The 112,011-nt window shown below is 72.1% G+C and carries 108 protein-coding genes (1 of these 108 only partly in view); 50 read left to right on the top strand and 58 right to left on the bottom strand.

Translation table 11 applies throughout. The features are described 5' to 3' along the window. The 3 genes from AB0J97_RS10445 to AB0J97_RS10435 form a co-directional block, all read left to right on the top strand. Positions 1 to 888, top strand: partial view of an APC family permease gene (locus AB0J97_RS10445; RefSeq protein ID WP_364086845.1) — the 3' portion only. It extends 480 nt beyond the left edge of the window; the window shows 888 of its 1,368 coding nt (coding positions 481-1,368); its start codon lies off the left edge, out of view; it ends in the stop codon at positions 886 to 888. Then, positions 885 to 1,889 carry an acetamidase/formamidase family protein gene (locus AB0J97_RS10440; RefSeq protein WP_364086843.1) on the top strand — a complete coding sequence of 335 codons (1,005 nt, stop codon included), beginning with the start codon at positions 885 to 887 and terminating at the stop codon, positions 1,887 to 1,889. Before AB0J97_RS10445 ends, AB0J97_RS10440 begins: the two co-directional genes overlap by 4 nt. A 71-nt stretch (positions 1,890 to 1,960) precedes the next feature. Next, positions 1,961 to 2,785, top strand: coding sequence for a hypothetical protein (locus AB0J97_RS10435; protein ID WP_364086841.1), 825 nt, complete (start codon positions 1,961 to 1,963; stop codon positions 2,783 to 2,785). Here the strand turns inward: AB0J97_RS10435 and AB0J97_RS10430 are convergent. The 3 genes from AB0J97_RS10430 to AB0J97_RS10420 are packed head-to-tail and all read right to left on the bottom strand — an operon-like array spanning position 2,769 to position 4,917. Then, positions 2,769 to 3,653, bottom strand: a complete 885-nt coding sequence (locus AB0J97_RS10430) for a Gfo/Idh/MocA family oxidoreductase (protein ID WP_364086839.1) — start codon at positions 3,651 to 3,653, stop codon at positions 2,769 to 2,771. The two genes, AB0J97_RS10435 and AB0J97_RS10430, sit on opposite strands and share 17 nt — an antisense overlap. Then, on the bottom strand, positions 3,650 to 4,561 hold the full coding sequence (locus AB0J97_RS10425; protein WP_357694031.1) for an NAD-dependent epimerase/dehydratase family protein: 912 nt from the start codon (positions 4,559 to 4,561) through the stop codon (positions 3,650 to 3,652). Before AB0J97_RS10425 ends, AB0J97_RS10430 begins: the two co-directional genes overlap by 4 nt. Positions 4,562 to 4,563: 2 nt before the next feature. Next, positions 4,564 to 4,917: a YrdB family protein gene (locus AB0J97_RS10420; RefSeq protein ID WP_357694033.1), complete on the bottom strand. Its 354-nt coding sequence runs from the start codon at positions 4,915 to 4,917 to the stop codon at positions 4,564 to 4,566. A 117-nt stretch (positions 4,918 to 5,034) separates the two neighbouring features. On the opposite strand from AB0J97_RS10420, the gene AB0J97_RS10415 reads away from it, so the two are divergent. Continuing rightward, positions 5,035 to 5,730 carry a TetR/AcrR family transcriptional regulator gene (locus AB0J97_RS10415; protein ID WP_364086836.1) on the top strand — a complete coding sequence of 232 codons (696 nt, stop codon included), beginning with the start codon at positions 5,035 to 5,037 and terminating at the stop codon, positions 5,728 to 5,730. A 72-nt stretch (positions 5,731 to 5,802) separates the two neighbouring features. Here AB0J97_RS10415 and leuA read toward each other — a convergent pair whose 3' ends face one another. Together leuA and ddaH are read right to left on the bottom strand one after the other, a co-directional pair. Then, positions 5,803 to 7,509: a 2-isopropylmalate synthase gene (gene leuA, locus AB0J97_RS10410; protein ID WP_364086833.1), complete on the bottom strand. Its 1,707-nt coding sequence runs from the start codon at positions 7,507 to 7,509 to the stop codon at positions 5,803 to 5,805. 239 nt (positions 7,510 to 7,748) lie between these two features. Continuing rightward, positions 7,749 to 8,495 (bottom strand): dimethylargininase, encoded by a 747-nt coding sequence (ddaH, locus tag AB0J97_RS10405; protein WP_364086831.1) that lies wholly within the window; start codon positions 8,493 to 8,495, stop codon positions 7,749 to 7,751. 38 nt (positions 8,496 to 8,533) lie between these two features. On the opposite strand from ddaH, the gene AB0J97_RS10400 reads away from it, so the two are divergent. The 6 genes from AB0J97_RS10400 to AB0J97_RS10375 all read left to right on the top strand — a co-directional run bounded on the left by AB0J97_RS10400 (position 8,534) and on the right by AB0J97_RS10375 (position 15,369). Next, entirely contained in the window at positions 8,534 to 8,779 is a 246-nt protein-coding gene (locus AB0J97_RS10400) for a DUF2630 family protein (RefSeq protein WP_364086829.1), read from the top strand. A gap of 57 nt (positions 8,780 to 8,836) precedes the next feature. Beyond that, the gene (locus tag AB0J97_RS10395) at positions 8,837 to 9,811 is read left to right on the top strand and encodes a GNAT family N-acetyltransferase (RefSeq protein WP_364086827.1); all 975 of its coding nucleotides are present in this window, start codon (positions 8,837 to 8,839) and stop codon (positions 9,809 to 9,811) included. A 26-nt stretch (positions 9,812 to 9,837) separates the two neighbouring features. Beyond that, a complete protein-coding gene (locus AB0J97_RS10390; protein WP_364086825.1) occupies positions 9,838 to 11,955 on the top strand; it encodes a glycoside hydrolase family 6 protein in 2,118 nt (705 codons plus the stop codon). A gap of 106 nt (positions 11,956 to 12,061) precedes the next feature. Then, positions 12,062 to 13,372: an MFS transporter gene (locus AB0J97_RS10385; RefSeq protein WP_364086823.1), complete on the top strand. Its 1,311-nt coding sequence runs from the start codon at positions 12,062 to 12,064 to the stop codon at positions 13,370 to 13,372. 9 nt (positions 13,373 to 13,381) lie between these two features. Further along, positions 13,382 to 14,047: a response regulator transcription factor gene (locus AB0J97_RS10380; RefSeq protein WP_357694051.1), complete on the top strand. Its 666-nt coding sequence runs from the start codon at positions 13,382 to 13,384 to the stop codon at positions 14,045 to 14,047. Continuing rightward, a complete protein-coding gene (locus tag AB0J97_RS10375) occupies positions 14,044 to 15,369 on the top strand; it encodes a HAMP domain-containing sensor histidine kinase (RefSeq protein WP_357694052.1) in 1,326 nt (441 codons plus the stop codon). The genes AB0J97_RS10380 and AB0J97_RS10375 overlap by 4 nt, the downstream gene beginning before the upstream one ends. On the opposite strand, the gene AB0J97_RS10370 is transcribed toward AB0J97_RS10375, so the two are convergent. Next, the gene (locus AB0J97_RS10370) at positions 15,360 to 16,259 is read right to left on the bottom strand and encodes a TAXI family TRAP transporter solute-binding subunit (protein WP_364086817.1); all 900 of its coding nucleotides are present in this window, start codon (positions 16,257 to 16,259) and stop codon (positions 15,360 to 15,362) included. The genes AB0J97_RS10375 and AB0J97_RS10370 overlap by 10 nt on opposite strands. Before the next feature lie 80 nt (positions 16,260 to 16,339). On the opposite strand from AB0J97_RS10370, the gene AB0J97_RS10365 reads away from it, so the two are divergent. Next, positions 16,340 to 17,017, top strand: coding sequence for a Mut7-C RNAse domain-containing protein (locus AB0J97_RS10365; RefSeq protein WP_364087378.1), 678 nt, complete (start codon positions 16,340 to 16,342; stop codon positions 17,015 to 17,017). A 235-nt stretch (positions 17,018 to 17,252) separates the two neighbouring features. Continuing rightward, entirely contained in the window at positions 17,253 to 17,822 is a 570-nt protein-coding gene (locus AB0J97_RS10360) for a hypothetical protein (RefSeq protein WP_357694059.1), read from the top strand. Between the two features lie 9 nt (positions 17,823 to 17,831). On the opposite strand, the gene AB0J97_RS10355 is transcribed toward AB0J97_RS10360, so the two are convergent. After that, positions 17,832 to 18,071, bottom strand: coding sequence for a DUF397 domain-containing protein (locus tag AB0J97_RS10355; RefSeq protein WP_357694061.1), 240 nt, complete (start codon positions 18,069 to 18,071; stop codon positions 17,832 to 17,834). Further along, positions 18,062 to 18,835 (bottom strand): helix-turn-helix transcriptional regulator, encoded by a 774-nt coding sequence (locus AB0J97_RS10350; protein WP_357694064.1) that lies wholly within the window; start codon positions 18,833 to 18,835, stop codon positions 18,062 to 18,064. Before AB0J97_RS10350 ends, AB0J97_RS10355 begins: the two co-directional genes overlap by 10 nt. 107 nt (positions 18,836 to 18,942) lie before the next feature. Here AB0J97_RS10350 and AB0J97_RS10345 point away from each other — a divergent pair, with 107 nt between their 5' ends. Then, positions 18,943 to 19,383: an ATP-binding protein gene (locus AB0J97_RS10345; protein WP_364086813.1), complete on the top strand. Its 441-nt coding sequence runs from the start codon at positions 18,943 to 18,945 to the stop codon at positions 19,381 to 19,383. On the opposite strand, the gene AB0J97_RS10340 is transcribed toward AB0J97_RS10345, so the two are convergent. Next, entirely contained in the window at positions 19,380 to 22,832 is a 3,453-nt protein-coding gene (locus AB0J97_RS10340) for a serine/threonine-protein kinase (RefSeq protein WP_364086811.1), read from the bottom strand. The two genes, AB0J97_RS10345 and AB0J97_RS10340, sit on opposite strands and share 4 nt — an antisense overlap. Before the next feature lie 46 nt (positions 22,833 to 22,878). Between AB0J97_RS10340 and AB0J97_RS10335 the strand changes: the two genes are divergently transcribed. Next, positions 22,879 to 25,446, top strand: a complete 2,568-nt coding sequence (locus AB0J97_RS10335; protein WP_364086809.1) for a BTAD domain-containing putative transcriptional regulator — start codon at positions 22,879 to 22,881, stop codon at positions 25,444 to 25,446. Between the two features lie 92 nt (positions 25,447 to 25,538). Beyond that, on the top strand, positions 25,539 to 26,012 hold the full coding sequence (locus AB0J97_RS10330; protein WP_357694073.1) for a hypothetical protein: 474 nt from the start codon (positions 25,539 to 25,541) through the stop codon (positions 26,010 to 26,012). Positions 26,013 to 26,054: 42 nt separating this feature from the next. Here the strand turns inward: AB0J97_RS10330 and era are convergent, their stop codons facing one another. From era to AB0J97_RS10290, 8 genes are all read right to left on the bottom strand, one after another. Beyond that, positions 26,055 to 26,972 (bottom strand): GTPase Era, encoded by a 918-nt coding sequence (era, locus tag AB0J97_RS10325; RefSeq protein ID WP_357694076.1) that lies wholly within the window; start codon positions 26,970 to 26,972, stop codon positions 26,055 to 26,057. 9 nt (positions 26,973 to 26,981) lie between these two features. Beyond that, on the bottom strand, positions 26,982 to 27,452 hold the full coding sequence (locus AB0J97_RS10320) for an NUDIX domain-containing protein (protein ID WP_364087376.1): 471 nt from the start codon (positions 27,450 to 27,452) through the stop codon (positions 26,982 to 26,984). A 7-nt stretch (positions 27,453 to 27,459) separates the two neighbouring features. Continuing rightward, a complete protein-coding gene (locus AB0J97_RS10315) occupies positions 27,460 to 27,786 on the bottom strand; it encodes a cytidine deaminase (RefSeq protein ID WP_357694649.1) in 327 nt (108 codons plus the stop codon). A gap of 1 nt (position 27,787) precedes the next feature. After that, positions 27,788 to 28,423 carry a hypothetical protein gene (locus AB0J97_RS10310; RefSeq protein WP_357694078.1) on the bottom strand — a complete coding sequence of 212 codons (636 nt, stop codon included), beginning with the start codon at positions 28,421 to 28,423 and terminating at the stop codon, positions 27,788 to 27,790. Positions 28,424 to 28,730: 307 nt separating this feature from the next. Next, on the bottom strand, positions 28,731 to 30,026 hold the full coding sequence (locus AB0J97_RS10305) for a hemolysin family protein (RefSeq protein ID WP_364086803.1): 1,296 nt from the start codon (positions 30,024 to 30,026) through the stop codon (positions 28,731 to 28,733). Beyond that, complete coding sequence (ybeY, locus tag AB0J97_RS10300) at positions 30,023 to 30,499, bottom strand: rRNA maturation RNase YbeY (RefSeq protein WP_357694083.1); 477 nt, start codon at positions 30,497 to 30,499, stop codon at positions 30,023 to 30,025. The genes AB0J97_RS10305 and ybeY overlap by 4 nt, the downstream gene beginning before the upstream one ends. Then, a complete protein-coding gene (locus AB0J97_RS10295) occupies positions 30,496 to 31,533 on the bottom strand; it encodes a PhoH family protein (protein WP_357694085.1) in 1,038 nt (345 codons plus the stop codon). Before AB0J97_RS10295 ends, ybeY begins: the two co-directional genes overlap by 4 nt. Before the next feature lie 90 nt (positions 31,534 to 31,623). After that, a complete protein-coding gene (locus AB0J97_RS10290; protein WP_357694087.1) occupies positions 31,624 to 31,968 on the bottom strand; it encodes a histidine triad nucleotide-binding protein in 345 nt (114 codons plus the stop codon). A gap of 312 nt (positions 31,969 to 32,280) precedes the next feature. Here AB0J97_RS10290 and AB0J97_RS10285 point away from each other — a divergent pair, with 312 nt between their 5' ends. Together AB0J97_RS10285 and AB0J97_RS10280 are read left to right on the top strand one after the other, a co-directional pair. Further along, positions 32,281 to 32,760 carry a SigE family RNA polymerase sigma factor gene (locus AB0J97_RS10285; protein ID WP_113704031.1) on the top strand — a complete coding sequence of 160 codons (480 nt, stop codon included), beginning with the start codon at positions 32,281 to 32,283 and terminating at the stop codon, positions 32,758 to 32,760. Beyond that, positions 32,757 to 33,407 carry a hypothetical protein gene (locus tag AB0J97_RS10280; RefSeq protein WP_364086800.1) on the top strand — a complete coding sequence of 217 codons (651 nt, stop codon included), beginning with the start codon at positions 32,757 to 32,759 and terminating at the stop codon, positions 33,405 to 33,407. The genes AB0J97_RS10285 and AB0J97_RS10280 overlap by 4 nt, the downstream gene beginning before the upstream one ends. A 9-nt stretch (positions 33,408 to 33,416) precedes the next feature. On the opposite strand, the gene AB0J97_RS10275 is transcribed toward AB0J97_RS10280, so the two are convergent. Genes AB0J97_RS10275 through hrcA form a run of 3 tightly spaced genes read right to left on the bottom strand, consistent with a single transcriptional unit; the run spans position 33,417 to position 36,319 of the window. Then, the gene (locus AB0J97_RS10275) at positions 33,417 to 34,142 is read right to left on the bottom strand and encodes a 16S rRNA (uracil(1498)-N(3))-methyltransferase (RefSeq protein ID WP_357694092.1); all 726 of its coding nucleotides are present in this window, start codon (positions 34,140 to 34,142) and stop codon (positions 33,417 to 33,419) included. Between the two features lie 9 nt (positions 34,143 to 34,151). Further along, the gene (gene dnaJ, locus AB0J97_RS10270; RefSeq protein ID WP_357694095.1) at positions 34,152 to 35,294 is read right to left on the bottom strand and encodes a molecular chaperone DnaJ; all 1,143 of its coding nucleotides are present in this window, start codon (positions 35,292 to 35,294) and stop codon (positions 34,152 to 34,154) included. 11 nt (positions 35,295 to 35,305) lie between these two features. Next, positions 35,306 to 36,319, bottom strand: coding sequence for a heat-inducible transcriptional repressor HrcA (gene hrcA, locus AB0J97_RS10265; RefSeq protein WP_357694098.1), 1,014 nt, complete (start codon positions 36,317 to 36,319; stop codon positions 35,306 to 35,308). Between the two features lie 156 nt (positions 36,320 to 36,475). Here hrcA and AB0J97_RS10260 point away from each other — a divergent pair, with 156 nt between their 5' ends. Genes AB0J97_RS10260 through AB0J97_RS10250 form a run of 3 tightly spaced genes read left to right on the top strand, consistent with a single transcriptional unit; the run spans position 36,476 to position 38,663 of the window. After that, the gene (locus AB0J97_RS10260) at positions 36,476 to 37,237 is read left to right on the top strand and encodes a hypothetical protein (protein WP_357694100.1); all 762 of its coding nucleotides are present in this window, start codon (positions 36,476 to 36,478) and stop codon (positions 37,235 to 37,237) included. Between the two features lie 17 nt (positions 37,238 to 37,254). After that, positions 37,255 to 38,064, top strand: coding sequence for a DUF3097 domain-containing protein (locus AB0J97_RS10255; RefSeq protein ID WP_364086794.1), 810 nt, complete (start codon positions 37,255 to 37,257; stop codon positions 38,062 to 38,064). Next, on the top strand, positions 38,061 to 38,663 hold the full coding sequence (locus AB0J97_RS10250; protein WP_364086792.1) for a DUF4870 domain-containing protein: 603 nt from the start codon (positions 38,061 to 38,063) through the stop codon (positions 38,661 to 38,663). The genes AB0J97_RS10255 and AB0J97_RS10250 overlap by 4 nt, the downstream gene beginning before the upstream one ends. On the opposite strand, the gene hemW is transcribed toward AB0J97_RS10250, so the two are convergent. After that, a complete protein-coding gene (gene hemW / locus AB0J97_RS10245; protein WP_364086790.1) occupies positions 38,656 to 39,873 on the bottom strand; it encodes a radical SAM family heme chaperone HemW in 1,218 nt (405 codons plus the stop codon). The genes AB0J97_RS10250 and hemW overlap by 8 nt on opposite strands. Before the next feature lie 55 nt (positions 39,874 to 39,928). Between hemW and AB0J97_RS10240 the strand changes: the two genes are divergently transcribed. The 3 genes from AB0J97_RS10240 (at position 39,929) to AB0J97_RS10230 (ending at position 42,021) form a co-directional block, all read left to right on the top strand. Beyond that, the gene (locus tag AB0J97_RS10240; protein WP_364086788.1) at positions 39,929 to 40,498 is read left to right on the top strand and encodes a styrene monooxygenase/indole monooxygenase family protein; all 570 of its coding nucleotides are present in this window, start codon (positions 39,929 to 39,931) and stop codon (positions 40,496 to 40,498) included. Continuing rightward, on the top strand, positions 40,495 to 40,713 hold the full coding sequence (locus AB0J97_RS10235) for a hypothetical protein (RefSeq protein WP_364086786.1): 219 nt from the start codon (positions 40,495 to 40,497) through the stop codon (positions 40,711 to 40,713). Before AB0J97_RS10240 ends, AB0J97_RS10235 begins: the two co-directional genes overlap by 4 nt. A 63-nt stretch (positions 40,714 to 40,776) precedes the next feature. After that, on the top strand, positions 40,777 to 42,021 hold the full coding sequence (locus AB0J97_RS10230) for a glycoside hydrolase family 18 protein (protein ID WP_357694110.1): 1,245 nt from the start codon (positions 40,777 to 40,779) through the stop codon (positions 42,019 to 42,021). A 26-nt stretch (positions 42,022 to 42,047) separates the two neighbouring features. Here AB0J97_RS10230 and AB0J97_RS10225 read toward each other — a convergent pair whose 3' ends face one another. After that, the gene (locus AB0J97_RS10225; RefSeq protein WP_364086783.1) at positions 42,048 to 42,680 is read right to left on the bottom strand and encodes an MOSC domain-containing protein; all 633 of its coding nucleotides are present in this window, start codon (positions 42,678 to 42,680) and stop codon (positions 42,048 to 42,050) included. A 54-nt stretch (positions 42,681 to 42,734) separates the two neighbouring features. Continuing rightward, positions 42,735 to 43,067, bottom strand: coding sequence for a hypothetical protein (locus AB0J97_RS10220; protein ID WP_364086781.1), 333 nt, complete (start codon positions 43,065 to 43,067; stop codon positions 42,735 to 42,737). Positions 43,068 to 43,314: 247 nt separating this feature from the next. Between AB0J97_RS10220 and ccmA the strand changes: the two genes are divergently transcribed. After that, the gene (ccmA, locus tag AB0J97_RS10215) at positions 43,315 to 43,938 is read left to right on the top strand and encodes a heme ABC exporter ATP-binding protein CcmA (RefSeq protein ID WP_364086779.1); all 624 of its coding nucleotides are present in this window, start codon (positions 43,315 to 43,317) and stop codon (positions 43,936 to 43,938) included. Positions 43,939 to 44,068: 130 nt separating this feature from the next. Continuing rightward, positions 44,069 to 45,553 carry a DUF6297 family protein gene (locus AB0J97_RS10210; protein ID WP_364086777.1) on the top strand — a complete coding sequence of 495 codons (1,485 nt, stop codon included), beginning with the start codon at positions 44,069 to 44,071 and terminating at the stop codon, positions 45,551 to 45,553. Positions 45,554 to 45,557: 4 nt separating this feature from the next. Here AB0J97_RS10210 and AB0J97_RS10205 read toward each other — a convergent pair whose 3' ends face one another. Next, entirely contained in the window at positions 45,558 to 46,049 is a 492-nt protein-coding gene (locus AB0J97_RS10205) for a GNAT family N-acetyltransferase (protein WP_364086775.1), read from the bottom strand. A 67-nt stretch (positions 46,050 to 46,116) separates the two neighbouring features. Between AB0J97_RS10205 and AB0J97_RS10200 the strand changes: the two genes are divergently transcribed. Both AB0J97_RS10200 and AB0J97_RS10195 read left to right on the top strand, forming a co-directional pair. Then, positions 46,117 to 46,410, top strand: a complete 294-nt coding sequence (locus AB0J97_RS10200; protein WP_364086773.1) for a hypothetical protein — start codon at positions 46,117 to 46,119, stop codon at positions 46,408 to 46,410. Continuing rightward, positions 46,407 to 46,763, top strand: coding sequence for an acyl-CoA thioesterase (locus AB0J97_RS10195; protein ID WP_364086771.1), 357 nt, complete (start codon positions 46,407 to 46,409; stop codon positions 46,761 to 46,763). The genes AB0J97_RS10200 and AB0J97_RS10195 overlap by 4 nt, the downstream gene beginning before the upstream one ends. Positions 46,764 to 46,766: 3 nt before the next feature. Here the strand turns inward: AB0J97_RS10195 and lepA are convergent, their stop codons facing one another. Further along, positions 46,767 to 48,599, bottom strand: coding sequence for a translation elongation factor 4 (gene lepA, locus AB0J97_RS10190; RefSeq protein ID WP_364086769.1), 1,833 nt, complete (start codon positions 48,597 to 48,599; stop codon positions 46,767 to 46,769). Positions 48,600 to 48,654: 55 nt separating this feature from the next. Between lepA and AB0J97_RS10185 the strand changes: the two genes are divergently transcribed. The 6 genes from AB0J97_RS10185 to AB0J97_RS10160 all read left to right on the top strand — a co-directional run bounded on the left by AB0J97_RS10185 (position 48,655) and on the right by AB0J97_RS10160 (position 57,507). After that, entirely contained in the window at positions 48,655 to 49,644 is a 990-nt protein-coding gene (locus tag AB0J97_RS10185) for a hypothetical protein (protein ID WP_364086767.1), read from the top strand. A 131-nt stretch (positions 49,645 to 49,775) separates the two neighbouring features. Further along, entirely contained in the window at positions 49,776 to 50,045 is a 270-nt protein-coding gene (rpsT, locus tag AB0J97_RS10180; RefSeq protein ID WP_352352450.1) for a 30S ribosomal protein S20, read from the top strand. Positions 50,046 to 50,251: 206 nt separating this feature from the next. Beyond that, positions 50,252 to 53,311, top strand: a complete 3,060-nt coding sequence (locus AB0J97_RS10175; RefSeq protein ID WP_364086764.1) for an ABC transporter permease — start codon at positions 50,252 to 50,254, stop codon at positions 53,309 to 53,311. Next, positions 53,308 to 55,899, top strand: coding sequence for an FtsX-like permease family protein (locus AB0J97_RS10170; RefSeq protein WP_364086762.1), 2,592 nt, complete (start codon positions 53,308 to 53,310; stop codon positions 55,897 to 55,899). Before AB0J97_RS10175 ends, AB0J97_RS10170 begins: the two co-directional genes overlap by 4 nt. Next, positions 55,896 to 56,825 carry an ABC transporter ATP-binding protein gene (locus AB0J97_RS10165; protein ID WP_357694135.1) on the top strand — a complete coding sequence of 310 codons (930 nt, stop codon included), beginning with the start codon at positions 55,896 to 55,898 and terminating at the stop codon, positions 56,823 to 56,825. Before AB0J97_RS10170 ends, AB0J97_RS10165 begins: the two co-directional genes overlap by 4 nt. Continuing rightward, entirely contained in the window at positions 56,815 to 57,507 is a 693-nt protein-coding gene (locus tag AB0J97_RS10160; RefSeq protein ID WP_357694137.1) for an ABC transporter ATP-binding protein, read from the top strand. Before AB0J97_RS10165 ends, AB0J97_RS10160 begins: the two co-directional genes overlap by 11 nt. A 25-nt stretch (positions 57,508 to 57,532) precedes the next feature. Here the strand turns inward: AB0J97_RS10160 and AB0J97_RS10155 are convergent, their stop codons facing one another. Further along, a complete protein-coding gene (locus AB0J97_RS10155) occupies positions 57,533 to 58,795 on the bottom strand; it encodes an MFS transporter (RefSeq protein ID WP_364086759.1) in 1,263 nt (420 codons plus the stop codon). Positions 58,796 to 58,863: 68 nt separating this feature from the next. Between AB0J97_RS10155 and AB0J97_RS10150 the strand changes: the two genes are divergently transcribed. Continuing rightward, positions 58,864 to 59,361: a MarR family transcriptional regulator gene (locus AB0J97_RS10150; RefSeq protein WP_364086757.1), complete on the top strand. Its 498-nt coding sequence runs from the start codon at positions 58,864 to 58,866 to the stop codon at positions 59,359 to 59,361. Positions 59,362 to 59,394: 33 nt separating this feature from the next. Then, positions 59,395 to 60,549 (top strand): epoxide hydrolase family protein, encoded by a 1,155-nt coding sequence (locus tag AB0J97_RS10145; RefSeq protein ID WP_364086755.1) that lies wholly within the window; start codon positions 59,395 to 59,397, stop codon positions 60,547 to 60,549. Positions 60,550 to 60,588: 39 nt separating this feature from the next. Here AB0J97_RS10145 and holA read toward each other — a convergent pair whose 3' ends face one another. The 7 genes from holA to AB0J97_RS10110 form a co-directional block, all read right to left on the bottom strand. Beyond that, positions 60,589 to 61,560, bottom strand: a complete 972-nt coding sequence (gene holA, locus AB0J97_RS10140; RefSeq protein ID WP_364086753.1) for a DNA polymerase III subunit delta — start codon at positions 61,558 to 61,560, stop codon at positions 60,589 to 60,591. An 81-nt stretch (positions 61,561 to 61,641) separates the two neighbouring features. After that, a complete protein-coding gene (locus tag AB0J97_RS10135; RefSeq protein ID WP_364086751.1) occupies positions 61,642 to 61,905 on the bottom strand; it encodes a hypothetical protein in 264 nt (87 codons plus the stop codon). Positions 61,906 to 62,028: 123 nt separating this feature from the next. Beyond that, entirely contained in the window at positions 62,029 to 62,919 is an 891-nt protein-coding gene (locus AB0J97_RS10130) for an LLM class flavin-dependent oxidoreductase (protein WP_357694152.1), read from the bottom strand. A 206-nt stretch (positions 62,920 to 63,125) separates the two neighbouring features. Then, positions 63,126 to 63,851: an MBL fold metallo-hydrolase gene (locus AB0J97_RS10125; RefSeq protein WP_364086749.1), complete on the bottom strand. Its 726-nt coding sequence runs from the start codon at positions 63,849 to 63,851 to the stop codon at positions 63,126 to 63,128. 64 nt (positions 63,852 to 63,915) lie between these two features. Beyond that, a complete protein-coding gene (locus AB0J97_RS10120; protein WP_364086747.1) occupies positions 63,916 to 64,443 on the bottom strand; it encodes an isochorismatase family protein in 528 nt (175 codons plus the stop codon). Positions 64,444 to 64,598: 155 nt separating this feature from the next. Further along, complete coding sequence (locus AB0J97_RS10115) at positions 64,599 to 65,780, bottom strand: MFS transporter (RefSeq protein WP_364086745.1); 1,182 nt, start codon at positions 65,778 to 65,780, stop codon at positions 64,599 to 64,601. Further along, the gene (locus AB0J97_RS10110; RefSeq protein ID WP_364086743.1) at positions 65,777 to 66,124 is read right to left on the bottom strand and encodes a helix-turn-helix transcriptional regulator; all 348 of its coding nucleotides are present in this window, start codon (positions 66,122 to 66,124) and stop codon (positions 65,777 to 65,779) included. The genes AB0J97_RS10115 and AB0J97_RS10110 overlap by 4 nt, the downstream gene beginning before the upstream one ends. Before the next feature lie 233 nt (positions 66,125 to 66,357). Here AB0J97_RS10110 and AB0J97_RS10105 point away from each other — a divergent pair. Next, positions 66,358 to 67,226, top strand: a protein-coding gene (locus AB0J97_RS10105) for an IS5 family transposase (RefSeq protein WP_364087373.1) whose coding sequence is annotated in 2 segments (ribosomal slippage) — positions 66,358 to 66,559 and positions 66,559 to 67,226 — 870 coding nt in all. Because the reading frame shifts where the segments join, the coding sequence is not laid out codon by codon here. A gap of 50 nt (positions 67,227 to 67,276) precedes the next feature. On the opposite strand, the gene AB0J97_RS10100 is transcribed toward AB0J97_RS10105, so the two are convergent. Continuing rightward, positions 67,277 to 69,019 (bottom strand): leucine-rich repeat domain-containing protein, encoded by a 1,743-nt coding sequence (locus tag AB0J97_RS10100; RefSeq protein WP_364086741.1) that lies wholly within the window; start codon positions 69,017 to 69,019, stop codon positions 67,277 to 67,279. 482 nt (positions 69,020 to 69,501) lie between these two features. Between AB0J97_RS10100 and AB0J97_RS10095 the strand changes: the two genes are divergently transcribed. After that, positions 69,502 to 70,512, top strand: coding sequence for a hypothetical protein (locus AB0J97_RS10095; protein ID WP_364086739.1), 1,011 nt, complete (start codon positions 69,502 to 69,504; stop codon positions 70,510 to 70,512). Between the two features lie 229 nt (positions 70,513 to 70,741). Here AB0J97_RS10095 and AB0J97_RS10090 read toward each other — a convergent pair whose 3' ends face one another. The 7 genes from AB0J97_RS10090 to AB0J97_RS10060 form a co-directional block, all read right to left on the bottom strand. Then, positions 70,742 to 70,957 carry a hypothetical protein gene (locus AB0J97_RS10090; RefSeq protein ID WP_364086734.1) on the bottom strand — a complete coding sequence of 72 codons (216 nt, stop codon included), beginning with the start codon at positions 70,955 to 70,957 and terminating at the stop codon, positions 70,742 to 70,744. A 381-nt stretch (positions 70,958 to 71,338) separates the two neighbouring features. Continuing rightward, on the bottom strand, positions 71,339 to 74,176 hold the full coding sequence (locus AB0J97_RS10085; RefSeq protein ID WP_364086732.1) for a ComEC/Rec2 family competence protein: 2,838 nt from the start codon (positions 74,174 to 74,176) through the stop codon (positions 71,339 to 71,341). A 1-nt stretch (position 74,177) separates the two neighbouring features. Next, entirely contained in the window at positions 74,178 to 74,810 is a 633-nt protein-coding gene (locus AB0J97_RS10080; RefSeq protein WP_364086728.1) for a ComEA family DNA-binding protein, read from the bottom strand. A gap of 639 nt (positions 74,811 to 75,449) precedes the next feature. Then, a complete protein-coding gene (locus AB0J97_RS10075) occupies positions 75,450 to 76,259 on the bottom strand; it encodes a DegV family protein (protein WP_364086726.1) in 810 nt (269 codons plus the stop codon). A gap of 35 nt (positions 76,260 to 76,294) precedes the next feature. Continuing rightward, positions 76,295 to 77,503: an imidazolonepropionase gene (hutI, locus tag AB0J97_RS10070; protein WP_357694176.1), complete on the bottom strand. Its 1,209-nt coding sequence runs from the start codon at positions 77,501 to 77,503 to the stop codon at positions 76,295 to 76,297. Positions 77,504 to 77,930: 427 nt separating this feature from the next. Beyond that, the gene (hflX, locus tag AB0J97_RS10065) at positions 77,931 to 79,343 is read right to left on the bottom strand and encodes a GTPase HflX (protein ID WP_357694651.1); all 1,413 of its coding nucleotides are present in this window, start codon (positions 79,341 to 79,343) and stop codon (positions 77,931 to 77,933) included. A gap of 96 nt (positions 79,344 to 79,439) precedes the next feature. Then, a complete protein-coding gene (locus tag AB0J97_RS10060) occupies positions 79,440 to 80,132 on the bottom strand; it encodes a DUF4097 family beta strand repeat-containing protein (protein WP_364086724.1) in 693 nt (230 codons plus the stop codon). 157 nt (positions 80,133 to 80,289) lie between these two features. Between AB0J97_RS10060 and aceB the strand changes: the two genes are divergently transcribed. The 7 genes from aceB (at position 80,290) to AB0J97_RS10025 (ending at position 87,606) form a co-directional block, all read left to right on the top strand. Further along, entirely contained in the window at positions 80,290 to 81,867 is a 1,578-nt protein-coding gene (gene aceB / locus AB0J97_RS10055; protein WP_364086722.1) for a malate synthase A, read from the top strand. Between the two features lie 111 nt (positions 81,868 to 81,978). Further along, positions 81,979 to 83,418, top strand: coding sequence for an FAD-linked oxidase C-terminal domain-containing protein (locus AB0J97_RS10050; RefSeq protein ID WP_364086720.1), 1,440 nt, complete (start codon positions 81,979 to 81,981; stop codon positions 83,416 to 83,418). Continuing rightward, complete coding sequence (locus AB0J97_RS10045) at positions 83,418 to 84,611, top strand: FAD-binding oxidoreductase (protein ID WP_364086718.1); 1,194 nt, start codon at positions 83,418 to 83,420, stop codon at positions 84,609 to 84,611. The genes AB0J97_RS10050 and AB0J97_RS10045 overlap by 1 nt, the downstream gene beginning before the upstream one ends. Before the next feature lie 2 nt (positions 84,612 to 84,613). Then, on the top strand, positions 84,614 to 85,864 hold the full coding sequence (locus AB0J97_RS10040; RefSeq protein WP_364086716.1) for a heterodisulfide reductase-related iron-sulfur binding cluster: 1,251 nt from the start codon (positions 84,614 to 84,616) through the stop codon (positions 85,862 to 85,864). Then, positions 85,861 to 86,610: an IclR family transcriptional regulator gene (locus AB0J97_RS10035; protein WP_364086714.1), complete on the top strand. Its 750-nt coding sequence runs from the start codon at positions 85,861 to 85,863 to the stop codon at positions 86,608 to 86,610. Before AB0J97_RS10040 ends, AB0J97_RS10035 begins: the two co-directional genes overlap by 4 nt. Positions 86,611 to 86,648: 38 nt before the next feature. After that, positions 86,649 to 87,389, top strand: a complete 741-nt coding sequence (locus AB0J97_RS10030) for an IclR family transcriptional regulator (protein ID WP_364086712.1) — start codon at positions 86,649 to 86,651, stop codon at positions 87,387 to 87,389. 4 nt (positions 87,390 to 87,393) lie between these two features. Then, positions 87,394 to 87,606 carry a DUF2277 domain-containing protein gene (locus AB0J97_RS10025; RefSeq protein ID WP_357694192.1) on the top strand — a complete coding sequence of 71 codons (213 nt, stop codon included), beginning with the start codon at positions 87,394 to 87,396 and terminating at the stop codon, positions 87,604 to 87,606. A 22-nt stretch (positions 87,607 to 87,628) separates the two neighbouring features. Here the strand turns inward: AB0J97_RS10025 and AB0J97_RS10020 are convergent, their stop codons facing one another. Then, positions 87,629 to 88,039 carry a hypothetical protein gene (locus AB0J97_RS10020; RefSeq protein WP_357694194.1) on the bottom strand — a complete coding sequence of 137 codons (411 nt, stop codon included), beginning with the start codon at positions 88,037 to 88,039 and terminating at the stop codon, positions 87,629 to 87,631. Positions 88,040 to 88,132: 93 nt separating this feature from the next. Here AB0J97_RS10020 and AB0J97_RS10015 point away from each other — a divergent pair, with 93 nt between their 5' ends. Both AB0J97_RS10015 and AB0J97_RS10010 read left to right on the top strand, forming a co-directional pair. Next, a complete protein-coding gene (locus tag AB0J97_RS10015) occupies positions 88,133 to 88,810 on the top strand; it encodes a response regulator transcription factor (protein WP_364086709.1) in 678 nt (225 codons plus the stop codon). Continuing rightward, positions 88,807 to 90,045, top strand: a complete 1,239-nt coding sequence (locus AB0J97_RS10010) for a HAMP domain-containing sensor histidine kinase (RefSeq protein WP_364086707.1) — start codon at positions 88,807 to 88,809, stop codon at positions 90,043 to 90,045. The genes AB0J97_RS10015 and AB0J97_RS10010 overlap by 4 nt, the downstream gene beginning before the upstream one ends. A gap of 6 nt (positions 90,046 to 90,051) precedes the next feature. Here AB0J97_RS10010 and AB0J97_RS10005 read toward each other — a convergent pair whose 3' ends face one another. The 12 genes from AB0J97_RS10005 to AB0J97_RS09950 all read right to left on the bottom strand — a co-directional run bounded on the left by AB0J97_RS10005 (position 90,052) and on the right by AB0J97_RS09950 (position 104,608). Continuing rightward, on the bottom strand, positions 90,052 to 90,723 hold the full coding sequence (locus AB0J97_RS10005; protein WP_357694200.1) for an HNH endonuclease family protein: 672 nt from the start codon (positions 90,721 to 90,723) through the stop codon (positions 90,052 to 90,054). A 60-nt stretch (positions 90,724 to 90,783) separates the two neighbouring features. Beyond that, a complete protein-coding gene (locus AB0J97_RS10000; protein ID WP_364086705.1) occupies positions 90,784 to 93,885 on the bottom strand; it encodes a 2Fe-2S iron-sulfur cluster-binding protein in 3,102 nt (1,033 codons plus the stop codon). Continuing rightward, positions 93,882 to 94,130 carry a sarcosine oxidase subunit delta gene (locus AB0J97_RS09995; protein ID WP_357694204.1) on the bottom strand — a complete coding sequence of 83 codons (249 nt, stop codon included), beginning with the start codon at positions 94,128 to 94,130 and terminating at the stop codon, positions 93,882 to 93,884. Before AB0J97_RS09995 ends, AB0J97_RS10000 begins: the two co-directional genes overlap by 4 nt. After that, the gene (locus tag AB0J97_RS09990; RefSeq protein ID WP_357694206.1) at positions 94,130 to 95,332 is read right to left on the bottom strand and encodes a sarcosine oxidase subunit beta family protein; all 1,203 of its coding nucleotides are present in this window, start codon (positions 95,330 to 95,332) and stop codon (positions 94,130 to 94,132) included. Before AB0J97_RS09990 ends, AB0J97_RS09995 begins: the two co-directional genes overlap by 1 nt. Continuing rightward, entirely contained in the window at positions 95,329 to 97,722 is a 2,394-nt protein-coding gene (locus AB0J97_RS09985; RefSeq protein WP_364087370.1) for an FAD-dependent oxidoreductase, read from the bottom strand. The genes AB0J97_RS09990 and AB0J97_RS09985 overlap by 4 nt, the downstream gene beginning before the upstream one ends. A gap of 82 nt (positions 97,723 to 97,804) precedes the next feature. Then, on the bottom strand, positions 97,805 to 98,428 hold the full coding sequence (locus tag AB0J97_RS09980; protein ID WP_357694208.1) for a GNAT family N-acetyltransferase: 624 nt from the start codon (positions 98,426 to 98,428) through the stop codon (positions 97,805 to 97,807). 26 nt (positions 98,429 to 98,454) lie between these two features. Continuing rightward, a complete protein-coding gene (locus tag AB0J97_RS09975; protein WP_364086703.1) occupies positions 98,455 to 99,213 on the bottom strand; it encodes a glucose 1-dehydrogenase in 759 nt (252 codons plus the stop codon). Between the two features lies 1 nt (position 99,214). Continuing rightward, positions 99,215 to 101,491: a tetratricopeptide repeat protein gene (locus AB0J97_RS09970; protein ID WP_364086701.1), complete on the bottom strand. Its 2,277-nt coding sequence runs from the start codon at positions 101,489 to 101,491 to the stop codon at positions 99,215 to 99,217. A 19-nt stretch (positions 101,492 to 101,510) separates the two neighbouring features. Further along, entirely contained in the window at positions 101,511 to 102,266 is a 756-nt protein-coding gene (locus AB0J97_RS09965) for a hypothetical protein (RefSeq protein ID WP_364086699.1), read from the bottom strand. Positions 102,267 to 102,318: 52 nt separating this feature from the next. Continuing rightward, entirely contained in the window at positions 102,319 to 103,131 is an 813-nt protein-coding gene (gene dapF / locus AB0J97_RS09960; RefSeq protein ID WP_364086696.1) for a diaminopimelate epimerase, read from the bottom strand. 9 nt (positions 103,132 to 103,140) lie between these two features. Further along, the gene (miaA, locus tag AB0J97_RS09955) at positions 103,141 to 104,046 is read right to left on the bottom strand and encodes a tRNA (adenosine(37)-N6)-dimethylallyltransferase MiaA (RefSeq protein ID WP_364086694.1); all 906 of its coding nucleotides are present in this window, start codon (positions 104,044 to 104,046) and stop codon (positions 103,141 to 103,143) included. Positions 104,047 to 104,086: 40 nt separating this feature from the next. Continuing rightward, complete coding sequence (locus tag AB0J97_RS09950; RefSeq protein WP_364086692.1) at positions 104,087 to 104,608, bottom strand: methylated-DNA--[protein]-cysteine S-methyltransferase; 522 nt, start codon at positions 104,606 to 104,608, stop codon at positions 104,087 to 104,089. Between AB0J97_RS09950 and AB0J97_RS09945 the strand changes: the two genes are divergently transcribed. Next, positions 104,607 to 105,521, top strand: coding sequence for a ribonuclease Z (locus AB0J97_RS09945; protein ID WP_357694221.1), 915 nt, complete (start codon positions 104,607 to 104,609; stop codon positions 105,519 to 105,521). The genes AB0J97_RS09950 and AB0J97_RS09945 overlap by 2 nt on opposite strands. Before the next feature lie 21 nt (positions 105,522 to 105,542). On the opposite strand, the gene AB0J97_RS09940 is transcribed toward AB0J97_RS09945, so the two are convergent. The 3 genes from AB0J97_RS09940 to AB0J97_RS09930 form a co-directional block, all read right to left on the bottom strand. Continuing rightward, a complete protein-coding gene (locus AB0J97_RS09940) occupies positions 105,543 to 106,214 on the bottom strand; it encodes a hypothetical protein (protein WP_364086690.1) in 672 nt (223 codons plus the stop codon). A 189-nt stretch (positions 106,215 to 106,403) separates the two neighbouring features. Further along, on the bottom strand, positions 106,404 to 107,162 hold the full coding sequence (locus tag AB0J97_RS09935) for an isocitrate lyase/phosphoenolpyruvate mutase family protein (protein ID WP_364086688.1): 759 nt from the start codon (positions 107,160 to 107,162) through the stop codon (positions 106,404 to 106,406). A gap of 90 nt (positions 107,163 to 107,252) precedes the next feature. After that, positions 107,253 to 107,786 carry a hypothetical protein gene (locus AB0J97_RS09930; RefSeq protein WP_364086686.1) on the bottom strand — a complete coding sequence of 178 codons (534 nt, stop codon included), beginning with the start codon at positions 107,784 to 107,786 and terminating at the stop codon, positions 107,253 to 107,255. 325 nt (positions 107,787 to 108,111) lie between these two features. Here AB0J97_RS09930 and AB0J97_RS09925 point away from each other — a divergent pair, with 325 nt between their 5' ends. Further along, complete coding sequence (locus tag AB0J97_RS09925; protein WP_364086684.1) at positions 108,112 to 108,555, top strand: hypothetical protein; 444 nt, start codon at positions 108,112 to 108,114, stop codon at positions 108,553 to 108,555. Positions 108,556 to 108,612: 57 nt separating this feature from the next. Here AB0J97_RS09925 and miaB read toward each other — a convergent pair whose 3' ends face one another. Next, positions 108,613 to 110,106: a tRNA (N6-isopentenyl adenosine(37)-C2)-methylthiotransferase MiaB gene (miaB, locus tag AB0J97_RS09920; RefSeq protein WP_357694230.1), complete on the bottom strand. Its 1,494-nt coding sequence runs from the start codon at positions 110,104 to 110,106 to the stop codon at positions 108,613 to 108,615. A 137-nt stretch (positions 110,107 to 110,243) separates the two neighbouring features. Between miaB and AB0J97_RS09915 the strand changes: the two genes are divergently transcribed. Both AB0J97_RS09915 and AB0J97_RS09910 read left to right on the top strand, forming a co-directional pair. Continuing rightward, positions 110,244 to 110,999 carry an amino acid ABC transporter ATP-binding protein gene (locus AB0J97_RS09915; protein WP_357694232.1) on the top strand — a complete coding sequence of 252 codons (756 nt, stop codon included), beginning with the start codon at positions 110,244 to 110,246 and terminating at the stop codon, positions 110,997 to 110,999. A 25-nt stretch (positions 111,000 to 111,024) separates the two neighbouring features. Continuing rightward, positions 111,025 to 111,876: a glutamate ABC transporter substrate-binding protein gene (locus AB0J97_RS09910; protein WP_364086681.1), complete on the top strand. Its 852-nt coding sequence runs from the start codon at positions 111,025 to 111,027 to the stop codon at positions 111,874 to 111,876. The last annotated feature ends 135 nt before the right edge of the window (positions 111,877 to 112,011 follow it).

Below are 112,011 nucleotides of genomic sequence, written 5' to 3'. Positions count from 1 at the left end.
GCCGAGCTGATCGTGCTGGCGATCTTCCTGGTGGTCGGCGTCATCGCCCTGGCCCAGGGCAAGGCCCAGACCAGCGCGTTCACCCCGATCTTCGAGTCCTCCTCGTTCACCTGGACGGTGGTCTTCGGCGCCGCGTCGGTGGCGGTGCTGTCGTTCCTGGGCTTCGACGGCATTTCCACGCTGGCCGAGGAGAACCGCGAGGGCGGCGCCCGGCTCGGCCGGTCCATGCTGGCCGCGCTCGGCCTGGCCGCCGTCCTGTTCGTGGTCCAGACCTGGGTGGCCGCGCTGCTCACGCCCAACCGGGAGACCCTGATCTCCGCGGGCGACACGACGGGCAACGCGTTCTACGACACCGCGGAGTTCGCCGGCGGCCACTGGCTGTCCGTGCTCACGGCCGTGGCCACCGCCGTCGCGTGGGGCTTCGCCAACTCGCTGGTCGCCCAGGCGGCCACCTCCCGGCTGCTGTTCGCGATGGCCCGCGACCGCATGCTGCCCTCATTCCTGTCCAAGGTCGACCCGCGGCACAAGGTCCCGGTCAACGCGACCCTGCTGGTGGCCGCGATCTCCCTGGCCCTCGGCATCTGGATGAGCACGCGGAAGAACGGCATCGGCGAGCTGGCCTCGCTGGTCAACTTCGGCGCCATGACCGCCTTCCTGCTGCTGCACATCGCCGTGGTCGTGCACTACGTCTTCCGCAGGCGCAGCCGTAACCTGCTGATGCACCTCGTGGTGCCCGTCGTCGGGTTCGTCGTCCTGGTGGCCGTCGTGTACAACCAGAACGTGGCCGCCCAGTGGGTAGGCGGCATCTGGCTGCTGCTCGGTATCTTCGGCCTCGGCATCGCCTACCGCATGGGCCGCAGGCCCGTTCTTCCCTCGGAGGTCAAGTGAACGTCGTCTCCTACCACCCCTCGCCGGAGGAGCTCAGCTACACCTTCGGCGGCCGTGCCGCCCTGGGCAGGGTGCGGCCCGGGACGGTGATGGAGCTGTACACCGAGGACTGCTTCGGCGGCCGGGTGCGGACCGTGGACGACCTGCCGTCGCGGGTCTGCGAGTTCCCGTACCTGAACCCGGTGACCGGCCCCTTCCACGTGGAGGGGGCCGAGCCCGGCGACACGCTGGCGCTGCACTTCGTCAAGATCACGCCCGCCCGCGACTGGGCGGTCTCGACCACGTTCCCGCACTTCGGCGCGCTGACCGGCACCCACACCACGGCGACGCTCCAGCCGCCGCTGGAGGAGCGGGTGTGGCGCTACGACATCGACGTGGACAAGGGCGTGGCGGTCTACCACGCGCGCAACAGCGACTTCAGCGTCGCGCTGCCGCTCGACCCGATGCACGGCACGGTGGGCGTGGCCCCGGGCGCGAACGAGGCCCGCATGACCATCACCCCCGACGCGCACGGCGGCAACATGGACACCCCGGAGCTGCGCGCGGGCGTCACCGTCTACCTGGGCGTCAACGTCGAGGGCGGCATGTTCTCGATCGGTGACGGCCATGGTCTGCAGGGGCACGGCGAGGTCTGCGGCACGGCCGTGGAGTCGGCCATGAACACCGTGGTCGCGGTCGAGCTGATCAAGGGCGTGGCCACGCCGTGGCCCCGACTGGAGGACGACCTGCACCTGATGTCCACCGGCTCGGCCAGGCCCCTGGAGGACGCCTACCGCATCAGCCAGCACGACCTGGTGACCTGGACGTCGAAGCTGACCGGCCTCGACACGCTGGACGCGTACCAGCTCGTCAGCCAGGCGGGCCAGGCGCCGGTCGGGAACGTGTGCGACACCAACTACACCATGGTCGCCAAGCTGCCCAAGACCTACCTGGGAGCCCCTTCGGTGTACGAGGACGTCCACGCCCGCCTGCGGGCCCTGGGCGCCCAGTACGACGCATGACAATCCCCCACTTAGGTAAACCTTGGTGTCGCAGGTCAGAGCATTGATCATCTTCCCCGTAGAGTGGGAAGGTGCTCAGGTTGGTACTGTCTCTGGTCCTGCTCGATCCGGCTGGCGTCACCGATGTCTCACAGCGCAGCGTCCCCGTCCCCCAGGTGCTGACCCCGGACGGCGACCGCCTGGGCTACGCGCCGGTCCCGCGCCCCTACACGGGGGCGCGGCGGCTGACCGGAGTGCTGCTCGGCCATGATCCCGTCACCCGCACCGACGTGTGGTGCGGGGGCGCGGTCATCGGCTCGCGCAGCCGCAGCCTGGTGCTGACGGCCGCGCACTGTCTCTACCACGACGGCCGGCCGCTCAGGCGGCTGGCCTTCATGCCCGGCTTCGACCGGGGGAACCCGCGGCTCGGCGTCTGGTCCGCGGTGCGGACCTGGGTGCCCGACCGCTGGAAGGCCGACCCCGACTCCCCCGACGTGCTCCCGTACGACGTCGGCCTGGTCGGGGTCGTCAAGGGCAAGCGCCCGCTGGAGGCGGTGGTCGGCCAGGGCCTGCCGCCGCTGCGCACGGGCCGGGGCGCCGGGCTGCGCGGGCTCGAACTGCTCGGCTATCCGGCGGGCAAGCGCTACCCGGGCACGCAGATGTACCGATGCCTGGGCGACGCGGTGGAGGGCTCGACGGTGGGCCCCGGGGTGATGGTCACCCGCAACTGCCACGCCGCCGCCGGGGGGAGCGGCGGCCCGGTCCTGTACGGCGACTCGGTGGCGGGGGTGGTCTCCTCCTCCAGCCCGTTGAGCGACACCGACGGCTACACGGTGCTCGCCCGGCTGGGCGGGACGACGTTCGACCGCATGTTCGCCAGGGCCGACGAGTCGATGCGGGTCAGGAAGCCAGGCTGACGGCCTCCTCGCAGATCGCGTGGGTGATCAGGGCGTCGTCGGCGCCGATCACCCGGCCCTCGCGGACCGCGAGCAGGAACTCCTGGCAGATCTGCTCGATGCCGCGCTGCCGGGCGACCGGCACCCAGTCGGGCCGCCGGGTGAGCGTCTCGCCGCCCTCGTAGTCGAGGACGTCGCCGAGGTTGACCACGCGCCGCTTGATGCCGTCGCCCATGACCTCGCAGGTCTCCTCGCCGGCGCCGCTGACCCGGTTCATGACGCCGATCGCGGTGAACTCGGCGCCCGACAGCTCCAGGACGATGTGTTCGAGCAGGTCGCGGCGGACGCGGGTGCGGATCCTGGTCTCGGTGACCGGGCCGGGGGCGAGGAACCTGAGCGTGTCCACGACGTGGATGAAGTCCTCGAAGATGGCCCGCCGGGGCGCGTCGGGGTAGTTGTCGCGGTTCTTCTCCATCAGCACGAGGTGGCGGGGAAGGGCGAGGAGCCCGGCGTAGCCGGGGGCGAAGCGACGGTTGAACCCGACCATGAGCGACCGGCCCTCGGACTCGGCCAGGCGCACCAGGCGCTCGGACTCGGCGAGGCTGTAGGCAATCGGCTTGTCGACGTAGACGTGGATCCCGGCGCTGAGCAGCGGCTCGACGATCTCCGCGTGCGCCTCGGTCGCGGCGTGCACGAACGCGGCGTCGACCCCTGCCTTGATCACCTCGTCGACGCTGGTGGACCGGTCGGCGACGCGGTAGGCGTCCCCGAGCCGGTCGAGCCGCGCGGTGTTGCGGGTGCAGAGGTGGAGGTCGAGGGACTGGGCGGCGAGCACGGGAAGGTACGCCTTCTCCGCGATGTCGCCCAGGCCGATCATGGCTATCTTCATCCGTCGAGCGTAGCCCTCAGCGCGGCCTCCATCGGCGTAGGCGCGACGCCGAAGACCTGCTGAAACGCCGAGGAATCGAGCACGAAGGGCGCGGTGAACTGGTAGCGCACGTGCCGCAGCTCGCCGATCATGGGCGAGAACAGCCCGGACACCCGCAGCAGCGGCCACGGCAGCGTGCTCATCTTCGGCGCCGGCAGGTCCAGCAGGGCGGCCATCCGCGCGCCGACCTCGCGGAAGGTCATCGGGTCGTCGGTGGGCACGTGCCAGGGGCGGCCCCAGGCCCGCTCGTCGGCGCCCGCCGTGATCAGGGCGTCGGCCACGTCCGGCAGGTAGGTCCAGCTGTGCGGGACGTCGGCCGGGAAGACGAGCCGGACGGTCTTGCCCGCCCTGAGCGCCGGGATGAAGCGGGTGCCCAGGTGGGACTGGTCGGTGGCGCCCGGGCCGAAGAAGTCCGAGCCGCGCACCTCGGTCGCCCTGATGCGCCCGGCCCGGTGGGCGGCCAGCGCGTCGTGCCAGATCTTCGCCCGCACCTGGGCCTTCGGGGTGGTGGAGGCGAGCGGCAGGTCCTCGGTCATCGGGCCGGTGACGGGCCCGTACGGGTAGAGGTTGCCCAGGATGGCGAGCACGGCCCCGCTCGACTCCGCGGCGGCGAGGAACGACTCGGCCATCGGCGGCCAGTCGGTGAGCCAGCGGTGGTAGGCCGGGTTGACGCAGTTGTACAGGACGTCGGCCCCCTTGCTCAGCTCGGACAGCCGGGCCTTGTCGGCGACGTCGGCGGCCACCCTGACCGTCCCCTCGGGACCGCGGCCCGAGCGGGTCACGACGACGACCTCGTGTCCCTGAGCGGCGAGCTTGGTGGCCAGGTGCGTGCCGACCTGGCCGGACCCCACGACGACGTGCTTACCCATGATCAGACCTGCTTCCAGATGACGCGGAGCACCGCGTTGACGACGAAGACGGCGGCGAAGACGATCGCCGGGGTGACCCGGCCGGCGGCGTAGAGCGCGAGCGCGCCGCCGCCGAACCAGAGGATCTCCAGCACGGCGCGGGCCAGACCGGTCAGCGGGATCGTGGCGTTGGCGCCGCCCCCCGCGCCGAACAGCGCCCACGCGGCGATGAACAGCGCCGGCCCGCCCAGCCCGGCGAGGAGCTTGATCGGCCAGTTGGGGCTGAGCGTGAACCCCCAGTACGCCACCGCGCCCAGCACGCCGAGCTCCAGGAAGAACATCAGGACGGCGTTGGCGTTCTTGGCGAGGGCGAGCATGGGGGTCTCCTGTGGGGGTGCGCTGTTCGCTTACGAGAGCAATGCTCTCTCAAGAGAGCGGCAATCGTCAAGAGCAGTGCTCTCGTTTTTTGCTAGTGCTCTGATAATCTGCTGTCCATGACAGCCAGCCGTACCGCGCGAGAACGCGTGAGAGCCGAGCTCACCAGGGAGATCACCGACATCGCCCGCCGCCAACTGGCCACCGACGGCGCCGGCGGCCTGTCGCTGCGGGCCGTGGCGCGGGAGATGGGCATGGTCTCCTCGGCCATCTACCGCTACTTCCCGAGCCGCGACGACCTGCTGACCGCCCTGATCATCGACGGCTACAACGCGCTGGGCGAGGCCGTCGAGCAGGCCGAGGCCGCCTGCCCGCGGACGGCCCACCTGGACCGCTGGCTGGCCGCCGGCCACGCCGTACGCGACTGGGCGGTGGCCCACCCCCACGAGTACGCGCTGATCTACGGCTCGCCCGTGCCCGGCTACCAGGCGCCGCAGGACACCGTCGTGGCCCGCCTGCGCGACGTCACCGTGCTCGGCGCGATCGTCGCCGACGCCTGGAACGCGGGCGCGCTGCACCCGCCGGCCACTCCCGAGCCGCCCGCCGAGGTGGCCGCGGACGCCGAGAACATCCGCGCCCTGATGTCCGGCGTGCCCGACGACGTGGTGTGGCGGGCGATGGCGTCCTGGGCGACGCTCTACGGCTGGGTCAACTTCGAGGTGTTCGGCCAGTTCAACAACACGATCGAGCGCCGGTGGGCGGCCTTCGACCACGCGCTGCGCCTGGCCGCCGGGGAGTTCGGGCTCGCCACGTGAACGGCACGCCGCCACGACACGGCGAAGGGCAGGAGCGCGGTGCTCCTGCCCTTCTCCGCACGACCGGACGGTTCAGCGCGCGGCGCGGTTGACCGCCGAGATGATCGCCTTGAGCGAGGCCGTCGTGGTGTTGGCGTCGACGCCCACACCCCACAGCACCTGCCCGTCGACCTCGCACTCCAGGTAGGAGGCGGCCTTGGCGTCGCTGCCCGCGCTCATCGCGTGCTCGACGTAGTCGAGGACCCGCACCTTGATGCCGACCCCGGCGATGGCGTCGATGAACGCCGAGATCGGGCCGTTGCCCACGCCCGCGATCTCCCGGATCTCGCCGTCGAGGCGCACGTCGGCGCCGATGCGGTCTTTGTCGTCGACGGTCGACTCGTGGCGGTGGGCCATGAGGCTCAGGCGGCCCCAGCGGTTGGCGGGGTTGGGCAGGTATTCGTCGCGGAAGATCTCGTACATGGCGGCGGGGCTGATCTCGCCGCCGTCGGAGTCGGTACGGGCCTGCACGACCTTGGAGAACTCGATCTGCAGCCGGCGCGGCAGGTCGAGCTGGTGGTCGGCCTTCATGATGTAGGCCACGCCGCCCTTGCCCGACTGGCTGTTGACCCGGATGACGGCCTCGTAGGAGCGGCCGATGTCCTTCGGGTCGATGGGCAGGTAGGGCACCGCCCAGGTGAACTCGGCCACCGGCGTGCCGGCCGCCGCGGCGTCGCGCTCCAGGTGCTCGAAGCCCTTCTTGATGGCGTCCTGGTGGGAGCCGGAGAAGGCGGTGTAGACCAGCTCGCCGCCCCACGGGTGACGCGGGTGCACCGGCAGCTGGTTGCAGTATTCGGTGACGCGGCGGATCTCGTCGATGTCACTGAAGTCGATCTCGGGGTCGACGCCCTGGGAGAACAGGTTCATGCCCAGCGTGACCAGGCAGACGTTGCCGGTGCGCTCGCCGTTGCCGAACAGGCAGCCCTCGATGCGGTCGGCGCCCGCCATGTAGCCCAGCTCGGCGGCGGCCACGGCGCTGCCGCGGTCGTTGTGCGGGTGCAGGGACAGCACGATCGAGTCGCGGTGCTTGAGGTTGCGGTGCATCCACTCGATCTGGTCGGCGTAGATGTTGGGCGTGGCCATCTCGACCGTGGCGGGCAGGTTGATGATGACCTTGCGGTCGGGGGTGGGCTGCCACACCTCGTTGACGGCGTCGCACACCTCGACGGCGTACTCCAGCTCGGTGCCGGTGAACGACTCGGGCGAGTACTGGAAGCGCACGTCGACGTCGGTGGCGTCGGCCAGCTTCTTGACCAGCTTGGCGCCCTCGACGGCGATGGCCGTGATGCCCTCCCGGTCCAGGCCGAACACGACGCGGCGCTGGAGGGTGGAGGTCGAGTTGTACAGGTGGACGATGGCCTGCTTGGCGCCCTCGATCGCCTCGAAGGTGCGCTCGATCAGCTCGGGCCTGGCCTGGGTCAGCACCTGGATGGCGACGTCGTCGGGGACGCGGCCTTCGTCGATGATCTGCCGGATGAAGTCGAAGTCGGTCTGGGAGGCGGCCGGGAAGCCCACCTCGATCTCCTTGTAGCCCAGGCGCACCAGCAGCTCGAACATCTGGAGCTTGCGGTGGGAGTCCATCGGGTCGATCAGGGCCTGGTTGCCGTCGCGCAGGTCTACCGCGCACCACCGGGGCGCCTTGGTGATGACCTGGTCGGGCCAGGTGCGATCGGTCAGCCTGATCGGCTGGAACGGCTCGTAACGATGGGCCGGCATGGGGCTGGGCTGCTGGGCGTTCATGTCTGCTGCTCCTCGTCGGTCGAGTGAAAGCGGCCGACGCGCATGACTGGCTCCGCGACGAGGGAGCCGGCCTTACAGGCCCTCGCCGCGGCAGCTAAGAAGCAGCCCGCGCAGCATGCCAAGCACGCTACCAGACGTCTCGGGATACGCCGCCCTTGATCTCACATCATGAGAGCCGATCGGTCAACCAATGGGAAAACGCCTGGTGGGGGCCGTGAAATTCCGGCTCGCCCTGTCCTCTAGTCCGGGATGAGCACGCTCAGGCAGGTGACGCAGCCCTCCAGCCGCTCGAATTCCGAGATGTCCACCGTCGTCACGGCGAGCCCGCGCCGCTCCAGCATCGCCGCCGTCACCGGCGCAGAGGCGGCCAGCAGGACGCGGTCGCCGCCCAGCGGCACCACGTGCGCGCCCGGCTCCTCCGGCGGTTCCAGCAGGCCCGGCAGCTCGACGCGACCGGGATCGCCGATGAGCGTCCCGTCGGGCAGGGCGGTCACCGCCGACTTCAGGTGCAGCACGCCGCGCAGGCCCACCGGCACGATCCGGCGCTCGGGCAGCAGGGCGGCGAGCTGGCCGACGCCCTCGTCGTTGGTCCGGCCCGACCTGCCGACGTACACGGTGGGGCCGACCTGGAGCACGTCGCCGCCGTCCAGGGTGCCGGGGCGGGCGATCCTGACGGCCTTCAGGCCGAGCTCCCGTACGGCCCGCTCCACCGACTCGACCTCGGGACGCCGGTCCGGCGCGCCCGGCCGGGTGAGCACGGCCAGCCGTCCCGACACCACCACGGCGTCCTCCACGAAGGGCGCGTCGGGCAGGTGGTCGGCGTCCTCGGCGTAGACGGGCCGCCATCCGGCGGCGGCCAGCGCCGCGACGTAGGCGTCATGCTGGTGACGTGCACGCTCGTGGTCCACGGGTTCGCGCTCGATGTGCGTGACGATGCCCTCGGCGATCCGGGGGCCGGGCTTCCTTACCAGCGCGATACCAGACATAGGGCGTGTTCTATCACGCAGTCGTTAGAGTCTTGGGCATGCGGGACGACGAGATTCTCACCAGGATCAGCGCTCTGGTCACCGAAGAGCACGAACTGCGCGGCAGGCTGTCGGCGGGCGAGGTCACCTCCGACGAGGAGCACGCGCGCGTCAAGGAACTGGAAGTGGCGCTCGACCAGTGCTGGGACCTGCTCCGGCAGCGCCGGGCCAGGCGCGGCGCGGGCGACGACCCCGACGGCGCGGCCGTCCGCCCGGCCGGCGAGGTGGAGAACTACCGGCAGTAGGGGCACCGGCGGTAAAACGGCTGGCCGGAGGCGGCGCCGATGCGATTGGCTGGACGGATGCACATCCAGCCAATCGACTTCGACCGGCCGGGCGAGCTGATGACGGGCCTGTACGACGCCTACCTGGCCGCCCACGCGCACGAGCCCGGCCCCAAGTTGTCACTCCTCCGCCTGTCCGTCATCGCCCGCCTGGGCCCTCCCGGCGACCGGGTCGAGACCTGGGTCCTGACCGACGGCGGCGAGGTCGCCGGCGGCTACAGCCTGGCGCTCCCTCAGCACGACAACCGGCACATGGGCTGGATCTTCCCGCTCGTGGTCCGGCCCGAGCTGCGCGGCCGCGGCCTCGGGACCCAGCTGTTCGAGCACGCGCTCGGCCGGATGCGTGCCCACGGCCGCAGCCTGCTGCTCACCGAGACCCCCACCACCGGCGTCGGCGCCCGCTTCGCCCGCGCCCACGGGATGACGGTCGCTCTCCAGGAGGCCCGCCGCACGCTCGACCTGCGCACGGCCGACTGGGACGCGCTGCGCGGCATGCTGCCCGAGGTCCCCGGCTACACCGTCGAGCGCTTCGCCGGTCCGGCCGGGCCGGAGCTGCTGCCCGACCTCGCCACGGTGATGAGCGGCATGAACGACGCCCCGCGCGACGCCGACGTCCAGGACATGACCTTCAGCCTCGACCGCCTGCGCCTGCGCGAGGAGCGCGTCACGGTCGGCGGCGAGACCTGTTACACGATGATCGCCAGGCGCGACTCCGACGGCGCGCCCGCCGGTTACACGCGGATCTACCTCGCCGCCGACCGCTCCGACGGCTGGGGCCACCAGACCGACACCACCGTCCTGCGCGAGCACCGCGGCCATCGCCTGGGCCTGCTGCTCAAGATCTCCAACCTGCTGTGGCTGCGCGAGCGCGAGCCCCACCTGGAGCGGATCATCACCTGGAACGCCACGTCCAACGCCCACATGCTGGCCATCAACGAGGCCATGGGCTTCGAGTTGCTCGACGAGTGGGACGAATGGCGGCTGACGCTCTGACCCCTCGCCGAGTAACCTGACGAGTCATGACGTCGGAGGCGCTGAGGGACGGTGATCCGCGGCAGGTGGGGCGCTACGCCCTGCTGGGCCGGCTGGGCGAGGGCGGCATGGGCGTCGTCTACCTGGGCGAGGACCCCGGCGGCACGCGGGTGGCCGTCAAGCTCATCCACGCCAGGATGGCCTCCGACCCCGACTTCCGGCGGCGGTTCGCCCGCGAGGTGGCCGCCGCCCGGCGGGTCGCCCGTTTCTGCACCGCCCCGGTGCTCGACGCCGACGTACGGGCGGACGTGGCGTACCTGGTCACCGAGTACGTCGAGGGGCCCAGCCTCGACGACGCCGTGCGCGAGTCCGGGCCGCTGAAGGGCTCGGCGCTGGACGGGCTCGCGGCGGCCATGGCGATGGCGTTGCGCGCCATCCACGGGGCCGGGGTCGTGCACCGGGACCTCAAGCCGTCGAACGTGCTGCTGTCCCAGGTGGGGCCCAAGGTCATCGACTTCGGCATCGCGCGGCTGGCGGACGCGGAGATGAGCAGCGCGATCGTGGGGACGCCGTCGTACATGTCGCCCGAGCAGGTGGCGGGCTCGCCGGTCGGGCCGGCCTCGGACGTCTTCTCGTGGGGTTGCACCGTGGCCTTCGCCGCCGGGGGGCTGCCGCCGTTCGGGGCGGGGTCGGTGCCGACGATCCTGTTACGCATCGTGAACGAGGCTCCCGAACTGCGCGGGTTGTCGGGGCCGCTGCTGGAGCTGGTGACGGCGTCCCTCTCCAAGAACCCCGCCACCCGCCCCACGGCCCAGCAACTGATGGACCACCTCAGCACCACCACCCCCTCAACCGCCCTCCCCACCCCACCCCCCTCCGAGGCCCGGAACCCCCCTCCCCGCCCCACCACCGACGGACAGGGCACCCTTCCCCCTTCTCCCCCCGAAGGGACGGACGGGACGGCTCCCCCCGAAGGGACGGACGGGACGGCGGCGGGAAGGCGGCGTACGAGGCTGCTGGCGGCCTCCGCGGCCGTCGTGCTGGCCGCGGGCGTCACCACGGCCCTCCTGTGGACCCGCCACGACACCGCCACCCCCCGTACGACCACGCCCACCACCGACCAGGGAACCCCCGCCCGAACGACGACCCCCCGCAACCCCCTCCGCGAGAACGGCGTCACCTTCTACTCCGAGAAGGAGAAGGCCGCCGCCCGCCAGGCCGCCGTGTGGCGGAAGGACCGCCCGGCCGACGCCGCCCTGATGGACCGGCTGGCCGCCGTCCCGCACGCCGTCCGCCTGAACCAGCCCGAGGTCAGGGCCACGGTCGAGACCGCCGTGACCGCCGCCCAGGACGCGGGCGGCGTGCCCGTGCTCCTGATCAACTACATGCCGGGCGGCGGCGACTGCGCCGCCGTCGGCGCGGGCGAGATGCGGGTCTACCAGGAGTGGGTCAAGGGCGTCGCCCGCCAGATCGGCGACCGCAAGGCCGTGATCATCCTGGAGCCCTCCAGCCTGGTCAACCTCCCCGGCACCAAGGACTGCAAGCTGGCCGGCACGGCCGAGCAGCGCTACCGGGACCTGCGCGAGGCCGTGCGGTCGCTGCGGACCGGGCACCCCGGCACGGCCGTCTACCTCGACGGCAGCCAGGACCTCTATCCCGGCACCGAGATCATGGCCCGGCGCCTGATCGGCGCGGGGATCGACCAGGCCGACGGGTTCTTCGTCAACACCGCCTCCTTCCAGCGCACCCCGAAGGCCGTCGAGTACGGCAAGTCGCTGTCGGCCTGCGTCGCCGTCATGCGCAGGACGGGCGGCACGACCTGCCCGAAGGACGCCGACCCCGGCGGCGACCTGTCGCACTTCGTGGTGGACACCGCCAGGAACGGCCAGGGCTCGTGGACGCCGACGAAGAAGTACGCCGACCCGCAGGTCTGGTGCAACCCGCCGGGCCGGGGCGTCGGCGAACGGCCCACGACCGACACCGGCGAGGAGCTCGCGGACGCCTACCTGTGGATCACCCGGGCGGGCAGCTCCGGCGGACGCTGCCGGCGCGGCACGAACGGCGACAAGGACCCCGAGCGCGGCGTGGTGGCCCCGGAGAGCGGCGAGTGGTGGGCCGATCTGGCGCTCGAACGCGCCAGGAACGCGCAGCCTCCGTTGCGCTGAGAAGAACCCGATGTTAAGCGCACGTTAGATCTGAGCCGCCGACCTTGTCCGAACAACCTTCTGGGGAGAGGCTCTGGCCTGCATCCACTCCCCCAGGAGGTCCTACATGAACAAAGCGCGCGTGCCGTGGAAGGCAGTGATCGGCGGCTCCGTCGGCAATCTGGTCGAGTGGTACGACTGGTTCGTCTACAGCAGCTTCGCCGTGTACTTCGCCGCTTCGTTCTTCCCTGACGGGGACGACACCGCCAAACTGCTCAACACCGCGGCCATCTTCGCCGTCGGCTTCTTCATGCGCCCGCTCGGCGGCTGGCTGCTCGGCCGCTACGCCGACCGCCGGGGCCGCAAGGCGGCGCTCACGCTCACCGTCACGCTGATGTCGGCCAGCGCGCTGCTCATCGCCGTCGCCCCGACGTACGAGTCGGCCGGTTACGCCGGCGCGCTGGTCCTGGTGGTCGCCCGGCTGCTCCAGGGCCTGTCGGTGGGGGGCGAGTACGCCGCCAGCGCCACCTACCTGACCGAGGCCACCCCGCGCGGCCGGCGCGGCTTCGCCTCCAGCTTCCAGTACGTCTCCATGACCGCCGGCCAGCTCGTCGGCCTCGGCCTGCAGATCATCCTGCAGAACACAATGTCGACCGACGCCCTGAACTCCTACGGCTGGCGCATCCCGTTCGTGGTCGGGGCCGTGGCCGCCGCCGTCGTGTTCTACCTGCGCCGCAGCCTGCTGGAGACGGAGGTGTACGGCGAGGAGGAAGAGGAGCACCGGGACAAGGGCACCATCAGGCAGCTCCTCGCGCACAAGAAGGAGGCGCTGCTGGTCATCGCCCTGACCATGGGCGGGACGGTCGCGTACTACACCTACACGACGTACCTCACCAAGTACCTGTGGAACAGCGCGGGCCTGGCGAAGGAGACCGCGACGCTGGTCAGCTTCTGCGCGCTGTTCATCTTCATGTGCATCCAGCCGCTGGCCGGGGCGTTGTCGGACCGGATCGGGCGCAGGCCGCTGCTGATCACGTTCGGGATCGGGTCGATGCTGGGGACCGTGCCGTTGATGAGCGCGCTGGGCGGGGCGAGCGGCTTCGGGGGCGCGCTCGTCCTGTCGCTGGCCGGCCTGGTCATCGTCACCGGTTACACCTCGATCAACGCCGTGGTGAAGGCCGAGCTGTTCCCGACGCACGTGCGCGCCCTGGGGGTGGCGCTGCCGTACGCGATCGCGAACGCCCTGTTCGGCGGCACCGCCGAGTACGTCGCCCTGTGGTTCAAGCGCCACGACATCGAGTCCGGTTACTTCTGGTACGTCTCCGCCTGCGCCGCCGTGTCCCTGGTCGTCTACCTGACCATGCGCGAGACGCGCGACGTGGCGCTGTCCCGCAGCGAAGGCGCCGAGCCGTCGGATCCGGTCACCGCCCGCGTCTAACCTGGCCATATGCGGGTTCTCCTGGTCGAGGACGACGATCGTCTCGCCTCCGCGCTCACCACGGCGCTGGCCCGGCACGGCCACTCGGTCACCCGCGCCGGCCTGGCCGTCGACGCCCTCCGCCTGGCGGGGGGCGTCGACTTCGTACTGCTCGACCTGGGCCTGCCCGACATGGACGGGCTCGACGTGCTGCGCCGGCTGCGCCGCGTCTCGGCGGTGCCGCTCATCGTGGTCACCGCGCGCACGCAGGAGCGCGAGGTGCTGCGCGGCCTGCGTTCGGGGGCCGACGACTACCTGGTCAAGCCGTTCCGCACGGTCGAGCTGATGGCCCGCATGGAGGCGGTGATGCGGCGCGGCACGCGTCCGATGCCGGTGCGCGACCACGTGGTGTGCGTCGGCGACGTGCGCATCGACCTGGAGTCGCGGCAGGTCACGGTGGCCGGGGAGCCGGTGACGCTGACCAGGCGCGAGTTCGACGTGCTGGCGCTGCTGGCCCGCGAGCCGGGCGTGGTGCGCAGCCGGGAGGAGATCCTCGACGAGGTCTGGGGCGACCCGCTGCTGTCGGCGTCCCGGTCGCTCGACGTGCACGTGGCGGGGCTGCGGTCCAAGACCGGGCGTCCGGGGCTGGTGGAGACGTTGCGCGGCACCGGCTACCGGCTGGGCTCGACGGGATGAACACGCGGCTGGTGGTCACGTTCACCACGTTGATCGTCTTCCTGATCGCGGCGCTGGCGGTGCCGCTCGGCCTGGCCTACGCCTCCCATCGGACCAACCGCCTGCTGCTCGACCGGCGCGCCGACGCCACCCGGTTCGCCGAGCTGGCCGACGCGGCGGCCCGCGACGACGACCGTACGGGCCTGATCACCGAGGTCTCCCGGTACGCCGACCTGTACGGCGCGGCCGTCCGGGTGCGCGACCGCGACGGCTCGATCCTGGTCTCGGCCGGCCGCTTCGAGGCCGACGACCGGGAGGCGACCCGGCTCGCGCTGTCCGGCCGCACGACCGAGGACCTGCCCACGGTCAGCCCGTTCGGCCCGGCCACGGTGCTGCTGGCCGAGCCCGCCGGACGCGACGCGCAGTTGTCCGGCGTGGTGCTGCTGGAGGCCCCGACCGGCCAGGCCCGGCTGGACGTGTCGCTGGTGTGGGGCGCGCTGGCGGCGGGGGCGCTGGTCGCGCTGGCCTATTCGGCGCTGGCGGCCCGGCGGCTGGCCCGCTGGATCCTGCGGCCGGTGACCGAGCTCGACCGCACCACGCGGGCCATCGCGCAGGGTCAGCTCGACGCGCGGGCGCATCCCGGGGTGGGCCCGTCGGAGCTGCGGCGGCTGGAGGAGCGCTTCAACGCGATGGCCGACGCGGTCTCGGCGGCGATGGAACGGCAGCGGGCGTTCGTGGCCGACGCCTCGCACGAGCTGCGCACCCCGCTCACCGTGCTCGGGCTGCGGCTGGAGAACCTGGAGCCGCACCTGCGCGAGGAGGGCACGGCCGAGTACGCCGAGGCGATGTCCGAGCTCGACCGGCTGGCGCTGCTGGTGGAGGACCTGCTGGCGCTGGCCACTGTCGAGGCGGGCGCGGGCCTGGCGGGCAAGGAGGTCGCGCTCGGCGGGCGGCTGGCGGTGTGGCGCGAGGTCTACGCGGCCAAGGGGGTGTGCCTGGTGGCCGACGTCCCCGCGGGCGCGCTGGTGCCGGAGGCGGCGGCCAGGATCGCCGACATCGCCCTGGACAACGCCCAGAAGTTCGTCCCCGAGGGCGGCACGGTGACGGTCACGCTCGACGGCGGGGTGCTGCGCGTCGCCGACGACGGGCCGGGGCTGGGCGAGGAGGAGCGGGCCGAGGCGCTCGGGCGGTTCTGGCGGTCGGGGGCGCACGCGAACGTCCCGGGCAGCGGGCTCGGGCTCGCCATCGCCGCCGAGCTGGCCAAGGCGTGCGGGGCCACGCTGCGGCTGCTGCCCGCCGTGCCGCACGGGCTGGTGGTCGAGCTGGCGCCGGGTCAGCCGTAGACCGAGCGGTAGTAGCGGGCCGCCCCCGGGTGCAGGGGCACGACGCCGGTGCCGATGGCGTAGCGCCGGTCGAGGCGGCCGCCGGGGGCCGACGGGGCCTGGAGGCGGTCGCGGGCGCGGAAGAGCGTCTCGGTGACGGTGTAGGCCAGCTCGTCGGGGAGCGTCGTCCGGCACATCAGGTAGCTCGGCGTGCCGACGGTCGGCACCTGCCTGGCCAGCCCGTACGCGCCCGCGGGCACGGCGGCGTGCTCGTAGACCGGCCCGTAGCGGCGGCGCAGCACCGGCACCAGCGACTCCAGCGGGACCAGCGCGATGTCGTCGAGCGCGGCGAGCGCGGGCGTCGGCACGCCGCCGGACCAGAAGAACGCCTCGATGCGGCCGTCGCGCAGCTCGGTGACGGAGGCGTCGAGCCCGAGCCTGGTGATCTCCGGCGGGGTGCGCAGCCCGGCGGCCGCCAACACGCGCGTCGCGGTCACCGCCGTGCCCGACCCCTCGACCCCGATCGACACCGGACGCCCCGCCAGGTCAGTGACGCCGGTGATCCGCGTGCCCTCGCGCACGACCAGATGCACGTAGTTCATGTACATCCGGGCCAGCGCGGAGACCGGCTGGTGGCGCACCCGGACCGCGTCGTCGGCGCTGTCGGCCAGCGCGAACCCGACGTCGGCCCGGCCGCCGGCCATCATGGTGAGGTTCTGGACGCTGGCCGCGGTCTCCACCACCCGCACGGTCAGCCCGTCGTGCCGCAGCTCGCCCGCCAGCCGCTGCCCGAGCGCGCCGTACGGGCCGCCCGCCAGCCCGGTGACCAGCCTCAGCTCGGCGGGCCTGGCCGTGGAGCAGCCGGCCGCGAGCGCGGCGAGCCCGAGGAAGGCTCGGCGGGAGATGGGCATGATTTCACGGTATCCGGTCCCGCAGAATGGACAGCGTGACCGAACGGGACGCACGCCTGCGCATCGCCGCTGAGCTGAGGATGTTCCTGCCCGTGAGCCGCCGGCGCGAGTGGCATCGGGTGACCACCGACGGCACCTCGACGCTCGGCCATCACGTGGAATCGCTCGGCATCCCCTTGACCGAGGTCGGCCCGATGGTGTCGGACGGCCGCGGCGTGCCCCCCTCCCACCTGCTCACGCCGGGCGAGGCGGTCGAGGTGCGGCCGATGCCCCGCCCGCAGCCGCTGCCCGCCGAGCCGCGGTTCCTGCTCGACGTGCACCTCGGCACGCTGGCCCGGCGGCTGCGCCTGCTCGGCGTGGACACCGCCTACCACAACGACATGGACGACCCGGCGCTGGTGGTCCAGGCCAACGAGGAGCGGCGGGTGCTGCTCACCCAGGATCGCGGCCTGCTGCGCCGCCGCGCGTTGTGGCTGGGGGCCTACGTCCGCGGCTCGCGCCCCGCCGACCAATTGCGCGACGTGCTCGAACGGTTCGCGCCGCCGCTGGCCCCCTGGACGCGCTGCACGGCCTGCAACGGCGTGCTCGTGCCGGTGCCGAAGGAGGAGGTCGAACCGCTGCTGGAGGCGGGCACCCGGCGCAGCTATGACGCCTACGGCCGGTGCGGCGACTGCGGCCAGGTCTATTGGAAGGGCGCGCACAGCGACAGCCTTGAGGAAATCGTGCAGTCAGCGCGCATTTGGGCCAATAACCCCTGATTCACGCTTGGTGAACGACCGTCAAGTTGATCTCAAAAACACCCTCGGCCGGGGGTTACGCGGACGATCAAGGGTATGAGCAGGGGAAACGGCATCACCCGAAATCGGGTGCAGGCCGACACCCTTCCACCCCGTTGAGTAAAACACTCCAATTCGACGTTTATCCCGAAAAAATGGGACACGTCGCGTTTCCGCGTATCCATCTCGCGGCGCACGATCGGGGGAAATATCGCACATGGCCAAGAACCGAAAGCTCGGCCACAGCGCCGGGTCCGCTCCACGCGTATGGAGCGCCAGAAGGAAGTGGGCGACCGCCATCGTCGGCATGGCCACGACGCTGGTGGGCCTGCCCGGCGTCGTGGCGAAGTACAGCCAGGCGCAGAGCGAGCGGGAGACGCCCCGGCTCGCCATCACCGCGCCCGTCACCGGCCCCGGGGCCACCGCGCCGCCCTGCCCGCTGGTGAGAGGCACCGCGACGCTGCCCGAGGGCACGTCCCTGCTGGTCGGGGTGCGCCGGACGACCGGCACCCCGCGCACCAGACGCACCCGCTTCTACCGCGTCGACACCGTACGGGCCTCGGGCCAGTGGGACGTGCCCGTCTCGCTCGAAGGCGGCGACCCCGCGATGGCCGGGGAGTGGTATTCGATCACCGCGCTCGCCGTGCCGACCGAGTGGAGCGACTTCCTGGAGAAGGTCGGCGGCACCCCGGGCGATCCACTCGTGGCCGCGTCCGCGATGCCGCCGCACGAGGGCGAGACGCCCTCCATCGAGGTCCAGCGGGACGCCGGTCCGGCCACCTGCTGAACCCCGCCGTCACGCGCGGTCGAACTCTCTCGCCTTCACGCCCGCCAGGAACGCGTCCCACTCGGCGGGCGTGAAGAACAGCTTGGGCCCGTCGGGGTCCTTGGAGTCACGCACGACGACCAGCTCGTCCTGCCCGACCTTGTGCTCAGGGCCGCCGTGAACGTTCTTGAGCTCGGCGATCTCGACGCAATTGCCGCCGTTGTCACCGGAAAAACTGGACTTCTGCCACCGGGCGAAGCTCAGGTCCATCGTTCCACCATGGCTTTCTTTATCGTTTCAAGGGACATGCTCAAGGGCAGCGCCTCGGTACGGATGGCCTCGAACCGCTCCACGGCCGCCGAGACGTCCTCATGATCGCTCGTGGTGATGCCGCGCACCGCTGTTTCCGCGTACAACACCTCGGAGCCTCCGTCCAGGGTCGCGATCACGAAACCACCCGTCAAGCCGGAGTGCAACCCGTGCGGGAGGACCTGGATGCTGAGCCGGGGGGTGACCACGTCGAGCAGCCGTCGCAGTTGCCCCTTCATCAGCTCCGGGCCGCCGATGGGCCGGAACAGCACCGCCTCGTCGAGCACGCAGCGCAACGACGGCGGGTCGTCGCGGGCGAGGATCGCCTGTCTTTCCAAGCGGGCGGCCACCGCGGCCTCGTTGCCGCGCAGCACGGCGCGGGCGTACTGCTCGGTCTGCAACAACCCCGGCACCAGCAGCGGCTCGTAGGTCCGCAGGGTGAGGGCCGCCTGCTCCTTCTCGTGCCACTTGCCGAACCAGGAGGGGAAGATCTGACCCTTGCGCCAGTCGAGCAGGCGGCGCAGCGCTCCGCCGGTGGCCAGGGCCTTGTCGCAGGACTCGGCGAACTCGGGGCTGGCCGGGAGCTGGCCGGTCTCGACGCCGCTGATCAGGCCCTCGCTGAAATGGATGCGCTCAGCGAGTTGCCCCTGCGTCAGGCCCGCCGCCTTCCGGTAGTGCCGTAGCTCTCTGCCCCAGATCGCCTGGGGCGCGTAGAAGTCGACCATCTCGCCCTCCCCTCGCCCGAGTTCAACGCCGACGGCCCGGACTTCAAAGTCCACTCCTTGCGACCGAGCCACTACCGACCGTAGTCAAGTGGCGTCACGCTGGCCACATGAAACCCGAAAGTCCCGCCGTGACGCTCGCCGACCGGCGGCCCCTGCCGGACACGGTCCTCGGCGAGCGGTGGATGCCCCGGCATCCCGGATGCGTCTCGTCCGTCCGGCGGTTCGTCGGCGACCTCGCCACCGACCACGAAGCGTTGATGGAGGCCGTCGAGACGGCGCAGCTGCTCGTCTCGGAACTGGCCACCAACGCGCTCACCCACGACCCTTCGGTGGAACCCGTCCGGATCGTGGTGGTCAGGGAGGGTTCCCTGCTGACCGTGGAGGTCCGCGACTCGTGCACGGCCCTGCCCCGGATGGGCCAGGCGGACCCGCTGGCGGGGCGCGGGCGGGGGCTGGCCATCGTCCACCGGCTGTCCTACGGCTGGGGCTGGCATCCCGAGCCGCCCGGCAAGGCGGTCTGGTTCCAGGTGGTCGCCTGGACGTCCTAGCGGCACACGTCGAACGGCTCGACCCCCGGCAGGTACGCCCGCCACTCCGCCGCCGTGAGCGCACGGCGGGCGCGGACGCACACGGTCGCGGCCACGTGCCGCCGGTCGAGGTCATGTGTACGGAAGGCGCCGTCGTCGTCCAGCGTGCGCAACTTGGTCCCGTCGGCCGAGAAGCCGAGCCAGACGTTGTCGCCCGTCGACTCGGCCAGCCCGTCGAACACGACCCCGATGTGCCGCCGCGAGGCCACGTCCCACAGGCGGATCCGCGGGCCCTTCTCGTACGTGGCGATCAGCCGCCCGTCGGGCGACCAGGCCGGCAGCTCGAACTGCTCCGCGCCCGGCACGGTGGGGAAGGCGCCGAGCAGGGTCCTCAGGTCCCGGTCCCACAGCGTGATCCGGTCGGGATGGGAGAAGGCCACCTGACGTCCGTCGGGGCTGTAGGCGAAGGCGCCGCCGATCCGCCTGGCCTCGCCCCCCACCGGCAGCACGGTCCCGCCGACCGGGTCGTAGAGCCGCAGCTCAGGGCCTCCCATGAGCAGCCGCGAGCCGTCCGGCGCGAAGCTCATCGGCCCGACGCCGGACACCTTCGTGGTCCGCGTCCGCGAGGTCGCGAGGTCGCGCAGCTCCAGCGGCAGCGCCCCCTCGAACCTGGAGGGCAGCACGGCCAGGGTGCGGCCGTCGGGGCTGAAGGCGAGCGCGTCGGCCTTCTCCGCACCCTTCCCGGCCAGCTCGAACGCCTGCGTCTCCCGCCCGCCCGCGACGTCGAGCACGCGGACGCGGGGGCCGTCGCCGTAGGCCAGCCGCGTGCCGTCCCCGCTGAACGCCATCGCCGACCCCTCGCCCTTCCAGGCGATCGGGCCGGCCAGGCGGCGACGAGTCGCCGGGTCGAGCAGTTCGAGCCGGTCGTCCCGCTTGACGGCCAGGACCCGGCCGTCCTCGCGCATCCGCAGGTCCGGCAGCTCCCCTTCGACCGGCGGGTCGAACAGCGTGGAGACGTCGACCGTGGTGACGCCGCCGGCCGCGTCCAGCAGGCGTACGGCCTTGCCCGCCAGGTCGTAGCGGACCTGCGTGACGCCGTCCGGCAGGGGCAGCCGCAGAGCGGTCACCAGGCTGTCGCGCGGCCGCAGGACGAGCAGGTCCCCCGGCCGCCACGTGGCCATGTACCGGCCGCCGAAGACCAGGTCCGCGGCCTGGGCGTTCTGGCCTTCGAACTCGCTCTCGGCGGTGCCGGCGGTCAGCTCGTACAGGTGGATCTTGGGTTTGTCGTGGCGGGGGACGTCCTCGATGACCACGAGGGCGCCGTTGTCCTCGCTGAACCTGGCCTCGACGGAGGTGCCGGTGCCGGGCAGCGTCGGCAGGTCCAGGCGCCTGCGGCGGCGCAGGTCCCACACCACGGCCCGCTCCTCGTCGTCGTCGGCGACGTAGCCGTAGCGGCCGTCGGGGCTGACGCCGTTCAGGATCGCGCCGTCGGGGGCGGTGAGGGGGGTGCGGGTGGCGACGTCCCACCATCGCTCGCTCTCGGAGCTGTACGGGACCGAGAGCCGGCGACCGGTGCGGTCGAACTCCAGCGCCCCGAACCCGCTCGCGTTGTTCGCGAACCGGCCGCCGAGCGGCCTGCCGGTGGCGGTGTCCCACAGCCGCACGCCCTTGTCGTCCAGGGCGGCCAGAAGACGGCCGTCGAGGCTCACGGCGAGGCTCTGCAAGCCTGGCCCCAGACCGGCCAGCTCGTGCAGCTCCCGGCCGGTCGGGATGTCCCACAGGCGGGCGGTGCCATCCGTCGCGGAGGCCAGGACGCGGCCGTCCAAGCTGAGCGCCTGCACGCTCCCCGCCGCCACGTTCGGCGCCACGAACACGTCGGTGACGTGCTGGGAGGCCGCGTCGTACAGCCCGCCCGCCGTCTCGATCAGCTCAGGAGCCAGCCGCCAGGCCGCCACGGAGAGCAGGCCGGCCAGCGCGGGCTCCAGCTCGCGCAGCCCGCCGGCGCGCAGCACCAGCTCCCTGGCCAGCGCCTCGTCCCGCTGCCGGGCCGACTCCCTGCGCAGGTACTCCGCCGTGCCGAGCCCGCCCAGCGCCGCCACCAGCAGCACCGCCAGCACGGCCGCGAGCAGGCCGCGCCGCCTGGTGCGGGTGCGGGCCTGCCCGGCGGCGGCGTCCAGGAACTCGCGCTCGCGCCTGGCCAGGGTGAGGTCCTTGCGCTCGGTGGCGGCCCATTGCAGCGTGCGGTCCAGGTGGGTGCCGTGGAGCAGGTCGGCGGGCTTGCGGCCGTGGCCGTCCCACTCGGCGGCGGCCTCGGCCAGGCGGCGGTGCACGGGCAGCCCCTCGCGGTTGCCCGCCAGCCAGTCGCGCAGCCGCGGCCACGCCTGCACCAGGCCGGGGGCGACCAGCTCGTACGCGCCGCCGCCCGTCCTCAGGATGCCCGCCGAGACGAACAGGCCCAGCATCGAGTCGACCGTCCTGGCCTCGGGCAGCTCCTCGCGCTCCACGGGACGCAGCCCGTCGCCGTCGAGCAGCCGCAGGAAGACCTCGGGCACGGCGGCCCGCTCGTCCTCGCTCAGCTCGCCGTAGAGCTCTTCGGCGATCGCCCCCAGGTCCGGCCCCGCCTGCCCCTTCAACTCCCCCGCCACGATCCCGCCACGGGCCAGGGGATCGCCGTCGTCCCGCCGGGGGCCCTCGCCCAGGAGGCGGAGCAGGAGGTCCCCGGCGGCGGGACGGGCGGCGGGGTCGCGGGCGGTGGCTGCCGACACCAGCGACGCCAGCTCCTCCGGCAGCCCGGCGACGTCCGCCTCGAACTCCAGCACCCGGCCCACGACCGCCATCGGCTCGCCCGGCTCGACCGCGTCACGCCCCCGCGCCGCGAACAGCACCACCATCCCCCACGCCCACACGTCCGCCGCCTCGGTGGCGGCGCGCCCGGTGAGCACCTCGGGCGCCATGTAGCCCGGCGTGCCCATGGCCGGCCCGCTGGTGGTCGGCCCGGCCTCCCTGGCCACCCCGAAGTCGATCACGCGGGGGCCGTCCGGGCCCAGGATGATGTTGTCCGGCTTGAGGTCGCGGTGCACGATCCCGGCCCGGTGGATGGCCGTCAGCGCGGTGGCGACCCCGATCGCCAGGCGGCGCAGCGCGTCCGCCTCGTACGCCCCCGTCCCCGCGGCCACCTCCCGCAGGCTCGGCCCCGGGACGTACTCGCTGACGATGTACAGCGGCGCGTCGTCCACCTGCGCCTCGATCACCCTGGCCGTGCAGAAGGAGGCCACCCGCTGGGCCGCCGCCGCCTCCTTGGCCAGCCTGGACCGCGACTGCGCGCTGTCGAACCTGGGCACCTTGACCGCGACGCGCTCCCCGGCCTCGCCGTACGCCTCGTAGACCACGCCCTGGCCGCCGGCGCCCAGCCGTCCGGCCAGCCAGTAGCGGCCCAACCGGTGAGGGTCGGACGAGATCAGAGGAGCCATCAGATGTGCCATTCTGATCGACATCCCCTCCCAAAAGGAAGGTCGCGTGGAATTTCGCATCATGGGGCCGCTCGACGTCCGTGACGGCGGCCGGGATCGCACCCCCACGACCCCCAAGCACCGCGACCTGCTGGCGATGTTCCTGCTGAACGCGGGCCGTCCGCTGACCGTGGAGCGGCTGCGCCGGCTGCTGTGGCCGCGCGAGGGCGGCGACCGCTCCGACTCCCTGGTACGCGGGTACGTGGGCCAGCTCCGCCAGCTCCTGGGCAAGGACGTGATCACCACCGTGTCCGGCTCGTACGCGCTGGCGATCGGCGGCCACCAGCTCGACGTCGACCGGTTCCGGCTGCTGGTGGACCGCGGCTCGTACGAGGAGGCGCTGGCGCTGTGGCGCGGCCCCGCGCTGGAGGACCTGGACCCCGACGGCGAGCGGTGGGAGGAGACCCGGCGCCTGCGCGAGGAGCTGGAGGAGCTGCGCCTGCTCGCCCTGGAACGCCGACTCCAGGCCGACCTGGACGCCGGCCGCCACCGCGAGCTGCTGGCCGAGCTGAAGCGGCTGACCAAGCAGCACCCGCTGTGGCAGCGCTTCCGCGGCCAGTACATGCTGGCCCTCTACCGCAGCGGCCGCCGGGTCGACGCGCTGGCCGCGTACGCGGTGCTGCGCGACCAGCTCGACGGCGGCCACGCGATCGAGCCGGACCCCGAGCTCCAGCTCCTCTACCACCGCATGCTCCACGACGACGTGTCGCTGCACGTGTCGGCGGGCCCTCCGGTGCTGCTGCCGCCCGACATCGCGGGCTTCACCGGCCGCGCCGACCTGCTCGACCGGGTGGTCGGCGGCCACGTCGTCGTGCACGGCCAGGCCGGCGCGGGCAAGTCGGCCCTGGCCGTGCACGCCGCCTGGCGGGCCCGCGAGTCTTTCCCCGACGGCATCCTGTACGCCGACCTGCGCGAGACCACGGCCCCCTCGGCCGTCCTGGAGGACTTCCTGCGCTGGCTCGGCTGCCCGGCCCAGGCCATCCCGGCCGGACTTGAGCAGCGCGAGCGCCTGTTCCGCGCCTACACCGCCAACCGCGGCCTGCTGGTCCTGCTGGACAACGCCGCCGGCGAGGCCCAGGTGCGCCCGCTGCTGACGTCCTGCCCGACGGTCGTGACCAGCCGCTCGTCCCTGGGCGGCTTGACCGGCGCGACCCGGCTGTCGGTGGGCGTGCTCGGCCAGGAGGACGCCCTGGCCCTGCTCACGACCGGCTCCGGACGGCCCGCGGACGAGGCGCTGTACCGCCTGGCCCGCTTCTGCGGCGGCCTGCCGATCGCGCTGCGCATCGCCGCGTCCAGGCTGGCGGCCCGCCCGAACTGGACGGTGGACTACCTGGTGGGCCTCCTTGAGGACGAGCACAAGCGGCTCGACCGGCTGCACGCGGGCGACCAGGCGGTCCGCAGCGTGTTCGCCATCGGCTACGAGGGCCTGCCCGAGCCCGCCAGGCGCACGTTACGCGGCCTCGGCGCGCTGTCGGCCCCCGACTTCGCCGACTGGCTCACCGACCGGCTCGGCGGCGGCGCCGAGGCCCTGGTGGACGCGGGCCTGCTGGAGACGCACGGCGTGGACGCGGCCGGCCAGGTCCGCTACCGGATGCACGACCTGACCCGGCTGTTCGCCCGCGAGCAGCCGCTGCCGGGCGTGCTGGCCGAGGTGTCGGAGCTCGTGCTGGCCCGGGTGCGGGCCTCGCGCTTCTCGCTGGTGTCGGGCGACCCGGGCACGGCCGTGGCGACCAGGGACATCAGGGAGTCGGTCGAATGGCTGGACGCCGAACGGCCGTTCCTGGTGAGCCTGGTGGCCGACCTGCACGCCGCCGGCCTCGACGAGCCGTGCTGGCGGCTGGCGCACCTGCTGGGGCCGTACCTGGAGCGTCACCGGTTCCTCGACGACTGGCGGGCGGTCTCGGACCGGGCGCTGGAGAGCGCCAGGCGGTCCGGCGACGACCGGGGCGAGGCGCTCGTCCTGCTCGACCAGGGCGACCTGCACCTGGCCGAGCGCGACTGGGACCTGGCCCACGAGAAGCTGCGGCTGGCGCTCGGCATGTTCCTGCGCCAGGGCCGCACCCGCGACGTCAACCACACCCGGCGCCGCCTGGGCCGCGTGCACCTGGAGCGGGACCGGCTGGAGGAGGCCGAGCGGGCGCTGCTGGCCTGCCTGGAGGCGGCCGACAACGAGCGGGACGCCGCCGACGCCGAACGCGTGCTGGGCGCGGTGCTGCGCCGGGCGGGCCGTCTGGAGGAGGCCGCCGTCCGCCTGCTGGCGGCCGTCGGCCACCTGACCGAGCTGGGCGACCGGCACCGGCAGGCCGACACCCTGCTCGACCTGGCCGCCGTACGGCTGGCTCAGGGCGCCAAACCCGACGCCAGGTCCGCCGCCGAACGCGCCAGGGGCATCGCCGTACGGCTCGGCGACCGCCTGCTCGACGCGTACGCGCTGCTGGCCCTGGCCCGGGTCAACCGGGCGGAGGGCGCCGCCGGACGAGCCCGCGAGCTGGCCACGGCCGCCCTGGAGATCTTCGACGAGACCGGCGACCGCCGGGCCGCCGCCAACGCCCGCGCCTTCCTGGCCACCCCCTGACCGCCGCCCCCGCCCGGCGGCGGGCGCGCGGCTTGGTGACGACTCCGTCGCGCCGGGTGGTGACGGGCGGGAGCCCGGCTTACAGTGATCGTGTGGCCGATGACCTCAAGCCCGCCCGGACGACGTCCGCCCGCCGCGGCGCCGCGCTGGCCGTCGCCGTCGCGGCCGCCCTCCTGGTGCTCACCGCGATCATGCCCTGGGCCGGGATCGAGGCCCGCAGCGACCTGCTCGGCGGCGGCGTCTCCGACGACGTGCGCGGCATCGACGTCAGCACGGGCCTGTACACCCTGCTCGCCGGGCTGGCGGCGCTGGCGCTCGGCGTCACGGGCCTGCTCGGCGGCCGGCCACGCGTCGCGGCCCTCGCCGTGATCCCGGGCGCGCTGGCCACGCTGCTGCTGGTGATGTTCGTCGCCGACCCCGGCCGCATCGGCGACCGGCTCTCCATCGACCTGGGCCGGCTGCTGTCGGTCGAGCCGGTCATCAGGTTCGGCTGGTTCGCCGCGCTGGCCTGCTCGCTCGCGATCGTCGTGCTGTCCGTGCTCACCCTGGTGCGCCGGGCGCGCTGACCCGGCCCGCTCGGGCGCTGTCGGGTCACGGGCGCTGTCGGGTCAGTCGAAGAAGCCGAGCCGGCGAAGCTGCTTGGGGTCGCGCTGCCAGTCTTTGGCCACGCTGATCCGCAGGTCGAGGTAGACCCGCGTGCCGAGCAGCGCCTCGATCTGCTTGCGGGCCTTGGTGCCCACGTCGCGCAGCCGCTCGCCCTTGTGCCCGATGACGATGGCCTTCTGGGAGGGCCGCTCGACGAACATGTGGGCGTAGATGTCGAGCAGGTCCTCGCGCCCCTCGCGGGGCAACATCTCGTCGACGACCACGGCGATCGAGTGCGGCAGCTCGTCGCGGACGCCCTCCAGGGCCGCCTCCCTGATCAGCTCGCCCACCATCACCTGCTCGGGCTCGTCGGTGAGCTGCCCGCCCTCGTAGAGCGGCGGCGACTCGGGCAGGTGCTCGATCAGCACGTCGCCCAGGACGTCGAGCTGCTCGCCCGACTGCGCCGACACCGGCACGACCGCCGCGAACTCGGCCACCTGCGACACCGCGAGCAGCTGCTCGGCGATCTGCTGCCGGCTCGCCAGGTCGCACTTGGTCACCACGGCGACCACGGGCGTCTTCTTCACCGCCGCCAGCTTGTCGGCGATGAACCGGTCGCCCTTGCCGATGGGCTCGTTGGCCGGCACGCAGAAGCCGATCACGTCGACCTCGGTGAGCGTGGACAGCACCAGGCTGTCCAGCCGCTCGCCGAGGAGCGTGCGCGGCCGGTGCAGGCCCGGCGTGTCCACGATGACGATCTGGGCGTCGGGGCGGTGCACGATGCCCCTGATGACCCGTCTGGTCGTCTGCGGCTTGGACGAGGTGATCGCCACCTTGGCGCCGACCAGGGCGTTCATCAACGTGGACTTGCCGACGTTCGGCCTTCCCACGAAGCAGGCGAATCCGGCGCGATGGTTGTCTGGCGAAGTCACATTGTGCATTGTCGCTTATCAGCCGCCGTGTTCACGCCACCAGGCGAACGCGTCGGGCAGCGCCAGGGGCGTCCAGGCCGTCGTCGTCAGGCCGCCGACCTCGTGCTCGGCCACCCATCGGTAGTCGGTGATCTCGTCCCCGTCGGGGACGGGCGTGCCGGAGGCGAGGGTGCAGGCGTACATGGCGATGACGTACGCCACCTCGTGGCCGTTGGGGTAGACCGTGCGGTACTCGGGGCCGCCGAAGACGCCGACCAGCCCGCGCACCTCGACCTCGATGGCCAGCTCTTCGCGCAGCTCCCTGACCACCGCCTCCTCGGGCCGCTCGCCGGGGTCGACGCCGCCGCCGGGGGTGGCCCACAGGCCGTCGTCGCCGTGCCTGGCCATCAGCACCCGCCCGGCGTGGTCGAACACGCACCCGTTGACCGACGGCAGCATGAGCAGGTCGTTGCCGATCTTGGCCCGCAGCCGGGCCAGGAACGGCGTCATGCCCACGTCAGGACCTCAGCGTGCCGTCGGGGCCGGCCACGAGCAGGGCCTTGACGCCCAGCTCCGACGCGACCGCCTCGTCGGCCGGGGACGGCTCGCCCGCCGTCACCAGCGCGACCGCCTCCAGCGACCGCGCGCCGCTGGAGACCGCCATGGCCACCGCGACCTGCACGGCCGACAGCCTCAGCGACGACAGCGCGACGTCGGTCGCCGAGTACGTGCGGCCGGTCTCGTCGCGCACGGCGGCGCCCTCGGCGGCCTCGTTGCGCGCCCTGGCCGCCCGCGCCAAGGTGATGATCTTGCTGTCTTCAGGATCGAGAGTCACGAGGACCAGGTTAGGCCGTGGACATCGAAAGCACGGCGGCGACCAGCTTCCTCGTCCGGTCCCTGTCCACGTCGGTGATGCCCGCGTGCACGACCGACACCAGTGTGTCGCCGGTCCGCGACAGCACGACGTCCAGGGCGTACGGGTAGCCGTTCAGCCGTCCGCGCAGCCGCGTCCCGGCGGCCTCGTCCCCGGAGCGGGCGGCGTCGCCCAGGTCCAGCCTGCGGGCCCGCAGGTCGGTGCCGCCCGCCGTGCGGATCTCCCGGCACGACTCCAGGGCGTCGCTCAGCGCGTCGAAGCGCGCCTCGGCCTCCTCGCCCGCGTACCGGGCCAGGCCGACGGCCGCGCGCTCCCCCAGGCCGTCCCCCTGGTAGCTGACCGCCGCCTGGCCGGTGAGCCCCTCCTGCGGCGCGTGCCCGGCCGCCGCGTCGAGTGCGGACCTGCACCTCTGGTCCACCCGGCCGAACGGCACCCGCCACGCCTGATCGGGCCGTTGCGCGAAGCCGTCCGGCAGGCTCGGCCGCCTGTTGAGCACGTCGCGGAGCTGGGCCATGGCGTGGGCGTCGACGACGGTCTCCGCGCCGCCTCCCGCGCAGCCCGCCAGGGTCGCGGCCAGCAGCCCGTACACGATGATCCCCGGTTTCATGATTCCCCCTGGACCGCAGCCTCCCCAGGCGACGAATGCGGCAATCTCCCCAGCGTCTCCACCAAACGCAAAAAGGGTGCCCCCGCCTGGTTTTCAGACGAGAACACCCTTTACGCCGATCGACGCCCTGGCCGGCCAGCCGGCCGGAACGCCATCGTCCCCCCAGGAGCGCCCTCCCGCCGCGAACCCCACCCGGCGTTCGGACGCTTCCTCGTGACACCCACCGCACCGGGTGTCAGGGATGAGACTGCCGGACCCCACTTGCAGAAGACTTGTAGAACGCTTGCGACATCTCCCTGCAAAGCGGTCACTCCCGTTCGGCTCCGCCCTGGACGTCGTCCTCCTCGGACGGCGCGACCCTGCGGACGACGACGGTGCTGATGCGGTTGCGCCGCCCGGCCAGGCTCTCGGCCGTCAGCTCCAGCCCGGCCACCTCGGCCTGCGACCCGGCGATCGGCACCCGGCCGAGTGCGTGGGCCAGCAGGCCGCCGACGGTCTCGACGTCGTCGACCTCGAGCTCGGTGTCGAACAGCTCGCCGAGCTCGTCGACCGGCATGCGGGCGGTCACCCGTATGGCGCCGTCGTGCATGGTCTCCACGCGCGGGGCCTCCTGGTCGTACTCGTCGGTGATCTCGCCGACGATCTCCTCCAGGACGTCTTCGATGGTGACCAGGCCGGCGGTGCCGCCGTACTCGTCGATGACGATCGCCATGTGGATCTGCCGGGCCTGCATCTCCCGCATGAGCTCGTCGATGGGCTTGCTCTCCGGCACGTACGCGGCCGGCCGCATGATCGACTCGACGGTCTCCTTGCCGCCGCCCTCACCCGACTCGTGGATCTTGCGGGCGATGTCCTTGAGGTAGGCGATGCCGATGACGTCGTCCTCGTTCTCGCCCACGACCGGGATGCGGGAGAAGCCGCTGCGCAACGCGAGCGACAGCGCCTGGCTGATCGTCTTGCCGCGCTCGATGTAGACCATGTCGGTGCGCGGCACCATGACCTCGCGGACCAGCGTGTCGCCCAGCTCGAAGACCGAGTGGATCATCTCGCGCTCGTCCGGCTCGATCACCCGGCGCTCCTCGGCCAGGTCGACCAGGTCGCGCAGCTCGGCCTCCGACGTGAACGGGCCGTCGCGGAAGCCCTTGCCGGGGGTCAGGGCGTTGCCGAGCAGGATGAGCAGCTTGGGCAGCGGGCCGAAGATGCGGGTCAGGCCGTAGACGATCGGCGCCCCGGCCAGCGCGACCGGCTCGGCGTGCTGACGCCCCAGCGTACGGGGCATGACGCCGACGACGACGTAGCTGACCACGATCATCACCGCCGCGGCGGCCACGTACGCCCAGCCCTGGTCGTGCATGAGGTCGATGAACAGCAGCGTCGCGATGACCGTGGCCACCAGCTCGCAGCTCAGGCGCAGCAACAGGAGCAGGTTGAGGTAGCGGGGCGGGTCGGTGACGATGGCCTGGAGCCGGTCGGCCCCGCGCCGGCCCTCACGCGCGAACTCCTCCGCGCGCACCCTGGAGATGCGCGTCAGTGCCGTTTCCGCACTGGCGATCAGGCCACCGATGATCACAAGGGCGATGGCCCACAGCAACCAGGCGTTCACCGCGAGTCGCGCACCTCCTGCCAGGACTCGAGCAGCCGAGCCTGGAGCCCGAACATCTCCTTGTGCTCCTCGGGCTCGGCGTGGTCGTAGCCGAGCAGGTGCAGGATGCCGTGGGTGCACAGCAGCTCCAGCTCGGCCTGGGCGCTGTGGCCGGCCTCCTTGGCCTGCCGGTCGGCGACCTGCGGGCAGAGCACCACGTCACCGAGCAGCGCCGGGTCGGCCGGGCTCTCGCCGTCGCCGCGCGCACCGCCGCCGGGACGCAGCTCGTCCATCGGGAAGGCCAGCACGTCGGTCGGGCCCGGCTCGCCCATCCACTTCTCGTGCAGCTCGGCCATGGCGTCTTCGTCGACCACCACGATGGACAGCTCGGCGAGCGGGTTGATGCCCATCTCGCCGAGCACGTGGGTGGCCAGCGCGACGAGGTTCTCCTCGTCGACGCCGACGCCGGACTCGTTGTTGATCTCGATGCTCACGGGCGTCGCTTCCCCCGGTGGATGGCCTTCGGCTCCTGCGTGGCCTGGGTGGCGTCGTAGCGCCCGTAGGCGTCGACGATCTCGCTGACCAGCTTGTGGCGCACCACGTCGGCGCTGGACAGACGGGCGAAATGGATGTCGGGGATGCCCTCCAGGATCTCCTGGACGACCCGCAGCCCGCTCACCGTGCCCGAGGGCAGGTCGACCTGGGTCACGTCGCCCGTGACCACGATCTTGGAGTTGAACCCCAGCCGGGTCAGGAACATCTTCATCTGCTCGGCCGAGGAGTTCTGGGCCTCGTCGAGGATGATGAAGGCGTCGTTGAGGGTACGGCCCCGCATGTACGCCAGCGGCGCGACCTCGATCGTGCCCGCGGCCATCAGCTTCGGGATCGAGTCGGGGTCGACCATGTCGTGCAGCGCGTCGTAGAGCGGCCGCAGGTAGGGGTCGATCTTCTCGTAGAGGGTGCCGGGCAGGAAGCCGAGCCGCTCGCCCGCCTCGACCGCCGGCCTGGTCAGGATGATGCGGTTGACCCGCTTCTCCTGCAGCGCGCGCACGGCCTTGGCCATCGCCAGGTACGTCTTGCCGGTGCCCGCGGGCCCGATGCCGAACACGATCGTGTGCTGGTCGATCGCGTCGACGTACCGCTTCTGGTTGACGGTCTTCGGCCGGATCGTGCGGCCTCGGGAGGACAGGATGTCGAGCGAGAGGACCTCGGCCGGACGGTCGGAGGTCATGCGCAGCATCGCGATGCTCCGCTCTACGGCGTCGGGCGTGAGCTCGCCGCCGCTGCGCAGCACTTCGACCAGCTCCTCGAACAGGCGCACGACCGCGCCGCTCTCGTCGGGGCTGCCGGTGACGGTGATCTCGTTGCCCCGCACGTGGATGTCGGCCCTGAAGGCGCCCTCGATCACGCGAAGCAGCTCGTCACGGGAGCCGAGGAGGCTGACCATCGGGTATTCGTCCGGAATCAGCACCTTGGCTTGAGTGCGCGAGGGAGGTGCCGTGCGTCGGGATTCATGTAGTTCGGACATGGGCAGGCCAGCGGCCTGATGCCTCCCGGTCTGTTCGGTGTTCTTCTCCGCCCATCGTATCCGGCACCAGGCTGATTGCTCGCGTCAATATCAGCCGGGCGGCCACGTGAGGTCACGCCCTCCGAGAACATGGGCGTGCACGTGGAAGACGGTCTGGCCGGCGCCGGGGCCGGTGTTGAAGACGACCCGGTAACCGCGCTCGGCCACCCCCTCCTGGACGGCGACCGCATGGGCGGCCTTCAGCACGTCGTCGGCGAGCCCGTCGTCGGCGGCGGCCAGCGACGCCGCGTCGGGGTGATGCGCCCGCGGGATGACCAGCACGTGGGTCGGGGCCTGCGGATTGATGTCGCGGAACGCCAGCGCCCTGGCGTTCTCGTAGACGACGTCGGCCGGAATTTCCTTGGCCACGATTTTGCAGAAGAGACAGTCGCTCACAGCAGTACTCTATCGAGAGCGACCGTTCGGCAGTCCGTTGCGAATCGGTAATCCGTGGTGTCGTGCGCCGGAAGATCCGCGCAGTTAGGGTGAGTGTGCGACACTTCGGAGCAAAAAAGTTGATTCAGGGTCGGGCGAGCGCCACCTGGCGAGGAACACGACTGGGTAATGCACCCTAAGGAACCGGGGAAACCTTCAGAACCGGAAGAGAGTAAACCCTCTGGGAAGGCCGCGCGTCCCACTGATGTGACCACCGAAACCCTTCTGGCCGACAGGTCGTTGGGGGCGGTGCCGGTCGGGTGGGATGCCGACATGGCCGTGACCGCGCTCTACAGCGCGCATTTCCGGTCATTGGTGCGTCTCGCGGTGTTGCTGGTGCGTGACATGGCAACCGCCGAGGAAGTCGTGCAGGACGCGTTCGTCGCCATTCACGGCGCCTGGCGCAGACTGCGTGATCCCGACAAGGCACTCGCTTACCTGCGTCAGTCTGTCGTCAACCGGTCCCGTTCCGTGCTGCGTCACCGCGCGGTCGTCGAGAAGTACGCACCCAAGGGCCTGCCCGACGCCCCGAGCGCCGAGAACGGCGCGATCGGCGAGCTGGAACGCTCCGCCGTCATCGAGGCGTTACGCGCCCTGCCGACCCGACAGAGAGAAGCACTGGTTCTGCGTTATTACGGAGATCTGTCCGAAGCTGAGATCGCCCATGCCATGGGAATCAGCAAGGGCGCGGTCAAGAGCCACACCGCACGTGGCATGGCCGCATTGCGATCCGTTCTGGAGAAGATGTCATGACCCAGCCCCCCGACGAGTACGGCGACGTCCTGCGCCGTGCGCTCCGCGCGGAGGCGGACGCGGTCGTGCCCTCGCCGGAGGGACTGCAGATCATCCGCGCCCGCATCGAGCGGCGCGGCGTCCGTAACCTGTTCTGGTGGCGTGCGGGCGCGGCGGCGATCAGCGCCGTGCTGGTGGCGGGGACGATCGTGATGGTCGTTCCCGGGCTGCGCTCCCAGATCTTCGAGGCGCCCATCGAGCCGGTGGACAACTCGACCACCACCCCCGGCAACTCCTCGACCAGGCTCTCCACGCCGCCCAGGCGCGACAGCCACAGCGCCGAGCCGCCGCCCGTCGTGGTCGTGCCGCCGAGCCACAGCGAGACCCACAGGCCCTCGGAGACGGCCAGGTCGACCCGGCAGCCCTCGCCGTCGCCGACACCGTCCTCGACGCCCTGCCCGACCGGCGACCCCGCGGGCGACCCCACCGGCGAGCAGGACTGCCCCGAGATCACGCCGACGCCCACACCGACCTCGCCGGAGTCGCCGGAGTCGATCGGCACGCCGACGACGTGCACCGCCGACGAGTGCCCGCCGGACGACCTGCCGACGGCCGCCCCGAGCGACCTGAGCAGCCCGCTCGTGGGCGTGCCGCACACGACTCCCTGAGCCGCGGGCCTACCAGCGCCCGGTACGCGCGAGCAGCACGGCCGCCGCCGCCACCCCCGCCGTGGAGGTGCGCAGCACAGTGGGCCCGAGCAGCACGGGCACCGCCTTGGCCGCGACGAACCTGCGCAGTTCCTCCTCCGAGACCCCGCCCTCGGGCCCCACGACCACCACGATGTCGCCGCCGGGCGGCAGCGCCACCTGCGACAGCGGCTCTACGGCCTCCTCGTGCAGCACGAGCCCCAGCGCCGCGTCGGCCAGCAGCCCTTCGACCTGCGCGGTGGAGGCCTGCTCGGCCACCTCGGGCAGGTGGAACCGGCGCGCCTGCTTGCCCGCCTCGCGGGCCGTGGAACGCCACCGGCCCAGCGCCTTGGCGACCTTGTCGCCCTTCCACTGCGTGATGCTGCGCGAGGCGGCCCAGGGCACGATCACGTCGACCCCCACCTCGGTCATCATCTCGACGGCCAGCTCACCCCTGTCGCCCTTGGGCAGCCCCTGGACGACGACCAGCCGCCGCGCGGGCGGCTCGACGGTGTAGCGGGCGAGCACGTCGAGCGCGAGCGCGTCCTTGAACACCTCGCGCACCACGCACTCGGCGACGTCGCCCGCGCCGTTGGTCAGGTCGACCCGCTCACCGGCGCGCAGACGCCGCACGGAGGCCGCGTGCCGCCCCTCAGGGCCGTCGAGCGTCAGCTCGGAGCCGTTGAGGTCCTCGGCGAGGAACACGGGGACGGTCACGGGTGATCGTCACCTGCCGTTGAAGGCGTCACGCAGGCGGGAGAAAAAACCCTGCTGCCCCGGGGCGAACTTCCCCGGCGGCCGCTCCTCGCCGCGCAGCCTGGACAGCTCGCGCAGCAGGTCCTCCTGCGGCTGGTCGAGCCGCATCGGGGTCTCGACGTTGACGTGGATGAGCAGGTCGCCCCTGCCGGACTCGTTGAGCCGCTGCACGCCGCGCCCGTACATGGTGATGACCTGGCCGGACTGGGTGCCGGGGCGCACGTCGATCTCCTCGGAGCCGTCGAGCGTCTCCACGGCGAGGATCGTGCCGAGCGCGGCGGCCGTCATCGGGATCTGGACCGTGCAGTGGAGGTCGTCGCCGCGCCGCTCGAAGATCTCGTGGGGGCGCTCGACGATCTCCAGGAAGAGGTCTCCGGGCGGGCCGCCGCCGGGGCCGACCTCGCCCTCGCCGGCGAGCTGGATGTGGGTGCCGTCCTCGACGCCCGCGGGGATGCGGACCTTGATCGTGCGGCGGGTGCGCACCCGGCCGTCGCCCGAGCACTCCTGGCAGGGGTGGCGGATGATGCTGCCGAAACCGCCGCACTGGGGGCACGGCCGCGAGGTCATGACCTGGCCCAGGAACGAGCGGGTGACCTGGGAGATCTCGCCGCGCCCGTTGCACATGTCACAGGCGTCGGGGTGGGTGCCGGGGGCGGCGCCGGCGCCGTGGCACACCTCGCACAGCACGGCGGTGTCCACGACCAGCTCGCGGGTGGTGCCGAACGCGGTCTCGCGCAGGTCGAGCTCGACCCGGATGGTGGCGTTGCGGCCCCTCCTGGCGCGCGAGCGCGGCCCGCGGGTGCCGCCGGCGGTGCCGAAGAAGGCGTCCATGATGTCGCTGAAGGGGAAACCCGCCCCGAAGCCGCCGGCGCCCGCGCCCGCACCCGCGCCGCCGCCGAAGGGGTCGCCGCCCAGGTCGTACATCTGGCGCTTGTTCGGGTCGGACAGCACCTCGTAGGCCTGCGTGATCTCCTTGAACCGCTCCTGGGTCTCAGGGTCGGGGTTCACGTCGGGGTGCAGCTCGCGGGCGAGGCGGCGGTATGCCTTCTTGATCTCGTCCTGACTGGCGTCACGGCGCACCCCGAGGGTGGCGTAGTAGTCGCTGTTTGCCACTTATCGACCTCTTAAGATGCAGCCAGGATCTGGCTGACGTAGCGTGCCACCGCGCGTACGGCGCCCATCGTCACGGGGTAGTCCATCCTCGTGGGACCCAGCACGCCGAGCCGGGCCAGTTGGTTGTCGCCAGAACCGTATCCGGTTGCGACGATGGACGTGCCGCGAAGGTAGGGGTTTTCCGAGCCGATGCGCACGGTGAGCGCGGACGGGGTGTCTGTGGATGTCTCGCCGAGCAACCGCATGAGCACGACCTGCTCCTCCAGCGCCTCCAGCACGTCGCGCAGGCCGGTGGCGAAGTCGGCGCCCGCGAGATTGGCCGCGCCGGCGAACACGATCTTCTCGTCGTGGCGTTCGACGAGGGTTTCGAGCAGCACCGACAGGATCGTGGCCACGGCGGGCCGGTCCTCGGCGGGGAGCCGCTCGGGCAGGTCGGCGACCAGCTCGGGGACGTTGCTCAGCCCGCAGCCGTCGAGGCAGGAGTTGAGCACCGCGCGCAGGTGGGCGATGCGGTCGTCCTCCACCACCTCGGGCAGCTCGATCACGCGCTGCTCCACGCGCCCGGTGTTGGTGATCAGCACGAGCATGACCCGCCGGTCGTTGAGCGGGACCAGCTCGACGTGCCTGACCGTGGAACGGGTCAGCGTCGGGTACTGTACGACCGCGACCTGCCTGGTGAGCTGCGCGAGCAGCCGCACGGTGCGGAAGACCACGTCGTCGAGGTCGACCGCGCCGGCGAGGAAGGTCTCGATCGCCCGCCGCTCGGCCCCCGACAGGGGTTTGACCTGCGACAGCCGGTCGACGAACAGGCGGTAGCCCTTGTCCGTCGGCACGCGGCCCGCGCTGGTGTGCGGCTGGGTGATGTAGCCGTCCTCCTCCAGAGCGGCCATGTCGTTCCTGACCGTTGCCGGGGAGACCTTCAGGTTGTGGCGCTCGGCCAGCGCCTTTGAGCCCACCGGTTCGTTGGTGGACACGTAGTCTTCGACAATGGCGCGGAGCACCGCCAGCTTCCGATCGTCGAGCACGTGCTCACCTCCTGCCTGTGCCTTACAGGGAAACGACAGGTCTAGCACTCCGTGTTCCCGAGTGCCAAGTGTACGGCTCTCGCCCACAAGGTGCGATAACACCGGGTCCCATCCTGTTGCTAGCGACTTACAAGCGACAGGCCTCACACTTGCCGCATGACCGACAATTCCCAGCCCCCGCAGTACGGACCGCCCCAGGGGCAGGGTCCCTACTACGGTCAGCAGCCCCAGTACGCCCAGCCCCAGCCCCCGCAGTACGGCCAGCCCCCTTACCAGCAGCAGCAGCCCCAGTTCGGCCCCCCGCCCCAGTACGGCCAGTACAACCAGTACGGCCAGCAGCCCCAGTTCCCGGCCAGGATCGACGGCAAGGCGATCAAGCCACGCCTGTGGTGGATCGCGGTCGTGTGGGCCGTGGCCGTGGTGCTGGGCGTCGTCGGCGTGGTCGTGTTCGCCGGCGGCGTGCTGAGCAGCGTGACCGACATGGCCCCGACGACCACGTTCGCGTCGGGCGAAAGCGTGAAGGTGGCGATCGACCCCGCCCAGCGCCCGGCCGTGTACATCGCCACCGACACGCGGGTCAACTACCAGTGCGAGATCTCCGGCGGCCCGGCCCAGGCCAGGCTCGTCAAGGTCTCCGGCACCCAGACGCTCACCGCCGGCGGGAAGACCTGGCAGGAGATCCTCGCCGTCAACGCCCCCGCCAAGGGCGACTACCAGCTGACCTGCGCCACGCAGGAGGAGTCGTCGGCCCGCTTCGGCGTGGGCCGTGACGTGCTCTCGGCCGCGGGCGGCGTGTTCGGCGGCGTGGCCGCGCTGTTCCTGATCCCCGGCGCCGGCCTGCTCATCGGCATCATCGGCACGATCGTCATCCTCGTACGGCGCAGCGGCGCGCGTAAGCGCCTTGCGGTCAGCGGGTGATTTGCTACGGTCCCCGTGTGTACGAGGGTGATGTGCTGGCGGGCAATTGGCGGCGGCCGGGCAAGGGCAAGATCCCGAAGGTGCCGGCCGAACTCGACCTGGTCGTGGAGGACGCCGACAGCGGCTTCTGCGGCGCCGTGGTGGCCTGCGACAAGGAGGCCGTCACCCTTGAGGACCGGTTCGGCAAGCGCCGCCTGTTCCCGCTGGCGCCGGCCGCCTTCCTCCTGGAGGGCAGGCCCGTGACGCTGGTGCGCCCGGTGGCCGCGGCCCCGGCCGGGCCCAGGCGCAGCGCGTCCGGGTCCATCGCCGTGGAGGGGCTGCGGGCCCGGGTCGCCAAGGAGAGCCGGATCTACGTCGAGGGCGTGCACGACGCCGCGCTCGTGGAGAAGATCTGGGGCCACGACCTGCGCGTCGAAGGGGTCGTGGTGGAGTACCTGGAGGGCGTGGACGACCTGCCCGCCATCGTGGCCGAGTTCGCCCCCGAGCCGGGCCGCAGGCTGGGCGTGCTGGTCGACCACCTGGTGCCGGGGTCGAAGGAGAGCCGGATCGCGGCCCGGGTCACCTCGCCGCACGTGCTCGTCGTGGGCCATCCGTTCATCGACATCTGGCAGGCGGTCAAGCCGTCCGTGTTGCGCATCCCCGGCTGGCCCGACGTGCCGCGCGGGGTGCCGTGGAAGGAGGGCGTGCTCGCCGCGCTGGGCTGGCGCATGGAGCCAGCGGACGCCTGGCGGCGCATTCTGGGCGCCGTCTCGTCCTTCGCCGACCTGGAGCCGGAGCTGCTCGGCCGGGTCGAGGAACTGATCGACTTCGTTACGGAGGCATCATGACCCAGGATCCGCCGCCCGCCGACGACTCCCCGGACGTCCCGCCCTCGGACGTACCCCGCGACCAGGGCCCCCGGCTCGGCTACGGCCAGCAGCCGGGCTCCCAGCCCGACTACGGGCGGCAGCCGCCCGGCCAGAGCGGCCCGCAGCCCGGCCCCATGCCGACGCCGCCCCGCTACGTGCCCCCGCCGCCCGGCTACGGCCAGCCCCCCGGCTACGGCGCCCAGCAGGGCTACGGCCGGCCCGCCGGGCCGTACGTGCCCGGCCGGTTCGGCCCGCGCCGCGGCAGCGACGACACCACGATGGCCATGCTCGCCCACCTGCTGGGCCTGCTGGTCTCGTGGGTCGGCCCGCTGATCATCTACCTGATGAAGAAGGACGAGTCCCCCTACGTCAGGGACCAGGCGGCCGAGGCGCTGAACTTCCAGATCACGATGTTCATCGGCTATCTGATCGCGGGCGTGCTGACGGTCGTGCTGGTCGGCCTGCTGCTGTTCCCGATCGTGTGGATCGTGTCGCTGATCTTCCACATCCAGGCGGCCGTCGCCACCAACCGGGGCGAGAACTACCGCTACCCGTTCGCCATCCGCCTCATCACATGAGCTCGGTGATCAGGGCGTCGGCCAGCAGCCTCCCCTTGAGGGTGAGCACCATCCGGCCCGCCCTGAACGGCTCGGGCTCCAGCAGCCCGCGCGCCAGCGCGCTCGCCACGGACGTGCGCGCCCCGGGGGCCACCTCGGCGAGCGGATAGCCCGAGATCAGCCGCAACTCCAGCATCAGGCGCTCGGCGGCCCGGTCGGCGTCGGTGAGCACCTCGCGCGCGTGCGCGGGCGAGGTGCCCGCTGCCAAACGCTGGGCGTAGGCGGCCGGGTGCTTGACGTTCCACCAGCGGGTGCCCCCGACGTGGCTGTGGGCGCCGGGGCCGGCGGCCCACCAGTCGCCGCCGGTCCAGTAGAGCAGGTTGTGCCGGCAGCGGGCCTGCTCGGAGGTCGCCCAGTTGGACACCTCGTACCAGCTGAACCCGGCCTCGGCCAGCATCTCGTCGGCGATCAGGTAGCGGTCGGCGGCCACGTCGTCGTCGGGCATCGGCAGCTCGCCGCGCCGGATCCTGGCCGCCAGCCTGGTGCCCTCCTCCACGATCAGCGAGTACGCCGACACGTGGTCGGGCCCGGCCTCGATCGCGGCGGCCAGCGAGGCCCGCCAGTCGTCGTCGGACTCCCCCGGCGTGCTGTAGATCAGGTCGAGGTTGACGTGCTCGAACCCGGCCTCCCGCGCCTCCCGCACGGCCCGCGCCGGGCGACCCGGCGTGTGGGTGCGGTCGAGCACCTGGAGCACGTGCTCGCGGGCGCTCTGCATGCCGAAGCTCACCCGGTTGAAGCCGCCCTGACGCAGCTTGTCGAGGTAGGCGGGGTCGACGGACTCGGGGTTGGCCTCGGTGGTGACCTCCGCCCCCGGCCGCAGCCCGAACTCCGCGTCGATCGCGGCCAGGACGCGCGCCAGGTCCTCCGGAGGCAGCAGCGTGGGCGTGCCGCCGCCGAAGAACACCGTCTCCACCGGCAGCTCGGCGTCGCCCAGCACGCGGCGGGCCAGACGCACCTCCGCCACGACCGTGTCGGCGTAGTCGCGATGGGAGGCGCCGGGCCCTAGCTCGGAGGCCGTGTAGGTGTTGAAATCGCAGTAGCCGCAGCGGGTCACGCAGAAGGGCACGTGCACGTAGAAGCCGAACGGGCGCTCGCCGAGTCCGCGCAGCGCGCTGTCGGGCAGCTCGCCGGAGGCGGGCGCCGGGTCGCCGTCGGGCAGGGTGGATGGCACGTCATCCAGTGTGCCTGCTCACGGGGGTGCTCCGAGCCATCGAAGGAGGCGGCACATGACGGGCGTCGGAATCGTGGGCGCCGGGATCTCCGGGCTGACGCTGGCGCTGCGGCTGCAACAGCTCGGCGTCCCGACCACGCTCTACAGCGAGGGCGACGCGGAGGACCTGGGACGCGGGCGGCTGCCGAACACCGTGGGCAGGATGGCCCGCGAGCGGGAGCTGGGCAGCCTGCACTTCCTCGACCCTGGCTGCCTGCTGACCGCCGGCAGGCTCTCGATCAAGGGGGATCCGCTCCCGCCGGACGCGGGCCAGGTCGACCGCTGGTCGCGCGGGCACGAGCTGATGGTGGTGGCCACCGGGAGGCGTTCGGTGCGCGCGTTGTTCCCGCGCGATCCGGCGCGGTCCCCGTACCTGGCGCCGCAGCGGGTCCTGGCGGCCGGGCTGTTCCGCGGGTTCGATCCGGGCCCGGCCTTCGGGTTCAACATCTCGCCCGGCTGCGGCGAGATCCTGAGCATGGCGATGATGACGCGGGCCGGTGTGCGCGGCGGCGTGCTGGTCGAGGCGATCCCGGGCGGTCCGCTCGAAGTGCTGGGCCGTACGACGCGGCGTTCGCGCGGGAGGTGACCCGGCGCATGTGGGTGGCGGCCGGGCCGGTCACCGCGTGGACGAACGCCTTCCTGCGGCCTCCGGCGGAGCACGTCCTCGCGCTGCTCAGGGCCGCCTCGACCAGGCAGGACGTGGCCGAGCTGGTGCTGTCGCTGTTCGGCGACCCGGCCCGCGCGTGGGAGCTGCTGTCGAGCGCCGAGGAGGTCGCGCTCGTCGTTGACGGCGAGGGGTGACGGTTCTACGATCGCGTCAACTTATAGGAAAGTTTCCTATAAGTTCACCCCCCAGGAGCGCCCGTGAAGAAGATCGTCCTCGCACTCTCGCTCTTACTCGGGCTGACGGCGGTCTCCGTGCCCGCCGAGGCCCACTCCGGATTCAAGCGGGTCGCCTACTTCATCCAGTGGGGCGTGTACGGGCGCAACTACCACGTCAAGGACGTGGACGCCACCGGCGCCGCCGCCAAGCTCACCCACCTCAACTACGCCTTCGGCTTCGTCAACGCCGAGGGCTCCTGCTACTCGGCCGACCCGTGGGCCGACTGGCAGCGCCCGGTGCCGGCCGAGCAGAGCGTGGACGGCGTCGCCGACCAGCCCGGCCAGGCGCTCAACGGCAACCTCAACCAGCTCCGCAAGCTCAAGGCCAAGCATCGCGGCCTCAAGGTGCTGATGTCGCTCGGCGGCTGGACCGGCTCCAAGTACTTCTCCGACGCCGTGCTCACCCCCGAGTCCCGCGCCGCGCTGGCGCGCTCGTGCGTCGACCTGTGGCTGCGCGGCAACCTGCCCGGCCTGGAGCCGGGTGCGGGCGCCGGCGTGTTCGACGGCATCGACCTGGACTGGGAGTGGCCCGGCTCGGCGGGCAACGACGGGAACGTGATCAGGCCCGAGGACAAGCGGAACTTCACGCTCTTCGTCGAGGAGCTGCGCGCCCAGCTCCGGGCCTTCTCCGCGACCTCCCAGCTCACGGCCTTCCTCCCGGCCGCCGCCGCCAAGATCGACGCCGGGTTCGAGGTGCGCCGCGTGTTCCGGTCGCTCGACTTCGCCACCGTCCAGGGGTACGACCTGCACGGCACGTGGGAGTCGCGGACCGGGCACAACGGGAACCTGTTCAACGACCGGCGCGACCCCAACCCCGTCAGGTACAGCGTGGACCAGACCGTGCGCGACTACCTGTCGCGCGGCGCGCCCGGGCGCAAGATCGTCGTGGGCGTGCCCGCGTACGGACAGGGCTGGACCGGCGTGACCGGCGGCGGCGACGGCCTCTACCAGCCCGCGACCGGACCGGCCGCCGGCAAGTGGGGGGCGGGCAGCGAGGACTATAAGGACCTGGCGGCCAAGCCGGGCAAGCGCTACCGCGACCTGCGCACCGGCGCGATGTGGCTGTACGACGGCAACGAGTTCTGGTCCTACGACGACCCGGCGTCGCTGCTGGAGAAGGCGGCCTACATCCGGCTCAAGGGGCTGGGCGGCTCGATGATGTGGTCGATCGACCAGGACGACGCCCGCGCCTCCCTCACCTCGGCCCTGTACTCCGTCCTGCGCTGACGCGCCCGGCCGGGTGGGCGGCCTCCTCAGTCGCCCGCCCGGCCTGTCCGGGCGGCCAGCTCGTCCCATTCGGGGCCGTGGCCGGGGACCGCGAGCACGCGGGCGAGCGCGTCGGCGTCGCCGTGGCGGGCGCGGAAGACGTCGGCCACCGTCATCCCGGTCTCCGGGCGCGAGACGATCTCCACCTCGTCGCCGGCGCCCAGCTCGCCCGGCTCCACCACGGCCAGGTACGCACCCGGCCGCGCGGCTTGCGTGAAGCGCTTGAGCCAGCCCGGTTCGTCCATCCAGTTGCGGAACACCACGCAGGGCGTACGCGGGCCGGTCACCTCCAGCAGGGCGCTGCCGACGCGCCACCGCTCGCCCACGAGGGCGCCGTTGACGTCGAGGCCGTCGGTGGTCAGGTTCTCCCCGAAACGGCCGTCGCGCAGGTCGCGGCCCAGCTCGCCCTGCCACCAGTCGTAGTCCTCGCGGGCGTAGGCGTAGACGGCATGGCTGGGGGCGCCGTGGTTGGGCGTGTCGGCCCGCTCGTCGCCCGCGAGCCCGTTGCGCAGCACCTCCACCCGGTGAGTCACGGCTCGCTTGTCGATCGCCGTACGGCCGAGCTTGCCGGCCCATTCCGCGTCGAACGACTTCCCGACGTTCACGGAGAGGATGCGCATGCCGCGACCGTAGCGGACAGATCGAGGTGTTCTGCACTGTTTTTTCCGCTTTTCTCAGCTCTTGTATGGAGAAAGGCGGACATTGTCACCGTCGGGCGCCATCTGGCCGAGCTGGGCGTCGGCGTCGAGCTCGGCCAGTTGTAACAGGGTCTCCAGCGCCGCCTGCCTGGTCTCCTCGACCGAGCCGCCGCGTTCGCCGAAACACTCGGCCGCGACGTCGAGCAGCGCCGCCACCACGGCCGCGTCGGGATAGGGCACGTCCACCACCACCCTGCCGTCGCCGCCCACCTCGGCGGGTCTCAGGTGAAGCCGCAGCAGCCGCCGCGTCTCCTCCGCCACGGCCACCCCCAGCACAGCGGCACGCTCGAATCGCTCAGAAGCAATCACGTCACCCTCCAGTAGCACTGGTGTTCGGGAACAGCAAAGGTAGCGACCACCACCGACAGAATCGGCTCTTCCGCCCTGGAGGGGCTCTGGAAGGGGTCCGGAGAGGCCCCCGGAGAGGCCCGTGTCTCTTCCTCGGGGCAGCCCGCTCTTCTTCCCTGAGGAGGCTTGCCGGAGGCCGGCGGCCGAGGGGCGGGATCGGGCGGAGGGCGGTCACGCGGGAGGCCGGGGCGGTGGCTACGCTCGAACGATGAGCGGTCTGATCATCGATGTCGCGGGACTTTCGGTCGAGCTCGGAGGCAATCCGGTGCTCCGGGGCCTGGAACTGGCCGTCGAGCCGGGTGAGATCGTGGCGGTCGTGGGGCCCAACGGTTCGGGCAAGTCCACGCTGCTGCGCTGCCTGGCCGGCCTCCAGCCCGCCACCTCCGGCGAGGTACGCGTGTTCGGGGCCGTACCGGCCGACGACGCGTCCTTCTGGCGCCGGGTGGCGCTGCTCGGCGACGAGCCCGCCTGGTACCCGGGGCTGACGGCGCGCGAGCACCTGGAGCTCATGGGGGCCGTGCACGCCGAGGCGCGCATGACGGTGGAGTCGGCGCTGGAGGAGTTCGCGCTGACCGAACGGGCCGACGCGCCGCCGCTCAACCTGTCCACCGGCCAGCGCCAGCGCCTCTGCCTGGCCGCCACGCTGCTCAGGCCCAGCACGCTGCTGCTGCTCGACGAGCCCGAACGCGGCCTCGACGCCGGCTTCCGCGTCCGGCTCGCCCAACTCCTCGAAGAGTACGCGGACGAGGGCGGCACCGTGGTGATGGCCACCCACGACCAGACCCTCGCCGACGTCGCCCGCCGCGTCTCCCCCGCCGGAGTGCCCGCATGAGCCGTCCCGACCCCAGCCCCACCGCCGGGCCGCCACGCAAGGCGGACGGACGGTTCTCCCAGGACGGACGGTTCTCCCAGCGGGCCGGCGCAGTGCGGCGGAAGGCGGGCGGGCGGTGAGTGTGCATGAGGTGAGTGTGCGGTCGGTGCGGGCGTTCGTCCGGGCGCGCGGCCGTGCTCGCGGCGGTCTGGTCGATCGCTACGTCAGCCTGTTCGGCCTGTGCATGCTGGTCGCCGTCCTCGGGCAGCCGCTGTCCTCGGCGGTGTCGGGCCTTTCCGGGACGGTCGAGTCCGGGCGGATGGGCGCGGGGGTCGCCCTGGTGCTGCTGGCGTTCGCGGGCTTGCTGGCCGTGGCGCGGGTGGCTGGGCCGGTGATGGTGCCCGCGGCGGAGGCGTCCTGGCTGCTGATGTCGCCGTTGAACCGGCGCCGGCTGCTCGGGCGTACCGGGCGGGTGCTCATGGTCGTCGCGCTGGTGGCTGGGCTGCTGCTCGGGCTGGGGCTGCTCGCGGCGCTCGGCGCGCCCGGCGCGCTGGTGTGGCGGCTGCTCGCCGCGCTGGCGCTGGCCACGGCGGCGAGCGTGGCGGGCATGGCGCTGGCGATGCTCGCCCAAGCGTCCCCGGTCTGGAACGCCTGGCTGACCGGCGTCCTGGCCGCGCTCCTCGTGCTGGCCGTGGTCGCCGTCAGCGGCCAGGCCCGTACGGCCCTCGCGGCCGCCGCGAACGCGCCCCTGCCCGCGCCGGCCGCCACGGCGTCGGCCATGGCCGCGATCGCCGCCGTCCTGGCCCGCCGGGCCTGGGCTTCGCTGGCCGCCATCCCCACCCGCCTGCTGCTGACCGCCTCCACCCGGGCCGGGCACGTCAGCAACGCCGCCGTCACTCTCGATCCCGGCGCGCTGAGCTGGATCGCCGAGGACAACCACTGGCGGGCCAGGAAGCTCACCTCGCGGCGGTGGCCGGGGCTGCCCGCGCCGCTCGCGCTGGCCTGGCAGGACTGGGTGCGGCTCGGCCGTCGGCCCTGGCGGCTGGCGGCCACGGCCGCGAGCGCGGCGTTGCCCGCCGTGTTCGCCCAGGCGGGTGCCGCTCCGGCGGTTCTCGGGCTGGTCGTGCTGGGTGGGGCGCTGGCGGTGGCGGCGTCCGGCACGTCCGGCGCGCGCAGGGACGCCGACAACCCCGCCCTGGCCCGGCTGACCGGCGTGGGCCGGCGTCCGGCGCTGGCGGCGCGAGCCCTCCTGCCCGCGCTGGTGGGCGGTACCTGGGCGGGCCTGGCCTTGGCCGGTGTCGCGGTGGTCGGCGGCCTTCCGTCCGGTATGTGGTGGTTCGCTCTGCCGGCTGCTCCCGCGCTCGCGGCCGGTGCGCTGCGGATGGCCAGGAGGGGGCCGGTCGACCATTCGATGCCGGTCATCGACACCCCCGGCGGCGCCGTCCCGACCGGGCCGCTGTTGTGGGCGGCGACGGGCGCCGACCTGGCGCTGCTCGGCTGCCTGCCCGCGGTGGTCGCGCTGGCCACCGGGCCGGCCGCACCGGGCGGGTTCCTGGCGGCCCAGGCACTGACGGGCCTCGCGGCCCTGGCGGGCGTCCTGCTGAGGTCCCGCCCTGACGGGGGCCCTCGGGCCTGAGTGGTCAGGCGACGTAGAGGTCGCTCGGCACGCCCCCGTACCGGATCGTGCGTTCCCTGTGCAGGCCCGCCTTCTCCGCCACCCGGCGGGACGGCTCGTTGCCGCCCCCGATCAGGGCCACCACGGTGCCCAGGTTGCGCCCGACGCGCAGGGCCGCCCTGGCGAGCTCGACCGCGTACCCGTTGCCCCAGACCGTGGGGCGGAACCGGTAGTAGAGGTGGAGCACGTCCTCGCCCTCCAGGGTCGCGTGCCGCAGGCCGCCGATGCCCAGCACCCGCGCGCGCTCCGGCAGGCGGGCGGCCCAGTAGCCGATCCCCCGCTCGGCCCAGTCGGCCAGCCACAGGTCCAGCATGACCCGGCTGGCCTCCAGGTCCACGGGGGGCCCGGCGGAGCTGTAGACGTTCGTCCGCGGGTCGGCGTGGATCTCGTGCACGGCTTCGAGGTCCTCCAGGCGTACCCGGGAGAGGACCATACGTTCCGTACGTACCAATTCCACCCTTTCAGGGTAGCCGCTTCCATCGCTAAGCTATCGGTACCGATCGAACAGCGATGAGGAGCGCCCGATGGACATCGCCCGCGTGCAGGCCTCGCTGCGTCTGATGGCGCGCGGCCTGGAGGAGCTGGCCGCCGCGCTCGGCGACGAGGAGGTGGGCGAGGCCGAGCGTACGGCCCGGGTCATCGCGGAGTGGGGCCGCCGCGGCCTCACCCAGAAGGAGGCGTCGGCGCTGTTCCAGCGGCACGGCTTCGCCCCCCAGACCACGGGCGGCTGGGCCCGCGGCGACTGGGTGGAGCTCGGCGACGACGGCCTGCGCTACCTCACCGCCAAGTCGCACGCCTGGCTGGAGGAACGATCATGACCTTCACGGTACGCATCGCCGTACGCGGCTACGAGCTCGACACCCAGGGCCACCTCAACAACGTGGTCTACCACCAGTACGGCGACCACGCCCGCTGGGAGTGCCTGCGCGCGGCCGGCATCTCGATCGACGACCTGCGGGAGGCCGGCGTCGGCCCGGTGACGTGCGCGTTCGAGTGGGGCGAGGGGAGGACGTTCAGGATCAGGCAGGAGTTCAGGGGCGCGGACGGCGAGCCGGCCGCCGAGCTGACCGGAGTGGGCGGGCTGATGGACCTGCGGGCCCGCCGGCTGCTCCACGACCCGGGAAATCGCTGGCGGGCGCTCGCGCGAACGCCCGCCGTGATGGGCCTGTAGCGGCTACTTCTTGGTCTTGTCGGCGCCGGAGGAGTCGGTGGACAGCGCGGCGACGAACGCCTCCTGGGGCACCTCGACGCGGCCGACCATCTTCATCCGCTTCTTGCCTTCCTTCTGCTTCTCCAGCAGCTTGCGCTTACGGGAGATGTCACCGCCGTAGCACTTGGCCAGGACGTCCTTGCGGATGGCCCGGATGTTCTCGCGGGCGATGACCCGGGCGCCGATGGCGGCCTGGATCGGCACCTCGAACTGCTGCCGCGGGATGAGCTCGCGCAGCTTCTTGGCCATGTCGACGCCGTAGGAGTAGGCCTTGTCCTTGTGGACGATCGCGCTGAAGGCGTCGACGGCCTCGCCCTGCAGCAGGATGTCCACCTTGACCAGCTCGGCCTCCTGCTCGCCGGCGGGCTCGTAGTCGAGCGAGGCGTAGCCGCGGGTGCGCGACTTGAGCTGGTCGAAGAAGTCGAAGATGATCTCGCCGAGCGGCAGCGTGTAGCGGATCTCGACACGGTCCTCGGACAGGTAGTCCATGCCGAGGAGCTGGCCGCGCCGGCCCTGGCAGATCTCCATGATCGCGCCGATGAACTCGGCGGGCGCCAGGATGGTGGACTTGGTGACCGGCTCGAAGACCTGCGCGATCTTGCCGCCCGTGGGGAACTCGGACGGGTTGGTGACCGTGAGCTCCTTGCCGTCCTCCATGACCACGCGGTAGACCACGTTGGGCGCGGTGGAGATCAGCGACAGGCCGAACTCGCGCTCCAGGCGCTCGCGCACGATCTCCATGTGCAGCAGGCCGAGGAAGCCGACGCGGAAGCCGAAGCCCAGCGCGGCCGAGGTCTCCGGCTCGTAGACCAGCGCGGCGTCGTTGAGCTGGAGTTTGTCGAGCGCCTCGCGCAGCTCGGGGTACTCGTCGCCGTCGATCGGGTAGAGCCCGGAGAACACCATCGGCTTGGGGTGCTCGTAGCCGGCCAGCATCTCCTTGGCGGGCTTGACCGACGAGGTGACGGTGTCGCCGACGCGCGACTGGCGCACGTCCTTCACGCCGGTGATGAGGTAGCCCACCTCGCCGACGCCCAGGCCGCGGTCGGAGGGCTTGGGCTCGGGCGAGATGACGCCGATCTCCAGCGTCTCGTGCGTGGCGTTGGTGGACATCATGAGGATGCGCTCGCGCTTGCTCAGATGGCCGTCGATGACCCGGACGTACGTCACGACGCCGCGGTAGGTGTCGTAGACGGAGTCGAAGATGAGCGCCCGCGCGGCGGCGTCGGCCTGGCCGACGGGCGCGGGGACGGTCTGCACCACGTGGTCGAGCAGCTCGCGCACGCCCACGCCGGTCTTGCCCGACACCTTGAGCACGTCGGACGGGTCGCAGCCGATCAGGCCGGCCAGCTCCTCGGCGAACTTCTCCGGCTGCGCGGCGGGCAGGTCGATCTTGTTGAGGACCGGGATGATGTGCAGGTCGGCGTTCATGGCCAGGTAGAGGTTGGCCAGGGTCTGCGCCTCGATGCCCTGCGCGGCGTCGACCAGCAGGATCGCGCCCTCGCAGGCCTGCAACGACCGGGACACCTCGTAGGTGAAGTCGACGTGCCCGGGGGTGTCGATCATGTTGAGGACGTGGCCGTCCCAGGGCAGCCGCACGGCCTGCGACTTGATCGTGATGCCGCGTTCGCGCTCGATGTCCATCCTGTCGAGGTATTGCGCGCGCATGGAGCGTTCGTCGACCACGCCGGTGATCTGCAGCATCCGGTCGGCAAGGGTCGACTTGCCATGGTCGATGTGCGCGATGATGCAGAAGTTGCGGATCAACGCGGGGTCGGTCTGGCCAGGCTGAGTGCGCACCGAAGTCCGTTTCGACAGGGTTGAGGTCAAGCGTCTTTCATGGTGACATGCCCGGGTGATTACCCGGACCGTCATCCGCCGTGGCCTGCGCCTGGTCGCGCTGGCCTCGGCCGTCGTGGTGGCGCTGGCCGGCCTCCTCGCCGGCGCGCTCCTCCTTCAGTTTACCGGTGCCCCGGCGGCCTGGGCGAAGAGCACCGGCAACGACGCACTCTGGCTCGGCCACGCCTGGGTCGACGGTCGCCGCACGGAGCGGGACGTGGAGCAATTGGCCGTACGCCTGCGCACCACCGGCATCAAGGACGTGTACGTGCATTCCGGCCCGTTCGAATGGGACGGCCGCCTCGACCCCGCCAAGCACCCCAGGTCGGCGGATTTCGTGACCTGGATGCACCGGCACCTGCCGGGCGTGCGTGTCTCCGCCTGGCTGGGCCAGAGCGTCAAGAACGGCCTCGACCTCGACGACGCCGCGTCCCGCGCGAACGTCCTGGCCGGCGTGGCCGACATCATGAAGGCGGGCTACGACGGCATCCACTACAACTTCGAGCCCATCGGCGACGGCGACGCCGAGTTCCTCGACCTGCTGGAGCGGACGAGGGCCCACACGAGGCTGCTGTCCACCTCCACCCCGCAGATCGAGCCCTATCCCCTCATGCGCCCGGCGGGCAGGCTCGTCCTGGGCCACGACAAATACTGGTCGCAGGGCTACTTCCAGGAGGTCGTGAACCGGGTGGACCAGGTCGCGATCATGACGTACGACTCGGGCGCCCCCACGCAGTCCCTCTACGGCGGCTATGTGGCCAGGCAGGCCGCGCTCGCCCTGCACCTCGTCCCCGACGACAAGTCCCTGGTCATCGGCGCCCCCGCCTACCACGACCACGGCCTGCCCTGGCTGGACGCCGCCGAGAGCGTGGCGACGGCCGCCGAGGGCGCGAGTCTGGCCCTGTCCGAGCACGGCCGCCGCGAACGCTTCGGCCTGGCCCTGTACGTCGACTTCGCCGCCACCGAAGAGGACTGGAAGGAGTACATGACCCGCTGGCTGGCCTAAACTGAGAACACCCGGGGCGTTGATTTGAGCAGCCACCTGGGTTATTGGTACCCTGTTCACTTGCGTGTGGCGCGCCCTCTCATCGAGCCCGCGCGCCCCATCCATCCTTAGACTTTCACCGAGGCTTCTTCGTGGCGAACATCAAGTCCCAGATCAAGCGCAACAAGCAGAACGAGAAGGCCCGTCTGCGCAACAAGGCGGTCAAGTCCTCTCTGAAGACGGCCGTCCGCAAGTTCCGCGAGGCCGCCGAGCAGGGCGACGTCGAGCAGGCCGCGGCGCTGCAGCGCGTCGCCGCCCGCCAGCTCGACAAGGCCGTCAGCAAGGGCGTCATCCACAAGAACCAGGCCGCCAACCGCAAGTCGGCGATCGCCAAGCAGGCCGCCTCCCTGGCTGCCAAGTAGGCACCGCCGCCGGGCCACAGTCCGGCGGAGCACTGACGCCGCACTCCTCATGGGGTGCGGCGTTCTTGTTTTTGTGCGCTTTTTGTCACAGTTTCGATATCACATGGGCATCGCCGCCCGATATCGGCTGGGCATCCCTTACCAAGATCCCTTGCCTCCCGTCCGCCCTCTCCGTGAGGGTTCACTAAACGGACGAAGGGGGACACATGCGGGGGCCGTTGGTCGTCAAACGGGCGTTCAGCGAGCCGTTGCTCCTCCTGGCCGCCTTCGGCTCGATCCTGCTCGCCACCACCACGCTGGTCGCGCTCACCATGTACGCCTCCTCCATCGCCGACGCCGGCGTGCGCAGGACCATGGAGACCGCCTCCCTGCGCCAGACCTCCGCGACGATCAGCGCCCCCGTCACCGGCAAGACGTTCCCGGTCTACGACCAGGCGGTACGCGCCGAGCTGGCCAAGGCGTACACCAAGGCGCCCACGCTCACCACGAGCTTCCACTCCGACTCCTACGCCATGCCCGGCCAGGAGAAGCAGGACCGTCCCGAGCTGCTCAGGTTCGGCAGCTACGACGGCCTCGACCAGCACGCCAAGCTCGTCTCCGGCGCCTGGCCCAAGGCCGCCGACGGCCGGGTGGAGGCGGCGATCTCGCTGTCGGCGGCCTCGGCGGCCGGGCTCAAGGTCGGCCAGGAGCTGACCACCGTGGGCCGCCTGTCGCCGGAGCCCGTCCAGGTGCGCATCACCGGCGTCTTCCAGCTCGACGACCCCTTCGGCGAGCGCTGGACCGGGGAGCAGTTGCTCAGCAGGGGCGTCGAACGCGGCGACTTCACCACGTACGGGCCGCTGATGGTCTCGCGCGAGACGTTCATCGCCCGCTTCGCCACCAACGTGAACGCCACCTGGACCGCCGAGCCCGACCTGCGCTCGCTGACGCCGGCCCAGCTCCGTCCGCTGGCGGCGGCGGTCGGCGAGGTGGGCGCGCACCTGAAGGCCGGCGCCTGCCCGAGCTGCGTGACCACCAGCCGCCTGCCCGAGATGCTCACCCAGCTCGACACCGCCTCGCTGGTGGCCCGTTCGACCATGCTGATCCCGGTGCTGCAGTTGCTGCTGCTGGCGGCGTACGCGCTGATGCTCACCGCGCGGCTGCTGGCCGACCACCGGCGCATGGAGGTGGCGCTGCTGCGCTCGCGCGGCGCGGGCACGATGCGGCTGGCCGCGCTGGCCGGCGGCGAAGCGCTGCTGGTGGCGGTCCCGTGCGCGATCGTCGCGCCGTTGCTCGGGCCACCGCTGCTCGGGCTGGTGAACCAGCTTCCCTGGATCAAGGCGTCGGGGGTTCGGCTGGACCCCTCGGTCGGCCTGGGCACGTTCCTGGTGTCGATCGCGGTCGCCCTGGCCTCGGCGGTGCTGCTGGTGCTGCCCGCGCTGGCGGGCGCGCGGCGCACGTACGTGGAGGAGCAGTCGGCGCGCGGGCGCGGCGGCGGGCGCGGCCTGATCGAGCGCGCGGGCGCCGACGTCGCGCTGCTGGCCGTGGCCGGCCTGGCGATCTGGCAGCTCCAGCACTACGGCGCGCCGGTCACCACCACCGCGGGCGGCGGGCTCGGCATCGACCCGCTGATCATCTCCGGGCCCGCGCTGGCCCTGCTCACCGGCGGCATGCTCGGCCTGCGGCTGGTGCCGCGCATCTCCAAGGTGGCCGAGCGGATCACCTCCAGGCGCCCGTCCCTGGCCCCCGCGCTCGGCGCGTGGCAGGTCAGCAGGCGGCCGCTCAAGTACGCCGGCCCCGCGCTGCTGCTCACCATGGCCATCGCCATCGGCATCGTGTCCATGGCCACCGCCGCCACCTGGCGCGCCTCCCAGCTCGACCAGGCCCGCCACCAGGCCGGGGCCGACCTGCGCCTGTCCGGCCCGCCGGACGCGCCCGAGCTGGGCCCGCTCGGACGCGGCACGGCCTTCACGGCGCTGCCCGGCGTGACCGCCGCCTCGCCTGTCTTCCGCGGCCAGACCGAGGTCAGCAGCGAGAACGCCATCCTGATCGGCATCGACGCCGCCAAACTCGGCACACTGTTCCAGCTCCGCCCCGACCTGGCCGACCGGCCCATCGCCGAGATGTCCAAGGCGCTGGCCGGGCCGCAGGCGGGCAGGCTGGACCTGCCGGGACGACCGTCCAAGCTCACCCTGCGCGCCACGACGGACGCGGACCTGCCGGTTCGGCTGGTGCTGTCCGACGCGCTGGGGGTGTGGCGGGACGTGTCGCTCGGCGTGCTGAAGGCCGGCGAGAACACCCTGGACGTGGACCTGGCGGCGCTGGCGGGGCGGAGCGGGAAGATCACGTACCCGCTGTCGCTGCGCGGGCTCGTCGCGAGCGCGCCGCCCTCCGGCAGCGGGAGCCTGACCGTGACCGGCATCAGCGCGGACGGGCAGCCGGTGGCGGCCCCCGCCGTGTCGTTGAAGGCGACCGGACGGCAGCCGGCCACGGCCGCCTTCGGGTCGCCGCCGGTCCAGGGGCCGCTGCCCGTGGTGCTCACCGCCGACCTGGCGACCTCGCTCAAGCTGGGCGTCGGCCAGGTGGGACGGGCCAGCATCGACCGCAGGGTCATGGACGTCAAGGTCGTGGCCGTCGTGGAGACGATGCCGACGACCACTGCCGGGCAACACGCCGTACTGGCCGACTGGGGGACGATGCAGGCGCAGGATCTGGCGGCGGGGCAACTGCCCAGGCCCGCCACCGAGTGGTGGCTCGCCACCCCGGACGGCCGGGCGGCGGCCGCGCTCACCGGCCGCCCCGCCTGGGACGTCACCGCGATCGACCAGCGCACCCTGGCCGCCAAGATGCAGGACGACCCGCTGGCCAGCGGCCTCCAGGGGGCGCTGATGCTGGGCTTCCTCGCGGCGCTGGTGTTCGCGGCGCTCGGCTTCCTGGTCAACGCGGCGGTCGCGGCCCGCGAGCGGATGAACGAGTTCGCGATCCTGCGGGCGCTCGGCGTGAGCTCCCGGCAGGTGTTCGGGATGCTGGCGATGGAGCAGACGTTCGTGATCGGGCTGTCGCTGGCGGCCGGGACCGGGCTCGCCGTCGTCGTGGGCATGCTCGTGGTGCCGCACATCGTGCTGACCGGGCAGGCGTCGGCGGTCACCCCCGGCGTGGTGCTCGACATCCCCTGGGGCGCCACGGCCGCCATGCTCGCCGGGGTGACCGCGGTGCTGCTCGCCATCGTCGCCGGGCTGGCGCGCAACCTGCGCAGGCAGGGTCTCGGCCTTCGGGAGGAACAGTGAGGATCCCGCTGCTGGCCCGGACGCACCTGGGCGCGGTGGCCGTGCTCTTCGTGCTGACGCTGAGCGCCTGCCTGCTCGTCGCGGGGCTGCCCAGGGCGATGCAGTTGTCGTTCGACCAGGCGCTGCGCGACGCGCTCAGGACCGCCACCGCCGAGCAGACCGACCTGACCGTGGCCGTCGCGTCGATGTCGAAGGAGGAGGACCTGCACGAACGCGACCAGTTCGAGTCGAGGGACCGGCGCTGGCGCCAGCTCGTGCCCCCGGCTCTGCGGCCGCTGGTCGTTCCCTCCGGCACGGGCGACAGCCACATGAGCGCCAAGACCGCGCTGACCCCGATCCAGGGCTCGGGCGGCACCATGTTCATGAACCTCGGCTGGCTGTCCGACGCCGACCGGCGGGTCGACTGGGCCCAGGGACGCGCGCCGGGCAAGCCGTCCACCATGAGCTTCCAGGGCGAGACGATCCCGCTGATCGAGGTGGGCCTGGTCGAGTCCGCGCTGCCCGCGATGGACCTGCGGCTCGGCCAGGTCAAGGTGCTCGGCGAGAGCCACTACGTGGCGGTGAAGCTGGTCGGCGCGTTCAAGGCCAAGAAGCCGGACGACCGTTACTGGAGCCACAACAGCGACATCCTGTCGGTGACCAGGATCCTGCCGCCGGGCAAGATGGAGTTCGAGAAGCACATCACGACGATCATGTCGGACGACGGGCTGACCGCGCTCAGCGGCGACGGGCGCAACCTGGCCTACTACTGGGTGCTGCCCGTCGACCCGGACAAGGCCGACGCGCTGGCCACGAGCGACCTCCAGGTGGCCGTCAGCGAGTTCGAGCGGGTGATCGGGTTGCAGGCGTCGGGCTCGTTCAGCCCGTACCGGGTGCTGACCGCGCTGCCCAAGCTGCTGACGGACTTCGTGGCGGCCCAGTCCACCGCGCAGACCGTGATGTACCTGGTGCTCGGCGGCCTGCTGCTGGTGGCGGTCGGCGTGATCGTGCTGGCGGTGCAGCTCCTGGCCGGCCGGCTCGACCACACGCTGGCGCTGACCCGGGCCCGTGGCGGGTCGCTGCGGCAGGTGGCGGGCACCGGCGCGGCGCTGACCGCGCTCGCCGTCGTGCCCGCCGGGCTCGCCGGGTACGCGCTGTCCTGGCTCGTCCCCGGGCCCGTGCTGCCGATCGTGCACGTCGGGCCGCTGCTGGTGATGGCGGCCGCCGTCGGGTTCACCGCCGCCTCGCTGGCCTCCACCCACCGGGTGCCGCTGCACGAGCAGCGTGAGGACGTCAGCACCGCCCGTCCCTCCGCCCGCCGGCTCACGCTGGAGGTGCTGGTGGTGGTGCTCGCGCTGGCCGGGGCCTACCTGCTGCGCACCCGCGGGCTGACCGCCTCGGCCGGGTTCGACCCGTTCCTGCTGGTGGTGCCGATCGCGCTGACGCTCGCCGCGGCCGTGATCATCCTGCGCTGCTACCCGTACCCGCTGCGGCTGCTCGTACGGCTGGCCGCGCGGCGGCCGGGGGCCGTGCCGTTCCTGGGGCTGACCAGGGCGGCCAGGGCGCGGTCGGCGTCGGTGCTGCCGGTGCTGATCCTGCTGCCCGCGCTGGGCGTGTCGGTGTTCGCCGCGGTGATCTCCGACGGGCTGGTGAGCACGCAGCGGCTGGCGTCCTGGCAGCAGGTGGGCGCGCCGGTCAAGGTCACCTCCCGGGTCGAGATCCCGGCCGACGTGATCGAGCGGGTGCGCAGGACCCCGGGCGTCGAGCAGGTCGTGCTCGCGCAGACCGGCCGCGTCCAGGTCGGGTACGGCGCCGAGCGCGCCGAGGCCATCGCCGTGAACCTGCCCGAGTGGCGGCGGGTGCTGGCCGGGGCGCCGATCGGCGTGCCCGCCGGGAGCGGCGCCTTCGTCTCGCCCGACCTGAAGGGGCGGGGCACGTACGAGATCGGCTGGCAGTCGCGGCTCAAGGTGCCCGAGGGTGGCGTGATCACCTCCGTGCCCGGCTTCTACAACCAGGGCAAGTTCCTGATCCTGCCGCTGGACTCGCTCGTGCGGCCCGCCGTGAACACCCTGCTCATCCGCGGCAACCCCGCGCTCGACGAGCTGCGCCGGATGGTCCCGCTCGGCACCGTGGAGTCCCAGCCGCTGGCCCTGGCCGCCATCCAGGACGACCCGCTGACCAGCACCGTGCGCACCACGCTGGTCGTGGTCACGGTCGCGCTGGCGGCGTACGCGCTGGTCGCGGTCATCCTCTCGCTGGTGATCGGGGCGGCTGACCGGGCCAGGGCGCTGTCGTTCCTGCGTACGCTGGGGTTGTCGGACCGGCAGGCGCAGCGGCTCACCGTCCTGGAGATCATGCCGATGATCCTGCTGACCGCGCTGGCCGGCCTCCTGCTCGGCCTCGGGCTGCCCGCGGCGCTCGGGCCGGGCGTCGACCTGTCCTCCTACGCCGGCGACCTGCCCGTCGGCGACTACTCCCTAGACCTGATCACGCCGACCGCGCTGTCGGCCGGGCTGGCCGTCGTGGCCGTGTTCGGCGCGTACGCGCACACCGCCATCAGCCGCCGTCGCAGCCTCGGCGCCGTCCTTCGAGTGGGGGACCTCACATGAACCCGACCCTGTCAGAGCTGGAAGCCAAGGCCACGCGGGAGAAGACCGCCTTCGGGGCCGACGCGCACATCGTCTGCGACAACCTCGTCCGCATCTACAAGACCGAGGGCGTCGAGGTCGTCGCCCTGCAGGGCCTCGACCTGGTGATCGACAAGGGCGAGCTGGTGGCCATCGTCGGCGCGTCGGGGTCGGGCAAGTCCACGCTGCTCAACGTGCTGTCGGGCCTCGACGTGCCGACCGCCGGGGTGGCCAGGGTCGCCGGCACCGACCTGCTGGCCATGACGGCCAAGGACCGGCTGCGCTACCGGCGGTCCGTGGTGGGCTTCATCTGGCAGCAGACCGCGCGGAACCTGCTGCCGTACCTGACCGCCAGGGAGAACGTCGAGCTGCCCATGAAGCTGGCCGGCGGCGACCGGGCGCGCCGCGCCCGCGCCGGCGAGCTGCTGGAGCTCCTGGGCGTCGGCTACTGCGCCGACCGCCGCACGCCCGAGATGTCGGGCGGCGAGCAGCAGCGGGTCGCCATCGCCGTCGCCCTGGCGAACGAGCCGCAGCTCATCCTGGCCGACGAGCCCACCGGCGAGCTGGACAGCGAGACGTCCGGGCAGGTCTTCGACTCCCTCAGGAAGGCGAACAGGGAGCTCGGCGTGACCGTGGTCATCGTGACCCACGACCCGCTGGTGTCGGAGCAGGTGGACCGCACCGTGGGCATCCGCGACGGGCGTACCAGCAGCGAGACGCTGCGGCGCGAGGGCGCCGAGGGGCAGATCGTCGCCGAGGAGTACGCCGTGCTGGACCGCGTGGGCCGCCTGCAGCTCCCGCGCGACTTCATGAACGCCCTGGACATGGAGCGCCGGGTGCGACTCGAACTCGAATCCGACCACATCGGCGTCTGGCCCGCCCGAGAGGAGCCCTCCCATGAGCAATGAGCCCCTGGTCGTGGTGGAGGGGGTCCGCAAGGTCTACCGGAGCGGGCCCAAGGAGGTCGTCGCGCTGCGCGAGGTGTCCTTCGAGGTGTTCCCCGGGGAGCTGGTGGCGGTCCGCGGACGTTCGGGGTCGGGCAAGACCACGCTGCTCAACCAGATCGGCGGCCTGGACCGTCCCGACTCCGGCCGGGTGGTCGTGGACGGGCGCGAGGTGACGTCCCTGTCCGAGGACGCCCTGCTGGCGCTGCGCCGGGACGTGGTGGGCTTCGTGTTCCAGTCGTTCGGGCTGATCCCCGTGTTGTCGGCGGCCGAGAACGTGGGGGTGCCGATGCGGCTGGCCCGCGTGCCGTCCGCCGAGCGCGAGGAGCGGGTACGGCTGCTGCTGGCGCTGGTGGGGCTGGAGGCGCACGTGAACCAGCGGCCGTACGAGCTGTCGGGCGGCCAGCGGCAGCGGGTGGCGATCGCCCGGTCCCTGGCCAACCGGCCCCGGCTGCTGGTGGCCGACGAGCCCACCGGGCAGCTCGACTCGCAGACGGGGCGGCAGATCATGGAGCTGTTGCGGGCGCTCGTACGGAGTGAAGGGGTCACGGCGCTGGTCGCCACGCACGACCCGAGTCTGATCACGCTGGCGGACCGGGTGCTGGAGATCAGCGACGGCGTCGTCCGCGAACCGGCCCTCACCTGACCCCCGCCCGCCCAGGCCCCCTCGCTCAGGCACTCCGCCGGACGGGCACCTGACCCCGGTCCCCGGCGGCCCGAGGGGGCGCGGCCTCGGGCGAGCGCACCACCGCGACGAGGTTGGCGACGGCGACCAGCACCCCACCGGTGACCATCAGCGCCGCCATCCCGGTCACCCCCGCCAGCGGCGCCGCGACGGCCAGCCCGACCGGCCGCGCCGCGAACGAGATGAGCTGGTCGAACGACCGCACCCGCCCCAGCGCCCGCTCCGGGATCTCCTCGGCCACCACCGTCTCCCACAACGGACTGAGCACCCCGAGCCCCACCATGGCCACGAAGTAGGCCACCGCGACCACCACCACCGACAGCCCGAACCCCACGGCCACCGGCAGCGCCACCATGGGCAGCAGATAGACCGCGGCCCCCGCCTGAACGACGACCAGCGGCCTGCGCACCCGCAGCCGCGGCGCGACCAGCACCCCCGCCACCAGCCCGACCGTGCCGCTCTGCACGATGATCATCCAACCGGCCTCGCCTCCCAGCCGCTGCACGGCCGCCAGCGGCCCGAGAGTGAGGAACAGACCGGCCATGAAGTGCCACACGCCATGTCCCAGCACACAGGTCAGGAACCACGGCCGCTTCCTGACCTCCCCGAACCCTTCGACCAGCTCCCGCGCGAACCCGGCCCCCCGGCCCTGACGCTCCCCGGCGCCCCGGCCCATGACTGCTGTACGGATTCCCCCGAGGGTCACCGCCGAGCACGCGAACACCATCGCCGTGAGCCCCGCCGCCCACCCGGGCCCGACGGCCAGCGTGAGCGTCCCCGCGAGCGCCGGCCCCAGCACCGCCGACACGCTGGTCACCACCCCGATCCGCGCGTTCACCCGCAGCCTGTCCGCCCCCGGCACCACCGCCACCACCAGCCGCGGAACCGCGGGGCTCCCGAACGCGATCGCCGCCCCCGAGACGGCCGACAACACGGCGAGATCGGGCACCCGGTTCACCCCGGCGAGCAGCTCGACCGCCATGGCCCCCTGCGCCAGGCACCGCGTGAGGTCGGCGACCAGGACGACCCGTTCGGGCCTGATCCGGTCGGCCAGCACGCCCCCGACGGGCAGCAGCAACAACAACGGGACCATCTCGCAGGCCAGCACCAACCCCAGCGCCTCCCCCGACCCGGTGGCGCGCAGCACGGCCAGGGTCAGCGTGGTGGGGATCATGGCCGTGGCGAGCGCCGACATACAGCGCCCGGCCAGCAGCCGGTTCCTGGACGCGACAAGCGACGAGAACGACATGACCGAAAATGTAGTTCGCCAGCGAATGATTCGTCAACAAATTACTTGTTGGCGTATCATCCTGTCCTGTGGAGGACTCCGTCGATCGTCATCTGGCCCGCTGGCGCGGCAAGGCCCCCTTCGACGAGCGGGCGGAGGGGATCGTGACCCGCATGCAGTCGCTGGTGAAACACCTGGGCCACGCCAAGGCCGCCGCGCTGACCCAGACCGGGGTGCAGGACTTCGAGTTCCAGACGCTCCACAGGCTCGCGGCCCACAACGGCACCGCCACCCCCACCGAGCTGGCCGCCGAACTGCTGCTCTCCCCCGCCGGCATGACCGGCCGCCTCGACACGCTGGAGAAGGCAGGTCTGGTACGCCGCGTCCGCAGCACCGAGGACCGCCGGCGCGTGGACGTCGAACTCACCCCCAAGGGCCACGACCTCTGGATGGACGCCATGGCCGTCCTGGCCGTGCTGGAAACCGCCATGGTGAACGCCCTGTCCCCCGGCGACCAGGACACCCTGGACAACCTGCTCAAACAGCTGCTGCTCTACGTGGAGAGCAACCCTCAACAATTGCATTGAGACCGACAGGCGTCCGGTGATAACCATGCTGAGATGACATTCCCGACATCACAGACGACGCGCTTCCACATTGACGTTCCCGACGACGTACTCGCCGACCTGCGCACCCGTCTCCGCAACGCCCGATTCACCGGATCGCTCGACCATCGCCCCTGGGAGGGCGGGACGGACCCGGCCTACCTGCGGGAGCTGGTGGCGTACTGGGCCGACGGGTTCGACTTCCGCGCCCAGGAGACCCGACTCAACGAGCTGGACCACTACAAGGCTCCCGTGCGGGGAGAGGACCTCCACTTCCTGCGCGTCCCCGGCGCCGGCCCCGACCCGATGCCCATCCTGCTCTGCCACGGCTGGCCGAGCAGCTTCCTGGAGATGCTGCCCCTGGCCACCCGCCTGGCCGACCCCGCCCGGTACGGCGGCGACCCCGGCGACTCCTTCGACGTCGTGATCCCGTCGATGCCGGGCTTCCTCTACTCCGGCCTGCCGGCCGAACCCCTCACCCGAGCCGCGATGGCCGGCACGCTGCACCTGCTCATGACCGAGGTGCTGGGCCACGAACGCTACGGGGCCTTCGGCGGCGACATCGGCGGCGCGGCCGTCGGCTGGCTGGGCGCCCTGTATCCGGACCAGGTGCTCGGAATCCACCTGATCCACCCGCCCGTCCCCGCCTCCCTCGACACCCCGCCACTGACCCCCGAGGAACAGGCGTTCCTGGACGCCGAGGCGGCCTACGACGAGCGCGACGGCGGCTACAGCGAGATCATGCTCACGCGCCCCGACACCATCGCCGCCGCCCTGGTCGACTCACCGACCGGCCTGGCCGCGTGGATCGTGGACAAGCTCCGGGCCTGGAGCGACTGCCAGGGCGACCTGGAGACCCGGTTCGACCGCGACACCCTGCTCACCATGCTGACCCTCTACTGGGCCACCGGCTCGATCGGCACCTCGTTCAAGTCGTACTACGACTGGCACCTCAACCCGCCCCGGCCGCCCATCACCGTCCCGTCGGCCGTCACGCTCAGCCACGAGCCCTCGGTGGCCCGGTTTCCCCGCAGCCTCGCCGAACGCGCCCTGACCGACCTCCGCCACTGGAACACCCCGGCCCGAGGCGGCCACTTCATGCCCCTGGAAGAACCGGCCCAGCTCACGACCGACCTCACCACGTTCTTCCGCCCCCTGCGCACCGCCTGAGGCCGACCTGGGGGGCACCGCCCGTCACGTGCGGGTTCGCTACCGGCCTGTACGGCTGGCGACGACCACCTGCACGGCATGCTCCAGGGCGTACGCCGCGTCCGCCCCGCCACCCTTGACCTGCTCGTCCGCGGTGGCCACCGCCTGGATCGCCCGGGACAGCCCCTCCGGCCCCCAGCCGTTCAGCTGGCGCTTGACCCGGTCGACCTTCCAGGGCGGCATGCCCAGGTGGGCGGCGAGCTGCCCGCCACGCAGGTTGCGCGGCGCGCTGCCCACCTTGGCCAGCGACCTCAGCCCACCGGCCAGCGCGCTCACCAGCAACACAGGCGCGACCCCGGTGCCCAGGGCCCAGCGCAACTGCTCCAGGGCCTCGGCCAGACGCCCCTCGATCGCCGAGTCGGCCACGTTGAAGCCCGTGACCTCGGCCCGCCCCTTGTGATAGCGCGCCACGGCCGCCGCGCTGATCGTCTTGTCCTCGGTGTCGAAGGCGAGCTGGTTGCACGCCGCCGCCAGCTCCCGCAGATCGTTGCCCACCGCGTCGAGCAGCGCCTGGGCCGCATCGCCCGAGATGTTCCGCCCGGCCCGCTTGATCTCCGCCTTGACGAACTCCAGCCGCTCCCCGGCCTTGGTGACCTTGTTGATCGTCACCACCTTGGCCCCGGCCTTCTTCACGCCGTCGACCAGCGCCTTCCCCTTCACCCCACCCGGGTGCGCCAGCACGAGGACCGTGTCGTCGGACGGCTGCTTCGCGTACGACACCACCTCGGTGATGACGTCCTTCGGCAGATCCTGGGCCGAGCGGATCACCACCACCGAACGGTCGCCGAAGAGCGAGGGCGAGGTCAGCTGGGTCAGCTCGCCGGTGCCCATCTTCCCTCCGACGAGATCGTGCACCTCGGCCCCGGGATCGCCGGACCGCGCCGCCGCGACGACAGCACCCACCGCCCGCTCGGCAAGCAGCTCCTCGTCGCCGAGGACCAGGGTGACAAGTGCTGGATCGGTTCCCGCCATGTCAGGCAGCATGCCATGCGGCACCGACAACCCGGTACTCGACGCCGCACCCCGCCGAAGGGCCCGCCGCCCTCGCCCGACTCACCGGTCCGTCGGCCCACCGGACGGCCGCCCGGCGGCGTCGATCACGCGCCGGTAGCGGTCCGTGAGGTTGCGCAGCGCGTCGACCAGTTCCGGCGAGTCCACGATCGTGAAGTCCGCGTCCAGCAGCCCGAGATGGAGGGCGAGCATCTCCGGATGGTCCGAGCCCGGCTCGAACGCGCACCGGTCCTCGCCCAGGGACTCCACCTCCATGGGGATCGGCAGCCGGTCCCGCACGTACGCCGCGGGCGCGTGCACGATCACCCGGGCCCGGTCCGCCTGCTACGAGCGGCGACGGCCGGTCCGGAGGCCACCCCCAGCACGCCGACGGTGGCGAACCCGCCGATCAGAGCACCGTTCGAGCTCAGGGCCTCGCAGCCCGTCTCGCTACTTCGCGATCGCCTCGCGGACGGACGGCACGATCTCCTGTGCCCAGCGGGCCAGCGTGGTGAGGTCGGAGGCGCCGTGGCCGGAGGAGAAGAGCATGAAGCCCGAGGCGTCGTGCTCCAGCACCGCTTCGGTCAGCTCCTCCACCCACTGCCCGACGGAGCCGCCGATCCAGCGCCCGTCGTGGTCGCGGGTGGCGGGCAGCGGGCGGTCGGTGATGCGGCCCGGGAAGTTGTAGATCGTACGGATCTCGCGCGGGTCGCGGCCCACTGCGGCCGCCGCCTCGTCGATGATCGGCCGTGAGGCGCGGTAGCGCTCGCTGCGCCAGTCGGCCGCGTGACCGGGGATCCAGCCGTCGGCCACCCTGCCCGTGGCGGCCAGCGACTTCGGCCCGTTCGACCCGGTCCACACCTGAGGCGCGACCACGGGGGCGGGCTCGATCCGGCGCACCCGGTAGTGACGTCCCTCGTGGGTGACCGGCGCGCCGCCGCCCGACAGCTTCCGGATCAGGACGATCGCCTCCTCGAAGGCGTCCACGGCTTCGCCGGGGGTCTGCCGGGGCACGCCCATGTCGGCGATGCGGTCCCACAGCCCGCCCGCGCCCATGCCGAGCACGACGCGGCCGTTCGACAGCGCCGACAACGACGTCACCGTCCTGGCCAGCATGGGGGCGGGCCTGGTCGGCAGGTTGGTGACGTTGGCCAGGCCCGCGATGTGCCGCGTGCCGCCCAGGAGGAAGCCGATCGTGGCGTAGGCGTCCAGCCGCTCGCCGAGATAGGGATGGTCGGACAGCGAGAAGAGATCAAGCCCGTCCCGGTCGGCCTGCTGAACCATGCGCGACAGCTCGGGCAGGTCCTCGAAACCGGAATGCGCCCCAAAACCAAACACCACGTCAGATATGGACACAATATCGCCCTTCATTCAGTTCGCGATACGAACTATACTCGTTCGTATCGCGAACTGCAATGCCGGCCGTGGCCCTGACACTTTGAGCGTCCACGACGCGCACAGTGGGACTCGGGGGGCACGACATCAGCCCGGACACAGGCCCCGGCCGCCACCGCGTGCGCCGGTGTCGGGCGATATGGGGGCCCGGCTCACCCGTGGGTACCAGCAGACGCCGACCGAACCTCTTCCCCCACTCTGGCCGGCGAGGTGCGCCAAGGAGCGCCATGGCCGGGAAGCACCCAGGACGCCGGCAGTCCGCCGATCCGGTCGAGGGAGTCGAGGGCTTCGGCCGGGTCGTCGGTGAAAGGGGCCGGTTGGGGGCCTTCGCGTCCGGTGAGGACGTGGCGCGTGGTGAGGGCGTCCCCGACGAAGACGGCGTCGGCGAGCGGGATGTGCACCGCCACGCTGCCCGGGGAGTGTCCTGGCATGCCCACGATCACCGGGCTCCCGGGCAGGTCCAGGACGTCGCCGTCACCGATCTCGGTGACTTCGCCGACGTAGCGGGGGCGCAGGCCGTTCTTGCGGACGGAGTAGGAGAAGAACCCGAGTGTCGGCCCGAGGCGCATGGGCCCGGCCGCGACCTTGGGCTTCTCCCCGGTACGGGTGCGGACGGCGTCGGCGGCGTGCACGAACACCGGCACGCCGTGGGCGCTTCGCAGCCGTTCGGCGAAGCCGATGTGGTCGGAGTCGCCGTGGGTCAGGACAAGTCCGCGGATGTCGTCCACGGATTTGCCCAGAGAGCGAAGTTCGCGTTGCAGGTCCCGCCAGTGGCCGGGCAGCCCGGCGTCGATGAGCGTGATGCCCTCGGCGGTGTCGACGAGGTAGCAGGCCACGATGTCGTTGCCGAGGCGGTGCAGGTGGGGCGCGAGTTTCATGGGACTTCTCTCGGAGATCTGGACGGAGGGCGTCCTCTGCGGGCACGGGCCGCGGTTGTGATCGCTAGCCCGACAGGCCGTGCAGTGCGGCGATGACCTGGCGGCCGATGGGGGTGGTGAAATCGCGCACCATGCCGGTGACGAAGCTCGCCACCGAGGTCACCGTGCCGCCCGCCGCCTCGATCTGACGGAAGGCCGCGTTCTCCGTACGCTCCGACATACCGCCGCTCGCATCAACCAGGACGATGACGTCATACCCATCGGCCAGGGCGTCGAGCGCGGTGTGCAGGACGACGATCTCCGAGGTCACACCGCAGACGACCAGCGTCTTGCGGGCCTCGGCGGCGATCACTTCGCGCCATGCCTGGTCGTCCCAGCAGCACGGTCCGCCGCGCACGAAGGGGGGCGCTTCGGGAAGTTCGGTGATGACGCCAGGCCCATCGGGCCTGGGTGCGACCGACACGGTGAAGGGAATCTCCAGCAGCTGCGCGACCTTGCCGAGCACCCCGGCAGACCGCCTGATGGCCTCAGGGCTGTTCGTACTGCTCAGGGCCACGATGCTGTCCTGCAGGTCGGCGAAGACGATCTGCACTGCGCGATGGTCGATCACTATTCTCACCCAAAATCGTTCATAAGCTGAATGATGTAAGGACAGTAGCATGACAGTCGGCCGGCCGCGACGGCGATCGTTCCCGCCCTTCGACCGCCTACCGGAGGAGCCACCGAGGTTTCGTCCGGGCCGCCCGCTCAGTCTGCGGCCTCGCAGGCGAGGCGGGAGGCGGGGCGCCGGGCATGAGCGCGGAGCGTGCCGATGCCGAGTCGGCAGGTGAGCAGCAACGCCAGGGCTGCGGGGATCAGCGCCCATGCGGACAGATCACCCGGATCGACGCCGTTGGCGAGCAGGCCGCTGCCCGCGGCGGCTCCCGCGGCGGAACCGAGATACATCGCCGCCATCTGGAACGCGACGATCGGCATCGCCCGCTCGGGCCGGGCCCCGGTCAGGGCTTGTTGGAGGGTGGGAACGCTCGCCCACCCCGCCGCCCCCCACAACGCCGCCGCGACGAGCCAGGCCGCCGGTGCGGCGGAAAACCAGAAGACCGCGAAGCCCCCCAGGAGCACGGCGGGCAAGACGATGAGCAGCGTACGGGGCCCGAAGGCGTCCAGCGGCCTGCCGACCAGGGCGGAGCCGGCGACTCCGCCGATGCCCCAGGCCCACACCAGCGCGAATCCCCAGTCCTGGAGCCCTCGCGCCTCGGCCATGGGCAGCAGGTAGGTGTAGAGCCCGAGACTGGCCACACCGAGGAGGAACGCGGCGGCGACCCCGACGAGCGTCCTCGCCGAACGCAGCACCGCGAAGGCGGGACCACGCGAAGCGGGCAACGACGGGATCGTACGCGCCTTGACGGCCAGGGCCACCATGCTGAGCAGGCCGACCGCGACGACCAGGGCCATGGTCCATCGCCAGCTCAACCGGTCGCCGATGAGCATCCCGACCGGCACTCCGGCGACCGTCCCGGTGGACAGGCCGAAGGTCACCATGGCCATGGCGCGACCCCGTTCGTGGTCGGCGACCATGGCGGCGGCGGCTGCGGTCGCCACTGCGGTGAGCACACCGGCGCCGGCGCCCGCGATCACCCGCGAGGCGAGGAACACCTCGGTCCCCGGCGAGACCACGGTGACGAGGTTGCCGAGATTGAACACGCCCAGCGCGATCAGCAGCGCCCTCGCGGTACTCCCGCGGATCAGCGATCCGGACAACAACGGTCCCGCCAGAGCGTACGCGGCGGTGAAGGCCGTCACCCCCAGGCCGACCGCCGCGACCGTCGTGGCGAGCGAATCGGCGATCGAGGGCAGCACCCCGGCGAGAACGTACGCGTCGATCCCCAGCGCGATCGCGGCCGCGACAAGCGGCCAGACACGGCGGATCACGCGTCCTCCTGCGTGGGAGCGGCTTCCTGGTAGCCGTTGAGCACGGTGTCGATCAATCCGGGGAACCGCGCCTCCAGGTCGTCGTCGCGAAGTCGGATCAGGCACTTGCGTCCCTCGGCACGGACGAACACCACTCCGGACTCGCGCAGGAGGCTGGTGTGATGTGTGAGCGTCGAGCGCGGCAGGTCCGGGCCCAGCTCGATGCTGTCCACCTCGCCGCGTTCCGCGAGCATCCGCACCATCGACAACCGCAGCGGCTCACTCAACGCGAACAACACGCGCGGGATCGCGATCTCATCAACCTCGGGATGCTGGTACACCCGTGCCGGCGCCAACGGAACCACCTTCAATCGTTCGACAATTTTCGCACGATGATAGTGCGAGAATTGTCGAACGATCAAACCGATCTGCAGGCGGTGCGCCGGCTCCGAAAGCAGTCCAGGTCAGCACGAAGGGCCGGTTCGACAAGACGCCTGACAGCCGCCTGGGTGGGCTGTAGATCCGAACTCCGTACAGGCCCTATGGCGTGTCTCAGAACCCTGTCGCGTTGATCGCGCTGCACCGGGGTGATCTCGGTGTGGCGCGTGGGGACTTAAGTGATGCGCAGTGGGCGGTGCTGGAGCCGTTGTTGCCGGTGGCGGCAACGGGCCGACCGGCGTTGTTCCAGCGCAGGCTGATCGACGGGGTTCGGCATCGCGTGCGGACCAGTGTGCCCTGGCGTGACCTGCCCGAGGAGTACGGTCCATGGCAGACGGTGTACTCACTGTTCCGGCGCTGGCAGCGCGAGGCGTGTGGGCCATGCCGCTCATCAAGCTGCAGACCAGGGCCGATGCTGCCGGGCGGATTATCTGGGACGTGACGGTGGACTCCACGATCAGCCGGGCCCATCAGCACGCCGCCGGCGCCCGCCGCGACGGCGCAGCCCAGAAGGAGCCCCCGGGCGGGGTGGACATCGAACCGGCCGACCACGGCCTGGGCCGCTCCCGCGGCGGCCTGACCAGCAAGATCCATCTGGCCTGCGAACCCGGACAGCGCCTGTTGTCCCTGGTCGTCACCGCTGGACAGCGCGGCGACAGTCCACAGTTCGTGCCCGTGTCGGAGGCGATTCGGGTGCCCCGCCTGGGTGCTGGCCGTCCCCGCTGCCGCCCGGATCGGGTGCGGGCCGACAAGGCGTACTGCTCGAAGGCCAACCGCGTCTACCTGCGACGTCGGGGCATCCGGGCCACGATCCCGGAGCGCCGCGACCAGATTGCCGGGCGGAAACGTCGCGGCAGCGCCGGCGGTCGACCGCCGGTATTCGACCGGGAGGACTACAAGCTGCGGCACGCCGTGGAGTGCGGGATCAACCGGCTCAAGCGGTACCGGACCGCGGCCACCCGATACGACAAGCTCGCCGTCCGCTACTTGGCCACCGTACAGATCGCGGCGATGGGTGCGTGGCTGTGATCCCCGGCGACCGGCTCCGCTGTCATGCCGGCCACGCCGACCTCGATCGCCTACTCGAAGTCGATCTGGGCGGTCGGGTGTGCGGCGCTGATCCGGTCGCGGACCGCCCCTGGGAACAGGTTGCCGGTCAAGTTGGCCACCGCCAGATCGGGGAGCGTGTCGAAATCCGCCGGCAGGTCGTTGAGCTGATTGAACCTCAGGTCGACGACCCGCAGCCGACGAAACGTCCCGATCCCGGCGAAGTGCTCGGGCTTGAGCTTGAGGCGCTTGGTGTTCCGCTGCCACCGGCTGATCCGGAGCTCCTCCAGTCCGGGCAGCTCCATGGCGAACAGCTCCCGCAGGAAATCGTGCGACGGCAGGGGCGTGCTAGCGCGGCGGCTGTCTCCGCCGAAGCCGAGGACCCGCAGCGCGGGCAGGCGGCCGAGGTCGGGCAGCGGGTCGCGCAGCAGACCGAGGCTGTCGCCGAGGTCGAGCTCTTCGAGGCGGGTCAACCGCAGCAGGCTGTCGGGGACGGTGTCGAAGTAGTTGCCGCTCAGGTCGAGCCGGCGCAGGTTCGGGAAGGTGGTGACGGCCTCGGGGAAGGTCCGCAGGAAGTAATGACTCCCGCCGGTCATGGACACCTCCTCGACGGCGGCCAGCCCGTGCGCGGAGTCGGGGAACACGACGTCGGTCCCGTCGGCGACCAGCTTGCGCAGCGCGACCAGGTCGCCGAAGGCGTCCGGCAGGACGAACCGCGTCACCTCCGGCAGGTTCCACTCCGACCCCGACTCCGTGTCGACGGAGACGGACAGGTAGGAGATGTCGAGTTCCTCCAGAGCGGTGAGCCGGCCGATGGCGGCCGGCAAGGTGAACTCGACTGTGTCCAGGTCCGTGTCCCGGTTGCCGGCGACGCACAGCACCCGGAGCGCGGCCAGGTCGCCGATCGATTCCGGCAGGGCGGTCAGCTCGCATTTGCGCACCGACAGGTGCTCCAGCCGGGTGAGCGTCCCGAGCGCCTCGGGCAGCTCGCCGATCGGGTTGCCGTCCAGGATCAGGGTACGAAGCCACGGCATCTGGAGCACCTCGGCGGGAAACTCCTTGAGGTTGCGATCGGTCAGGTCGAGGTGCTCCACTCGGTCGGCCCGGGACCGGGACACGTCGGCTTCGGCCGACTCGGCCGCCGTCCGGGCTCCGGGCCGCAGGACCGGCAGCCCGGCCCGCAGCCGGTCCAGGAACGCCTCGACGTCCAGACAGCGGTCCTCCGCGTCGACGACCTCGGGCACGAACGCCTCGACGATGCCCGGCTTGGCGTAGTCGGCGTCCTTGGCGTCGCCGAAGTTGTCCACCCAGCGCCCGCCGACGGCGTGCACGTTCATGGCGTGTTCGTAGTCGATCACCCAAGGGGTCTCGACGGTCCCGGTCCGTAGCCAGCCGTGGTTGTCATAGCCGTAGACGAGGTGCGTGAAGGCGCCGTCGTGGATGTAGATCTCGCAGTCGCCGGCCTCCAGGGTCTCGGCCTCGGTGCGACCGCCGACGTAGAGTCCGGGCTGGTCCTCATAGAGCGCGATCGGGCCGTTGACCGTCAGATTGCCGGTGATCACGATCAGCTCGACGTCGTCCTCGTCGTCCCCGCTTCGCAGGGCATTGACGGCGTCCAGGAAGTCCCCGTCGACCGCGAGATCGCCGTCGAAGAACAGCACGCTGTCATAGTCGGACGACTCTCCTTCACTCTCGAACGCGGCGGACAACGCGCCGCTCAGACGGGCGTCGGCGTCGGCATAGGACAGGGATGCGGGGGTGGCGGATATCGACATGGCGACGAGCATAGGTCCGCGCTGTGACAGCCCTGCGGGAAAGTCCAGCGCCGTCGTGAGGCTGCTGGCCGCCCCGCCGTCGATACCGGTAGCAGAAGTTCAACACAGCCCACTGTTCATCGGTGAGATCCCCACGCGCCACACCGAGATCATCCCGGCGTGGCGCGATCAACGCGACAGCGTTCTACAACACGCCCTCGGTCCTCCCATGCCGACGGATAGTCGAAAGATCCCTGCGGGCACGCCGGACCGTCCGCGACTACGAACGCCTGTCCCACCTCGCCCGCGGAATGCCTGGACAGACGGTCATCGCCCCCCGACATCCCTCACACCGACGCCATGGCCGCGCCCCGGGCGTCCGTGATTGCGCGGCTGTGGCGACAACCGAGCTTCCCGTAGGGGAGTCCCCGAGAAGCCATCTCAGGGACTGCTCATTCCACGGCAGGATGACTGCCCCCGAGCACTTCCTGATCCTCGAAAGCATGAGAACGTTGATCATAAGTGCGGTGGCGATCCTCACCATGTCGGCCTGCTCCAGCACCTCTTCCAGCACCACTTCCAGCGCCGCCAACCAATCCGGCAAGCCCACACCGCTGCCCGGGATCACCAGCGCGCAGCTCACCCTGCCGCCGCCCACCGGCCCGAACAAGATCGGCACCAGGATGCTGCGACTGGTGGACTCCACCCGCCGCGACGACTGGGTGGAGGGGCAACCGGTACGTGAACTGATGGTCCAGCTGTGGTATCCCACCTCGGCGTCCAGCGGCACGCTCGCGCCGTACATGGCCAAAGGCGCCGAGGCACGGACCCGGCAGATCAACGCGATCCCCGATGAGGTGAAGCTGCCAGTCACCCACGCCTACCTGAACGCCCCGATCGCCCCCGGCGCTCACCCGGTCATCGTGTACGCCCACGGCTCTCACGACACCCGGACCGGCAACACCGTCCTGGTGGAGGAACTGGCCAGCCACGGCTACCAGGTCGTCACCATCGACCACACCCACTACGCCGAGGAGGTGGAGTTTCCCGATGGCCGCATCGTCGACGAGGTCAAAGACCCCGACACCGCCCATGAGGTCGCCACCCGGGTCGCCGACGTGCGCTTCATGCTGAATCAGCTGGACCTGGCACGAGTGGGCATGTTCGGCGCCTCCTTCGGCGGCGTGGAGACGGTCGCGGCGATGCACGACGACCCGCGGATCATCGCCGGCGTCAACCTGGACGGCCCGTGGACCGAGCCCATCTTCGGCGACGTCAGCCGGTGGCCGATCACCAAGCCCCTACTGTCGCTGACCTCCGCCCAAGCCGACAGCCACCCCCCGCTGTCGGGCCGGGTCGTCCGGCTGGCCGGCGCCCAGCACCTGACCTTCTCCGACGGCGAATGGCTCGACCCCAACCCCACTCCTGAGCAGTACGGCACCATCGACCCCCAGCAAGCCCTCCACCTGGAACGCAAGGCCCTACTCGACTTCTTCAGCCAAACCCTTCACTAGATCGCCGGTTGCGAGACAGGCGCCAACTCCCGCAGGGGCCAACCGCAAGAAGCGCGGTTCCTGCGGCGGCCAACAGCCAAACACCGCTGCCTCGACCGGATGAAGAAGCCGCGCGAGGCGGCCGTCCGGTTCGGCAAGGTGCCCGACAGCCTGCACCTACGCGAAGCCGCCCAATAGGTCGAAAGCCTTCGGACCGCCCCAGGCAGTGGGCCTGAGGGGGGTACGTGGCTCACGGCGTAGAGACGGAGAAGCTCGACACGATGCCGACGCGGATGCCGGTGTTGGACATCATGATGAGGTATGGGCCTGGGCAGTCCGCGTGCGAGTAGATGCGGATGAACCCATCGGTCTCGTTGAGGATGACGGCGTCGAGGCCGCGCAGCAGCGTGCAGCCGCTGAGGTTGGTGTAGAAACGCAGATACGAGCCGCTGCCATATCGCGTCACAGATGTCACCCGATCACTTACGAAACGTAATCGATCGGCCTGCGCGGTGACGCTGGCACAGCCCGCCATCCATGGCGCTGGCACACAGTCTGTGCAGAGGCACCCGGCCGGGACGCAGCTCGCCAGTCGCGTCAAAGCGGAGAACGGTCGGAGCTCGCCATCGGCCGCCACCGGATCGAAGCCCTCCGGAAGCGCCGCGACGCCCCCGTCGGGGAGATCCCCTCGCCAGCTCGGCACCGGGCGTGAAGAGCCACCACCCCGCGACCCGCTCAAGAACCTCGGTGGCCAGGTCCTCGTCCGTTTCAGGCAACCCACCGGCACCGGTCCCCGCTCCTTCGCGCCCTGATGGTCCCAGGTCCCGCTCGCTCGGCGTCGGACGACTCACGGTCCCCGGGGGACCACGGCCAGGCTGCCTTCGTGTTCGACGACTGCCAGGTCACCGGATAGGTCGGTTCGGTAGATGGCGGTGCCGAGTCGGTGGAGGAGGGCGAGGGTCGATGTGGCCGGATGGCCGTAGTCGTTGCCGGCGCCCACGCTGATCAGGGCGGCTCGCGCGCCCAGCGAGGCCAGGAAGGCCGGGGACTGGCGGTTCGAGCCGTGATGCGGGGTCTTGAGGATGTCGGCGCGCACGGTGAGGTGGCGTGCCAGATCGTCCTGCGCCTCGGTTTCCAGGTCTCCGGCGAGCAGGGCGGAACCGGCGCGCCAGCGTACGTGGATGACGACGCTGGAGTTGTTGATCACACTGCCCTCGCCCTGGCCGTTCCCCCCGCCGGACGTCGAGTCAGGGGCGACGACGGTCAGCTCGGACGGCCCGAACCTCCATCGTGTGCCGGGTTCCGCCCGCCCTTCGGGAACCCGGTGACGAGCCAGTACGGCCGAGATCCGCGCGCTGGACTGCACCGCCGTCGGCCGAGGGCTGACGATCACGGCTCCGACGCGTCGGTTCCTGAGCACGCCTGGCAGACCGTCCACATGGTCGGCGTGCGGATGGGTCAGGACGAGCAGGGGAACCTCCTCGACGCCGAGCCTGCGCAGGCATCGGTCCATGACGACCGGGTCAGGGCCGGTGTCCACGACCACCCCTCGTCCTGGTCCGGCCGCCACCACCAGCCCGTCGCCCTGGCCGACGTCGCACATCACCATCAGCCAGCCCTTCGGCGGCCACGCCCCGGCCAGCGGGCGGATCACCAGTACGGCCACCAGGGCGGCCGCTGCCGCCACCAGCGCCATCGTCCGCCAAGGGCGACGTCTGAGAACCGGGATCGCGACGGCCACGGCGACGGCGAGGAGGCCGAGACCAGGAAGACCGCCCGGCCAGGGCACGGTGGCGAGCGGGACGTTCACCGCCCAGCGAGCCACGGTGACGATCCAGCCCACCGCGTATCCGGCCGGGACGACCAGCATGCCGGCGACGTCCGGCCAGACCGGGGCCACCAGGGCGGCGGCGAATCCGAGCAGGGTCGCCGGAGCCACGGCGGGGGCCACGAGCAGGTTGGCGGGCACCGCGACCAGCGTCAACTGTCCCGACATCAGCACCAGGACGGGCGTCACGGCCGCTTGCGCGGCGGCCGACACGGCCAGCGCCTCCGCCAGCCATCTCGGCAGGCGGCACAGCCTCGACACGGCGCGCCCTCGACCGGCGGACGCGTCTTCCGGGAGCGACGACGAGAGACAGCCGGCGGCGCCCTCCACGCGCGCAGTCGTCGCAGCCCCATGCACCCCGCCGCGCTCGGCCGCCCTCGCAGCCCCATGCACCCCGCGCTCGGCCGCCTCCCCTACCCCGTGACCGGCTCTCAGCATGCCTGCCGCATTCCCGCCCTGGCCGGAATTCGCCCATCGACGATCGGGGGTGGTGGGCGTCTCCGTCGTGTCACGCCCACTCTTCTTTTCCGCAGTCCGGCCCCTTGCCGGCGATGCACCAGGGACGGCGTCCGCCAGTGGCGGGGTTGAAAGCTTGTCGCGCCAGCGTGGAGCGAGAAGCAGGATGCCGGCGGTGGCCGCGACCGAGAGGGCGAAGCCGTACGAACGGGCCAGGTCCGGGGCGAACAGGACCAGCAAGAGGACGGTTGCCGACAGGGCGGCGAGACCGTCCTTCGCACGGCCCGTGCCCAGGGCGAGGGCGGCGGCCAGGCCCATCAGGAGGGCGCGGAGAACGCTCGGGGACGGCCGGGCCACCACGGTGAACGCGAGCATCGCGACGGCCGCGAAGACGGCTCTGAGCGGCAGGGAGAGGCCGACCAGGCGGGAGAGCGCCAGGGCGGCGCCGACGACGATGGCGAGGTTCGCGCCGCTCACGGCGTTCAGATGGCTCAGGCCCGCTTCCTTGAGGTCGGCGGCCACCTGAGGGTCGATGCGGGAGACGTCTCCCACCACCAGGCCGGGCAGGAGGCCGCGCTGGTCGGGCGGGAGGGGGTCGGCGGCCGTCCGCAGGCCGGTTCTGAGGGTGCCCGCCATGGTCTGCACGGACGAGGGCGGCGTCAGGATGCGGGGCTCGCCTCGTACCAGGAGGATGGCCGCCACCAGGTCGCCGGGCGTGGGCCTGGCCAGGCGGCCGGTGACCTGCAGCCGCTGGCTGGGCAGCAGGGTGCTCCAGGCGTTGCCGCCGGCGAAGACGGTGATGGGGACGTCGACGGCCCGGCGTCCCGGCGGTCGGGATGCCTGCGCCGTCCCCCCGCCGGCGCCCGCCGGGAGATCGATGATCTTGATGGTGGCCGGGATCACGTAGCTGTCCCGGTTGAAGTGACCGCTTCCGCGTTGCCTTCGCTTCGGATCGTCGGACAGGACGATCTCGGCGGTCACCGTCGCGTTCCCGGCGGCCAGCTCGGCCACCGGCCCGGTGGTCAGAGCCTGGACGCGGAAGGCTACCGACGCGGCTGCCGCCGCCGCGCAGACGAGTGCGGCCAGCACGACGTTGCGCCAGGCCGCCCACCAGGGCGAACACCCTCCCCAAGGACCCCGTCCGGAGCGAGCGGACGAAGAGCCTTGCGACCGTGGACGGCTGAACGGCAGGCGCAGCAGCCAGGCGGCGGAGTTGGACGCGGAACGCGTGCACCAGGCCAGGGCACAGGCGGCCAGCGCGAGGATGGCGGCTGCCGTCATGCCCACAGCAGGCGGTTGGCCGAGCAGGACCAGGGCACCGGCCCAAGCCGACAGCGCCGGGAGGACGAGGGTCCAGGAGCGCCTGTGCTCGCCGTCGTCGATGGTGGTGAGGTGCGCCATGTCAGACGCGGACCTTCGGCTTGATCTCCTCGTACTTCTTCGCGCCGATGCCGCTCACCTCGCGGAGCTGGTCCACGCTGGTGAAGCCGCCGTGGGCGGTGCGGAACTCGGCGATCCTGGCCGCCAGCACCTCTCCCACTCCGGGGAGTTCTTCGAGTTGGTCGGTGGTGGCGGAGTTGAGGTCGAGGACGGCCGTGGCGGGGTCGGATCCGGGGAGACCGGGAGGTGCGGCGGCGGCTGCGGGGGCGCCCACCACGATCTGCTCTCCGTCGAGCAGGCGTCTGGCCAGGTTGAGGGCGCCGGTGGAGGCGCCGTGCCTGAGCCCGCCTGCCGCCGACACGGCGTCCGTCACCCGGGAGCCCTGAGGGAGCAGGTAGACGCCGGGACTGCGGACCTTGCCCGCCACCTGAACGGTCACCTTCATGGTGGGCGACGGAGTCGGAGAGGTCATCACGGGTGCGGGCGGCAGGGGCTCAGGCGTGGGCTGGGACCGCAAGACGAAGAAGACGGCGACCGCCACGGCCAGAGCCCCTACGACCATGAGCACCCGCAGCCCGGGCTTGCTGAGATCGAGGGCGGCGGAGGACTGGGCGGAGGTGACGGCATCGCGGAACGCCTGGAAGGTCGGAGGCATGGGGGCAGGACTCCCGGTGAGCCGACGACCGGGCAAAGACGAGCCAAGCAAGGACGAACCAAACGAAGACGGACCGGCCGAGGACGAACCGAACGAGGCCGGGTCGGGCGAGGAAGGGCCGCGGGCGGCCGAGTTGGCTGCGGACGGAGTCTCCGCAGCCGGGAGATCGGTCCACGGCTCACGCGGAGCCTCACCCCACCGCCCCGACAGAGGCTCCCCCTGATGATCACCCCACCGCTCCGGCAGAGACTCCCCCTGATGATCACCCCGGGAGGAACTCCCCTGAAGGCCGGACTGCGACTCATCCCCCGGCTCCCCCACCTGCCGCACGTCCCACGCCCCAGTTCGCGACCGAGGCGGAGCCGCTGCCGGTACCGCTCTGAGCTGAGGCACGTCCCCATAGGGATGCCTGGCACGTCGTCCCGGACGGGCCCGGCGGGCAGGGGTGGTGATCGACCGGAGCCTGGATTCGGCTATGGTCCGCTCCGCCGTCGGTTCCTGAGATCGCACGCCGACGAACCTAGACGCGCCACTCCCAGCCCCGAGCTACCGAACCGAATTCTGGGGACGACGCACGTCAGAACCGAAGAGGTTGTGGACAAGCAACCGCCCAAACACACCCACGAGCACACACCCCGGTCACCCCTCGTACGACGTGACCGTCACCCCCAGCATCCCCGGCCCCACATGAGCCCCGATCACCGCCCCCACCTCCACCACCCGCACCTCGCCGATCCCCGCCACCCGCTTCGACAACCGCTCCCCCAGCAGCTCGGCCCGCCCCCGAGCCCCCATGTGCTGCACGGCCACCCCCACCCCTCCCAGGTCCGCCGCCGCCTCCACCACCAGGTCCTCCAGCCGCGCGATCGCCCGTCCCGACGTCCGGACCTTCTCCAGCAGGGAGATGCGCCCGTCCACGATGTGCAGCAGCGGTTTGATCATGAGGGCCGACCCGAACAACGACGTGGCGGCGCCGATGCGGCCACTGCGCCGCAGGTACTCCAGCGTGTCCACGTAGAAGAAGGTCCGGGTGGCGGTGCGGCGGGCGGCGTCGGCCACGGCGGTCAGGGAGGCGCCGGCGGCGGCGGACCGGGCCGCGGCGAGCACGGGATAGCCGAGACCCATCGCGATGGACCGGCTGTCGATCACCTCAACCGGCACGGGCGCGCTCTCGGCGGCCGCGACGGCGGAGTCCACGGTGCCCGACAGTTCGCCGGACAGGTGGATCGACACCACGCCCGTGGCGCCGGCGGCGGCCAGCGCGTCGTAGCAGGCCGCGAAGCGCGAGGGTGACGGGCGCGAGGTGGTGGCGGTGGCGAGGTCACCGGTGAAGGCGCCCTCGTCGCGGGGGATGCCGCCGACGACCACTTGTACGGGCACCACCGTCACCCCGGGCACAGCGGGCAGGTACGCGGTGGAATCGGTGACGACGGCGACAGAGGGCGGCATATCCCGAGATTAGCCACCCGACCCGGAACGCGGTGTTACTGGACGGGAGTGCCGCCCCGCCACACCCGGCGCGGCTTGAGCCCGAAGGACCAGGCGAAGGCGCCCTCGTGGTCGGCGTCCCACTGGACGATGTCGGCCAGCCGCCCGGGAGCAAGCACCCCGCGGTCGGGCGCCCCGAGGACGGTCGCGCCGCCCAGCGTGGCCGCGCGCAGCGCGTCGTTGACGCTCATGCCGAACGCCGACACCGCCATCGCGATGACCAGCGACATCGAGGTGATGCCGCAGAAGCCGGGGTTGTGGTCGCTGCCGAGGGCGATCTGCACGCCGTGCTTGATCATCTGGCGGACCGGCGGCACGTGACCGCGCTGGAGCGCCGTGGCCGGGCAGACCACCGCGGGCACGCCGTAACGGGACATGATCGCGATGTCCTCGTCGGACATGTGGTGCAGGCCGTCGGCGGAGGCGCAGCCGAGCTCGGCGGCCAGCTGCACGGCGCCGCGACGGCTGAACAGGCCGGCGTGGATGCGCGGAAGCAGCCCGACGTTGCGGCCCGAGGCGAGGACCCAGCGGGACTCCTCGGTGGTGAAGTGGCCCTCGTCGCAGTAGACGTCGACGCTGTCGGCGCCGGCCGCCGCCGCGTCGGCGCACCAGGCGCCCACGGCCTCGACGTACTCGCGCTGACGGCCGAAGTACTCCGGAGGGACGACGTGCGCCGCGAGGAAGGTGACGTGCACCCGCGGCATCATCGGCTCCTTCTCCAGCTCGCGCAGGAGCCGCACGTCGGCCAGCTCGCCGTCGCGGGTGAGGTGGTAGCCGGTCTTGGCCTCGACGGTGGTGGTGCCGCTGAGCAGCCAGCTCCGCAGCCGCTCGCGCACGCCGTTGCACAGCGTCCAGGGGTCGGTGCCGCGGGTCACGGTGACCGTGGAGCCGACGCCGCCGCCCGCCGCGGTGATCGAGGCCGCGCTGGAGCCGCCGGTGCGGATGGCCAGCTCGGCGTAGCGGTTGCCGGCGTAGACCGGATGCGTGTGGGCGTCGATGAGACCGGGCGTGACGAGCGCGCCGCCGAGGTTCTCCACGTGGTCGACGTCGACGATGTCGTCGACGACGCCGGGCACGCTCTGCGGGAGGTCGGGCGCCCGCCCGACCCAGGCGATGCGGTCGTTGTGCACCAGGATGGCCGCGTTGCTGAGGACCTCGTTGCCCGTCCACAGGCGACCGATGTTGGTCAAGAGCCGAACGGTCATCGCACCACCGCCCCCTGCAGGCGCAGCACCCAGTGCACGGCCTGTGCCGCGCCCACTGAGTCCGCTCCGGGTCCGGACGACATGGGGGGTCTCCTGCTCTCATCCGCGTGATGTTGTGCGGTGACCGTATCGCCGGAGACATGATCCGGCGATTTCAGTTCAGTTACGTTATTTCACAGCCGGGCTTGGTGTACAGGGTTATTCGGAAGAAAGACCTCTCATCCCATCCGTCACCCGGCCACGCCTTGCCCCCTGGCCCCCGCTGACGACTGCCGCACTCGACGTCATCATCCGAAACCCAGAACCGAAACCAAAAAACCAGACCAATGTTAGGTCTGGCCATCCTAGCAACCCCGGGGTTCGGGGACCACTGCCCTATTTGGGCAGCTCTGCGCTACTTCGAGCGAAGAGCTGCCCAGCCGTCCCGCTAAGAGACGCGCTCGACCGGCTTGCCGACCCGCTCCAGTTCCTGGAACAGGCTCGGCAGCACGCGGGCGTGCAGGACGGTGCCGTCCTGGACGTGCTCGACGGAGAGCACCTCGCCCTCCTTGTGGGCCCGCGAGATCAGGTCGCCCCGGTCGTACGGCACCAGCAGGTGGACCTCGTGGTCGAGGCGCGGCAGCCGCTCCTCGATGAGCCGCATGAGCTCGGGGACGCCCTTGCCGGTACGGGCGGAGACCACGATGCTGTCACGCTCGCGCCTGGCGATGCGGTCGAGCACCTCCTGGTCGGCCGCGTCGGCCTTGTTGATCACCACGACCTCGGGCACCTCGGAGGCGCCCTCGATGTCGGCGAACACCTCGCGGACGGCCGCGAGCTGCCCCTCGGGGTCGGGGTGCGAGCCGTCGACCACATGCAGGATCAGGTCGGCGTCGGCGACCTCCTCCAGCGTGGACCGGAACGCCTCGATGAGCTGGTGGGGCAGGTGGCGCACGAAGCCGACGGTGTCGGCGATCGTGAACAGCCGGCCCTCCGGCGTGCGCGCGCGACGCACGGTCGGGTCGAGGGTGGCGAACAACGCGTCCTCGACCAGCACGCCCGCACCGGTGATGCGGTTGAGCAGCGAGGACTTGCCCGCGTTGGTGTAACCCGCGATGGCCACGGCCGGGACCTCGCGCCGCTGGCGCCGGTGGCGCATGGTCTCGCGCGAGGTGGACATGCCGCTGATCTGGCGGCGCAGCTTGGACATGCGCTCGCGGATGCGGCGCCGGTCAAGCTCGATCTTGGTCTCACCGGGGCCGCGGCCGCCGATGCCCACGCCGCCGGCGGCACGACCGCCGACCTGGCGGGACAGGTTGCCGCCCCAGCCGCGCAGGCGCGGCAGCAGGTACTGCAGCTGCGCCAGCTCGACCTGGGCCTTGCCCTCGCGGCTCTTGGCGTGCTGGGCGAAGATGTCGAGGATCAGCGCCGTACGGTCGATGACCTTGACCTTGACCGTCTCCTCCAGCTGGCGGAGCTGGCCGGGGGTCAGCTCGCCGTCGCAGATCACGGTGTCGGCGCCGGTCGACTCGACCACGTCGCGCAGCTCCAGGGCCTTGCCCGAGCCGATGTAGGTGGCCGGGTCGGGCTTCTGGCGCCGCTGGATGAGCCCTTCGAGCACCTCGGAGCCGGCCGTCTCGGCCAGGAGCTTGAGCTCGAGGAGGGAGTTCTCGGCGTCCTCGGCCGTGCCGGAGGTCCAGACGCCGACGAGAACGACCCGCTCGAGCCGCAGCTGCCGGTACTCGACCTCGGAGACATCCTGGAGTTCGGTGGAGAGGCCCGCCACGCGGCGCAGCGCCTGGCGCTCCTCGAGGTCCATGTCGCCGGTCTCGAACTCGTCGAGCGCGGTGTATTCGTGCATTCGTGTCATCTCTATGAGGGAACGTCTGGACACCTCGGTGTCTTCCCACGATGGTGGCACGACATCCCCGGAGTCATCATCTGGTTATCCCGCGGATCATTCCGCGGAGAGCGCCACGTCGCCGGAACCGGCGGTCAGCGAGATCGTACGGGGAGAGCTCGGGTCGGACTTGACGGAGACGGCGGAGTCCCCGGAGCCCACGTCGGTCTTCACCTTGTAGGCGCCCGTGGGCACCTTCAGGACGATGTCCCCCGAACCGCACTCCAGTTCCGTACTGTCCGGCGCGGCGGCGTACTTGAGCTCGACGTTGCCCGACCCGGCCTTGACGTAGGCCTTCTTGCCGGTCATGCCGGAGCCGTCGAGGTCGCCGGAGCCGAGGTCGGCCGTGAGCTGGCCGCTCAGCGCCCGCAACGTGATGTCGCCCGAGCCGCTGTCGAGGTCGACCGCCATCCCCTTGGGGATCTCGATCTTGTAGTCGACACTGCAGCTCCCCCAGTTGGACGGGCAGTCGTACGTCACGAAAAGCGCCTGGGCCTCGACCTTGTGCTGCGGCTTGGGCTTGTCGTCGTTCCGCCAGCGCAGCGTCTCGATGACGCGGACGGCGGGACCGTCGGTCTCGGTGATCACGACATCCCCGGCGTCGCTCTTGACCTGCAGCTTGGAGACCTTGTCCTTGACCTCGTAGGACACGGTGTCCTGGTTCGAGGAACCCCCGAGGCTCTCAAGCCCGCAACCCGTCAGCACCAGCGCGGCGGCCAGCAGCCCGCCCGCCACGGCAATCGTCTTCATGCCCCCGATCCTTTCGCGGGCATGACCCCCTCCGCATCGGGGATGCCCCGGAAGGCGCACCAGGGATACCCCAGCCTTTGACCCGGGAACCCTGGCCGGAGTAGCTTCACTTCCACAATACAGAATCAGTTTTCCACTCTACGGAAAAGAGGGGGACATGGAGATCACCGGCCCGATGCTCGAACGGTTCGACGAGATCCTCACGCCGGAAGCGCTCGGCTTCGTGGCGGCTCTCCAGCGGGAGTTCGGCGCCAGGCGGCTGGAGCTGCTCGAAGCCCGCCGGACCCGCCAGGCGGAGCTGTCGGCCGGCGGGACGCTGGACTTCCTGCCGGAGACGAAGGCGGTCAGGGAGGGCGAGTGGCAGGTCGCGCCGCCGGCCCCCGGCCTGGAGGACCGCCGCGTCGAGATCACCGGGCCGGTCGACAGGAAGATGACCATCAACGCGCTCAACTCCGGCGCCGAGGTGTGGCTGGCCGACTTCGAGGACGCCAACTCCCCCCTGTGGGAGAACTGCGTGTCCGGGCAGCTCAACCTGCGCGAGGCGCTCGACCGGGCGATCGACTTCGAGACCGGCGGCAAGACGTACGCGCTGCGGCCCGACGACGAGCTGGCCACGATCGTGGTGCGCCCGCGCGGCTGGCACCTGGACGAGAAGCACGCCCAGGTGGACGGGCGGCCGGTGTCGGCGTCGCTGTTCGACTTCGGGCTCTACTTCTTCCACTGCGCGCGGCGGCAGCTCGACAAGGGCAAGGGGCCGTACTTCTACCTGCCGAAGATGGAGTCGCACCTGGAGGCGCGGCTCTGGAACGACGTGTTCACGCGGGCCCAGGAGCTCCTGGGCATCCCGTACGGCACCATCAGGGCCACCGTGCTCATCGAGACCTACCCGGCGGCGTTCGAGATGGAGGAGATCCTCCACGAGCTGCGCGACCACTCGTCCGGGCTCAACGCGGGCCGCTGGGACTACCTGTTCAGCGTGATCAAGAAGTTCCGCACGCGGGGGCGGGAGTTCCTGCTGCCCGAGCGGAACGCGGTGACCATGACGGCGCCGTTCATGCGGGCCTACACCGAGCTGCTGGTGCGCACGTGTCACAAGCGCGGCGCGCACGCCATCGGCGGGATGGCGGCGTTCATCCCGTCGCGGCGCGACGCCGAGGTGAACGCGGTGGCGCTGGAGAAGGTGCGGGCGGACAAGACGCGCGAGTCGGGCGACGGGTTCGACGGCTCCTGGGTGGCCCACCCCGACCTCGTGCCGGTGTGCCGCGAGGTGTTCGACGGCGTCCTGGGGGACCGGCCCAACCAGCTCGACCGGCTGCGCGAGGACGTCAGCGTCTCGGCCGCCGACCTGCTGTCGGTCTCCGAGACGCCCGGCCAGATCACCGAGACGGGCCTGCGCAACAACGTCGACGTGGCCCTGCGCTACCTGGCCGCCTGGATGGGCGGGCTGGGCGCGGTCGCGATCCACAACCTCATGGAGGACGCCGCGACGGCCGAGATCTCGCGTTCGCAGATCTGGCAGTGGATCCACAACGACATCACGCTGGCCGACACCGGCGAGCGGGTGACCAAGGAACTGGTCGAGCGGATCATCGCCGAGGAGCTGGACCGGGTCTCCGCCGAGCCTGGCTACGACGAGCGGCTGTTCGGGCAGGCGACGGCGCTGTTCAAGGAGGTGGCGCTGGACGACGACTTCGCCGAGTTCCTGACGCTGCCGGCGTACGCCCGAATGCCGTAGATGCGGGCGTGCATAAGCGGCCCCCCGAAAACCACCCGGACGACCTCCGAAAACTGGCCATAAGGGTGGAAACAGTCGCACACTAGAGGTGACGGACCTGGAGAGTGACTGGTGCTCGACACGCTGACGGCGGCGTTGCGCTCGCTGCTGCCTCCCGACTCGGTGATCACCGACCCGGTACGCCTGCGCACCTACGAGTGCGACGGGCTGACCAGCCACCGGGCGACACCGGGCGTGGTCGTGCTGCCTGCCACGGCCGAGCAGGTCGCCGGGGTCGTCCGGAGGTGCAATGACTTCGGGGTGCCGTTCGTGGCCAGGGGGTCGGGCACGGGCCTGTCGGGCGGCGCGCTCCCCCGCGAGGACGGCGTGCTCATCGTCACCTCCAGGATGCGGCGGATCCTGGAGATCGACCTGCCCGACCGCCGGGCCGTGGTCGAGCCGGGCGTGACCAACCTGGCGATCACCGAGGCGGTCCGCGAGCAGGGCTACTACTACGCCCCCGACCCCTCCAGCCAGCAGGTCTGCTCGATCGGCGGCAACGTGGCCGAGAACTCCGGCGGCGCCCACTGCCTCAAGTACGGCTTCACCGTCAACCACGTCGAGGCGTGCGAGATCGTCACCCCCGACGGCGACCTGGTCGTCCTCGACCGCATGGACCCGGGCTACGACCTGCTCGGCGCGTTCGTCGGGTCGGAGGGCACGCTGGGGATCGCCACCAAGATCACCGTACGGCTGAGCCGGACGCCGGAGGCGGTGACCACCGTGCTGGCCGCGTTCGAGGACATCGAGCAGGGCGGCCGGGCGGTGTCGGCGATCATCGGGGCGGGCATCGTCCCGGCCGCGATCGAGATGATGGACGCGCTGGCCATCGAGGCCGCCGAGGAGGCGGTGGCCTGCTCCTACCCGGCGGGCGCGGGCGCGGTGCTGATCGTCGAGCTGGACGGGCCGCGGGAGTCGGTCGAGCGGCAGTTCGCCCAGCTCGCGGAGATCTGCTCGGGCGCGTTCGAGCTGCGCGTGGCGGCCGGTCCCGAGGAGCGCGCGGCCATCTGGAAGGGCCGCAAGTCGGCCTTCGCGGCGGTGGGCCGGATCAGCCCGGCCTACATCGTCCAGGACGGCGTCGTGCCGCGCACGTCGCTGCCCGGCGTGCTGGCGGCCATCGACCGGCTCTCGCGCGAGCACGGCATCAGGGTGGCCAACGTCTTCCACGCCGGCGACGGCAACCTGCACCCGCTCGTGCTGTTCGACGACGCCGAGCCGGGCGCGGGCGAGCGGGCCGAGGCGGTCTCGGGCGCGATCCTCGACCTGTGCGTCGAGCACGGCGGCTCGATCACCGGCGAGCACGGCGTCGGGGTGGACAAGGCCCGCTACATGCCGAAGATGTTCACCGCGGCCGACCTGGACACCATGCAGCTCGTCCGGTGCGCGTTCGACCCGGGCGGCCTGTCCAACCCGGGCAAGGTGTTCCCCACGCCGCGGCTGTGCGGCGAGGTGCCGGGCGTGCGCAAGGGCGCGCACCCGCTGGTCGAGTCGGGCAGGGCGGAGCAGTTCTGATGGCCGATCCGTTCTCGGGCACCGGCGTGACGGTCCGGGCGGCCGCTCCCGATGACCCGGTGCTCCGGTGGGGAGCCCGGTGGGTGGCGCTGCCGGAGACGGTCGAGGAGGTCGCCGCCGTGCTGCGCGCCTGCGCCGCGCGTGATCTGGCGGTGGTGCCCGTGGGCGGCGGCACGAAGCTGCACTGGGGGCCGCCGCCGGAGCGGTGCGACGTGCTGCTCGACCTGCGCCGCATGGACGAGGTCCTGGAGCACGCGGCGGGCGACCTCGTGGTGCGCGTCCAGGCCGGGGTGAGGATGGGGGCGCTGGCGGAGGTGCTCGCGGCGCGGGGGCAGGAGCTGGCGCTCGACGTGCCGTCCGCCCGCGAGGCGACCGTCGGGGGCACCCTCGCCGCCGGCCTGCCCGGCCCTCGCGCCTTCCGGTACGGCGCCGCCCGCGACCTGCTCATCGGCGTCACGGTGGTGCTGGCCGACGGCACGGTCGCCCGGTCGGGCGGCAAGGTGGTCAAGAACGTCGCGGGCTACGACCTCGGCAAGCTCTTCACCGGCTCGTACGGCACCCTCGGGGTGATCGCGGAGGCCACGTTCCGGCTGCATCCGCTGCCCGGCGAGCGGAGCTGGGTGGTCGCCGGGCTGCCCGCGGCCGACGTGCCGGCGATCGCGGCGGCGCTGGCGGCCTCGCAGGCCGAGCCGAGCGCGGTCGAGGTGGACCGTCCGGAGCCGGGCGGGCCGGTGACGCTGGCCGCGCTGGTGGAGGGCACGGCGGCCGGCGCGCGGGCCGAGGCGTTGCGCGACCTGGCCGGCGCCGGGGCGGTGACCGGCGAGCCGCCGTCCTGGTGGGGACGCGTCCCACGGGACGAAGTGCTGGTCGAGGTGCGTTTTCCACCCGCCGCGGCCGGGGTGGTGCTGCGGGCGGCGGCCGGGTGCGGCCTGTCGCTGCGCGGGTCGGTGGTCGCCGGGCGGGTGCTGCTGGAGCCGCCGGCCCCCGTCGCCGAGGACGTCCTGCCGGGCCTGGTGGCCGGGCTGCGGGAGCGGGTCGAGGCCGCGGGCGGCCGGGTGAACGTGCTGGCCGCGCCGTACGCCGGGATCGACAGGTGGGGGCGGGTGAGCGCGCTGCCGTTGATGCGGCGGGTCAAGGAACGGTTCGATCCGGGACGCAGGATGTCGCCCGGACGGCTGACGGGAGGCGTCTGACCATGGACCCGGAGCTGGACCCGAAGATCGACGCGAAGATCGACGCGAAGATCGACCCTGTGCTGATCGGCGACTGCGTGCACTGCGGGTTCTGCCTGCCGACGTGCCCGACGTACGCGTTGTGGGGCGAGGAGATGGACTCGCCGCGCGGGCGCATCCACCTGATGAAGCAGCACGTCGAGGGCACCCCGGTCACGCCGGAGATGGCCGGGCACTTCGACGCCTGCCTGGGCTGCATGGCGTGCGTCACGGCGTGCCCGTCGGGCGTGCGCTACGACCGGCTGATCGAGCAGACGCGGGCGGAGGTCGAGCGCACGCACGTGCGGGAGCCGCGGGAGCGGGCCGTGCGGGAGATCGTGTTCAGCCTGTTCCCCTACCCGCGCAGGCTGCGGCTGCTGCGGCCGACGATGTGGCTGGCCGGGCGGATGGCGCCGTTCCTCACACGCGTCCACCCGAGCCTGGGGGCCATGGCCGCGCTCGCGCCGCGCGTGGAGCACCGGCAGCGCCTGCCGCGCCTGGTCAGGGCCAGGGGCAGGCGCAGGGCGGTGGTGGGGATGCTCACCGGGTGCGTGCAGGGCGAGTTCTTCCCGCAGGTGAACGCGGCCACCGCGCGGGTGCTGGCGCTGGAGGGCTGCGACGTGCTCGTCCCGGCCGGGCAGGGCTGCTGCGGGGCGCTCAGCGTGCACGCCGGGCGCACCGGGCAGGCCCGGCGGCTGGCGCGCCGGACGATCAGCGCGTTCAGGAGGGCGGGGGTGGACACGGTCGTGGTGAACGCGGCCGGCTGCGGCTCGACCATGAAGGAGTACGGCGAGCTGTTCGGCGCCGACCCCGGGTTCCGGGTGACGGACCTGTCGGAGTTCCTGGCCGAGCTGGGCCCGGTGGCCAGGCGGCATCCGCTGCCGCTCACGGTCGCCTACCACGACGCCTGTCACCTGGCCCACGCGCAAGGCGTCCGCGCGCAGCCGCGCGAGCTGCTGCGCGGCATCCCCGGGCTTGAGCTGCGGGAGATCCCCGAGTCGGCGATCTGCTGCGGGTCGGCGGGGACGTACAACATCCTGCAACCCCAGGCGGCCCGCGACCTCGGCGACCGCAAGGCCGAGGCGGTCGGCTCGACCGGGGCCGAGCTGCTGGTCTCGGCCAATCCGGGGTGCACGATGCAGATCGCCTCGGCGATGCGCCGGGCCGGGAAGGAGATCAGGGTGGCCCACACCGCCGAGGTGCTGGACGCGTCCCTGCGCGGGGTGTCGCTGTGAGCGTGCAGTCGGTCGAGCGGGCGCTCGACGTGCTGGAGGCGCTGGCCGGGCACGGCGGCGAGGCCGGGCTGTCGGAGATCGCGGCCACGACGGGCCTGCCGTACGGGACCATCCACCGGCTGCTCCAGACGCTGCTCGCCCGCGGATACGTGCGCCAGGAGTCCGACCGCCGGTACGCGCTCGGCGGCGGGCTGGTCCGCCTGGGCGGCATCGCCGAGAGCATGGTGGGCGTATGGGCGCAGCCGTACCTGGCGCGGATGGTGGAGCTGTCCGGCGAGACCGCGAACCTGGCCGTGCTCGAAGGCGACTTCGTGGTCTACGTGGCGCAGGTGCCCTCGCCGCGCAGGCTGCGCATGTTCGCCGAGGTCGGCCGGCGGGTGCTGCCGCACAGCACGGCCGTGGGCAAGGCGCTGCTGGCCGGGCGGAGGGCCGCCGAGGCGATGGCGGTGTTCGAGCGTACGGGCATGCCGCGGCGCACCCCGAACACGATCACGGACGCGGCCGGCATGCTGGCCGAGCTCGACCGGGTCAAGGAGCGCGGCTACGCGACGGACCTGGGCGAGGAGGAGCTGGGCGTGCACTGCCTGGCGGTGCCCGTCCGGGACGGCGACCGGGTGGTGGCCGCGATGTCGGTGTCGGGGCCGGCCGAGCGCATCGACGCCCTCGACCGCGACGAGCTGGCCGAGGGCATGCGGAAGATCGCCCTCGACTTCGGCCGCGAACTCGCCCCCGCCTCCTCGAAGTAGCCGCAGCGGCGGGGCTCCGCCGGTTATTCTGTTGCGCTGTGAGCAACAGCACGACGGTTCAGTCCGTCGACCGGGCCATCGCGATCCTGGAGATCCTGGCCCGCGAGGGCGCCACCCGGGTGACGGACCTCGCGGTCGAGCTCGACGTGCACAAGTCCACCGCGTTCCGGCTGCTGGCCGCCCTGGAGCAGGGCGGGCTCGTGGAGCAGAGCGGCGACCGGGGGCGCTACCGGCTCGGGTTCGGCGTCGTACGGCTGGCCGGCGCGGCCACGGCCCAGCTCGACCTGTCCAGGGAGAGCCGCGAGGTGTGCCTGCGCCTGGCCGAGGCGGTCGGCGAGACCGTCAACATCGCGGTCCCCCAGGACGGCGACACGGTCAACATCAGCCAGGTGCGCGGCCCTGCGGCGATCAGCGGCCACAACTGGGTCGGCCAGCGCACCCCGTCGCACGCCACCTCCAGCGGCAAGGTGCTGCTCGCCTTCGGCGCCCTGCGCCTGGCCGGCGAGCTGGAGCGCTACACGCCGCGCACCGTCACCTCCCCCGCCGGCCTGGGCCTGGAGGAGATCAGGGAGCGCGGCTGGGCGGCCACGGTGGAGGAGCTGGAGGTCGGCCTGAACGCCGTGGCGGCCCCGATCAGGGGGGCCGACGGCTCGGTGGTGGCCGCCGTCAGCGCGTCGGGCCCGTCCTACCGGCTCACGCCCGAGCGGCTGCCCGAGGTCGGCGAGCTGCTCGCCGAGGGCGCGAGGGAGATAAGCCAGCGCATCGGCTATTACCGTTGAGAGCATGTGCAGAAGCATCAAGACCCTCCGACCGCCGTACGCCGAGAGCGTGACCGAGGAGGACGTGCGGGCCGCCGCCCTTCAGTACGTCAGGAAGATCTCCGGATTCCGCGCCCCCGCCGCCCACAACGCCGAGGCGTTCGACCGGGCGGTGGAGGCCATCACCAGGGCGTCCGAGGAACTGCTGGGAGCGCTGGAAGTGCGCGGAGGCCGCTGAACGGCCCGCGCCGGGGAAGCGGTCAGCGGGTGGCGGGGCCTTCCGGCGTGCAGAAGATCTTGAGTTCGACCTCCTTGCCGTCCTCCGGCTCGAACTCCACCTTCGCCTCCTGGGCCGGGCCGGGCTCGACGCCGTCCACCGAGTAGCCCTGGGCGGGGCTCCAGGAGCGCAGGGTGACCAGGCCGCCGGAGCAGGAGGCGATCACCGTGCCGGCCTCGGTGCGCATGAGCCGGTCCTGGGCGCGGGCGGACGTCCGGGGCATGGGCGTGACGGCGCGCGCGGTGGCCGTGGAGAGGGCGGCGCGCACCTCCGGCCCGCTGAGCACCCGGCTGGAGGTGCCGGTCACCTCGGTTCCGAGCAGGCCGAGCACGGCCACGGCCGTCCCGGTCGCGGCGGCCGCGGTGACGGCCCAGGCCAGCACGAGACGCTTCACGCTCTCACCCTCCCCCATGTACGGCTAAGCGCAGGTTAAGGCGACACTAAGGATGCTCGGGGCATCGTCAGGGACCGTCTACGGTTTGGGTATATGGCTGACATCCTGCTCATCGAAGACGACGTGACCATCCGCACGTCGTTGAGCCGGGGCCTGCGCGATCTCGGCCACGCGGTCTCCTCCTCCCCGACCGCGCTGGAGGGGTTGCGGCTGGCCGTGCAGGACCGTCCCGACCTGATCGTGCTCGACCTGGGCCTGCCCGACCTCGACGGCGTCGAGCTGCTGCGCATGTTGCGGGCGGTGAGCCGGGTGCCGGTGATCGTGGCGACCGCCCGCGACGGCGACGCCGAGATGGTGCCCGTCCTCGACGCGGGGGCCGACGACTACGTGGTCAAGCCGTACAGCGCCCGGCAGCTCGACGCCCGGGTGCGGGCGGTGCTGCGGCGCGCGGGCGAGGCCGTGCCGGAACCGCTGGCCGTGGGCGGCCTGCGCGTCGATCCCCGGGCTCGTACGGCCACGCTCGACGGCGTGTCGCTCGACCTCACGCCGCGCGAGTTCGACGTGCTGCACTTCCTGGCGGCGCGGCCCGGCGAGGTGGTCACCAAGCGCGAGCTGCTGACGGAGGTGTGGCGGCTCCCGTACGGCGGCGCCGACAAGACCGTGGACGTGCACCTGTCGTGGCTGCGCAGGAAGCTGGGCGAGACCGCGGCGGAACCCCGCTACCTGCACACCGTCAGAGGCGTCGGGGTCAAGCTGGTCGAGCCGTCGTGAGGCGCTGGCTGGCGCTGCTGGTGGCGGCGACGACGTCGCTCGTGCTGATCGCACTGCTGGTGCCGATGGCGCTGCTGATCGGGACGGTGGCCGAGAACGGCGCGATGAGCCGGGCCACCGCCGCCGCCGAGTCCGTCGCGGTCGCGGTCGGCACGCCCGACCTGCCGCTGGCCGTCGAGCAGGTGCCCCGGCGGGTGACGGTGTTCCTGCCCGGCGGGAAGACGATGGGCGCGCCCGCCGCCCGCTCCGACGCCGTACGGCTGGCCGCGACCGGCCGGAGCGTGACCGCCGTCGCCCCCGGCGGCCGGGAGGTGCTGGTGTCGGCGCAGTCGACCGGCGGCACGGCCGTGATCAGGGTGTTCGTGCCGGACGACGAGCTGACGCACGGCGTGCGGGCCGCCTGGCTGGCGCTGCTGGTGCTCGGGCTGGGGCTCGTGGTGCTCGGCATCGTGCTGGCCGACCGGCTGGCCCTGGCCGTGACCAGGCCCGTGGTCGGGCTGGCGCGGGTGTCGCACCGGCTGGCCGGCGGCGACCTGAGCGCGCGGGCCGAGCCGGGCGGGCCGCCCGAGGTGCGGTCGGTGGCACTGGCGCTCAACCATCTGGCCGGGCGCATCGGCGACCTGCTGGCCGCCGAACGTGAGTCGGTCGCCGACCTGTCCCACCGGCTGCGCACGCCGCTGACCGGCCTGCGGCTGGAGGCGGAGTCGCTGCGCGACCCGGAGGAGGCCGCCCGCGTGCAGACCAGGGTGGACGCGCTGGAACGGGCGGTCAGCGCGGTCATCACCGAGGCGCGGCGGCGCTCGGCCGGGCGCGGCCCCTGCGACGCGGCCGAGGTGGTCCGGGAGCGGGTGCGCTTCTGGTCGGTGCTGGCCGAGGACCAGGGACGGCCGGTGTCGGTCTCGCTGCCCGAGGCTCCCGCGCCGGTCGCCGTCGGCGGCGAGGAGCTGGCCGCGTGCGTGGACGCGCTGCTCGGCAACGTGTTCGCGCACACCCCGGAGGGGACCGCCATGGCCGTACGGCTGTCGTCCCGGCCCGGCGGGGCGCTGCTGGTCGTGGAGGACTCGGGGCCGGGGTTCGACCCGGAGTTGCTGGAGCGGGGGAACAGCGGGGGCGGCTCGACCGGGCTCGGGCTGGACATCGCCCGGCGTACCGCCGAGTCCTGCGGCGGCACGCTGGCCGTCTCCACGCCGGAGGGCGGCGGGGCCCGCGTGGAGCTGACGCTGACCGCCCCCTGACGCGGGTCAGCAGTCCTTGAGTATGCCTTCCATGGCGCTCTTCTCGCCGTCGGTGATCCAGACGTCGTACTTGCTCTTCACGTCGATCTGGCGGGCGATGTAGGCGCACCGGTACGCCTTGCGCGGCGGCAGCCAGGTGGCCGCGTCGGAGTCGCTCTTCTGGTTGTTCAGCGGGCCGTCCACCGCCAGCAGGTTCAGCGGGTCGTTGGCGAACTCCTTGCGCTTGGTGGGCGACCACTGCTGGGCGCCCTTCTGCCAGGCGTCCGACAGCGGCACCAGGTGGTCGATCTGGACGGCCGTGCTGGTGTCCTGGCCGCGCTTGAACTTGATGGTCTTGCCGCTGTAGGGGTCGTCCAGCGTGCCGGTGAGCACGATGCAGTCGTGGGTGCCCGACTTGAACGTCTCGTCCTTCATGTCGCGCTTGAGGATGTCGTTGCGGGTGTCGCAGCCGTTGTGGTCGACGTCGGCCCAGGCGGGGCCGAACGCGTCCCGGTCGAAGCCGGTGCGCGGGGCGCGGCCCTTGACCTTGAGCTTGTCCAGCTTCTTGCGGGCGTCCGAGACGGACGCCGAGTCCGGCTTGGCCGGGTCCGGGCCGCCGCCCGACTGCGCCGCCAGGCCGCCGCAGCCGGTCAGCATGGTCACTGCGGCCAGACCGGCCGTGAACGCCCGTACGCGCACGTCATCTCCCAGACTTCGGTTTTCGTAAAGTCTAGGTATAGCAAGTACCCCTAAATGGTCTCATAACGCCAAAATGGCGTCCAAGAGCCACTCTGCCAGGTACGACGTGAACGACGACCTGACGTGGATCCGGTACACGCCGGACGTCCGCCGTTCCAGGATCACCGAGGTCTTCCCCAGGAACGTCTGGGCGTGCCCGGGGAACACGTCCGGATGCAGGTCCACCGGACAGCCGGTGATCAGGACGTCGTCCGCCGCCGGCCCGGACAGCTCCAGGATCGTGCGCTGCCCGGAGACGTCCACCCAGCCGGGACCGGGCACGGCGTCCCCGGCGACCAGCCACCAGGACGGGCCGAGCCGCAGCCCCACGCCGGGATCGGCGCCCCGGACCTCCCACATCGGCTCGAACGGCAGCTCGCGCAGCCGCGCCGACGGCCCGCTCGCCGCCGCGAACCGCCCGGCGAACGCCGCCGCCGGGCTCTCCCGCGCCGGGAGGCCCCCGAGGAGCGCGGGCGCGTCCTCCTCCAGGGGGTCGCCGTCGCGGCGGGCGTTGTCCGGGTCGTACAGGACCGGCTCGACGACCGTCACGCCGTGCGCCGCCGTCCCCGACACCGCCGTGAGCCGGTCCCCCGGCACGACGTCCCTGACCATGGCCAGCGCGAACGTCCGGCCGAGCGCCGCACTGGCGTAGCCGGAGGTCACGTGGCCCAGCATGGGCGCGCCCGGCCCGCCCCTGACGAGCTGGGCCCCCTCCTCGATCGGCGTCGCGGGGTCGTCGGCCAGCAGCCCGACCAGGCGCTTGCGGCCGTCCCGCGCGGTGTCGGGGCGGGCGTGCGAGCGTCTGCCCACGAAGTCGGGCTTGCGCGGGGAGACGATCCACGACATGCCGAGGTCGTGCGGCGTGACCGTGCCGTCGGTCTCCTGGCCGACGATGGCGAACCCCTTCTCGGCCCGCAGCACGTGCATCGCCTCGGTCCCGTACGGCACCGCGCCCAGCCCCAGCACCGCCTCCCACAACGCCCTGCCGTACGGCCAGGGCACGTTGACCTCGTAGGCCAGCTCGCCGGAGAAGCTGATCCTGAACACCCGGCCGGGCACGCCGAGCACGTCCGTCTCCGCGTACCGCATGAAGGGCAGGCCGAGCGCGCCGGGCGCGACGGCGGCGATCACCCGCCGCGCCTTGGGTCCGGCCACGACCACCGTCGCCCAGTGGTCGGTCACCGAGGTGAGGGAGACGTCGAGCCGCGGCCACTCGGTCTGCCGCCACTCCTCCAGCCAGTCGAGCACCGCGGCCGCGTTGCCGGTGGTCGTGGTCATGAGGTAGTGGTCGTCGGCCAGCCTGGTGGTGGTGCCGTCGTCGAACACCATGCCGTCGGCCCGGCACATGAGCCCGTACCGGCAGGCGCCGACGGCGAGCGTGGAGTACATGTTGGTGTAGATCCGGTCCAGGAACACGCCCGCGTCCGCGCCCCGGACGTCGATCTTGCCCAGGGTGGAGGCGTCCATGGCGGCGACGGAGGTGCGGGCGGCCCGGCACTCGCGCTGCACGGCCGCCTCCATCGGCTCGCCGTCCAGCGGGAAGTAGCGGGGGCGCTTCCACTGGCCGACGTCCTCGAACACCGCTCCCGCCGCGACGTGCGAGGCGTGCATGGCAGTGGTCCTGACCGGGTCGGAGAGCGCGCCCCGGTCCCGTCCGGCCAGCGTCGCGAACGACACCGGCGTGTACGGCGGCCGGAACGTGGTCGTGCCCACCTGCCCGGGCGTGGTCCCGAGCAGGGCCGACATCACGCCCACGACGACCGCGCCCGACGTCTTGCCCTGGTCGGCGCCGGTGCCCGCGGTGGTGTACCGCTTGACGTGCTCGACCGAGCGCATCCCGGTCCCGGTCGCCCTGGCCAGGTCGGCCACGGTCACGTCGCGGTGCAGGTCGGCGAAGGCGGGCTCGTCGCCGTCCCCGTCGACCAGCCACAACGCCGCCGGTGGCCGCGGGGGCCGCTCGTCGCACTCCGGCACGCGCAGCTCGCGGGCGGCGGATCCGGCGGCCTCCCGTCCGGCGGCGTGGCCGTCGGCGATGGCCTCGCGGGTGCCGTACAGGCCGCGGCAGGCGCCCGCGGAGCGTTCGGCCTGGGCCGAGACGTGCGGGACGAACGCCTGCGACGCCTCGTCGAAGCGCACCCGTCCCTGCGACTGGCTGAACAGGTGCACGGCGGGGTTCCAGCCGCCCGCCACGGCCAGCAGGTCGGCCTCGATGTGCCGCTCCCCCACCCGCACGCCGGTCAGCACGCCGTCCGGCCCGGCCGTGGTGCCGGTCACCACCTGCCCGGCCAGGGCGTCGGCGGTGAGCCCTTCGGGGCGCGGGTCGACGATCGCGGCGATCTCCACACCGGCCGCGCGCAGGTCCCCGGCGGCCTCGTAGCCGGAGTCGGCGCAGGCGAACACGACCGCGCGGCGGCCGGGGAGCACGCCGTACCGGTTGACGTAGGCGCGGGCGGCCGAGGCCAGCATGACGCCGGGCCGGTCGTTGCCGGGGAAGGCGAGCGAGCGTTCGTGCGCGCCGGTCGCCAGGACCACCCGGCGGGCCCTGATGTGCCACAGCCGCTCGCCGCGCGCCCGCCGTTCCACCGCCACCACGTAGCCGTGGTCGTGGTAGCCGACGGCCGTGGTCCTGGTGAGCACCCGCACGCCGGACAGATCCAGCGAGTCCACCCAGTCCAGCGCGGGTGCGCCGTCCAGCAGCACCCGGCTGTTCAGCAGGTCGCCGCCGAGGCGGGGCTGGTCGTCGAGCAGGATCACCCGGGCCCCGCGCGCCGCGGCGGCCGCGGCGAGCCCGGCCGGGCCGCCGCCGACCACCAGCACGTCGCAGTGCAGGTAGCCCTTGTCGCAGCGGCGGTCGTCGGCCGCGCCCAGGTCCACCCGGCCCTTGCCGCTCAGGCTCCACGCCTCCAGACCGTCGTACAGCTCCACGGTCGTGGCCGCCAGCATCGGGTCGGCGCCGACGCGGACCAGGGCGTTCGGCTCCTCGGGGCCGGCCGAGAAGACGCCGCGCGGGCGGCCGGACTCCACGCCCCGGCCCACCACGCGCACCCCGTTGCGCAGCAGCGCGGCGGCCAGCGTGTCGCCCGGTTCCCCCTGGAGGGGACGGCCGTCGAAGGTGAACCTCATGGCGCCTTCCTGATCTCGTGCGTGACCGTGTGCCGTTCGACGGTGAACCAGGTCCGGCAGCCGTGGGTGTGGAACCAGCGTTCGCGGAACCAGCCCTTGGGGTTGTCGCGCAGGAAGACGTAGGCGGCCCACTCCTGGTCGGACAGCTCGGCGGGGGCCTGCGGATACGGAACCCCGGCCTGGCCGCCGTAGTGGAACTCGTTCTCGTCGCGGGGGCCGCAGTGGGGGCAGTCGAGGAGCAGCATCAGTGGGCCACCGCCGCCGCGCCGTGCTCGTCGATGAGCGCGCCCGTGGTGAACCGCTCCAGCGCGAACGGCTCGGCCAGCGGGTGCGGCCGGCCGTTGGCGATCGTGTCGGCGTACACCCAGCCGGAGCCGGGGGTCGCCTTGAAGCCGCCGGTGCCCCAGCCGGCGTTGACGTAGAGGCCGTCCACGGGGGTGGCGCCGATGATCGGGGACGCGTCCGGCGAGACGTCGACGATCCCGGCCCACGTCCGCAGCACGCGGACCCGGCTGAAGAGCGGGAACAGCTCCAGGGCCGCCGCCATCTGCGCCTCGATCACGTGGAACCCGCCGCGCTGCCCGTAGGAGTTGTACGCGTCGATGCCCGCCCCCATGACCAGCTCGCCCTTGTGCGCCTGGCTGACGTACACGTGGACGGCGTTGGACATGACCACGCAGTCGAGCACCGGTTCCAGCAGTTCCGACACCAGCGCCTGGAGCGGGTGCGACTGCAGCGGCAGCCGGAGGCCGGCCCGCTCGGCCAGGACCGAGGTGTGCCCGGCCGAGGCGAGTGCGACCTTGCCGGCCGCGATGGGCCCGCGCGAGGTCCGCACGCCGGTCACCCGGTTCCCGGTGATCTCGAACCCGGTGACCTCGCACCCCTGGATCAGGTCGACGCCGTACGCGTCCGCCTTGCGGGCCAGCGCCCACGCGACGTGGTCGTGCTTGGCGATGCCGCCGCGCCGCTGCAACGTGGCCCCCAGAACGGGGTAGCGCGCCCGGTCGGACACGTTGACGATCGGGCAGAACTTCCTGACCTCGTCGGCGTCCAGCCATTCGGCGTCCACGCCGTTGAGCCGGTTGGCGTTGACCCGCCGCCTGCCCTCGCGCACGTCGCCCAGGTTGTGCGCCAGGTTGAGCACGCCGCGCTGACTGAACTGCAGGTCGTAGTCCAGGTCCTCGCTCAGGCCCTCCCACAGCTTCAGGGAGTGCTCGTAGATGGCGGCGCTCTCGTCCCACAGGTAGTTGGAGCGGATGATGGTGGTGTTGCGCGCCATGTTCCCGCCGGCCAGCCAGCCCTTCTCCAGGACGGCGACGTTCGTCAGGCCGTGGTTCCTGGCCAGGTAGTAGGCGGTGGCCAGGCCGTGCCCGCCGCCGCCCACGACGACCACGTCGTAGGAGGGCCTCGGATCGGGGTTGCGCCAGAGGAAGCCGGGGTGGGTCAACGTCTGATCTTCTCCATCTGGGGGTCGAACAGCGGCTCGGCGGCGACCTCCGCGGGCACGCGGCGGCCGAAGTAGGAGATGTCCACCCGCGTCCCGGGTCCGGCCAGCTCGGAGGGCAGCCAGGCGTAGGCGATGGGACGGCCGACGGTGTGCCCGTACGCGGCGCTGGTGACGTACCCGACGACGCGGCCGGCGTGCGAGACCGGTTCCTTGCCCATGACGACCTCCGCGCTGAGCAGCGGCACGAGCCTGCGGGACGGCTCGGCGGAGAGCGCGTCGCGGCCGTGGAAGTCCTTGTCCGCCTTGACCGCGAACCCCAGCCCGGCCTCGTACGGGTCGTGCTCGGTGGTCATGTCCACGCCCCAGAGCCGGTACCCCTTCTCCAGCCGGAGGCTGTTGAACGCGGCCCGCCCGCCCGCGACCGGCATCCCGGTGGCCATGAGCGTGTCCCACAGCTTGAGGCCCATGTCGGCGCCGGTGTAGAGCTCCCAGCCCAGCTCGCCCACGTACGAGACGCGCATCGCCAGCACCGGCACCTGCCCGACGTACCCGGACCGGCAGGTGAAGTAGCGGAAGTTCTCGTTGGACAGGTCCATGTCGGTGAGCCCCTGCACCAGTTCCCTCGCCTGCGGCCCCCACACGCCGACGCAGCAGGTGCCGGACGTGATGTCCCTGATGTGCACGCCGCGGGGGGCGTGCCGGGTCAGCCAGTCGAGGTCGAGGTTGCCGTTCGCGCCGAGCTGGAACCTGTCCTCCTCCAGCCGCGCCGCCGTGAGGTCGGAGCGGATGCCGCCGCCGGCGTCCAGGAGCAGGGTGTAGGTGACCGTCCCGGGCCGTTTGTCGACGTTGTTCGTGGTCATGTGCTGGAGGAACGCCGCCGCGCCAGGGCCGCTGACCTCGATGCGCTTGAGCGAGGTCATGTCGTGGAGCGCGACCCGCTCGCGGGTGGCCCACGCCTCGGCGGCGGCGACGGGCGACCAGTAGCGGCCGGCCCACGCGTCCCGCCGGTCGGCGCCGATCCGAGGCTCTTCGAGGCCGGCGAGCAGCGGCTCGTTCGCCTCGAACCAGTGCGGCCGCTCCCACCCGGCCGACTCCAGGAAGAACGCGCCCAGTTCCACCTGGCGGGGGTGGAACGGGCTGGTCCGCATCGGGCGCGGCGACTCCATGGGCTGCAGCGGGTGGATGACGTCGTAGACCTCGACGAAGTTCTGCCTGCCGCGCTCCTCGACGTAGGCGGGCGACAGTTGCGCCTGCTCGAACCTGGCGAGCTCGCACTCGTGCACGTCCACCTGCGACCGGCCGGTCACCAGCAGCTCGGCCACCGCCCTGGCCACCCCGGCCGAGTGTGTCACCCAGACGGCCTCGGCCAGCCAGAACCCGTCCAGGTGCGGCGCCTCACCGATCAGCGGGAAGCCGTCGGCGGTGAAGGAGAAGACGCCGTTGATGCCGTCCTCGTACTTGGACTCGGCGAGCGCGGGCAGCAGTTCGGCCGCGTCGCGCCAGGCGGGGTCGAAGTCCTCCTCGGTGAACGACTGGACCGAGGGCATGGTGGTGCCCTTCGGGCCGATCTCGTGCTGGGCGACCGGCATCGGGCGGTGGGCGTAGGAGCCGATGCCGATGCGGTCGCCGTGCTGCCGGGCGTACAGGTCCCGGTCCTGGTGGCGGAGGATGGGGCCCTCGGGCTGCGGGGGCAGCGGGCCGGACTTCGCGTACTGGTGGGCCAACGGCAGCAGCGGCACGGTCAGCCCGGCCAGCTCGCCGATCGAGGGGCCCCAGAAACCGGCCGCGCACACGATCACGTCGGCCGGGATCGTCCGGTACTCCCCCTCGACCGCGCAGGACACGCCGGTGACCCGGCCGCCCTTCTGCTCGACGCCGATCACGGTGTGCCCGCCGAGGAACCGGGCGCCGCGTCCGGTGGCCCGCGCCGCCTGCGTCTCGCCGCACGCCACGGCGGCGGCCAGGCCGTCGCTGGGCACGTGCAGGCCGCCCAGCACCCGGCTCCGGTCCAGCATCGGCCACAGCCGGGCGCACTCCTCGGCGTCCAGCAGGCGGCCCTCGACGCCCCACGATTGCGCCCAGCCGAGCTTGCGGTGCAGGTCGGTCCAGCGCTCGGGGGTGGTGGCCACCTCCAGCCCGCCGACCTGCCGGAAGCAGTGCTCACCGAGCGCGGTGTACTTGCGCACGGTGTAGGCGGCGAACTCGGTCATGGTCTTCGACGGGTTCGTCTGGAAGACCAGGCCGGGGGCGTGCGAGCTGGAGCCGCCCGCGGCGAAGAGCGGGCCCTGCTCCACCACGGTGACGTCGGTCCAGCCGCGTTCGGTGAGCTCGTCGGCCACCGCGCATCCCACGATCCCCGCCCCGATGATCACTACGCGCGGCCGACCCATCACGCCTCCGGTTGTTCCTTATTACGCAACACGCACCGGACTACGCAACGAACATAAAGCCCCGAATCCTCGGGGACAAGAGCTAGCCGAGCGGCGAGGTGTCCCGCCCCAGGTACGTCACCGCTCCCGCGTCGGCCACCGCCAGCTCGGCGAACCCGAGCCGGTCGTAGAACGCCCGCGCCGGCGCGTTGGTGCTGACCATCCCCAGGTGCAGCCGCGCGACCCCGGCGGCACGCAGGCCGTCGACCAGGGCGCTCATGAGCCGGCGTCCCCAGCCCTTGCCCTGCCAGTCGGGCAGCAGGTCGATGTGCAGGTGGGCGGGGTGACCGGCCAGCTCGGGCACCAGCATGCGCTCGGGCCGGTGGTGCAGGGCGAGCATCACGTCGTCGGCCGTGACCGGCGGATCTGCGGGAAGGGGGCAACGTCCGGCGGACCTCGGGATCCACTCCTCGCGGTAGCGGCGGACGAACGTCGCGGTGTCCGCGGTGCCCACGACGTAGCCGACGGCCTGGCCCGTGCCGTCGTCCAGGACGTGGGCGTGCTCGGGCTCCAGGGTCACGTAGGGGACGGCGAAGATGTCGCCCATGAGCAGGTCGGAGGCGTAGTGGCCGCGGGCGTCGCCACCGGCGTCGGCGGTACGCACGCAGATGTCGTAGACGGCGGCCAGATCGGCGGAACGATACGGACGTACGAAGGGGGCGGTCATTCCCGACAACGTACTAGAAGGACCCTCTACGTGATCAGGATGCCGCCGTCGACCGGCAGCGTCACGCCGGTGACGTACGAGGAGGCGTCGCCGGCCAGGAAGACCGCCGCCGCCACCAGCTCGGCCGGATCTCCGGCCCGCTTCATCGGCACCCGCAGCTCCAGCATGCGCTCCAGGTAGCCGGGGGGATACTGCTCGGTCATCTCCGAGGCGAAGAACCCCGGCTCCAGGCAGTTGACCCGGATGCCGCGCCGGGCCGTCCACTGCTGGGCCAGGTCGCGGGTGAGCCCGGCGACGGCCGCCTTCGACGCGCTGTAGGCGGCCTGTGGCAGCCCGGCGGTGGTCGCGCCGAGGATGCTGCCGACGTTGACGATCGACGACCCCGGCCGCATCACCCGCGCGCACGCCTGCGCCATCCAGTACGTGCCGTGCAGGTTGATCTCCACCACCCGGCGGAACTCCTCGGGCCGCTCGCGCAGCGCGGGGACGGCGGTGCCGACCCCCGCGTTGTTGATCAGCACGTCGACCGCCCCGAACTCGGCGACGGCCGCGGCGACCAGCGCGTCGCACTCCTCCGGGACCGCCACGTCGGTCTGGAGGGCCAGGCAACGGCGCCCGGTCTCCTCGACCAGACGCCGGGTCTCCTCCAGCCGTTCCCTGCGCCGGGCGCCGATCACGACGTCGGCGCCCGCCTCGGCCAGCCCGCGGGCGAAGGCCACGCCCAGCCCCGACGACGCGCCCGTGACGATGGCGACCTTGCCGTCGAGGCTGAAGCGCTCAAGCACGTCAGAGCCCGTATTCCTTGACGATGCGCTCGTGCCGCTCGATCTCGACGTCGATCTCGCGGGCCAGGTCGAGCCAGGCCAGCGGGTGCACCCAGCGCTCGGTGGCGTCGTCGAGCAGGGCGTCGACCTCGGAGGCCGACACGTCCGGCGGCACCGCGACCCAGCCGAACACGCCCGGCAGCGGCTCGCCGCTGGTCGGGTGGGTGACGGTGTAGTTCTCGTCGCTGTAGACCCACATCGGCCAGCCGCGCTCGGCCATGACCTCGGTGAACTCCGCCCAGTCCTCCTCGCTCGGCGCGGCGCCGTCGAAGAAGTAGCTGGTGTAGCCGCCGGGCCGCAGGATGCGCACGGCCGCGAACGGCGGCACGAAGTTCTGCTGCTCCTGCGGGTCCTCGGGGACGGGCTCCAGCAGCTGCGGGTCGAACACGACCAGGTCGCCCGCGTTGTAGTCCATGCCGCGCGGCTGCGGCAGCGCCAGCCGGGCGGTGGCCGGGCCGGTGCGGATGGACAACACCTGGCGCTGGCCGCCGTCGGGCGCCGGGAGGATGAGCCGGATCAGGCCCATCTCCTCCTCGATCGGGCCCTCCTTGGACTTGATCGGCATGCCGATCTTGGCCGCGCCCTTGCGCACGGTGTCCCAGTCCTCCGCCGAGGTGGCCATGACGATCATGCGCCAGATGTCCTCGTCGGTCAGCTCGTCGAGCACCTCCAGCAGCACGCCGGCGGCCCTGTCGTTGTGGTCGAGCTGCTGGGCGGCGCCGGACAGCAGGCGCCTGGCCTCGATGCCGGCCCCGGCCGCGACCGCGTGCTCGGCGGCGTCGAGCGTCTCCGGCCAGCGCTCGCGGGCGCTGTGCAGGCGGGCCAGCGCGAGGTGCTGGGCGGCGTGCGGCAGCAGCGCGGCCAGCTGCTCCAGCCGCTCGTCCTGGCGGGCCTCGATGAGCAGGGTGGTCAGGTAGGCCACGTCGTCGGGGTCGGCGGAGGCGGTGTCGCCCGAGTCGACCAGCAGCTTCCAGTAGATGTCGGCGCCCGCCGAGGGGAAGCCGAGGAAGCCGAGCGTGGTGGTGTGGCGGCGGGTGGCCTCCAGGTCGGAGCCGGACAGCGGCGCGAGCCAGCCCACCCACTTCTCGGGGTCGGCGTTGAAGCCGTCGGCGGCGTCGAACAGCCCGACCCGCTCCGACAGGGGGCCGGGGGCCTCCGGCTCGGAGGTGGCGTCGGCGGCGCCGCGCAGCGCGGCGACGCGCTCGCCCAGGCCGCTCGTCTCGCGCAGCTCGGCCGCGCCGGACTCGGCCAGGTCGGCGAGCAGCCGGGCCTGCCACACGCCCTTCCTGGCGACGGCCAGGTCGCCCGCGACCAGCGCGAGCTCGACGCGGGCGCGGTAGCCGCCCATCATGCCGAAGTAGTCGATCCACTGGCGCAGCACCCGGCCGAGCTGCCAGGTGTTGGTGATCTGGGAGGACCCGGCCAGCTTGGCGACCGCGCGCGACCACTCGACGAAGACGCGCGGGTGCTCGCCGACCACGTCGAGGTCGGGCAGCGCGTCGACGGCCTCGGCCGTGCGGCCGAGCTCGGCCAGGATGAGCGCGCGGCGCACGCCCTCGCGGTGGGCCTTGGCGGGCGGGTCGTCGGGGGCGAGGTCGGCGGCGGCCTGCAGGGCGCCCAGCGCGTCGTCGGCCCGGCCGGCGGCCAGCAGCGCGCGGGCGCCCTCGGCGCCGAGCTCCCAGCTCGCCTCGCGCCCGGCCGTGCGCAGCCGCTCGACGGCGGACTCGGCGTAGGTGACGGCCTCGCCGGCCTTGCCCGCGTCGACGAGCGCCGCGACGTACTGGGTCACCAGGCCGCAGAAGGCGGGCCGCTCCGGGCTCATGCCCTCCAGGAAGGCGCCCACCGTCTCCAGCCGCTCGCCGGCGTAGCCGGGGCCGTCGGTGTTGGCCCACACGACGGCCATCGCCTCGACGGCGGCCGGGGTGGCCGGGCAGTCGCGCACGTCTTCGCGCTGGGCGAACGTGAGCAGCTGCCGCGCGTCGTCGATGGCCACCGCGCCCTGGGCCCGGTCGCCGATGCGGCCCATGAGGTGCCAGTAGCGGGCGTAGAACTCCAGCCAGGGCAGCTCAAGCGACTCGGCCTGCTGGGCGATGGCCGGGGCCATCACGTCGAGCTGCGGATACCGGCCCTCGTAGGCCTGTGCGGGAAGGTCTCCCAGCGCCATGGCGAGGCCAACGTTGCCCGCCTCGGAAAGCTGCTGCTGGGTTTCGCCGACCCAGGCCCAGATGTCCACGTCCATGGGCAGTCAGTCTGCCAGGTCAACGAGCGTGCCCAAAACGCAGAAGCTCGATCAGCTCGTCCGACTCGTTGTCGCGCAGCACCGCGAAGAACGGTGCCATCAGGTCGTCGGTGGTCTCCTCGACCTGGGCCCGCCGCGCCACGACCTCGGGGCCGGGGGTCGCGTAGGGCTCGGGCCAGGTGAAGAACCGGGCGATCGTCACGCCGTCGGCGTAGCCGAAGGGGGTCGTGTCGTGGGTGGCGGCGAGCGTCGCCTCCAGGGGGTGCAGGCCGGCCGCGAGCACCGCGTCGGCGTGCAGGCCGCCGCGCAGCTCACGCAGGACGTGCATGAGCTGAACGGCGCGCGCGGGCGGGTCGTCCGGCAGCGGCACCGCCCGCCAGCCGGCGAACAGCGGCGCCCCCACCGGCGAGGCCTGAGCGACGACGGGTTCGAGCAGCTCGGCGATCCTGGCGCAGCCGTCGTGGCCGCCCAGTTTGCGCCGCCCCCACTGCCTGCACGCCTCGGCGTAGAGCTCGACGGCCCGCTCGACGTGCATCTTCCTGCCGCCGTTCCAGCTCTCCTCCACGTGGGCGGCGGGGAAGAAGACCGCCACCGAGGTGACCACGTCGGCGTGGCACTCGCCGAGCACCCCGCACCGCCCGCGGAAGTACAGCTCGCGCGGGCCGAGTCCGTGTTCCTCGCAGATGGCCTTGGCCTCGCGGGAGACCATGAAGCCGCCGCCGTACTGGCCGATGGGCGCCTTGACCTGAACCGCCGTGGTACGTGGGTCCGCCATCCTCAACCCCTTCTCGGTTCGGAAAGTGGACCCAGCATCCCTCAGGAGAACATCATTCTGCAAGCATCAGCTCGCCGCTCGCCAGGATCACCGCCGGACCGGACAGGTAGCTCGTGTCCTCGTCGAGGATGACGGTCAGCGAGCCGCCGACGACCTCGACGGTCCACGTGCCCGTGGTGTCGCCGGACAGGTGGGCGGCGGCCACGGCGGTGGCCACGGCGCCCGTGCCGCAGGAACGCGTCTCGCCCGAGCCGCGCTCGTAGACCCGCATCACCACACGGCTGACGCCGACCGGGTTGAACAACTCGATGTTGACGCCCGAGGGGAAGACCCCGGTGTCGAAGCCCGGCTGGTGGCTGAGGTCGAGCTGGACGACCGGGTCGCCGATCGCGCAGGCCAGGTGGGGGTTGCCCATGTCCACGCGGATACCGGGGTACTCGTGGCCGCCGACGCCGGCCACGCTCTCCCCCAGCACGACGGGCTTGCCCATGTCGACCGTGATGTCGCCGTTGGGCTCGACCCGGACCCGGCGCGGGCCGCCCCTGGTGGCCAGGCAGAACTCCGTCCCCTCCACCAGCCCCGCGTCCACCAGGTAACGGGCGAAGACGCGTACGCCGTTGCCGCACATCTCCGCGACGCTGCCGTCGGCGTTGCGATAGTCCATGAACCAGTCGGCCACCGCGGCCTGCTCGGCCACCTCGGCGTGCTGCTTGGTCCTGGCGACCCGGAGCACGCCGTCGGCGCCGATCCCGGCCCGCCGGTCACAGATCTTGGCCACGAGCGCGGCCGTCACTTCCACGCCGTCGTCGGGATCGGGCAGGATGACGAAATCGTTCTCGGTGCCGTGCCCCTTGAGAAACCGCATTGCCTGAGTTTATGCCGCACCCGGGTCGGCGATGTGCGCCAGGGATCGTTCAAGCAGGTCGGGAGCGTCGTACGGGAGCCAGCGCACCCGGGGGTCGCGGCGGAACCATGACTCCTGACGGCGGGCGAAGCGCCTGGTGGCCCTGACCGTCTCGGCGAACGCCTGCTCCTCGCTCCACTCACCCTCCAGGAAGCGGATGACCTGCGCGTAGCCGAGCGCGCGGCCCGCCGTGCGGCCCTCGGCCAGGCCCTGGCCGAGCAGCGCGCGGACCTCTTCGACCAGGCCCGCGGCCCACATGCGCTCGACCCGCAGCTCGATGCGCTCGTCGAGGACGGGCCGCGGCACCTCCAGGCCGAGCTGCACGCTCGGATAGACGGCGTCGTAGGACGGCATGGTGGCCGAGAACGGCCGGCCGGAGTGCTCGATCACCTCCAGCGCGCGCACGACGCGGCGGCCGTTGCTCGGCAGGATCGCCTCGGCGGCGGGCGGGTCGAGCTCGCGCAGCCGCTCGTACAGGGGGGCCGGGCCGCGCTCGGCCAGCTCCGCCTCCAGCCGGGCCCTGATCACCGGGTCGGTGCCGGGGAACTCCAGGTCGTCGAGGGCCGCGCGGACGTAGAGGCCGCTGCCGCCCACCAGCACCGGGACGTCGATCTTCGCGAACAGCTCCCTGGCCAGCCGCTGGTACTCGGCGACGCTGGCCGTGACCGTGACGTCCCAGATGTCCAGCAGGTGGTGCGGGACGCCGCGCTGCTCGGCGGGGGTGAGCTTGGCCGTGCCGATGTCCATGCCGCGGTAGAGCTGCATGGAGTCGGCGTTGACGCACTCGCCCCCGAGCCGGAGCGCGATGTCGACGGCGAGGTCGGACTTCCCGGCCGCCGTGGGGCCCACGACGGCGATGACTGGCTGCTGGCGCACACCGACCAGTGTGTCAACTGTCCGGGTGTGGACGGACCATCTACAGGTCGAGGAGTGTCGGCTGGAGGTATCCCTCGTGCGTCAGCAGCCAGCGCTTGGTCTCCACGCCCACGCCGCCGCTGAACCCGCCCAGCCCGTTGCCCGCGACCACCCGGTGGCAGGGCACGATGATGGGGATCGGGTTGGAGCCCATGATCGAACCGATGCCGCGGGCGGGCACGCTCGACCCGGCTCGCCGGGCCAGCTCGCCGTAGGTGACGGCGGTGCCGTACGGGACGCGGTGCAGGGCCTGGAGCACCTGCAACCGCGAGCCCGTCATCAGCCGCCAGTCCACGGGCGTGCTGAACGAGCGCAGCTCGCCGGCGAAATAAGCATGCAGCTCGGCGACCGCGGAGGCCGTACGATCCGCATCATGAACCTCAGCCAGGCCGAGCCTGCCGGCCAGTCCAGCGGGGGAACCCCACCCCGACGCGACCAGCCCCCGCTCGGTGACGGCCAGGACGAACGGGCCGACCGGCGTCGGCACCTCAGCGAACGCGACCGTGGTCAGCGTGGTCATCATGTCCTCACGTGAACTCGTGGTGCTGGGCACCTCCAGTGCGGTGCCCACCCGACACCGTAACCACAACGGGTACCTTCTGCGCTGGGACGGGCAAGGCTTCCTTTTCGACCCCGGCGAGGGCACGCAGCGGCAGATGCTGCACGCCGGGCTGAGCGCGAACGACGTCCACTGGCTGTGCGTGACCCACTTCCACGGCGACCACTGCCTGGGCGTGCCCGGCGTCGTGCAGCGCATCGCCCGCGACCGGGTGCGCCATCCGGTGCGCGCGGTCTTTCCCGCCGCCGGTCAGACCTACTGGCGCAGGCTGCGGCACGCCGCCGCGTTCGCCGACACCACGGTGATCGAGGAGCATCCGGTCTCCGGCGCGCTGGCCGGGGTGGGCCCGCTGATCGCCCGCCGCCTGTCCCATCCCGTCGAGTCCTACGGCTACCGCATCCAGGAGCCGCCCGGCCGCCGCATGCTGCCCGACCGGCTGGCCCGCCACGGCATCCGCGGCCCCGAGGTCGGCGAACTCCAGCGCACCGGCTCGGTCCGGGGCGTCACGCTCGCCGATTGCAGCGAGCCCAGGCCGGGGCAGAGCGCGGCGTTCGTCATGGACACCCGGCTGTGCGACGCCGTGTTCGAGCTGGCGTCGGGGGCCGACCTGCTGGTGATCGAGTCGACGTTCCTGTCCGCCGAGGGCGCGCTCGCCAAGGAGTACGGGCACCTGACGGCGTTCGAGGCGGGCGTGGTGGCGGCGGACGCGGGCGTGCGCAGGCTGGTGCTCACGCACTTCTCCGAGCGCTACGGGTTCGCCGAGGAGCCGGCCTTCGTGGAGGAGGTGCGGCGCAGCTTCGACGGCGAGGTGATCACCGCCCGCGACCTGATGCGCATCCCGGTCCCCCGCCGCCGACCCCACACCTCCACGACGTGACGCGGCTCGGGGGCTGTCCCGTCAGCTCCACACGCCCGCGAAGTAGCCGACGCCGTAGGGCGAGGACTCCATGAGCAGCCTGCCCGTCAGCGACGTGCCCTCGGCCGCGCCGGCCAGCACCTGGAGGGCCGCGCGGCCGGTCACCCACAGCCGGTCGGCCTCCACGGGGTCGAGCGCGGCCAGCGCCGCCGCGTCCGCCCTGCCGACCGCGTCGGCGATCAGGGCGTTGTACGGCCCGGCCGCCTCGTCGTACCGGCCCGGCGCCCGGGGGGTCAGGCAGGCCGAGCCGTCGGCCATGACCAGCAGCGCGACCCTGCCGAGGGCGGCCAGCTCGGCGCCGATCGCCCGGCACTCCTCCGGAGCGGCGTCGTAGGCCACCGCTGTGGCGGGAACCCTGTCACCGTCGTGGGCGGGAGCCTCTTCGGCGTCGTTCAGGAGCCGGCGGCCGACGGTCAGGGACAGCGGCAGCACGGGCCGGCCCTCGCCCACCGTGACCTCGAACCCCCAGGGCCGCAGGCTGCCCGCCGCGGCGCCGTCGTACGAGCGGGCCGTCTCGGCCCCGCCCACCACGACCAGCACGTCGGGGCGGGCGGCCCGGAGCGCGGCGACCGCGGCGCGACAGGCCGCGCGCAGCTCGGGGAGCCCGGTCACGATCAGCGGGGTTTGCGGGCAGACGGCCGCGGCGACAAGCACGAGCGCAAGCGTACGCGCCCGCCACCCGCCCCCACCGCCCAGCCCGCCCAGGGCCCATGCGTCCCCAGCCCGCCGATCAGCCCGCCCACCACCAGGGGCCCGGCCGGACAACCCGCCCGAGAGGCACGCGCCACCACGGGCCCGGCCGGACAACCCGGGAAAGCGGCACGCCCTACCCCGGCCCGCCGGTCAGTTCGTGTAGGGGTCGCGGCCTTGGGCGATCGCGGTGAACAGGCGCTGAGCGTAGGTGTGGGTCGCCTGGTGCAGGCCGCCGCCGAAGCTGATCCTGGCCACCCCCAGCTCCGCCAGCCGCGCGTACGACGGCGCCTTGGGCCGGAACAGGATGTTCACCGGCCCGCCCACCTCGGCGACCAGGGCCGCGATCTCGCCCTCGTCCTCCAGCATGATCGGGTAAACGCAGTCGGCCCCCGCCTCCAGGTAGCGCCGCCCGCGCTCCACCGCCGCCGCCCGGTCGCCCCGGCCGAGCACGTACGTGTCCACCCGCGCGTTGATCACGAGGGCGTCGCCGGCGGCCGCCCGCATCGCGGCCAGGTAGTCCGCCTGAGCCCCGGCGTCCACCAGCTCCTTGGTACGCGGGTCGGAGTCCTCCACGTTGCAGCCCACCGCCCCGGCCTCGGCCAGCCGCTCGGCCAGCTCGCCCGGCGCGAGCCCGTAACCGCGTTCGACGTCGGCGGTCACGGGCACGTCCACGGCCCTCACGATGCGGGCGACGGCGGCCATCATCTCGCCGACCGGCGTGCTCTCGCCGTCGGCGTAGCCCAGCACGCGGGAGACGGCCGCGCTGCCGGTGGCCACCACCGGGAACCCCGCCGCCTGGACGGCGCGCGCCGAGGCGGCGTCCCAGACGTTGGGCAGGATCAGCGGGTCGCCGGGCACGTGCAGCCGTCGCAACGCGGCCGCCGACGTGGCCGCTCTGTCAGTCGTCATGCCCGGAACCCTACGAGCCCGGCCGGCTCCCCAGCAGGTCCATTGCCGGCCGGAAAGGGCGAGCCACTTGCGGCGCCACTGACGACGGTCTCAGCAGCCGCTCTGGGCGCACTGGCCGCTGAGCTCGCCCGCAGGGCCGTCGGCGGGGTTGTCGCCGTCGGGTTCGGGCGCCTTGGTGGGCGGCTTGGTGGACGGCGTGCCGGGCTTCTTGCCGGTGCCCGTCTGCCTGGTGCCGTCGGAGCCGGTCGATCCCTTGTCGGCGGCGTCGGTGCCGCCGCCCGTGTCCGTGACCGCGTCGCCCATGGCGGAGTCGTCGGAACCGTCGGTGGGCAGGCCGTCGTCGGGGGCGTCGGTGGTGGCGTCGCCCATGGTGGCTTCCTCGTCGGCCTCGAACACCTCGTCGCCGGGGCTCTTGGCCGGGGACGGCCGGCCGGCGCCCTGCTCCTGCTGGGTGCTCTGGCCGGGCTTGGCCGCCAGCAGATAGCCGGCGCCGCCCGCGGCGAGCACGCCGACGAGGGCCGAGGCGGCGATGATGACGGTCTTCCTGCTCTTGCCCGGGGGCCTCGGGGACGAGCCCGGCCCGGAGAGGATCTCCTGACGATCCGGTTCGGTCGGATCATGCATGGTGGTGCAGCTCCCTGCGGTCGTATCGGGGAAAGCTCGCCGGCTTCCGCGGGTGATGGACCACACTAGCCGCATCAGCGGAATGCTCGCACACCCATCACAAAGGAATCACGACTTGTCCCCCCAAAGATCTGTTTGCCCAGGTGGCCGTCCCCGGTGGGGCGCCGCGGCCGGAGCGGCCGGGGTACTCGTCACGGCCGGCCTTGGGATATTCCTCGCATTCACCAGTTCTCCGGAATCACGCCCGCAAAGCCACCGTGAATTCGATCAGGAAACACCGCTTATCCCAAGATCGTATTTTCCTTCGCAGATCGCGGTCTCCCCGGTGGCCGAGCCGTCCCCCGCGCCGCCCATCCCCTCGGCGGGCCCGTGGTCGCCGGGCTGGATGGAGGCCGTGCCGGCGCCCGGCCGGCCCACGACGGCGACGCCGGCCAAGGGCGAGCCGTCGGCCCCGGCGGTGAAGGTCGACGTGTCCGTCCCGCCGCTGAAGGGCGAGCTGTCGTCGCCGCTCTCGCCCAAGGCGCTTCCCACGCATCCGCCGCTCGTCGCGCCGCCGCGGCCGTCCCGGCGGGCCACCGTACGCCGTCCGGCGCCGCACGCGTCCCCGCAGGCCCCGCCGCGGGAACGGTCGGTGCCCGAGCCGGACCGTCAGGCGCCGCCCCCGCCGCCGCCTCCGTCCGTACGGGCCGGGGGGCACGACCCGTGCGCCACGTTCGACGACTTCCGACGGCAGCCGTGCTACAGCTTCCTCGACCGTCTCACCCGCTGACCCACGCAGAACACCCCGCCGTCCGGAAGGGGCGGCGGGGTGCATGAACGAAATGCGTCAGTGGGCCGAGCAGGCCCCGGCGGCCGGGGCGGGGGTCGCCGGACGGCCGACGGACGGCATGCCGAGCAGCACGCCCGGCCCCTTGGCCGGGGCGCCCTGGCGGGCCTCCCAGGCGTCGCCGGCCCGCGTACGCCGCAGCGCGCGCACCGCGCCGTCGGCGACCAGGTGGTGGGGGGCGGCGTAGGTGACCTCGACCGTGACCATGTCACCGGGCCTGGGGGTCTCCTCGCCCACCGCGAAGTGCACGAGCCGGTTGTCGGCGGCACGGCCGGACAGGCGGCGCGTGGCATCGTCCTTGCGGCCCTCACCCTCGGCGACCAGCACCTCCAGCGTGCGGCCGACCTGCTTCTTGTTCTCCTCCCAGGAGATCTCCTCCTGAAGGGCGACCAGGCGCTCGTAACGCTCCTGGACGACCTCCTTGGGGATCTGGTCCTCCATCGTGGCCGCCGGGGTGCCCGGACGGATGGAGTACTGGAAGGTGAAGGCGTTGGCGAAGCGGCTCTGGCGGACGACATCGAGGGTGGCCTGGAAGTCGTCCTCGGTCTCGCCGGGGAAGCCGACGATGATGTCGGTCGAGATGGCCGCGTCGGGCATGGCGGCGCGCACGCGCTCGATGATGCCGAGGTAGCGCTCGGCCCGGTAGGAGCGGCGCATGGCCCGCAGCACCCGGTCGGAGCCCGACTGCAGCGGCATGTGGAGCTGGTGCATGACGTTGGGCGTCTCGGCCATGGCGGCGATGACGTCGTCGGTGAAGGCGGCCGGGTGGGGCGAGGTGAAGCGCACCCGCTCCAGGCCCTCGACGTCGCCGCAGGCGCGCAGGAGCTTGCCGAAGGCCAGCCGGTCGCCGAACTCGACGCCGTAGGTGTTGACGTTCTGGCCGAGCAGCGTCACCTCCAGGACGCCCTGGCCGACGAGCGTGCGCACCTCGGACAGGACGTCGCCGGGACGGCGGTCCTTCTCCTTGCCGCGCAGCGACGGCACGATGCAGAACGTGCAGGTGTTGTTGCAGCCGACCGAGATCGCGACCCACGCCGCGTAGGCCGACTCGCGCTTGGTGGGCAGCGTGGAGGGGAAGACCTCCAGCGACTCCTTCAGCTCGACCTGGGCCTCGCCGGCCACCCGGGCCCGCTCCAGCAGCACCGGCAGAGATCCGATGTTGTGGGTGCCGAAGACGACGTCGACCCAGGGCGCCTTACGGACGATGTCGCCCTGGTCCTTCTGGGCCAGGCAGCCGCCCACCGCGATCTGCATGCGCGGGTTGCTCATCTTGGCCGGCCGCAGGTGGCCGAGGTTTCCGTAGAGGCGGTTGTCGGCGTTCTCCCGCACGGCGCACGTGTTGAACACGACGACGTCGGCCGTTCCCCCCTCGGGGGCCGGCACGTAACCGGCGTCCTCAAGCAGGCCGGAAAGGCGCTCGGAGTCGTGCACGTTCATCTGGCACCCGTATGTGCGCACTTCATACGTGCGGGCGCTCTCCTGGGTCACAGTCATGGCAGGTTCAAGGGTAGTCGTTGTCCGGCTCGCGGCAGCCGCCCCCGTCTAAAACACCAGCTTGACGGCTCGATGTGACCGGATCGGTACCACCTGGTTAGTGACCAGCGTCTTAATGACCTCTACCGTTTTGGTCCATGACGGAGAACGGCGACGCCACTCCACTCGTTCAGTTGGAGGGCGTCAACAAGCGCTTCGGGGCGTTGCACGTCCTGAAGGACATCAACTTGACCGTCTCTCGTGGCGAGGTTCTGGTGGTCATCGGGCCTTCGGGCGGTGGAAAGTCCACGCTGTGCCGGACGATCAACCGCCTGGAGACGATCGACGACGGCAGGATCGTGTTCGACGGCCAGGTGCTGCCCGAGGAGGGCAGGTCGCTGGCCCGGCTGCGGTCCGAGGTCGGCATGGTGTTCCAGTCCTTCAACCTGTTCGCGCACAAGACCATCCGTGAGAACGTCACGCTCGGGCCGATCAAGGTGCGCCGCAAGGATCGCCAGGCGGCCGACACGCGGGCCATGGAACTGCTGGAACGGGTGGGCATCGCCGCGCAGGCGGACAAGTACCCGGCCCAGCTCTCCGGCGGCCAGCAGCAGCGGGTCGCGATCGCACGTGCGCTGGCCATGGACCCGAAGATGATCCTCTTCGACGAGCCCACCTCGGCGCTGGACCCGGAAATGGTCCAGGAGGTGCTCGACGTGATGATCGGGCTGGCACGTGACGGCATGACGATGATGGTCGTCACGCACGAGATGGGATTCGCCCGCAGGGCCGCCAACCGGGTGGTCTTCATGGCGGACGGGCAGATCGTGGAGGAGAACACCCCCGACGAGTTCTTCACCAACGCGCAGACCGACCGCGCGCGTGATTTCCTTTCGAAGATCCTCACGCACTGAGATTTTGAGGCAGGTATACATGCACATGCGTCGTTTGGGAGCGGTGGTCACGGGAGTGGGCATGCTCGCCGCTCTGGCCGCCTGCGGCGGTGACAAGACCTACGCCAGCGTCCTGGAGAAGGTTCAGGACGGCGGCAAGGTCGTGGTCGGCACGAAGTGGGACCAGCCGAGCCTGGGCTTGAAGAAGGGGTCGGAGCCCGAGGGCTTCGACGTCGACGTCGCCAAGGCCGTGCTGAAGGAGATGAACGGCGGCAAGGACGCCACGATCGAGTGGAAGGAGTCGGCCTCCTCCAACCGCGAGCCCTTCCTCCAGAACGGCACCGTCGACATCATCTTCGCCACGTACTCCATCACCGAGGAGCGCAAGGCCAAGGTGTCCTTCGGCGGCCCGTACGTGATCGCGCACCAGGACATCATGGTCCGCAAGGACGACGCCGCGATCAACGCCCCGCAGGACCTCAAGGGCAAGAAGATCTGCAAGGCGGCCGGCTCCAACTCCTACAAGCGCGTCACCGACCCGCCCCCGGACGGCAAGCTCGACATCGACGCCACGACCGTCGACGCGGCCAACTACTCCGAGTGCGTGCAGAAGCTGTCGGGCAGCAACCTCGACGCCGTCACCACCGACGACCTGATCCTGGCGGGCTTCGCCAAGCAGGCCGGCGGCAACTTCAAGGTGCTCGGCCAGGGCTTCACCGACGAGAAGTACGGCATCGGCCTGAAGAAGGGCGACACCAAGACGTGTGAGGCCGTCAACACCGCGGTGAAGAAGATCTGGGACAACGGCACCATGAAGCAGCTGCTGGAGAAGTGGTTCGGCGGCATCGAGGGCCTGAAGCTGTCGGAGACCGCGCCCCCGGCCGAGGGTTGCAGCTAGTCACGCCAGAGGCGGGGGGCGGGGGGCCCGCCCCCCCCCCGCCAAGGGGGGGGGGCCGCAGGGGGAAAAAAAACGTAGAGAGGGCGGTGGGGGAAGCGGGTTGTGACCGAAGTGTTGATAACAGGGGGGGGCGGA

The organism is Nonomuraea sp. NPDC049607 (genome assembly GCF_040675375.1).
Lineage (GTDB): Bacteria > Actinomycetota > Actinomycetes > Streptosporangiales > Streptosporangiaceae > Nonomuraea.
The sequence above is the reverse complement of the archived record's forward strand: the minus strand, read 5'-3'. Positions and strand labels throughout refer to the sequence as shown.

What these genes read in the sequence shown, in the direction of transcription:
- AB0J97_RS10430 (WP_364086839.1), bottom strand. Translation starts at nt 3,653, where the DNA reads ATGAAGATAGCCATGATCGGCCTGGGCGACATCGCGGAGAAGGCGTAC.
- AB0J97_RS10425 (WP_357694031.1), bottom strand. Translation starts at nt 4,561, where the DNA reads ATGGGTAAGCACGTCGTCGTGGGGTCCGGCCAGGTCGGCACGCACCTG.
- AB0J97_RS10420 (WP_357694033.1), bottom strand. Translation starts at nt 4,917, where the DNA reads ATGCTCGCCCTCGCCAAGAACGCCAACGCCGTCCTGATGTTCTTCCTG.
- AB0J97_RS10415 (WP_364086836.1), top strand. Translation starts at nt 5,035, where the DNA reads ATGACAGCCAGCCGTACCGCGCGAGAACGCGTGAGAGCCGAGCTCACC.
- leuA (WP_364086833.1), bottom strand. Translation starts at nt 7,509, where the DNA reads ATGAACGCCCAGCAGCCCAGCCCCATGCCGGCCCATCGTTACGAGCCG.
- ddaH (WP_364086831.1), bottom strand. Translation starts at nt 8,495, where the DNA reads ATGTCTGGTATCGCGCTGGTAAGGAAGCCCGGCCCCCGGATCGCCGAG.
- AB0J97_RS10400 (WP_364086829.1), top strand. Translation starts at nt 8,534, where the DNA reads ATGCGGGACGACGAGATTCTCACCAGGATCAGCGCTCTGGTCACCGAA.
- AB0J97_RS10395 (WP_364086827.1), top strand. Translation starts at nt 8,837, where the DNA reads ATGCACATCCAGCCAATCGACTTCGACCGGCCGGGCGAGCTGATGACG.
- AB0J97_RS10390 (WP_364086825.1), top strand. Translation starts at nt 9,838, where the DNA reads ATGACGTCGGAGGCGCTGAGGGACGGTGATCCGCGGCAGGTGGGGCGC.
- AB0J97_RS10385 (WP_364086823.1), top strand. Translation starts at nt 12,062, where the DNA reads ATGAACAAAGCGCGCGTGCCGTGGAAGGCAGTGATCGGCGGCTCCGTC.
- AB0J97_RS10380 (WP_357694051.1), top strand. Translation starts at nt 13,382, where the DNA reads ATGCGGGTTCTCCTGGTCGAGGACGACGATCGTCTCGCCTCCGCGCTC.
- AB0J97_RS10375 (WP_357694052.1), top strand. Translation starts at nt 14,044, where the DNA reads ATGAACACGCGGCTGGTGGTCACGTTCACCACGTTGATCGTCTTCCTG.
- AB0J97_RS10370 (WP_364086817.1), bottom strand. Translation starts at nt 16,259, where the DNA reads ATGCCCATCTCCCGCCGAGCCTTCCTCGGGCTCGCCGCGCTCGCGGCC.
- AB0J97_RS10365 (WP_364087378.1), top strand. Translation starts at nt 16,340, where the DNA reads ATGTTCCTGCCCGTGAGCCGCCGGCGCGAGTGGCATCGGGTGACCACC.
- AB0J97_RS10360 (WP_357694059.1), top strand. Translation starts at nt 17,253, where the DNA reads ATGGCCAAGAACCGAAAGCTCGGCCACAGCGCCGGGTCCGCTCCACGC.
- AB0J97_RS10355 (WP_357694061.1), bottom strand. Translation starts at nt 18,071, where the DNA reads ATGGACCTGAGCTTCGCCCGGTGGCAGAAGTCCAGTTTTTCCGGTGAC.
- AB0J97_RS10350 (WP_357694064.1), bottom strand. Translation starts at nt 18,835, where the DNA reads ATGGTCGACTTCTACGCGCCCCAGGCGATCTGGGGCAGAGAGCTACGG.
- AB0J97_RS10345 (WP_364086813.1), top strand. Translation starts at nt 18,943, where the DNA reads ATGAAACCCGAAAGTCCCGCCGTGACGCTCGCCGACCGGCGGCCCCTG.
- AB0J97_RS10340 (WP_364086811.1), bottom strand. Translation starts at nt 22,832, where the DNA reads ATGGCTCCTCTGATCTCGTCCGACCCTCACCGGTTGGGCCGCTACTGG.
- era (WP_357694076.1), bottom strand. Translation starts at nt 26,972, where the DNA reads ATGCACAATGTGACTTCGCCAGACAACCATCGCGCCGGATTCGCCTGC.
- AB0J97_RS10320 (WP_364087376.1), bottom strand. Translation starts at nt 27,452, where the DNA reads ATGACGCCGTTCCTGGCCCGGCTGCGGGCCAAGATCGGCAACGACCTG.
- AB0J97_RS10310 (WP_357694078.1), bottom strand. Translation starts at nt 28,423, where the DNA reads ATGAAACCGGGGATCATCGTGTACGGGCTGCTGGCCGCGACCCTGGCG.
- AB0J97_RS10295 (WP_357694085.1), bottom strand. Translation starts at nt 31,533, where the DNA reads ATGTCCGAACTACATGAATCCCGACGCACGGCACCTCCCTCGCGCACT.
- AB0J97_RS10285 (WP_113704031.1), top strand. Translation starts at nt 32,281, where the DNA reads ATGGCCGTGACCGCGCTCTACAGCGCGCATTTCCGGTCATTGGTGCGT.
- AB0J97_RS10280 (WP_364086800.1), top strand. Translation starts at nt 32,757, where the DNA reads ATGACCCAGCCCCCCGACGAGTACGGCGACGTCCTGCGCCGTGCGCTC.
- AB0J97_RS10260 (WP_357694100.1), top strand. Translation starts at nt 36,476, where the DNA reads ATGACCGACAATTCCCAGCCCCCGCAGTACGGACCGCCCCAGGGGCAG.
- AB0J97_RS10250 (WP_364086792.1), top strand. Translation starts at nt 38,061, where the DNA reads ATGACCCAGGATCCGCCGCCCGCCGACGACTCCCCGGACGTCCCGCCC.
- AB0J97_RS10240 (WP_364086788.1), top strand. Translation starts at nt 39,929, where the DNA reads ATGACGGGCGTCGGAATCGTGGGCGCCGGGATCTCCGGGCTGACGCTG.
- AB0J97_RS10225 (WP_364086783.1), bottom strand. Translation starts at nt 42,680, where the DNA reads ATGCGCATCCTCTCCGTGAACGTCGGGAAGTCGTTCGACGCGGAATGG.
- ccmA (WP_364086779.1), top strand. Translation starts at nt 43,315, where the DNA reads ATGAGCGGTCTGATCATCGATGTCGCGGGACTTTCGGTCGAGCTCGGA.
- AB0J97_RS10200 (WP_364086773.1), top strand. Translation starts at nt 46,117, where the DNA reads ATGGACATCGCCCGCGTGCAGGCCTCGCTGCGTCTGATGGCGCGCGGC.
- AB0J97_RS10195 (WP_364086771.1), top strand. Translation starts at nt 46,407, where the DNA reads ATGACCTTCACGGTACGCATCGCCGTACGCGGCTACGAGCTCGACACC.
- AB0J97_RS10175 (WP_364086764.1), top strand. Translation starts at nt 50,252, where the DNA reads ATGCGGGGGCCGTTGGTCGTCAAACGGGCGTTCAGCGAGCCGTTGCTC.
- AB0J97_RS10165 (WP_357694135.1), top strand. Translation starts at nt 55,896, where the DNA reads ATGAACCCGACCCTGTCAGAGCTGGAAGCCAAGGCCACGCGGGAGAAG.
- AB0J97_RS10160 (WP_357694137.1), top strand. Translation starts at nt 56,815, where the DNA reads ATGAGCAATGAGCCCCTGGTCGTGGTGGAGGGGGTCCGCAAGGTCTAC.
- AB0J97_RS10155 (WP_364086759.1), bottom strand. Translation starts at nt 58,795, where the DNA reads ATGTCGTTCTCGTCGCTTGTCGCGTCCAGGAACCGGCTGCTGGCCGGG.
- AB0J97_RS10145 (WP_364086755.1), top strand. Translation starts at nt 59,395, where the DNA reads ATGACATTCCCGACATCACAGACGACGCGCTTCCACATTGACGTTCCC.
- holA (WP_364086753.1), bottom strand. Translation starts at nt 61,560, where the DNA reads ATGGCGGGAACCGATCCAGCACTTGTCACCCTGGTCCTCGGCGACGAG.
- AB0J97_RS10125 (WP_364086749.1), bottom strand. Translation starts at nt 63,851, where the DNA reads ATGAAACTCGCGCCCCACCTGCACCGCCTCGGCAACGACATCGTGGCC.
- AB0J97_RS10100 (WP_364086741.1), bottom strand. Translation starts at nt 69,019, where the DNA reads ATGTCGATATCCGCCACCCCCGCATCCCTGTCCTATGCCGACGCCGAC.
- AB0J97_RS10095 (WP_364086739.1), top strand. Translation starts at nt 69,502, where the DNA reads ATGAGAACGTTGATCATAAGTGCGGTGGCGATCCTCACCATGTCGGCC.
- AB0J97_RS10085 (WP_364086732.1), bottom strand. Translation starts at nt 74,176, where the DNA reads ATGGCGCACCTCACCACCATCGACGACGGCGAGCACAGGCGCTCCTGG.
- AB0J97_RS10080 (WP_364086728.1), bottom strand. Translation starts at nt 74,810, where the DNA reads ATGCCTCCGACCTTCCAGGCGTTCCGCGATGCCGTCACCTCCGCCCAG.
- AB0J97_RS10075 (WP_364086726.1), bottom strand. Translation starts at nt 76,259, where the DNA reads ATGCCGCCCTCTGTCGCCGTCGTCACCGATTCCACCGCGTACCTGCCC.
- hutI (WP_357694176.1), bottom strand. Translation starts at nt 77,503, where the DNA reads ATGACCGTTCGGCTCTTGACCAACATCGGTCGCCTGTGGACGGGCAAC.
- hflX (WP_357694651.1), bottom strand. Translation starts at nt 79,343, where the DNA reads ATGCACGAATACACCGCGCTCGACGAGTTCGAGACCGGCGACATGGAC.
- AB0J97_RS10060 (WP_364086724.1), bottom strand. Translation starts at nt 80,132, where the DNA reads ATGAAGACGATTGCCGTGGCGGGCGGGCTGCTGGCCGCCGCGCTGGTG.
- aceB (WP_364086722.1), top strand. Translation starts at nt 80,290, where the DNA reads ATGGAGATCACCGGCCCGATGCTCGAACGGTTCGACGAGATCCTCACG.
- AB0J97_RS10045 (WP_364086718.1), top strand. Translation starts at nt 83,418, where the DNA reads ATGGCCGATCCGTTCTCGGGCACCGGCGTGACGGTCCGGGCGGCCGCT.
- AB0J97_RS10040 (WP_364086716.1), top strand. Translation starts at nt 84,614, where the DNA reads ATGGACCCGGAGCTGGACCCGAAGATCGACGCGAAGATCGACGCGAAG.
- AB0J97_RS10025 (WP_357694192.1), top strand. Translation starts at nt 87,394, where the DNA reads ATGTGCAGAAGCATCAAGACCCTCCGACCGCCGTACGCCGAGAGCGTG.
- AB0J97_RS10015 (WP_364086709.1), top strand. Translation starts at nt 88,133, where the DNA reads ATGGCTGACATCCTGCTCATCGAAGACGACGTGACCATCCGCACGTCG.
- AB0J97_RS10000 (WP_364086705.1), bottom strand. Translation starts at nt 93,885, where the DNA reads ATGAGGTTCACCTTCGACGGCCGTCCCCTCCAGGGGGAACCGGGCGAC.
- AB0J97_RS09995 (WP_357694204.1), bottom strand. Translation starts at nt 94,130, where the DNA reads ATGCTGCTCCTCGACTGCCCCCACTGCGGCCCCCGCGACGAGAACGAG.
- AB0J97_RS09985 (WP_364087370.1), bottom strand. Translation starts at nt 97,722, where the DNA reads ATGGGTCGGCCGCGCGTAGTGATCATCGGGGCGGGGATCGTGGGATGC.
- AB0J97_RS09980 (WP_357694208.1), bottom strand. Translation starts at nt 98,428, where the DNA reads ATGACCGCCCCCTTCGTACGTCCGTATCGTTCCGCCGATCTGGCCGCC.
- AB0J97_RS09970 (WP_364086701.1), bottom strand. Translation starts at nt 101,491, where the DNA reads ATGGACGTGGACATCTGGGCCTGGGTCGGCGAAACCCAGCAGCAGCTT.
- AB0J97_RS09965 (WP_364086699.1), bottom strand. Translation starts at nt 102,266, where the DNA reads ATGGCGGACCCACGTACCACGGCGGTTCAGGTCAAGGCGCCCATCGGC.
- dapF (WP_364086696.1), bottom strand. Translation starts at nt 103,131, where the DNA reads ATGCGGTTTCTCAAGGGGCACGGCACCGAGAACGATTTCGTCATCCTG.
- AB0J97_RS09945 (WP_357694221.1), top strand. Translation starts at nt 104,607, where the DNA reads ATGTCCTCACGTGAACTCGTGGTGCTGGGCACCTCCAGTGCGGTGCCC.
- AB0J97_RS09950 (WP_364086692.1), bottom strand. Translation starts at nt 104,608, where the DNA reads ATGATGACCACGCTGACCACGGTCGCGTTCGCTGAGGTGCCGACGCCG.
- AB0J97_RS09935 (WP_364086688.1), bottom strand. Translation starts at nt 107,162, where the DNA reads ATGACGACTGACAGAGCGGCCACGTCGGCGGCCGCGTTGCGACGGCTG.
- AB0J97_RS09930 (WP_364086686.1), bottom strand. Translation starts at nt 107,786, where the DNA reads ATGCATGATCCGACCGAACCGGATCGTCAGGAGATCCTCTCCGGGCCG.
- miaB (WP_357694230.1), bottom strand. Translation starts at nt 110,106, where the DNA reads ATGACTGTGACCCAGGAGAGCGCCCGCACGTATGAAGTGCGCACATAC.
- AB0J97_RS09915 (WP_357694232.1), top strand. Translation starts at nt 110,244, where the DNA reads ATGACGGAGAACGGCGACGCCACTCCACTCGTTCAGTTGGAGGGCGTC.
- AB0J97_RS09910 (WP_364086681.1), top strand. Translation starts at nt 111,025, where the DNA reads ATGCGTCGTTTGGGAGCGGTGGTCACGGGAGTGGGCATGCTCGCCGCT.